We start from the raw sequence: 115,343 nt of genomic DNA on the forward strand, positions 1-115,343 counted from the left end.
TTTTTTCGAATTCTTGTAAAATCCACTTAATGCTGTAATTACTGACTTAACTCTTGGACCAAATGTGTCCGCAGTTACTCCTTCTTGTAGCTTGCTACTTTTTCTTTTTCCACATCTTTTGCAACGTCCATGCTCTAGTTAATATTCAACTACATACGGCTTGATTTCCGGCAAATCGACCTTTTGATGAGTATACGGATCTTTTGATACCGCAATTTCTCCTCCGCACTCACACGTATTGGGCAGTTCTATTTTTACCATCTCATCTGCCTCCATTTTAGGGCGGTAACTGCCTTTATGTCCAACCTGTGCTCCTACTTTCCTGTCACTTTTTGGCTTATTTTCCCTCATCTTATATAATTCTTTGGAGCTTGGTATAGATGAATTTTTTGAATTTAAGCCAAGCCTTTCTTTTAACTCAGCGTTTTCGATCCTTAGCGCTTTATTTTCTGCTTTAAGCTCTTCTATTTTTGTTTCTAACTTTTCTATAGTCTGCTTTAAACTTTCGCAAAATTCTAAAAGATCAACCATATTACCTCACAGCCACTCTAGTTTACCTTTTTAGCATTCCTTGTCTACTCTTTATTTTACCGCCCGGCTGAATGGATACGCAAAAATGCTCTATCCTTTTGAGAAAACATAGGTTAATATTAAGAGATTATGTTAAATAGTGGGTAACACTGGGTTCGAACCAGCGACCGCTTGCACGTCAAGCAAGTGCTCTACCAGCTGAGCTAATTACCCATCGGGCCTTAAGTGTAGCACTTTGCTAGAATGCAAGTCAATAGACTATCCATAAGATGATCTAATTGACAACTAAGTTTTGGTTAACGTGTATGCCAAACATAATGATTTATTAAAAAAGATGCTTTTAAGGTATTGCATTTTACTTCTACTTTCGCTATAAGATTGCTGTAAGTTGAACATTCAACATTTTTTATATAATGATTTCGAAATTTTTTTGGGGGCACTTCAATGAAAAAATCTACCTACACTAGAACTGCTCTAGCTTCTTTATTAACCATTTACTCTTTCAGCAGCTTTGCAGCTGATTTTTCTACTGAAAGTGTTAGGGAAGTAGAAAAGCAAGAGAACACAAAAACTTCTGCAAAAATGGAAGTAATGAAAACAGCAAATCCAAAGCTGAAAGAGAAAATGGACAGAATATGCAATGCTGATCCAAGAAAAAAAGCTGACGAGCTTAAAAAGAAAGCTGATGATCTGAAAAGAAAAGAGGATATGAAGCTAGCAGCTGAGCAGAAGAAAAAAGAAGAGGCTAGATTAGCAAGTGAGAAAAAAGCGAAGCTTGCAAGTGAGAAAGAGGCAAAAAGAAAAGAAGCGCAAGCTCTCAAAGAAAAAAATAAAGCTTTGAAAGAAGAAGCTAAAGCTAAGGCTCGTAATGCTAAAGCTGAAGTTAGTGATAAAACGAGAAGCGTAAAAACAGTTAACAAAAGTGTAGAGAAGGCAAACCCTGTTGTTTCATCTGACGGTGTGGATATTCTGAGTGCTAGTCAAGAAAAAGATGGCTTGAGAATAACTTTTGGTGGTGTTGTTGATGCTCAAGGTTATGGTAAAGTCGGTCCAAGTGGTGATGAGTATAAGCGCTATCATATTATGGCTGGCAAAGCTGTAGATTATTATAGTGCTACTGATAATGCAATAAAGGGAGCAAATCCAATCTTTCCAAGAGGGATAGGAAACCTTGGTGATTATAGCAATGACACTGGTATGATTGCAGATGCAATATTGCACTTGAGAGCAGAAAATAAAAATGAAGAGCTTGGTCTTCTTTATGGTGCTGATGTGCAATTCCATGTTCCAGTTACAGAAGGAAAGGGTACATCGCAAGGTATTAATGCTGCAAGAGGCAGAAGTGCACATGTGTTTATAAATTCAGAGTATGGTGATGTGAAACTCGGTTACCAATTTGGTCCTGAAGCTCTTATGAGACTTGATGCAACAAGAATTGCAACTGTTGATGGAGGTCCAGATAGCGACTGGTACAGAAAAGTTAACTTAGAGGGAAGTGCTGCAAGCTTTCCATTCTATGTAACTCCACGTCTTTATACAGAAAGCTTCTCAAGTGAAAGTGAAAAACTCTCTTTCCGCATGGCAGGCAAATATAACAAAGGTGTTATGACCACATTGCCATTTAGAGTAGCTTACTACTCACCAAAATACATGGGTGCAAGATTTGGTATCAGCTACGCTCCTCATTATGAGGCTAGCTTGTTTAGTGTAAGTGAGAGTGCAATTGGTAACCCTTATACAACAAAAATTGATGAGATTACTAATTCGTTTGTTAATGCTAGTAAACGTACGTTTGATAGCACTGCTGACATTAGTGGAAACACTTATAAGTCAACAGATGAAGCAATTGATGCTTTAGTTACAAATAATGGTAGTTTGAGCTTTGATGCTGCTGTTACAGGTGCTCAAAAAGGAGCAGCTCTTGACGAGGCAGTTAAGATCTTGCCTGCAATTAAAGAAGCTACTCTAACTGTGCCTACTGAGTACGATAGATACGGAGTGAAGAGTGTTCCAAGTGGCATAGCTGCTGTAGACAAGCCTGCAAATGCTGCTGCAATGAAAAGTGAATTGACAGGCCTAGAAGCAAGCTTAGGCACCACAGGTGGTACTAAGGATGAATTTATCAAAGAATTAAAAGAGACGTTAAATGAATTTTTGAATAAAGGAGCTGATTCTGGAACTGCTAGAACTGCAGTTGAAGGTGCATTTCAAAATTCAGTGCTTTCTGAAGCAGTCAAGGGTACTTGGGGTAGTAACAGTGTAAGGCATGTTGGTCCGGACTACGAGCACATAATAAGTGCTGGTGCAACTTATGAGTATGACTTTGAGGAATACAAAGTGAAAGTCAAAGGCTCTGTAGTTGGTGAATTTGGTAAAGCAAAACAACCAAACAAGGATAAGCATTCTTATACTGAATATGTAGAGTACAATGACCTAATGGGTGTGAACTTAGGTGTAAGTGCTGATTATAAGGTCGATGAAGGTCAAAGCATAAAAGCTGCTGCCTCTTTTGCATATTTAGGTAAGTCTGGTCAACCAAAGGTTATAAAAACATTAAGTGGTAATGATTATGTAGATCTTAAGACAAGTGATCCAAGAGTGAAAGGGATTGCAGATCAATTTGGTAAAGATAGTAACGACACTATGTATTGGACTGCTGGTGCTGGTTATCAACGTGAAAACATCTATACTAGTTTGACATACTTTGGTAGCGTTATGAATGATGGAGACAAGCTTCATGATGTTGCACTTGGTGTTCAATATGATCTGTCACCTGCTTGCAGTAAGAGCAAGTTTGTTCCTTACGCAGTTCTTCACCTCTTCACTACTGAAGAGAAGCAAAGTGTTGATCATAAAATTACTACGAAAAGTGGTAGTGGTGATGTACCACCTAACAAAGGAGCGCTTCTGCTTACTGGTGTGAAGTTCTCTTTTTAACCAAGCTAATACACACCACAGTTTAATGTGGTGTGTATTGACACTGATTTATTGGTATCCATTCAGGTGTATGGCTTAAGAAGCAATAGCCAGTAGGTTTTGAAAAGGATTTAACTTCTTTTGCCTCCAAGTCAAGTACAATGAAATTATCCTCTCAAGAAACATATTTCCCCATTTCGATTGTGTAAAATATGAAACTTTTCGGTAAACAACGTAATGCCGAATCTGTCGCTCAGCATAGTTGTTTGTCAGTGGAATATTTTCTGGATCGTCCAAAAATTTCCACATCATCAGATCCGATTTCATGATATTTTTTGCTACTCGAGACGCTCCAATTGCCTCGGGTAAATTTGATATATTCTTTAAGTAATATCTCGTTCGCTTGCGTAATTTTCTTGCTCTTCTTATGAACCTTAATGTGTCTATTTCATCCTTTAACAGAGCTTTTTTCAATGCAAATAATTCAGTAGCAACATTCCTTAAATAATACCCCAAAACTTTCACTTCGCTATTCCAACTATGAGACAACCTTTCAAAATCTCTTGCTAAATGTGCCCAACAGACCTGCCTTTTCTTGCTGGAAAAGTAGTTGTAAGCTGCATATCTGTCGGTCACTACTAGGTTGTTATTCTTTCCAAATTTACTATTTTCCAGGACTTTCATCCCTCTTGACTCTGTCAATTTGATCACACTTCCTATTTTGCTCGCAAACATCCAGCACCAGCCCTGTTTACCTTTGTTGTAATGGCTAGTTTCATCGATATGTAAAATTTTGCTCTTGCTTACCTCTTCCTCAATTTGCTCATATGCTTCTTGGCATTTTTCTGCCACTCTAGCCTCGCTATTTGATACACTACCGACGCTGATATCCAGGTTGAAAATGTCCTTTATAATATTTGCCACTTCTTTTTTCGAATTCTTGTAAAATCCACTTAATGCTGTAATTACTGACTTAACTCTTGGACCAAATGTGTCCGCAGTTACTCCTTCTTGTAGCTTGCTACTTTTTCTTTTTCCACATCTTTTGCAACGTCCATGCTCTAGTTGATATTCAACTACATACGGCTTGATTTCCGGCAAATCGACCTTTTGATGAGTATACGGATCTTTTGATACCGCAATTTCTCCTCCGCACTCACACGTATTGGGCAGTTCTATTTTTACCATCTCATCTGCCTCCATTTTAGGGCGGTAACTGCCTTTATGTCCAACCTGTGCTCCTACTTTCCTGTCACTTTTTGGCTTATTTTCCCTCATCTTATATAATTCTTTGGAGCTTGGTATAGATGAATTTTTTGAATTTAAGCCAAGCCTTTCTTTTAACTCAGCGTTTTCGATCCTTAGCGCTTTATTTTCTGCTTTAAGCTCTTCTATTTTTGTTTCTAACTTTTCTATAGTCTGCTTTAAACTTTCGCAAAATTCTAAAAGATCAACCATATTACCTCACAGCCACTCTAGTTTACCTTTTTAGCATTCCTTGTCTACTCTTTATTTTACCGCCCGGCTGAATGGATACGATTTATTTAACTGCAGTGTCATACAAGTCTTAAAATGCCCAGTTATCACCAATTTTTATTTCCACTTCAAGTGGTATAGAAATTTTTACCACATTTTCCATTACACTTTTTATAAGCTCTGCAATTTCCTGCACTTTTTCATTCTCTACTTCAACCAGCAATTCGTCGTGAACTTGTAGTATGATTTTTCCCACTTTTAATTGGTCAAAGAGCCGAATCATTGCACGTTTTATTATATCAGCAGCAGTGCCTTGCAGTGGTGCGTTTATTGCCGCTCTTTCTACAAATTGCCTAATATAAGGAATTTTGTTGTTTATATCCCTCACAAAACATCTTCTGTAAAATAACGTTTCTACATAGCCATGTGCTCTTGCAGTTGAGATTGCTTTTTCCATATAAGCCTTTATTTCTGGGTAGCAGGAAAAATAGTAATTAATGTATTCAGCTGCTTCTTGTATGGTAATTCCGAGCTGCTTTGAGAGGCCAAATGGACTAATGCCATATATAATGCCAAAATTAATAGATTTTGCTTTTCGCCTTAATTGTTCATCTACTTCTTGCACTTCAAAAACTTGTCTTGCAGTGATGTTATGGATATCTTGTCCGCTTGCAAAAGCTTCCTTAAATGCTGTAACATCTGCCACATGTGCTAAGAGTCTCAGCTCTATTTGTGAGTAATCAGCAGAAATTATTTTGTGTCCCTTTGATGCAATAAATGCTTGCCTAATTAGGTTTCCTTCTTCGCTCCTGATAGGAATATTTTGCAAGTTAGGGTTACTGGAACTCAGTCTTCCAGTTGCAGTTACAGTTGTTGAAAAGTTCGTGTGTATTCTGTCATCTTTTGGGTCTACTTGCTTTATCAGTGCGTCAGTATAAGTGCCTTTCAGTTTGCTTAAATGCCGCCAATTTAGAATTTTACCGGCAATTTCTGCTCCTTCTGCTTCAAGTGCCTCAAGAACCTCAGAATTAGTGCTGTACGCACCAGATTTTGATTTTTTCTTCTTATTAAGCCCCATTTTATTAAATAGAACATCACTTAACTGCTTTGGTGAAGCAACGTTAAATTTTTCCCCTGCTAAATTATATATATTATCCTCAAGTACGGTGATTACCTGATGTAATTTGTCTGATAGTTCCTGTAATTTGTGAGTATTCAGCAATATTCCATTCTTTTCCATATCAAATATTACTCCCAGAAGTGGCTTATCAAAACGCTCATAGATCGTAAAAAGCTTTTCTTGAAATAATCTTTGCGTTAGCCTTTCATGAAGAGCTATTAAAATTTTTGCTGAAAAGGTGTCTAAATTTTCACTTAAATTATATGCAACGATGTTTGACAAGCTGTGGTTGTGTTTTCCGGTGTCAAGGCTATATGACATCAGCATTAAATCATCCACTGAGCCTAGTGTTTTTTCTATCATAGGAAAGAATTTCCTGACTTCTTTAATATTATGGATTATTTTGAGTACTCCACTTGAAAGTAAAATTGAGCTAATTGTGGAAATTGCAGTCTGTATATTGTTTTGTTCTACATATAAAATGTTGTTTTCATTATAGGACAAAGAAACCTTGCTTAACACATTGTCTTCAAAATGACAGTAAACTGCGATCTTACCTTCATATCGGCAATGTTCTAAAAATTTCTCTAATTCTTTACTGTTATACTCTACTTTCTCTTCTACACTGGGTGTGTTGCAGAAAAAGAGTTTTTCTGCCTTGCCTATTAAAGAGTTAAACTCATACTTCTTTAAAAAGGATAGTAGCCTATCCATACTTGGAGGGTGAATTTCATATTTTGCAATGTCATGCTGAAGATCTACTTTCTCATATAGTGATAACAGCTCCCGTGAAATTAATGCTTTTTCTTTATGTTCAGTCAGAATATTGCGTATTCTGGTCTGCTCAATTTTATCAACATTTTCCAAAATGTCATTCAATGAACCAAACTCATCCAGCAATTTAGCTGCAGTTTTTGGCCCTATACCTGGCACACCGGGAATATTGTCTGAGGCATCACCCATCAGGGAAAATAAATCAAGCAGTTTACTTGAATTTACGCCAAACTTTTCCACTACCCGTTTTTCGTCTATGTATATGTTCTTAATAGGATCAAATATTAAGATATCGTAATTCAGGAGTTGAAATAAATCTTTATCTGCTGAAACTACTACTACTTTAAAATCCTGGTTGCCAGCATATCTTGCAGCCATTGTTGCAATTATGTCATCAGCCTCAAAGCCCTCAACTTCTTCATAGCTCAAATTAAATGCTTCAACTGCTTCTCTCAGTATAGCAAACTGCGGAATTAAATCATCAGGAGGTGAAACTCTGTTTGCCTTATATTCAGAATATAATTTGTGCCTAAAGTTTTTCTTTCCAGCGTCAAAAGCTATAGTTAAGTAGTCTGAATGTGCAATATACTTAAGTACCATATTGAGGAACCCATACACTCCACCGATTGGTATGCCGGTTGTGGTAATTAAGTGAGGTAATACGTAATAAGCCCTGAAAAGGAAACCATAGCCATCGATGATTGTGAAAGTTTTTTCCTTCATTATAGGTGTTGATGTACGCTATTATGGTCAATTATTTAACTATAAAAATCAAGCTCTTGTTTTATACTTTAAACAATCTAAGAAAATTACTTGTAGTGATTTCTGCTACTTTATCTGGCAATTCGTTCCACAATTCTGCTAAGCAATCTATAACATATTTTACCATTGCAGGTTCATTCTTTTTCCCTCTGTAAGGTTCAGGTGAAAGGTAAGGTGCATCAGTTTCGACCAAAACACGCTCTCTAGGAACATTTTTTGCAATTTCTCTCAGTAGATTAGCGTTTTTGAAGGTGATTATGCCGGAAAACGAAATATATAACCCTAAATCTAAAGCTTGGTAAGCAAGCTCTTGAGAAGAAGCGAAGCAGTGCATTACTCCACCAAAAGTGCCAATTTTCATTTCTGATTTTAACATATTAGCCATGTCATCATCGGCACTTCTATTGTGAATAACAAGTGGCAATCCAGTTGTTCTTGCTGCTTCTATTTGTGTTGCAAAATTCTTTTTTTGGTTCTTTTTGTTATTAGATTTGTAAAAATCTAACCCAGTTTCACCTATGCTAATTACCTTTTTATTCTTAGTAAATTCAATTAATTCATCAATGTTTATACATTCACCCCTCTCTATAGTATCATCAAGTGGATGTATTCCAACGGATGAGTAGACTTGTTCATAATCTGCAGAAATTTTTAATAATTTAGGAACATCATCAATACTTATACATATATTATGTAAGATTTTTACACCATTTTCTTCTGCCCTGGAGATTATCTTTGGTATTTCATCATCAGAAAAATAAATCAGATGGCAATGAGAGTCTACTATCACGAATTCACTGTAAGTTCTACTCAATAATAGAGGCTTTTATTATAAAAGAAAACTCTTCTACTACTTTTTTATAAACTGTTTGTTTGAATGATATAGCGCTATCTACTAGCTTGTCTATACTTTGCCAACGCCACTCTTTAAATTCAGGATGGTTAGTATAATTAATGTTAATATCTTCATCATTTCCAGAAAACTTCATGAGAAACCACCTTTGCTTCTGGCCAGAGTATTTTCCATTCCAGCATATTGGTATTATTTCTTCTGGTAAGTCATAGTACACCCAATCCTGATTTTTGGCAATAATGTCCACTTTTGTGGTACCAACTTCCTCTAACAATTCACGTAATGCTGCCTGCTCTAACTCTTCGCCATCATCAATACCACCTTGTGGCATTTGCCAATAGTTATCGCTGTCAATACGTTTTCCAGTAAAAACATGCCCCTGCTTATTAAATAGCATGATACCAACACAAGAACGATATTCCCTAACCACGAGTGCGCTCTAACGATGAAATGGAAGCCTCAACTAATTTTTTGTTCCTCACCTTATCAATAATTTTTTTTGCAACTTCTTTAACACTTAAGTTTGAGTTATCAATTTCAAGAGCACCATTAGGCACGAACAGCTTTTTCCCTGCAATTTTTTTCTTAATATAGCTTGGGTCAGTAACTTTGTTTACTTTACGCCTCTTACTCGATTGAATACGCTTTATTAGCTTTTTGTAATCGCAATGTAGTACTATAGAAAGCATTGTCACACCCATTTTTTCACTTAATCTTACCACTGAATTGTATACCCTCTGGTCATAAGGATCACCATCTATTAATTCATTTGTGAATATGTAATGCTTTGATTTTATATAGTGTTTTTCCAATATTGCTAGCATATTTTCCCTCACTGTAAAAATACTTTTCCATAAATCATCCGGAACTTCAGTATTATTTAATTTAACAATATTAAATATGATATTATTAAATAAATTATGTATCCATTCAGGTGTATGGCTTAAGAAGCAATAGCCAGTAGGTTTTGAAAAAGATTTAACTTCTTTTGCCTCCAAGTCAAGTACAATGAAATTATCCTCTCAAGAAACATATTTCCCCGTTTCGATTGTGTAAAATATGAAACTTTTCGGTAAACAACGTAATGCCGAATCTGTCGCTCAGCATAGTTGTTTGTCAGTGGAATATTTTCTGGATCGTCCAAAAATTTCCACATCATCAGATCCGATTTCATGATATTTTTTGCTACTCGAGACGCTCCAATTGCCTCGGGTAAATTTGATATATTCTTTAAGTAATATCTCGTTCGCTTGCGTAATTTTCTTGCTCTTCTTATGAACCTTAATGTGTCTATTTCATCCTTTAACAGAGCTTTTTTCAATGCAAATAATTCAGTAGCAACATTCCTTAAATAATACCCCAAAACTTTCACTTCGCTATTCCAACTATGAGACAACCTTTCAAAATCTCTTGCTAAATGTGCCCAACAGACCTGCCTTTTCTTGCTGGAAAAGTAGTTGTAAGCTGCATATCTGTTGGTCACTACTAGGTTGTTATTCTTTCCAAATTTACTATTTTCCAGGACTTTCATCCCTCTTGACTCTGTCAATTTGATCACACTTCCTATTTTGCTCGCAAACATCCAGCACCAGCCCTGTTTACCTTTGTTGTAATGGCTAGTTTCATCGATATGTAAAATTTTGCTCTTGCTTACCTCTTCCTCAATTTGCTCATATGCTTCTTGGCATTTTTCTGCCACTCTAGCCTCGCTATTTGATACACTACCGACGCTGATATCCAGGTTGAAAATGTCCTTTATAATATTTGCCACTTCTTTTTTCGAATTCTTGTAAAATCCACTTAATGCTGCAATTACTGACTTAACTCTTGGACCAAATGTGTCCGCAGTTACTCCTTCTTGTAGCTTGCTACTTTTTCTTTTTCCACATCTTTTGCAACGTCCATGCTCTAGTTAATATTCAACTACATACGGCTTGATTTCCGGCAAATCGACCTTTTGATGAGTATACGGATCTTTTGATACCGCAATTTCTCCTCCGCACTCACACGTATTGGGCAGTTCTATTTTTACCATCTCATCTGCCTCCATTTTAGGGCGGTAACTGCCTTTATGTCCAACCTGTGCTCCTACTTTCCTGTCACTTTTTGGCTTATTTTCCCTCATCTTATATAATTCTTTGGAGCTTGGTATAGATGAATTTTTTGAATTTAAGCCAAGCCTTCTTTTAACTCAGCGTTTTCGATCCTTAGCGCTTTATTTTCTGCTTTAAGCTCTTCTATTTTTGTTTCTAACTTTTCTATAGTCTGCTTAAACTTTCGCAAAATTCTAAAAGATCAACCATATTACCTCACAGCCACTCTAGTTTACCTTTTTAGCATTCCTTGTCTACTCTTTATTTTACCGCCCGGCTGAATGGATACATAAATTATTGCTCACTACCACCGCATCAATAGACTTACAGAGCTCCCTTGCAGTAGTAGATTTACCACTGCCTGGAAAGCCGATTAAGTAGATTAGAGCCTTGCTCATAGATAGACATCAATAATTGTATAAAAAGTATATATATACGAAAAGTAAAATATTGCAAGGTCCTAAGACCTCTTATATAATAAGGTTTGGCTATGAGTTCTTTTTTGTATACTACTTTTTGGGTAAGTTTCTTTTGTAGCATAGTTTAAAACGCCAGCGGCTACCAACATTGCAAATATTACAAAAAGTGCTGTTTGATGATCTGTGAAAAATGCTAATGTTGATGCTATAATGCCACTGGCAATAAACATAAATCCATTAATGACAGAAGATGATGTGCTGATGTATTTTTGCTTTACGAGCTCGCTACCAACGGTGAAATTAAGCATGTGTCCCCCTGCAGCAAAGCCAAATATTAGCATGCAAAAGTATACAGAATAAGCTGTTAAGTGAATGTATAATAAAGTAATGATTGAAATGCCTTGTAGCAAAGCAAAAGCAGAGATTACATGTTTCCTATTTCTAAATAACTTTGAAACTTGGTCCGAAACTGGTGCTCCAACTGCAAGACCAAGCCATAATATTCCAGTTGCTATGCCCAATTGGGTTGAATTGAGTCCTGCACTACTTAGTAACCTTGGAGCCCATAAAGTATTTAGCGCTAAAAATGTCCCGAAAGTAATAGCACCCACAATTGAAGTTATCCAAATACCTCTTAATTTTAACACTGTTAACATAGAATGTATCACTGTGTTTATAGAGCTTTTTATTGTGTTTTTTTCTGCACTGTTTTCTGCTGGTGCATTTGAGCAGAAAAATGTAAGTATGGATATTAATACACCGAATAATATTATGCATATAATGAGATTTTTCCAGTATGCACTTCCAGCCAGCAGATCAGCAAAAAGTATTTGGATTATTAAAGCAGAAAGGCTTGCAATTGTCTGCACTAATGAAAACATCAATCCAAATTGAGCAACAGGAAAATATTTGCTACTCACATGAGCAGCACCAATGAAGCCAAATGATGCTCCAATTGCAATCATTACTTGAGACACGATCAAGTAAGGGAAGTTATTACCATTAATGAGCAAAATAAACCCAAGAATCATGGATAGCATTGAAAAAAAGTAAATCTTTCTAACGGAAAAGACGTTAAATGTTGCTCCACTCAAGAACTGAAATATAGCAAAAGTCCAAGTGTATACTGAATTAGCTAATGCAACTTGAGTGATTGTTAATCCAAGTTCTTTTTCAAGATCCACACTTATAAAAGTGTATATTATTTGCATATTGCTAAACACAACAACTAAGTTGCTAATTAGCCAAGTTAACCAAGCTTGAGATTTACTCATCTGATGGTTTTCGTTTCACTTTATCCTTTACCTTATCCAATAACCCATTAATAAAACCAACTTCACTTGACTTATCAAGCAGATCAGATGCCATATTAGTATATTCATTAATCACAACAGCTGCTGGCGTATCGCAATTGGCTAATTCACATATTGCAACACGTAAAATAGATAAACTTATAAGATTTAAACGTGAGAGAGACCAGCTTGGATGTAGGTGAGATTCTATTATTTTATCATATTCCTCGCTACTACTGATAACTTTGTATAACAGTTCTTCTAAGAATTGATAATCTAATTCTTCGTACTCAAATACATCTGCTAATTTACTTACGCAGCCTTTAAGTTCACAATTTTCTAGCTTAAAAGTGCTTTTATCGTAACCTATAAAAATATTTGAATAAGCAACTTGCACAGCAAGAAATCTTGCTCTACTTCTTTTTATGCGCCATTTTTTATCTGCAGATTTTTCCTCCATTACTTTAACTTATTATATAAATTTACCATATGCAAAACAGTTGAGGCTGCATGTCCACCGACGTTTTTTTTATTTTTGTCAGCTCTAACTAGAGCTTTATCTTTGCTATCAGCAGTAATTACACCCATACCAAGGGGTACTGCATGGTCCATTACAATTTTGTTTAAACCCTCAATCACTCCTTTGCAGACGTATTGATAATGGTCGGTTTCACCACGGATTACGCATCCAAGTGCTAAATAGCCATCATATCCACTCTTTACTGCAAAAAGAATCGCTGCTGGTATTTCAAACGCACCTGGTACTTCAATCACATCATAACTCAAATTGCTTTTTTCTAACTTATCAATTGCACCTTCAAGTAAGAGATTTGCTATATCAGTGTAATAAACTGAATTAACTATTAGTATTTTCGACATTTACTACCGTTTTTCTTGTTAAAAAGAGCTTTATTAATAATTGTTGAATCAAGGTCATGACGTTACTAAATATCCAATATATTACTAAGCCAGCAGGAAAAGAGGAAAAGATGAAGACGGAAATATAAGGCAAAAACTTCATCGCACTTTGCACATCATCTTTGTTAGCTTGGTCTTTTTCGTTTAGTTTTTGTTGAATTATCATAGTAATACCGAAGATTATCGGCAAAATACCAATAGAAATAGGAAAGTTATATTTAAATAACCCAAACAGCGTAAAAACATTTGTTGGATCAGAAGCTGATAAGTCTTTAATCCACAAGTAGAAAGGAGCATGTCTCATCTCTATAGTGACAAATAACACTTTGTACAAGGCAAAAAATACCGGTATTTGTATTATCATCGGGAAAATGCTCGACATTGGATTGACATTGTGTCTCTTGAATAGTGCAATAGTCTCTTTATGTTGTTTCATGCTATCATCCTTGTATAACTCCTTTATGCGAGTCAACTCAGGCTGTAGGCTTTTTACCTTGAACATTGAAACATAAGATCTGGTAGATAAGGGAAGCATTAGGAGCTTCACTACTAGCGTTAGTAACAATATTGCTAAACCAAAATTCTTTAAAATAAAGTTAAAATACTCAAGCAATAAAAACACTGGTTTAGTGATAAAGTAAAGCACACCAAAATCTACTGCTTTATCAAATAATGGTATCTTCAGAGTGTCCTTGTAAGAATCCAGCAATTTTAGTTTTTTTGCTCCAGCGAAAAAGTGATTTACATTAGAAGCGACTGAATTAGGTGGCACAGTCTTATACGGCTTCACAAAATCTGCTTGGAATTTATCAATATTGTGAGCGTTAGTATGTTTTATACTGACGTTTATTTTATCAGACTTCTCCGGTATTATAGCCGTAAACCAATACTTGTCAGCGAAACCAAACCAGTTTTTCTCACTTATGCTTGCTTTTATTAAATGTTTCTTGGAGATGTCTTTATATGTCCACTCTTCTAATTTATTTTCAAATGCACCAAGTACTCCCTCATGTGATATCCAATAAGATTCATTAATATTGTCACGTTTACGGTTAATGCGGCCATAAGGCACTAAAACAACATCATCTTTGGTATTATTTTCAACGATTTGCTCAACTCTAAACATGTAATTATCGTCCAGATTGATTTTCATTTTAAATACAATGCCATGCCTATTATTCCAATACAAATTGACCTCATTCTCATTGTTCAATTCATGTGTATCTGCTTTCCAAACTGTTGTTGTATCCGGGACTTTTATTTTATTGCTTGGATCTAGCCAACCAAACTCTGCAAAATAGACATCTTTTGATTCTGCAGGTGACAATAATACCACTTGCGGAGAAGAAGGGTCTGCTTTTAAGTGGTAATTAGTTAAAATTAAGTCATCAAATCTTGCGCCTTTTAAAGAAATTGATCCTTTAACCATATAATTGGCTAAATTAACCCTTTTTTTTCTAGTGCCATTAATAATTTCAGAACGATCTTGGTGTATTATAGGAGGAAGGTCGTTAAAAGACTCTATATGCTCAATATTTTCAATAGGTGTTTCTGCTGGTGATTCTGTATTAAAAAATTTATCATAAGTAGCACGCCAGAATACCATGATTAATATGGAAAGAACAGCTGCTAAAACTAGATTTCTTGCTTCTGACATAAATTTTGGGCGAACACATCTTCTTAAAGTGTACACTAAATATTACATGAAAACAATGAAATTTACTTATTTTTAATAATCGTTTTTAGTTTAGAATTTAATATGAATGCGGTAAAAAGTCTAATTATCTGGCTGCTAATAATAGTTGCAACCGCAATGTTTGTAGACTTGCATGGTAACAAATTAAGCGATAGATTTCTTAGCACTTTTTTGCCATATAAAGGAAGAGTTCAAAGTGGCGGAAGTATTGAATTTACAAAAGCTTATGATGGACATTTTTACATTCAAGCTCAAGTTAATGATCGCAATATAACGTTTCTACTTGATACCGGTGCAACAGATATTGTCCTATCGCAAAAAGATGCCCTACATGCTGGCATTAATTTGCAAAACATTCAAGATTTCAAAGTATATGAGACTGCGAAAGGTCAAATAAGAGCAGGAGTAGTGCAGATTCCCCAGGTTAAAATAGGTAACTTCTTGATAAACGATGTACAAGCCAGCGTTAACACTCACTCTATGTCCCACTCACTGCTTGGAATGAGCTTTCTCAGGTATTTTTACTTCACCATAAAAGGTAATAAATTAATATTATACCGTGATTGATATTGCTTAATTTGTTTTATGAAGAAATTAATGCTATAATTTAACATTAGCATAAAAAGTAAGATTATGGGAGATAGTCGAAAAGAGCTTTTCTATGAAATATTTAATATACATGGCCAGGATAGGTTGTTACTTCCTAAAAATATAGGAAAAGATGTTATTTTCAGCAGTCAGGTCATTTTCAGCTATTATGCAGAGCAAATACGAAAAGCTTATATAGAAAACAATTATCCTAAAGGAGATTATGAAGAGACCTTTAGTTATTCAAGCGAAGAAGAAGTAGGAGGAATTTGTATAATGTTATGTGAGTACGTTAGTAATCACAACCTTTTAAGTGACAAAAAGCAATTCTCTGAAAAAATTCCTGATCATCATTACACTGACAAAAAATGTAAAAAAAGAAATGATGTTTATCTTAATATGATAATAGACTTAATCAAGGAAGACCATAATAAGAGCTGGCTAAATGGGCCAGCAAGTATTGCAAAAATGAGAAGAATATTAGTGAAATATGGTTATTTAGACGAAAAAAGAAAAGAACTAGATCAATTAAGTCAAACCTTAGACATATCAAATAAAGAGCAGAAAAATTTATAAAAGCGTATTCTTAACCTCGAATCTAACTTACAGAATCATAATACCAACATAGCTAACATTATTACTGAATTATTAGCTTCTCATGACATGAAGTCAAAACCATTCACTGCTAAAGATTTACAGTTAGTTAAACTAGATGAATCTAGCTATGCATACGTGACTTTTGTCCATAAATCTCCCTCCAAAAGTAACTCAGGCCATGCTGTGCTAATAAAAAAGAATGCTGACAATAACTTCGCATTTTATGATCCAAACAAAGGTGCAGTTTTTGGCCTTACAGAAGAGCAATTGTGCAAAATTGTAACACAAGTATTTCTTAGTTATGTAAAAGAAGATTCTGAATACAAACTGGAAAAAGAACGGCTGGATAAAATTGTAACGCAAGAATCTCGTTACTATAAAAAAAAATGTGTATTAACACTTACTGTATTCTTAACTGTATTTATTATCGCAGCAGCCTATGCTTGTTACTGTATAATCACTAATGCTGGGATTTTTTCTGCTATGACTGGTCCTGCTATGGTTGGTTTTGCTATGGCCGGTTTTGCTACCATTTTTTCTCCTATTTGTTTATTATTAGTTGGATATTACATAAAGCAAAACTTCGAAACGTTCAAATCAGAGACATATCGTCAATTAGCAATACAAGCATGTGGTTACGATTATATACAATATTACAACGAAAAATGCTCTGACTATGATATGAGTAAATTACCAGCACTTTCAGCACTTTCGGAACTTGAAAAAGAAGTTGAGGATATAACACAAAAATTGAAAGAATATCAACTAACACATCCCCCAGGAACTCATGTTGCAAGTGATTTGGGTGTGTGCAAGCAAATCCATCCAGTGTTAGAGTATTATCTTAAAGCCACAGCTATGGATTACCCAATGTGTTGGGGGAAATACAGCTCAGCTTTGACAACAAAATTGCCATTAAAAATTGAATTTTGAAAAAAGTCTATTGATAAGGTGATAAAAAGGTTCTATAAACTTTAATGTAAATATTACAAAGCAGTTGTTTCTAAGTGGAAATAACTGCACTTTCTTCTAATTTGCTAGTCCATTTGCAGCAAGCCACAGAAAATTTCTGTAGCAGAAAAAAATTTCTAATGAAAAAATTTCTAGCATATATACAATAAGGTTATTTTATGAGTAAAGTTATTGCGATAGTAAATCAGAAGGGTGGTGTTGGTAAAACTACAACTAGTATAAATTTATCAACAGCCTTTGCTGCTGTAGGAAGAAATACCCTACTGGTAGATCTTGACCCTCAAGGAAACGCTAGCACAGGACTTGGAATTTCTTACCGAAGCAGAGAGGAAAAAAATATATATGACATATTGTTAAATAGTGAAAACAAGCCGATTGAAGCTGCAATTTTTAATATCAAGGAAATTCCAAATTTATCATTAATTTCATCAATAGTTGATTTATCAGCCGCAGAGATTGAGCTATCACAGCTTGAACGAGGAAAATTTGTGCTAAAAAGCACGTTAGAAAAAATACGTGATCATTATGAGTATATAATCATTGATTGTCCTCCATCACTTGGCTTACTTACTATTAATGCCCTTACTGCCGCTAACTCTATTATTGTTCCTCTCCAGTGCGAATTTTTTGCCTTAGAGGGATTAAGCCATTTGGTCAAAACTGTGGAGTTAATAAAAAAAAGCAACCTTAATCCCCTTCTTATAATAGAGGGAATAGTATTAACAATGTATGACAGACGGAATAAGCTCAGCGAGCAAATCAAAAATGACATTTGCCAATATTTGAACGATAAAGTATACAAAACCATAATTCCACTTTATGAGACTATTATTCCGCGTAACGTAAGATTGTCAGAAGCACCTTCTCATGGAAAGCCAGCCATTGTATATGACTTCAGATGTCCTGGTGCACAAGCATATATAAGTTTGGCGAAGGAGATTTTGAAGAAACATACAAGTAGCTGCACAGAAAAGAATCTCATAAATGAAGGTATGGTATGAGAGACGAAAGGAGGTTAGGAAGAGGCCTCGCTGGCTTAATAGGGGATAATTATAGTAACAAAGAAGATCGGCAAGAATATTTACCTGTTGCACTGCTTCATCCAAGTAAATTTCAGCCAAGAAAGCACTTTGATGAGGAGTCGCTAAAAGAATTGGCAAGTTCGATAGAAAAAAGTGGCATTATACAGCCCATTGTAGTGCGTAAAGATTCAAACAATGACGGTTATGAAATAATAGCTGGGGAACGTCGCTGGCGAGCAAGCAAGATTGCAAATCTTGATAGTGCGCCAGTTATCATAAAAGATTTAAGTGACAAAGCATGTCTTGAAATATCCATTATTGAAAACATTCAAAGACAAGATATCAACCCGATAGAAGAAGGTGAAGCATATAGAAAATTGATAAATGAATTTTCCTATAAGCATGAAGAGCTAGCTTCAGTTGTAGGTAAAAGCCGTAGCCACATAACTAATATGATTAGAATGCTATCGCTTCCTGATAGTATCAAAATGATGATTAATGAAAAAAAGTTATCTATGGGTCATGCAAGAGCATTGATTAATATTGAAAATGCAGAAGATATTGCAGAAAAAATAGTGTCTCAAGATCTAAGTGTGAGACAAACTGAAGAGTTATTACAAAAAAGTAATTATAAGAGTAAAAACAACAATACAAAGGAACGTAAAAGCGAAGATATAGCAGTTATAGAAAGCACTATATCTGCCAAGCTTGGTTTAAATGTTAAGATTAATGATAAAAATTCTAAGGGTAAGGTTATGATATGTTACAATAATCTTGATGAATTGAATTTGATATTAAAAACTTTAAGTAAAAACCATCGATAGCTTTTATAGACATAATATATAGAAATTTAGTCTTAAAAATGTTCTTTAATTACTAGCTTTTTAACTATATCATCTAAATTTAGCTTTAATGATACCTATGTCAGATCTTGCAGAAAGAATGTCCTTAATTAAGCCGTCACCCACCATTGATGTGACAGACAAGGCAAATAAATTGAAAAGTGAAGGAAAAAAAATCTGCGTTTTAGCTGCAGGAGAACCAGATTTTGATACTCCAGATCATATAAAAAAGGCAGCTATTCAAGCAATCAATGAAGGGAAAACTAAATATACTGCAGTTGATGGAACACGTGAATTAAAAGAGGCTATAATTAAGAAACTAAAAAGAGACAATAATCTTGAGTATCAATTAAACCAGATTTGCGTTGGTACTGGCGCTAAACAAGTCCTATTTAATTTATTCATGGCAACGATTAACCCTGGAGATGAAGTCATTATCCCTGCTCCTTATTGGGTTTCATATCTTGATATGGTAAGCCTTTTTGGTGGAGTGCCTGTTGTTGTAGAATGCGGACAAAATTTTAAGCTGACACCAGAATTATTGAAAAGCAAAATTACTAAAAAAACTAAATGGTTAATTCTCAACTCACCAAACAATCCATCAGGTGCTGTGTATTCGAGTGATGAATTAAAAGGTCTAGCACAAGTGCTACTTGAATATCCACATGTGAATGTCGTCAAAGATGATATTTATGAACATATAATATATGATGAAAAATTTTTCACCATCGCTCAGGTTGAACCAAAGCTTTTTGATAGGGTTTTTGTAGTAAATGGAGTGTCAAAAGCATATGCAATGACAGGTTGGAGAATAGGTTATATTGCAGGTAAAAGCAATGTAATAAATGCTATTTCCACATTACAATCTCAGAGCACTTCTAACCCAAACTCAATAGCGCAAGCGGCAGCAGTTGAAGCATTAAATGGCGATCATAGTTTCTTGCAAGAAAGGACAGAGGTTTTTAAAAATCGTAGAGATTTTATGGTAGAAAAAATAAACTCTGCTCTAGGATTATCGGTATCCGTACCACATGGTGCATTTTATTTATTTGTCTCATGCGAAGGTTTAGTAGGAAAAAGCACAAAAAGCGGCAAAGTAATAAATAACGACTTGGATTTTTCCGAATATTTGCTAGAAGATCACTTGGTTGCTGTAGTTCCTGGAATTGCATTTGGCATGGAAAATTTCATTAGAATTTCTTATGCTGCTTCTCAAGAACAGTTAGAAATTGGATGCAGTAGCATCATCAAAGCATGTCAAGAATTAGTGTAAACAGCGCCATTATTATTTCTTAGATGGACTATCCTCAAGCTCATCTTCATCCCAGTCTTCCTCTTCATCAATATCTTCTTCGTCATCAAATCTGTCACTCTCTTCTTTACCAATATCTTCTTCATCATCAAATCCATCACTCTCTTCTTCATCAGTATCCTCATCGTCATCAAATCCATCACTCTCTTCTTCATCAAAATTTTCATCATCTTCTTCATATTCTTCATCGTCAAACTCATTAGTTTCATTATCGACTTCCTTTTGCTCATCATACACTGCATCTTCAGCATTAGACTCAACAGGATAATCAATATCATTAGGCCCTTCAATAGCCTTACTTTCTTCATCTACAACTTTATCTTTATTTGCAGCAGCGGAAGCTGCGACTTTATTTGGATCATATGGCTCTTGCGTAGGTACAAAAGTTTCCTTAAGCAACCTTTTAGTAAAAGTACTATCACTATAATACAAAATTTTCTTTGACTTGATTGGGTAAGTTGACTCTATCAGAATGATTTGTTCGTCACGCGGCAGCATAATAATTTCCTGAGGTAGCAGCAATGCCCTCTGTACCTCAGAGATATGTAGTGACCTTGAAGCAGGATTTAAATCTAAAAATTTAGGTTTATTGAGAGATTCCTGTGTGACCGTTTTATTTCCTATAAGTTGTGATATTAAATTAGCTGTTTCAATGTTATTTGCTGCAAAAGTTATTCTATATGTTGAATTTGATAGAAAAGAGTTCATTCCCGCTTCTTCATATATCCCCTTTAGCTGCTCAGTGTCTTGAACAATTAAGAATAATCTCACTCTATAACCACGGAAATATGCAATACCTGTCTGAAATTGCTCCATTTTTCCAAGTGTAGGGAACTCATCCATTAAAAATAACACACCATAGGGCTCATCTGGACCTGGTATTTTTCTACATAAAAATTCAGTTGCTTGCTGATAGAAAACCTGCATTAGAGGCCTTAATCTAGTTAAATTATCAGGAGTTAAGCCAACATAAACACTTATTTTCTTCTTTTTAAAGGTTAAAATATTAAAATCACTCGTTGCAGTTGCAGTATCAATCAATGGATTTGCCCATAGCTCAAGTGATGAGTTCATAGTTGATACAACACCAGATCTTTCCTTGTCAGCTTTCTGCAAAAAAGCTGCAATATTCATGTATCCAACAGGGTGTATTATTTTACCCATTGTATCCAATGCGACAGCCAGATTGTAAACCACATCGTCACTACGCATAGTACGCACAACTTCACCAAAAGATTTAACCTTCTCTGGTGAAGCAATGAGATATAACACCACTCCCACAAACAAACTTCTTGCTTCGTTTTGCCAAAAATCTTGCTCTGGCATAATTAGATTGGCTATTTTCTGAACATCATCAACCATTTGTCCTGGCTTATTACTAATCCAATCAAGTGGATTATAACAATGGCTTATTCCATCTGGTTGTGCTGGATTCCACACAAATACTTCCTGCCCTTGTTGCTTTCTCCAACCGCTTGTCAGCTCAAAGTTTTCTAACTTTATATCATGTACGATTACTGAGTCATTCCAAAACAATAAGTTAGGGATTACAAAACCGACACCCTTACCAGAACCTGTAGGCGCAAAGAGCAAAGCATGCTGGAAACCGTCAACGATAAAGTATCCCCTCTTATCTTTACCAAGTAATAGCCCCCTTTTGCTTCTTAATCCTGCCTTTCGTATATCTTTTTCTGTTGCCCACTGCGAATCTCCATGCAGTGACTCTTTCTTCTTAAATGGCCTCCATTCAACTACTCTATCCTTTAAATTCCACAAAATAATTATTAAGAGTGAAATAGGTAGTGTAAAAGATATAATTAATTTAATTTTGAGCTCAAGGCTATACACTTCCGGGCGATGCCAACAATCTTGTATGTACTCAAAAATAGTTGGCCAAAGTGCTTCAGGAAAAGGTGCTAAACTAGGATTAATTGTCCTAAAATCTACAGCATCTGGACCATCAACTAATAGAAAAAATAGTACACCTGATAACAAGAAACAGAATTCTAATACAGTAAAAGCTACTACACCTGCTATCAGAATATTGCGTAAGTGATTTCCATTGCTCATAAACTACTTTTTCTTATCATGTTAAGCATTTTGACTCAAAGATCTAGTAAATAATATCTCAGAAATATTCCTTTTTCCCCCATTACCTCTTTTCAGCTGAATCACAATATCTATTACATTTTTAATATATGGTATAATTTGATCTGGAGGAATACCAAGATTTGCTTGCATAACCATTAGTTTTATTTGCTCAAGAGCCATTGCTGGACTATCCGCATGAAGGGTTGATATTGACCCAGGATGACCAGTGTTTATGGCACGCAGGAAACTAAACGCTTCTGCACCACGAAGTTCACCAACTATTATTCTATCTGGCCTTAAACGTAGACATGCTTCTATTAAATCTTGAGTAGTAACTTTCGCTCTGCCTTGCCCTCCTTTGGAAGCAATTAAATGAACTGTATTGGGATGATCGCTCAAAACAATTTCTCTTGCATCTTCAACAGTAATAATTCTTTCTTCAGCTGGAATAGCATGCAAAGTAGCATTGGTAAAAGTTGTTTTACCAGTTGAAGTTCCTCCACTTATGATGATATTCTTCTTATTTATTACAGCATACTCCAAAAATTCTTTTATTTTCTTTTTCTTAAGCAATGAATCTAAATGACGATTTACCGGATCATCAACAACTTCTATGACAGTTTCGGAAAAAGCTCCCATTTTTTCATAATCATCCAACGCTAATTGCATACTGGAAGGCTTACGAATTGACATAACCACTTTATCAGGCTCACATGCTGGCGGGAATACTATCTGTATACGATAGCCATTTGGCAATGTTGCAGAAAGTAAAGGAGTTTCTTCGCTAAGCTTCTGCTCTGTTGCTTGAGCTATTAGCCTTGCCAGAGATTTTAAATGATTAAGATCAAATATTTCGAGCTTTTCACATCTTATTTCACCACGATTTTCAATCCAGACTTCTTTTGGCCTGTTTATTGATATTTCATTTACGCCTTCTTCTTGAAATATGCCTTGTAACGGCTCCAAATATGTATCAAGTGCAGCATAATTCATTTTATTTATTCAATATCGCCTGTGGAGGGAATACTATATCTTGGTTAACAAATACTTTCAATGCAGTACCTTGATCAACATAGATAGTAGGTTTTTTGTCTATCTGTCTGTTTACTATGTCACGCATATCCTTAGAAAAGTCGTTGATCGACTGCTCAATTGCAGTCTCATAAACAGATTTACTTTTTTTACTAACCTGCCTAAATAATTGATTAATATCCTCCAGAGTGATGGGTATGCTATCGGCAGAAATTGTACCACCCAGTGCTTTTGCTATTTCCTCTTTCACTGTTTTCAACAACTCTTGATCATTTTTCGCGTGTCTAATTTTGTTAATAGCACCAATACCCAGCTTCCACTTGTCACTAGGTATATTTTTTGCTTCCTCTCCAATAATGTCTTTGAGAGGAGAAATATCTATTTCAGTTGCAGTAATTGACTTAACCGTATCTGCAGCACTTAGTGTATCAACAAGATTAGAAGCCTTTTGCCCTAAAACAGCTGAGCCAACTGAAACACCGGCAAGTAATATCGAAGAAAACAATGCACTAGTTACTTTGTTATCTACTATTCCACCTACTCCTGCTCTACCAAGCTCATCAGTACCTGGTGATGAAATAGCAATATCTATTCCATGAGGGAGAATAACTCTATTCCAATTTATAGTGACACGAGCCTTCGCAATATTTGAATCAAACGAATAGCCACCTATCAATCTTGAACCCCTTGGTATTAAAACCATATCACCAGCTTCGGCATAAACATCTCTACTCACCACTGCACGCAGCATTCCCTGTAAATCAGAATTTATTGCAGTTTCAAGAATCACATCAATAATTTTACCCTGAGCAATCATAAGTCCAAACTTCCCTGCTCTGGTAGCTTTACTTGATTGTGCTGCAGTATCAGATAAAACTGCATCTTTTGACCTGCTTTTCCTGTCACCACCGCCAGATAGTGCTAACATTTGTGTGCCACGCCTATCACGAGGATAACCGCTACTTCCCATTGAAGTAAGTGAAGGTGAAAAAGTAGTAGGTAAGTTACTGTGAGGCAGATTTTTTGGCAATATAGGTATATTTGATACAGGAGATTCTTTTGGCTTTTCCTCTCCTTTTTTTATCTCTTCCTCTTTTTGAATTGGTTTTACTTCTGGTATGACTTGTGGTGTAAGAAGAGGGGGTAAAGGCGGTAAAGGATTTGTTATTATTCTTTCCGGCACCATTACATTATCTGGAACTTGCTCTAACTTTTTCTTTAAATCCTGAATATCTTGCTTTGTTTCTTCCTTTTTAATAACCTCTGTACTCTCTTCAGAAGGAGAGCTGAAGTAGAAGTAATACACTCCTCCAAGAAGCAATAATAAAGCAACAACCATTAATGCTCTATAACCTTGAGTAGAGCCAACAGTTACTACCTTGCTTTCTATTTCTGACTCATTTTCTGAATTATTTTTGTTCATACCACAGCTAAAGTGACTTATTTACAATTTCAACTTCGTCATTTTCATAACGGACAAATAGCTTTTTATGTACTCCTTTTATTATAATATAATTATCAAACAATAATCTTTTGCAAGGACTACCATCTTCTGCAAAGATTTGAGGTATTCTATTGTGATCCCTAAATTTAAAATATGTTAAATAACCATCATCAAATAATATGACTGGGATAATGTCCTTATTCCCACCCTCATCAACATATGCGTAGTTATATTTTGTGTCATTTTCTTCTATTACTTTCTCTGGATTTTCAGAAATATACTGCATTTGTGTAGGTGTTGATACTTCATCTAAATCATCAATGTCAAACTCTTCTTTGTCTTGAGGATAATAAAAACGTACTATGTAAGATATATCCTTTTCAGTAGAGTAATCAGGCTTATCATCCTTATTATCGGTTTCTGGAGGATGCTTATCATAATTTGGCCTTGAGATTAAATCAAAAACATAGTTTCTTTTTTTTGTTGTCGTAATAATCATGTTAGTACGACTACTGACTTCAAATGGCATAATGAGCAATTTATTATCATAAGGGCTGATTTTCCAACTTGCTGCATCACCAACTGCAATACTCTTCACTTTCTCTCCTTCTGCAAATTCAATATAGGAATAATAACCTTGGCTAAAAACCACTGTAAACACTTCATTGGAACTATATACAAAAGTCTTTATTCTGCTATCCACAGCAAGAGGTTTATTATAGCCAGCGGATGCACTGAAACTGCTGGTTATTAGTAAAGCTAAAACTAATAATACCCTACACATATTCATCGTCTACCCTATATGAAATAACTTGAAATCCTAATGGATTAACGTATCTTTGCTGATCATCCATTTCAAGTGATGCATATCTGTACGACATAAGAACTATCTTGTTTTTCTTTGTAGAAGTTCCATCCTTTTTTGTAAACTCCACAGTAAACCTCACTTGAAAGATATCGCTACCTAATTTTTGAATTGAACGAATTTTAAACTCAGTTTTAATAAAATCCGAATATAAATTAAAAAGATCATCCATATTCTGTGACCTTATATAACTCCTAAATTCATTATATACGTTTGATGAAGAAAACAGTCTCACCTTGGTATAGTAGTTATAATTATAGTGATATGGATCAAAAACTTCTCTTGCTTTTATGTACTCTGAAATAAAATGATTATTAAGAACTTCATCTGCAGAATATTGCTTTACTGTCACAGGATCAACCAATTGCACTATCCCAGACTTCTTCTCAATTTCTATGACAAACGGCTCAACAGTACTGCTAGTGCTAATTTTAAATATAGCTAATATGCTGATGGAAATCGTTGCTAATAATATTAATGCAAACAGAAGTAAAACGTTTCTTTGAGCAACAACTGTACTATATCGACTTGTATTCCAATTTATATCCTGATCTGGCTGCTCAGCGCTCTTTTCTCGTCTAAAAAACTTCAGCATTCTTAAAAATCTTAACTTGTGTTAATGAACATAGCAAATTAACAAAGTAGTTACAACAAAAAAGCTAAAAAACCCTTAATCTATGGCCAAGCTTACCAAACTTTGTTTCCATATAGAAATCATTATATTCATTACGTTCCACAATAAGTGGTAAGCATTTTGTAACCTCTATACCATTACTTTCCAACTCTAATGATTTCCTATCATTATTAGTAAGTAATTGTATTTTTTTAATATTTAATTTCTTAAGCATCTCTGCTGCAACAGCAAAGCTCCTCTCATCATCCTCAAAACCCAATATCTTATTTGCATCTACAGTATCCATGATATGTTCTTGCTGCATGTTGTATGCCCTGAGTTTGTTAGTTAAACCTATACCTCTTCCATCCTGCATCAAGTATAATATAACACCTCCTCCCGCATCAATCATCGCTTGAATTGCTTGATGTAATTGACTTCTGCAATCACACGACAAACTATCTAGCAAATCTCCCGTATAACACGAAGAGTGGATTCTCACTAATGGCTCTTTATCCGGATTACCTACTATAATTGCATAATGCTCTTTTCTACCATTATAAGTTCTATAAGATACTATATTCGCTTTTTGAGTCTGCTTTAAAAATAGAGGTGTTCTGCATACTTCATATATACTCTGATCTTGTTGAAAACCGCTTACGAGTGAGGCGTCGAGCGCAATAATATCATTTTCCTTGCACCAACTTTGCATTTCACGTTTGTTTTTAAAAGTCATATCAACTACTAATGCAAATGGCAGTAATTCCGATAATTTAAGCAAGGAAATAGCATATTCATCGATTTCCTCAGAGCATTGCAGTTCTTTTACGTTAAATTCTTCTAAGCAACTTATTAAACGGTACAATTTATCAAAATCATCTATCAGTAAACGTTTACTACTACGTTCTTTACCTTGAGTTATATGCTGCATTTTACTTGCAGTTAAAGTGATATATAAATTGTTTGAAATGAGCTGAAATTGATCAAATAATTCTCGTTCTAAAATCTCAACAGCAGCAAACAATAGATAATTGCTTTTATTATACGCTACAACTGGTAAACCTCGCCTGATTTCACCAATTGCTCTTTCTACTTTATTTCCATTTTGATTTTTTATTAACATTTCATTCATATCAACTGGTGCGGCCAAGAAGACTTGAACTTCCAAGGCCGTTGAGCCACAGCGACCTCAACGCTGCGTGTCTACCAATTCCACCATGGCCGCATTTTATATATTCCACTTTTTATATAAGTATTTTAAATTACTTAATTATTCTAGGATTTTTCACCCAAAGTGTCAACCTGATACTATGATAATTAAAGGATTTCCTTTATAATGAATTTTATGATCATGAGTTTTAATTATTTAAAATAAAATTTTTATTAATTTTTGAATTAGATTTCTATAGAAATGAATATAGTGAGAGTCTTTACCTTTTTAGTTTTATCTTTCATAACTAGCCTTTATTCTGCTCACGCAGAAATATTATACACATGGTCTCAAGTTATTCCTGAAAATAAATTAAGTGTACGTGCAATTATAGAGGGCGAAGCGTGCCCTATAGCTTCTATTGATGGCAAAAAAGCTGAAATGTCAGGTCGTGGCCTGATTAATAATAATGAAATAGTTTGTGAGTTATTGGCCGACGCAGGCACAAAAGATGTGAGTATCAATAATATACAAATTCCTGTGCTACCTGAAAAAATCAACAAAATTGCCTTTATCGGCGACACAGGTTGCAGAGTAAATATGTTATTCCAGCAAGAATGTAACTCAGTAGATAGCTGGCCCTTAAAAAAAAATCTAGACTCAATTGCGCTTCACGAACCAGATTTAATTATTCACGTTGGTGATTATCATTATAGAAAAACAAAATGTAGAAACGCCAAAAAATGCGGTAATATTTATGGATATAACAAAGAAGCCTGGTATGCCGACTGGTTTGAGCCTGCTAAGGATATTTTACGGCGAACTCCTTTTCTTTTTGTGCGTGGAAATCATGAAAGTTGCGATCGAGCTCATGAGGGATGGTTTAGATATTTAGATTCATATCCATTTTCACCAAAATGCGAGAATTTCGTTTCCAGTTGGTCTTTAGATGCTGGGCCAATAAGTTTTTTTACATTTGACTCCTCGTCTGGTGAAGATATTTTCGCAACTCAAAGTGAAGTTGACGCCTTTAGAAGAGAGTTTAATAGATTAACACAAGATAAACCCACGTGGTTTTTAACACACAGACCTCTGTGGAGATTACCAAAAAAGAAATTTCTAACACTACGAAATCATGGTCACTTCGCACAAATCGAGGCTTTCGGCGATAAATTCCCTAGCAATGTTACTGCTATAGTTTCTGGTCATATTCATATAGCTCAGATCTTGCTCATGGAAAACGCTCCAGATCAAATTATAATTGGCAACGGCGGTGCATTACTACACGCTCAAGATCAGGAGCCTGTTTATAACAATGTAGAGTTTAACTACTCAAATGGTAAAAGCTACTTAGCAAGCGAAGTTAAAAACTTCTTCGGCTTTGGTTTTGCAATATTAGACTTGGATAATCATGAATTTACTTTCTACGATCAAGATAACCAAAAAATGCATTCTGCAAAACTTACTGAAGATTTTAAACTTCAGTGAGTGCAGTTGGAATGACTTCGATTATATTTTAAAGTGAAGGTTGCACCTTTTCTGACTTTTCGTCGCCGATATTTTCCACAGAAGTAGATTTCAATATCGACTTAAGCTCTGGATTGGGATTGGCTTTGTTGCATCGCTCTTTGGATAGGAGGCAATGCATAATAAATTCATGAAGCTATCTCAAATTTAGCCATGCCTATTTCAGTAAATTTGTTCAGCAAATAACACTTGAGTAGCATTTCTTTCTTACGGTTAATCTCAGATTTGTTCCTAAAACTAAACCCAAATGTTTGCTTCAGTCGCGAGAAAAAACTTTCTATATAAGATCTCTTCCCATAATTTATCTCTTTTTTCCACTTCTTCATACCATCTTCACCATATGACTTTATGAGCTTGATTGTAGAATTTCTCTCAGCCATATAATCCAGCTTTGGATGCTCCACTGCATTGTTTTGCAGAGGAATTTTTGTCTTTATGCCAAGCTCATTGCACAATTTGTATAACTTCTTTCGATTATATGCTCTGTCTGCATATAGTGTGCTTATATTGTATTTAGCATTAGCCCTTGCAATAAGATCACAGGCTCCATAGTGGTCAGAATAAACTCCACTACTGTATTTTGCAGCTATGACTTTTTTGCTACCTATCTCCAGCATTACATGCAATTTTCTTGTTTGCTTATAGCCACGGTACTTTCTATCTGTACCGTTTGCCTTACTATGGCCTGGAATATTATTGTAGATGCTTATTCCAGTGCTATCTATGGCGATCTCAATATTTTCCATACTGTTTTTATCATGTCTTCGATCATTAATTTTTAAGTTAAGCTTTTTGAATCTTCTGGAAGCCTGGGAATAGCTGATAACTTGCAAATTTTTTCCTATTTGCTCAAGGTATCCCGCTATAAACCCCACCGTTTGTCTTAGGCCTATTCTAAACAAATAAGTTATTATGTGAATTAGAATTACGACTTTATCACTATAAATATTGTTGCCACCGGTCATTTTGGGACTTTTTTCGTACCAATTTTCTATGGCATCGTTGACGTAATAAAAAATATTTCCTCTTTCTTGGAGAAATTTGTTATATTCGTAGCAGTTACTGACTTTCATTTTGACTGGCATATTTTTCCTTTGTCGGTTAAATGCCTGTTTATAATGAATTTCATCAGTAACTCCCAGTTCTTTTTACTTTAGCTATGCAACAAAGCCACCCCACATTGATAATTAATGTTGTACCAAGTATCCATTCAGGTATATGGCTTAAGAAGCAATAGCCAGTAGGTTTTGAAAAGGATTTAACTTCTTTTGCCTCCAAGTCAAGTACAATGAAATTATCCTCTCAAGAAACATATTTCCCCGTTTCGATTGTGTAAAATATGAAACTTTTCGGTAAACAACGTAATGCCGAATCTGTTGCTCAGCATAGTTGTTTGTCAGTGGAATATTTTCTGGATCGTCCAAAAATTTCCACATCATCAGATCCGATTTCATGATATTTTTTGCTACTCGAGACGCTCCAATTGCCTCGGGTAAATTTGATATATTCTTTAAGTAATATCTCGTTCGCTTGCATAATTTTCTTGCTCTTCTTATGAACCTTAATGTGTCTATTTCATCCTTTAACAGAGCTTTTTTCAATGCAAATAATTCAGTAGCAACATTCCTTAAATAATACCCCAAAACTTTCACTTCGCTATTCCAACTATGAGACAACCTTTCAAAATCTCTTGCTAAATGTGCCCAACAGACCTGCCTTTTCTTGCTGGAAAAGTAGTTGTAAGCTGCATATCTGTCGGTCACTACTAGGTTGTTATTCTTTCCAAATTTACTATTTTCCAGGACTTTCATCCCTCTTGACTCTGTCAATTTGATCACACTTCCTATTTTGCTCGCAAACATCCAGCACCAGCCCTGTTTACCTTTGTTGTAATGGCTAGTTTCATCGATATGTAAAATTTTGCTCTTGCTTACCTCTTCCTCAATTTGCTCATATGCTTCTTGGCATTTTTCTGCCACTCTAGCCTCGCTATTTGATACACTACCGACGCTGATATCCAGGTTGAAAATGTCCTTTATAATATTTGCCACTTCTTTTTTCGAATTCTTGTAAAATCCACTTAATGCTGCAATTACTGACTTAACTCTTGGACCAAATGTGTCCGCAGTTACTCCTTCTTGTAGCTTGCTACTTTTTCTTTTTCCACATCTTTTGCAACGTCCATGCTCTAGTTGATATTCAACTACATACGGCTTGATTTCCGGCAAATCGACCTTTTGATGAGTATACGGATCTTTTGATACCGCAATTTCTCCTCCGCACTCACACGTATTGGGCAGTTCTATTTTTACCATCTCATCTGCCTCCATTTTAGGGCGGTAACTGCCTTTATGTCCAACCTGTGCTCCTACTTTCCTGTCACTTTTTGGCTTATTTTCCCTCATCTTATATAATTCTTTGGAGCTTGGTATAGATGAATTTTTTGAACTTAAGCCAAGCCTTTCTTTTAACTCAGCGTTTTCGATCCTTAGCGCTTTATTTTCTGCTTTAAGCTCTTCTATTTTTGTTTCTAACTTTTCTATAGTCTGCTTAAACTTTCGCAAAATTCTAAAAGATCAACCATATTACCTCACAGCCACTCTAGTTTACCTTTTTAGCATTCCTTGTCTACTCTTTATTTTACCGCCCGGCTGAATGGATACATTTCATTGTACTTGACTTGGAGGCAAAAGAAGTTAAATCCTTTTCAAAACCTACTGGCTATTGCTTCTTAAGCCATACCCCTGAATGGATACTGTACCAAAATCTGGCCAATGATTATTTTTAATCAACTCTACTACAACGCTGGATAGAGCAACCATAGCTGAAACACAAATAATGGTATTGTCGATAGCATACAGCGTGTTTAACTTTTTTAGTACTATATCACTGTGCAGTTCTTGTGAGTGCATTTGTTCTCTTGTAAAGAAGATTGCGTTTACGATTAGTGCTAAAAATAGCCACGGCCAAATGTTTATGCTAAACATATAAAGTTGATAAGCAGCACTTTGTGCAGCACTACCGGCAGCGAGCTTAGATAAAGAAAACAAAACTTTGTCTTCTGGATTCAAAAATATGTATGTACATATGAAAAGAAAAACAGTTCTTTTGATAAGCTTATTTCTGTATAATAATAGCTTGTTAATTTCTCTTTGCATGCGCCGCTTTTCTGCTTCAGATTGTCGTGCATATGTACTAGGATCTTTTCCTTCTTTTAGAGCTTGGACATGCTGCTCTAGCCTTTTTTTCTCTTCTGTCAGTTCTTTGAATTTTTCTCCTAAAATTTGTTTTTCTTTTTCACTTTTTGCCTTGTCGGGATGGCACTTTAGTGCTAGCTTCCTATAATACTTGTTAATTACTCCATATATTTTAGAAAATTCCTTACCTATTAATTCTTCTTCAGGAATTTTCCATTTTGAAAATAAGTCACGCAGACGTTTATCACAATAATACCTATTCCTATCTAAATAACCCTTCACCTAATTTATACCATATAATATATATCTATAATACATTAAGTTATGTTGAAAGCAACTAAAAAGTGGTAAGGAAATAACTTTTTACTGCGGAGATTGTTAGCTATTATTTTCTAGTATTGACTGGATAAAAATATGACAGCAAAACAAGTTATATACTTCATTTTAAAAATGCTAAGCTCATTTAAATGGCAAGTGATTTTTATATCTCTTGTGCCTTTAGTTTGGGCAATTGATCAATCTTTCAACCCATACATGGTGAAAATCATTTTGGATTGTATTGCCGTATCATCTGATTTTGAGTATTTGGCTATCCCTGTTGTATCTTATATTGTGATCTTATTTTTAATGGCATGCATTCATAGGTTGTATGATTATCTTATGGATATTTCACTTGTTCCAAATCTTCGCAGAAAAATTAATGACTCAAGTTTTGAAGTACTCCTTGGACAAAGTAATCATTACTATCAAAATAATTTTGCAGGTAGCCTTGCAAATAAAGTAAATAATTTAGTAGATAATATCCCAAAAGTTATACAACTTATATTAGAAATTTTTCTTTTTCAGCTCTTGGCGCTCGGCATTGCAATTTACACGCTATGGACAGTGAATGTAAGTTTTGCTATTGCTATGTTGGCTTGGTTAGGGTCTTTCATCATTTTATCCCTAACTTTTGTAAAGAAGTTGACGCGCCTTTCAGCCATTTGGTCAGAATATGGATCAACAATTGCAGGTAAGATCGTAGACGTATTTTCAAATATTTTATCTGTCAGATTATTTGCAAGAAATAGCACTGAAAGAGCTTCTTTAAGGGCTGTTTGTAAAGAAGATGCTGCGATGGAGCAGAGAATCCATTGGATTTATTTTTGGATTTTCTGTGCTTATGGATTTTCATATGTAATCATGCAAGGGTGTAATTTGTACTTTTTAATTAAAGGTAAGCAGCAAGGTATAATAACCATAGGGGATTTTGCTCTTGTGATGGGGATTAACTCTACAATAGCTAGCTTTCTTTGGCTTTTAACGAGAAATTTTTCGCAGTTTGTGAAGATATGGGGAAGGATTATCAAAGGACTAAAGATAATCTTGGTAACTCCTGAAGTGCAGGATAAGCCAAATGCAACAGATTTGGTTATTAAAGAAGGGAAAATTAACTTTGATAAAGTTCATTTTCATTATAAAGGCACAGAGCCAATATTTGAAGATAAATCCATAATTATCAAATCCGGTCAAAAGGTAGGATTGATAGGATATTCTGGTGGTGGAAAATCAACATTTGTGAATCTGATCCTTCGGCTTTATGATGTGCAATCTGGAAAAATCTTAATTGATGGTCAAGATATTAGTGATGTAACTCAAGATTCTTTACGTAAAAATATTAGTATGATTCCGCAGGATCCATCGCTTTTTCATAGAACTCTTATGGAAAATATTCGCTATGGAAGTGCAGATGCTAGTGATGAGGGGGTTATAGAAGCTGCAAAACGAGCACATGCTCATGAGTTTATTGAAAAGTTGCCTCAGGGTTATGAATCGATGGTTGGAGAAAGAGGCGTCAAACTTTCAGGTGGACAAAGGCAGCGTATTGCAATTGCCAGAGCTATTTTAAAAACTCCCCTATTTTGATTATGGATGAAGCAACATCGCAACTTGATTCTTTAACAGAAAGCGATATACAAAAGTCCTTGTGGGAGTTAATGCAGGATAAAACTACGATAGTAATCGCTCATCGCCTATCTACACTTCTACATATGGATCGCATTTTAGTGTTTGATCAAGGTAAAATTGTGGAAAATGGGAAACACCAAGAGCTTCTTTCAAGAAATGGTTTGTATAAAACACTGTGGGATGCACAGCAAAATAAAAGAAAATTAAAGCATTAAACTATTAACAAGTGAATCGCATATGATATCTTCACGTCATTCACTATTTTAAAATATAAGTTATGGACATAAAAGCTAAAATAAATTCCAAAAATAGACGTTTGAAAGCAAAGAATGTTGGCACGGATATACTTATCTCTATCACAATATTTGCGCCTTTCATGTTAATGGGTGGGTTAATCGCATTTTTATCATTTGACAGCGGCAAGCTAACTAAATGTGCAAAAATAGTACCAAAGTGGGCACAATTTATCAAAATTGAAGGCATAACTCCTGAAGTGAATTTTTTATTTTATTTTGCTCTGGCTTTTGCAATTGTAGTTACAGCATTAGTCATTTGTGTGCTTTATAACAAGCATAAAAACTCTAAAGAGATGGGTGAGAATAATCTCAAGTTAGAAATCTTGAGTAAAGCAGAGCATCCAGAAAAGCACGAAATAAAAAAAGTAGAAGAAGGATATGCGCTACTTGATAAAAGATATTCAGGTGGTTGCATAGTACTAAGTAAGACTGGAAAGAAAGCGGTTGTGCTTGAATATGTTAAAGAAGAACAGCCTGGTTGGCATGAATATAAGGTTACTGAGTACCAAAATAGAGAAAAATCTAACTTGACTGTACAAGATTTCTCAAGTGATTTCTTTATAAAAGGTAACCCGGAAAGAAAAGATATAACAGTCTATGAATGTACACTTTCTCTTTTAAGCAATGTGATAATCGGGAAACACACACCTTCTCCGGCAAAAGCAGGGTAAACAGAAGTTGGGGTGAAAATAGAGCTTGATTTAAGTATTGACGCTATGTGTTTCAAGTATTAAAATAAAAGGATAGTTTTTAGAAGTTTGTATGGCGACAGCAAAGACGGCTAGTAAAAATAACCCTACCCAGCGTAAAAAAGCTGAGCAAAAAATGTATAAAGATAAGCCAGTTAAGCCTGTAAGGTATATAGACCGTGATTCACGTATGAATTATATGTCTGCCCAGTATGATAATGGCAATTTGGTTGAAGATGAAACAACTGGTGATCCTATCAAATGGGAAGCTATATAGTTAGGTAGTTGTGGTTAAAATTACTATCAATTCTCAAGAATATAAAGTAGAACCAGGGCTTACTATTATTCAAGCATGTGAAGTTGTGGGAGTTGAAATCCCGCGTTTTTGTTATCACGAGCGTCTGGCAATTGCTGGTAACTGCAGAATGTGCTTAGTTGAAGTAGAAGGCGGGCCTCCAAAGCCTGTTGCTTCTTGTGCAATGCCAGTTGCAGAAAATATGGTTATTCACACTGATACTCCTAAAGTTAAAAAGGCACGTGAAGGTGTGCTTGAGTTCTTACTAATGAATCATCCGCTTGACTGTCCGATTTGTGACCAGGGTGGCGAGTGTGATTTACAAGATATCACAATGTCCTATGGAAAGGGGGTTAGTAGATTTGCTGATCATAAAAGAGCAGTACCAAAAAAACATTTTGGTCCACTGATTGAAACTGCAATGAATCGGTGTATTCATTGTACTCGATGTGTGAGGTTTTTATCTGACGTTGCAGGTACAAATGAGCTTGGTGGCATTGGACGTGGAGAAAATGTAGAGATTAGTACATATATAAGGAGACATATTGACTCTGAACTATCTGGAAATATTATAGATCTCTGCCCAGTTGGAGCTTTAACCTCAAAACCTTATTCGTTCACAGCGCGTCCATGGGAGTTATTGCATTGTGAGACTATAGATGTGCTTGATGCTGTTGGTAGTGCAATTAGGGTCGATTATCGAGGTCCGGAAGTTATGAGGATACTGCCAAGACTAAATGAGGAAATTAATGAAGAGTGGATATCAGATAAAACGCGTTTTTCTTATGATGGATTAAAATTGCAGCGTCTTGATCGTCCTTATGTAAAAAAAGATGGAAGATTAGTTTCAACTGACTGGAATGAAGCACTAACTGTTGCTGCAAGAAAAATAAAGAACACAAAGCCAAATAAAATAGCTGCAATTGCTGGTGATTTAGTAGATTGCGAATCAATGCTTCTTTTGAAAGGATTGATGCAAAAGCTTGGTTCGGGAAATATAGACTGTAGGCAGGATGGTACAAAATTTATACAAAATAATCGTGGATCATATGTATTTAATACCACTATTGAAGGTATAGAGAATGCAGATTTATGCTTGTTGATTAATACGAATCCAAGAGTAGAAGCACCAATTATTAATGCGCGTATGAGAAAGAGATACTTGCAGGGTAGCTTCTCTGTTGCAAGCATTGGTCCTGATATTGAGTATTTATACCACGTTGAAAAGTTAGGTGATGATCCTGGTGTTTTAAGTGAAATAGCGAACGGAATTCATAAATTTTGTGAGGTCTTGAGTAGCGCTAAGAACCCTATGCTAATCATCGGTCAGGACGCACTAATCAGATATGATGCTGAGTCAGTTATAGCTCTAGCTGGCCAAATTGCGGAAAGGTTTAACATGATTAGAGATGATTGGAATGGCTTTAATGTATTGCATAAAGCTGCAGCACGGGTTGGAGGCCTTGATATTGGGTTCGTTCCTAAGAAAGATGGAAAAAACACTTTTCAAATACTAGAAAAAGCAAAAAGTGGTGAGATAGAAGTTGTTTATCTTCTTGGTGCTGATGAAATCGATACAACAAGGCTAGAGAATACGTTTGTGATTTATCAAGGTCATCATGGTGATAAGGGTGCGCACGTTGCAGATGTTATTTTTCCTGGTAGTACATATACAGAAAAATATGCAACTTATGTAAACACTGAAGGTCGAGTGCAAAGAACAAATTTAGCCACACTTCCTCCAGGTGAAGCAAAAGAAGACTGGCTAATCATTAAGAACTTATCTCAACATTTAGATCTGTTTTTGCCGTATGATAGTTTATCTGATGTGAGAAAAAAATTGGATACTATCGGCCCACAATTTAGAAAAGCTGATCAAGTGGTCAAAAATAAATGGGTGCCAATTAGTGTTGATGGGGTAAGCTTAATCAATACACCTTTTACTTTAAAAGAAGTTAATTTCTATATGACAGACTCAATAAGCCGAGCCTCAAAAATAATGGCAGATTGCACTAAGGCTTTTTGTGCAAGTGGCGCTTGACAGTATATATGATATCGTTTACGATTAAAGTTAATAATAATATTTATATATAATGTTTGCAGTAATTGAGACTGGTGGGAAGCAGTATCTTGTACAAGAAGGTAGTGTGATAAAAGTTGAGAAGTTAGAAGTTGAGCAAGGAACAGAAGTAAAATTTGATAACATAGTTTATGCTTCAAACACTAACGCTGTTGTTAAAGCTGAAGTACTTAAGCAGTGCAGAGGAGAGAAAGTCATAATTTTCAAAAAGAAAAGAAGAAAGAATTACCGCAGAAAGGCTGGTCATAGGCAGTATATTACTGTTCTTCGTATTATTAGTATTAAAAAGTAAGGGATAAGATATGGCAACTAAGAAATCAGGTGGTAGCTCCTGTAACGGAAGAGATTCGATAGGCCGTAGGCTAGGGATAAAAAAGAATGGTAAGGTTATTCCTGGTAATATAATTGTGCGCCAAAGAGGAACGAAGTTTCATCCTGGAAAAAATGTTGGTATTGGTAAAGATCACACGATTTTTGCTAAAATAGAAGGTTGGGTCAACTTTAGAAAGTCAGTAAATAAAAAGACTTTTATTGATGTTATACCTACAGAAACAAGGGTCTGTAGCTCAGGTGGTTAGAGCGCACGCCTGATAAGCGTGAGGTCGGAGGTTCAACTCTTCCCAGACCCACCATTTACCATAATAAGTTATTTTTCATATCAAATCTAATGTAGCTGAAGCTTGCTATATTAGCCTAATTTTCACCCCTGTACGTATGATAAAGAGGGAGTTGAGTTTTTGCTAAAAAACTTTAAAAATCTTGACAAAAGTTAAAATTTTAGTTAAAATTATATAAACAGCTAATTCAAAGGAGAATATGATAGACGAATCAAAATTAGACCTACATGAGTCCGCAAAAGCGGTATATAACAGTTACCTGCTGCTATATAAATTAAATGAGCTTAAGGATGATGGAGGAAAATCATTACGAGATGTAATTTCGGAAGCGGTTGGTGATCGTAAAACTCAAACAGAGTTTAAAATAAATGATAAGCTATATACAGTTAATATTACTGAAGATGGTAAACTCAAAGTTCTGGGTGAATATACTAAACCAGAAGTTCAGGAAGTTAAAGAGGTACAAGAATATACTAATGAAGATGTTATTGCTCTATGGGCAAATAGTGAAGTTTCTTTTGAGAGAGATAACAGTAATAACCTGAGCTTTGCAGCTGGTTTGCATGATGAATTTAGGTCACAAGATTTAAAAATTGGTGGATCTAATAAAAAAGTTCCATTTGCTTTGCGCTTTGCTAATTTTTATAAAATTATAGAAATATTGAATGACCAAGAAATATCTCTTCAGGAAAAGCTGAGATTAGCAAATAATATAGCAACTGGTTCAGGAAAGACTGGTGATATAGCACTTTTAAAATTTTGGTGCTACCTTGCAAATATCCCCTGCATAACTTTAGTTCCAAATGAAATGTTGAGGGTTCAGTCGAATAATTTTGAGAAGGCATTTTTGCCAGATGAGATTGCTCTAGAGTTTGGGCAAACTCTTTCTGAACATAATACTCAGTATGCAACTACAACATTCGAGGAGGCGCTTGATGCAAAGTGGAGTATACTAAATAGTAAATACGGCGAAAATGGGGAATTAGCATTAATTATCATTGATGAAGCTCCAGAACTTAAAAGAAATGCTGTGCAAATGGTACGTGGCATTGAAGTTGCACGTCATAATCCAATCGTTTATTCTAGCGCAACACCAGATTCATTTTTAAGCGAAAAGTTTGGAATAAAAAAGCAGATATTACTTTCTCCAAAAGAAAGAGTAAAGCTTGGAATTGGAAAATCGCTTAAAGTTTTTTATAAAATAATTGAGCAATTAACTCTTCAAGAAAAAGATAGTAGAAGTGCAAAAAGCGAGAATTACATTTCCCCAGCACAAGAATATGTTTTACAAGATGAAATCACTCATTCAATCATTGGTAACTCATTACAACAAAAATTTAAAAATTATCATCAGGGCAATTTTTAGATATTGTCAGTAATTCTATAGACAGCTCAATAAATAAAAAAGGGCTAATTATTGCAAATAAAGAAGCAGCCAATAATAAGCATGAAAATGGACTGATGAATTCACTTATTGGCTCTAAACCAAAAACATATAAAAAGGGGCGATGCAGAGAGTCATATATAGAAGCTATAAAAAAATTAAATATTGGCTTAAGTAAGAAAAACATAAGTGAATATGTAGATCAAAACTTAGAAATTCCAGCAAATTATAGTGAATCTTTAAGGTTTATACCTTTACATGGGTTAGTGAACATTACAAAAGCATTTTTAACTCGAAATGGGGAAAATTTAGCTACCGCTTTAAATGCGATTGGAGATGAGTACGAAGTCACGCAAAGAATAGGTGAATTTCTGTAAGATCAGTATGGAATCAGTAATGGTGAGGAGTATTCATTACGACTAAAAAGTAAGCTAAGCGGTATAATATTTAATTTAATAAGTCATATAAAAAGCAAGTATAATGATCCAGAATACATGCACAGCATTGAAAGGAATTATACTGCAGATAAAAAGTATCCATTCAGCCGGGCGGTAAAATAAAGAGTAGACAAGGAATGCTAAAAAGGTAAACTAGAGTGGCTGTGAGGTAATATGGTTGATCTTTTAGAATTTTGCGAAAGTTTAAGCAGACTATAGAAAAGTTAGAAACAAAAATAGAAGAGCTTAAAGCAGAAAGGATCGAAAACGCTGAGTTAAAAGAAAGGCTTGGCTTAAGTTCAAAAAATTCATCTATACCAAGCTCCAAAGAATTATATAAGATGAGGGAAAATAAGCCAAAAAGTGACAGGAAAGTAGGAGCACAGGTTGGACATAAAGGCAGTTACCGCCCTAAAATGGAGGCAGATGAGATGGTAAAAATAGAACTGCCCAATACGTGTGAGTGCGGAGGAGAAATTGCGGTATCAAAAGATCCGTATACTCATCAAAAGGTCGATTTGCCGGAAATCAAGCCGTATGTAGTTGAATATCAACTAGAGCATGGACGTTGCAAAAGATGTGGAAAAAGAAAAAGTAGCAAGCTACAAGAAGGAGTAACTGCGGACACATTTGGTCCAAGAGTTAAGTCAGTAATTACAGCATTAAGTGGATTTTACAAGAATTCGAAAAAAGAAGTGGCAAATATTATAAAGGACATTTTCAACCTGGATATCAGCGTCGGTAGTGTATCAAATAGCGAGGCTAGAGTGGCAGAAAAATGCCAAGAAGCATATGAGCAAATTGAGGAAGAGGTAAGCAAGAGCAAAATTTTACATATCGATGAAACTAGCCATTACAACAAAGGTAAACAGGGCTGGTGCTGGATGTTTGCGAGCAAAATAGGAAGTGTGATCAAATTGACAGAGTCAAGAGGGATGAAAGTCCTGGAAAATAGTAAATTTGGAAAGAATAACAACCTAGTAGTGACCGACAGATATGCAGCTTACAACTACTTTTCCAGCAAGAAAAGGCAGGTCTGTTGGGCACATTTAGCAAGAGATTTTGAAAGGTTGTCTCATAGTTGGAATAGCGAAGTGAAAGTTTTGGGGTATTATTTAAGGAATGTTGCTACTGAATTATTTGCATTGAAAAAAGCTCTGTTAAAGGATGAAATAGACACATTAAGGTTCATAAGAAGAGCAAGAAAATTACGCAAGTGAACGAGATATTACTTAAAGAATATATCAAATTTACCCGAGGCAATTGGAGCGTCTCGAGTAGCAAAAAATATCATGAAATCGGATCTGATGATGTGGAAATTTTTGGACGATCCAGAAAATATTCCACTGACAAACAACTATGCTGAGCAACAGATTCGGCATTACGTTGTTTACCGAAAAGTTTCATATTTTACACAATCGAAACGGGGAAATATGTTTCTTGAGAGGATAATTTCATTGTACTTGACTTGGAGGCAAAAGAAGTTAAATCCTTTTCAAAACCTACTGGCTATTGCTTCTTAAGCCATACACCTGAATGGATACGATCTGAATAATGAATTACCACTCAATACTGCTGCAGATAAGGAAAATTATGGTACCGTCAAGCCACTTTCTGCAAATAACGCAAACCCTAACTTGCCAGATAAACATGGTAGTTTACCACTTCATAAAGCTGTAGGCAAGGGAAATTATAATATCGTCAAGCTACTTTTAGAAAATAATGCAAACCCTAATTTGCAAGATGGACATGGTAGATTACCACTCAATATTGCTGTAGAAGAGGGAAATGATGATATCGATGATATCATCGAGTTACTTTTAAAGTATGGAGCAAATTTTAACTTGCAAGATAAAGATGGTAACTCACCACTCCATATTGCTGTAGAAAATGGGAACTATTATATAGTCAAGCTACTTTTAGAAAATAATGCAAACCCTAACCTGCAAGATAAAGATGGTAACTCACCACTCCATATTGCTATAGAAAAGGGAGATTATAAAATTGTCGAGCTACTTTTAAAATATAGAGCAAATCCTAATTCACCATGTGGAGATGGCAATAGTCTATTATACTGGGCTACTATTAAGAGCAGACCAAATATAATGATTACAAAGCTGTTGCTAGAATACTATGCAAACCCTAATGCACCAATATCCAAATCGGATAGCACAAGAATAGTAGAGTCTCGAAAAATCAGGAAAAACCCTGAGTTTAAAAAGTTACTGATGCAGTATGGAGGTATTGACAGGCGTGATATATACATCTTTGTAGCGTATTGTGCTGTCGCAGTACTTTCTATTCCTTTAGCTGTTCCTTCAGCTATTACTGTTCATCCTTTGCTTCTTATTCTAACAGTAGTTTGTGCAATTTCTGCACTAGCATTAGCAATTGATTTGGTAAAAGCTAAATTTTACCCTACCAAACCTTCCCCTGAATTTGCTGAAGAAGTGAGTGTTGAAGTAGCGAGAGATAGTTCAAAGAAAGTCGGAGAAGACAATCCTGTGATAGCATAAATGATAGCCCATATTATCACCTGACCGATAACAAGTAAAAATCCACGCAAGCCTGACTACTCAGCTTCTCTCATGCAGAAAAACCTAGTATTTAAGTGAGGTATATCCTATAATAACGCCGTTGTATGCTCAAACATGTCCTTTACTTTTGAATTTACTATGGCTACTCGTTATTTGCGGGCAAAAAATGCGAGATTTTGCTCTGTAATGACACTATTTTCTATAATTGGTATTACACTTGGAGTTGCAACGCTAATAGTGGTTATGTCCGTTATGAATGGATTTAGAGCAAAGTTACTTGACTCAATACTGGGTATTGATGGTCATATTAATGTGTATTTTATCAATCAAGATTATCAAGCTATATCAAGATCCATCGAAGAAATTCCCGGTGTACTAAAAGCCACTCCGATGACAAATGATCAAGTCATTATTACGGCAAATGGCAAAATTGCAGGCAGCATAGCCAGGGGTGTATTAGCTGAAGATATGATGAGTAATGCCACTGTTGCAAATAATATCATCGTAGGTAACATGAAAAACTTTGATGATGGGATAATAATAGGGGCACGTTTAGCAGAGAATTTGGAAATTGACTATGGTGATGAAGTCACATTTATATCATCTGATGGATTTGATGCACTACTTGGTGAAATGCCACGCATGAAAAAATATAAAGTAGTCGCCATATTTGATATGGGTATGTTTGAACACGATAGCGCACTGATATATATGCCATTACAATCTGCGCAGGATTTCTTTAATTACAAAGATAGTGTAAAAAACATAGAAGTATTTGTGAGTGACATTAATAAAGCTAATGAATTAGCAAATATCATAAAAAAAGAGACAGGAATGGAAGCTGTAAGCTGGCAAGTGCAACAAAGTCACTATTTTAATGCTTTAAAAACCGAAAGAAATGTGATGTTTTTAATTCTAACTTTGATTATAGTTGTTGCAGCGTTTAATATTATCTCAAATCTAATGATGATAGTGCAAGAAAAGAAATCTGCAATTGCGATTATGCGAACATTTGGTGCAACAAGTAGTAGCATTATGCGCATGTTTTGCGCTTGTGGCTTGCTTATTGGCTTTGTCGGGACACTTCTTGGCTCTATTATTGGTGTTGTTTTTTCTCTCAATATTGAAAATATTAGAATATTCTTAGAAAATGTCACTAATGTTAAACTTTTTGATCCTATGATATATTTCTTCTCAAGTTTACCGGTAATATTAGTTCCTCAAGATGTAATTAGCATTTCTGCACTTGCATTGTTTCTATCGTTTTTAGCAACTATTGCTCCTGCTTTGCAAGCTGCTAAGCAAGACCCTGCGGAGATACTACGTTATGAGTGAAACTCAGAAAAAAAGCCTAGCTTGGCTTCTCATTGTGCTATTGCTTGCCAGTTATATTACAGTAAGCAATATAATCTTTTTTAGAATGAATCAGCAAGAAAATGAAAACAACGTGCAAGCTTTGTCAGAGAGTATGAATGAATTCAAAATGTTATTCGACATGAATCAATCCAGGATAGAAAAGAAAATACATGAATTAAAGAGAAGCATGCATAATCAATGTGAACAAACCGGTGACGGCAGCTCAAGAAATCTTGCAAAATTAATGCTGCACGTAGTTAAAATGAAAAATTCGTTATTAAAAGATGAGAAATTTAATAATCATATAAACACAATAAAGCCTTTAGTATCAGAGCTTGACGATTCAGAAATAGAGAACGCAGTAAATGAGTTGGAAAATTTAAAAGAAATCAGTACTTTACACGAATTAAAGTTTTCTTTTGAAAAAACTATTGATACTCTTAGATATTGCAATAGTACACTATTTCAAAAAGCCATTTCAAATTGGGTAAAAATAGAGAATAAAAATGACCCATTAAGAGTAAAGTTTTCAGAGATTGAGGAATCAATAAATGATAATGATTGGCAAAATATAGCATCAACAGTTAGTGACTTAACGTATCCAGAATTTAAGCCATGGCTTAATAAATTAAATGATTTTACTAAAGCTTCTCAGAATATTTCAACAATATACCATCATTTATTACAGTATATCTCATGATTTATTTTATAATTTTTGCTCTTTCATTTTTGTTTGGAATGTGGATTAAGGTGAGTGGTGAGGTAATAAGACTAGAGTTTGCTAGTTATGCTATAAGTATTGATATATATTTTATTGTTCTAACTTGCATAGCTTTTTTATTTCTATTGTTCATAATAACACGCTTTTTTTCCTCCATTTCATCAGCATTTGCTAACATAAGAAGCAGAAGAAGAGATAGAGAGGAGCTGCTTCTTTTTGAAGCTTTTTTTAGCATAGATTTAAATGATGAGGACAATGCTTATAAACTAATTAAAGGCCTAAATGAGGAGAGTGATAGGTCATCTTTAGTAAAACTCTTTAACTCTGGTAAAACAGGAAATTATAATTTTTTTAGCAACGGTTTAATGAATATTGCAAGTAAAAACCGTAGCTTAGCTTTGCTTCTTGCTAACAAAATGATTGTACATTTAAAGCAAGAAAAAATGGTCTTTCAAAAATTTATAGAATACTGCTCTAATACAATTAATGATAGAATATTGTCTATTCCCTTTCAGGTTGAGCATTGCGTGCTTAGAGAAGATTGGATAAACGCAGCTGCAAAATTAAGGGAAGCTGTGAAGTTTAATATTTTTCTTCCCTTTGATAGTAAAGAAATGTTTGCAGTTTTTTACTGCGCTCTAGCCAAGCAACATGAAAATAAAGGAAATTTTAATGAGGCTATAAAGTCTTTGTTTAAAGCGCAAAGTTATCATGCGACTTTTCAGCCAATCAATTATTTAAAAGCAGAGCTATACATTAAGCTTGGAAAAATTCGCAAAGCTTCTACAGTTTTAGAGGAAGAGTATGAAAGAAATCCAACTCCACAAATAGCTAAACTTTACATTAGCTTAAATAATGATAAAGCAGAGAAATTATATGACTTACGACCTGATTATTATTTTAGTCACTGTTTACTTGCTTCATCTGCAATTGACTCTGGCAGACATGATCTTGCAAATCAATATCTAAATACTGCCATAAAAAAGGCTAATTACATGTCAATTTATCTGATTATGGTACAGTTAAAAATTGCATCGCAAGAACTTGATGAAGCAACTCATTGGATAAGCAAAATGAGATCTGATGCTTTACATGACTCACACTGGATGTGTAAGAGCTGCAACAAGCAGCTAGAGCAATGGAATTACAAATGTTCCCATTGTGGTAGTTTTAACTGTATAGTTCTCAGTATACCGCGTATTACTGGTTAGTATTGAAGATTAATGGATCAAGATACCCCAATTCGTATCCATTCAGGTGTATGGCTTAAGAAGCAATAGCCAGTAGGTTTTGAAAAGGATTTAACTTCTTTTGCCTCCAAGTCAAGTACAATGAAATTATCCTCTCAAGAAACATATTTCCCCATTTCGATTGTGTAAAATATGAAACTTTTCGGTAAACAACGTAATGCCGAATCTGTCGCTCAGCATAGTTGTTTGTCAGTGGAATATTTTCTGGATCGTCCAAAAATTTCCACATCATCAGATCCGATTTCATGATATTTTTTGCTACTCGAGACGCTCCAATTGCCTCGGGTAAATTTGATATATTCTTTAAGTAATATCTCGTTCGCTTGCGTAATTTTCTTGCTCTTCTTATGAACCTTAATGTGTCTATTTCATCCTTTAACAGAGCTTTTTTCAATGCAAATAATTCAGTAGCAACATTCCTTAAATAATACCCCAAAACTTTCACTTCGCTATTCCAACTATGAGACAACCTTTCAAAATCTCTTGCTAAATGTGCCCAACAGACCTGCCTTTTCTTGCTGGAAAAGTAGTTGTAAGCTGCATATCTGTCGGTCACTACTAGGTTGTTATTCTTTCCAAATTTACTATTTTCCAGGACTTTCATCCCTCTTGACTCTGTCAATTTGATCACACTTCCTATTTTGCTCGCAAACATCCAGCACCAGCCCTGTTTACCTTTGTTGTAATGGCTAGTTTCATCGATATGTAAAATTTTGCTCTTGCTTACCTCTTCCTCAATTTGCTCATATGCTTCTTGGCATTTTTCTGCCACTCTAGCCTCGCTATTTGATACACTACCGACGCTGATATCCAGGTTGAAAATGTCCTTTATAATATTTGCCACTTCTTTTTTCGAATTCTTGTAAAATCCACTTAATGCTGCAATTACTGACTTAACTCTTGGACCAAATGTGTCCGCAGTTACTCCTTCTTGTAGCTTGCTACTTTTTCTTTTTCCACATCTTTTGCAACGTCCATGCTCTAGTTGATATTCAACTACATACGGCTTGATTTCCGGCAAATCGACCTTTTGATGAGTATACGGATCTTTTGATACCGCAATTTCTCCTCCGCACTCACACGTATTGGGCAGTTCTATTTTTACCATCTCATCTGCCTCCATTTTAGGGCGGTAACTGCCTTTATGTCCAACCTGTGCTCCTACTTTCCTGTCACTTTTTGGCTTATTTTCCCTCATCTTATATAATTCTTTGGAGCTTGGTATAGATGAATTTTTTGAATTTAAGCCAAGCCTTTCTTTTAACTCAGCGTTTTCGATCCTTAGCGCTTTATTTTCTGCTTTAAGCTCTTCTATTTTTGTTTCTAACTTTTCTATAGTCTGCTTAAACTTTCGCAAAATTCTAAAAGATCAACCATATTACCTCACAGCCACTCTAGTCTACCTTTTTAGCATTCCTTGTCTACTCTTTATTTTACCGCCCGGCTGAATGGATACCTACCTCCCGTTAAAAATATCATTACTAGTATATAAATTTTATCTAATTTTCTTACTTTTATTAGCCTTTTAATCAAAATTATGACAAATTATATGAAAAACCAGTTATTTCCATTTTGGAAATAACTGCCCTTTAAGTGGAAATAATTGGTCTTTAAAAGTATGTTGCCACATAATGATAGCGCTAAAGTTGTAATTTTGAAGTTTATGGAAGCTTTAATGCTCGTGCAGTTATGTTTTAGCTACTTGAATGACACTATTTGTTGGTAACTGGCCTAAAATGTGATGTTTGTACAGTTGTGGCTTCAAACGGTTTTTTGATTGACTTTTAATGCAACTAGGTTTATAAACTCTAATATTATGGGCTATCAGGTATATGCCAGACCTCAAGACAATGACATTAAATTTTGGACCTCAGCATCCGGCTGCACATGGGGTGTTGCGCCTTATTTTGGAAATGGATGGCGAAATTGTGGAAAGAGCTGATCCTCATATTGGACTCTTGCACCGCGGTACTGAGAAACTAATAGAATACAAGACCTATCTTCAGGCTCTACCTTATTTTGATCGACTTGATTACGTATCGCCAATGTCGCAAGAGCATGCATATTCACTATGCGTTGAAAAATTGCTTCAGTGTGAAGTGCCAATTAGAGCGAAATATTTACGTGTACTATTTTGTGAGCTTACTAGAATACTGAATCATTTACTCAATATTTCCTCTCAAGCGCTTGATGTTGGAGCAATGACCCCTCTTTTGTGGCTCTTTGAGGAGCGGGAAAAAATACTGGAATTTTATGAAAGAGCTTCAGGTGCAAGGTTTCATGCGGCTTACATAAGGCCTGGTGGAATTGCAGCCGATGTGCCAGAAGGTTTGATTGAGGATATTGCGAAATTTATAAAGCAATTTCCTAAATATATAGATGATGTTGATGAGCTTTTAACAGAAAATAGAATATGGAAACAACGCACTGTAGGGATTAGTCAAATATCAATAGCACAGGCGCTTGATTGGGGCTGTACTGGACCAATGCTGCGTGCTGCTGGTCTTGCTTGGGATTTGCGAAAAAGCCAACCATATGAAATATACGATCAGCTAGATTTTAAGATACCGGTTGGCCAAAATGGTGACTGTTATGATCGCTACCTAGTTAGAATGGCAGAGATTAGACAGTCTATTAGTTTGGTTAAGCAGTGTATAAAAAACCTTCCTGAAGGGCCAATTAAAACTGAGGACAGAAAAATCTCTCCACCACCAAGAGCAGAGATGAAGCAATCCATGGAAGCTTTAATTCATCATTTTAAGCTTTATTCAGAAGGATATAGCGTACCAAAAGGTGAGGCTTATGCTGCTGTTGAGGCACCAAAGGGCGAATTTGGAGTGTATATAGTCTCAGATGGTACCAATAGACCTTATAGATGCCGAATAAGAGCACCAGGGTTTGCGCACTTACAAGCCTTAGATTTCATGTCAAAAGGGCACATGCTTGCTGATGTTTCAGCAATTATTGGCTCACTTGATATAGTTTTTGGTGAAATTGATAGATAAGCAGCAAACCTTCTTACTTTTTGGTTTGCGTCATAGGTAAAAATTTTTACTTTATTCTTAATCAAAATAATAATACTATTTAATTAGTTATTTATTATTTTAGAGTCATGAACCAAGAAGCAAATCGCCTATCCAAATTAATAGAACTTTCTAATTATTTTAAAAATTACTTAAAAATGAGCTCAGGAATAAATGTGCAAGGAAAGTCACAGGCAGAAATGCTTTCCAATATGCTAGATTTATGTATAGAGCTTGGTGATAAAGTATATTCAGAATCAACTCTTACTTTTATTAACCTTCATATAAATGACAAGCAATTCATTATTGATAATTTTAGTAAAATCATCAAGTGTGGATACATTGAAAAAGAGCCACAAGCGGTATTGTTTGGGCTCATAGCAAACTTAGCAAAAAAACAAACTAATAGTGAGGAATTAACGCAAGAGCAGGAGAAAGAAAGGTATAGATACATAAAAAACAAGTATAAGAACTTTTCTTATACGTTAGATAACACAAAGAAAGCATGTAGTGATAAGGGCTTTATTGAACAATTTAACGGCTGCATTAATTACGTTTATGAAGCGATAAAAGATATAGAGAAACAAAATGAAATAGAAGAACTAGAAAGGAAGAAAACAGAAGAGGCAAAAGAATTGGAAAGGCAAAAGATAGAAAGGGAGTTATTAGAAGAGGAAAGTACTAAAAGTACTGAGAAAGTTCATTCTACGTTGCAGCCACAAAAGAAGAAAAAGTCTAAAAATAAGACAAGCAAGCCACAAAATGAGAAGAAAGTTGACTTTTCTCAAGCAGTTGGATGCAATAAAGATGAACAAACGACAAAGTGTGAAAAAGAGGAAGATAAGCAAACAACAGAATATAAAGAATTTCAGGAGTTGAAAAAACGTGGATTCCCAGGTAAAAAATCAGAGGAATTTGAGAAAAAAATAAACAAAGAACTTAAAAGCCAGGAAGAGAGCAGTACACCTGATAAAATGCGACAATCAGGATTATACGTTATTTTAATTGATTTGTATTTTTCGTGTACCATACATAATATAAAAAGTCATGATAAGGCATATAGTAAGACAATAGACGGTAATAAAGTTAGTTATATTACTCGTAATCTTAGTGATATAACCTCACGTATAAAAACTATCCAGGGCTATTTTGATAACATGCGTTCAGCGCGAGATGAATTAGTATCATTAAATTGTAAGGAAGATGAGCCTGAAACATGGCTTAAGAATATGGTAGATAATAATAAACAATTATTAGGGAAATTCTTAAAAAGTTTAAAAAAATTAGAAGAGTTGCTTACTAAAAGTGAAACAAAAGCAAAAGAAGCTCTTAATGAAATTAATTCGTGTGTAGATACATTAAATGAGCTTTTGAATCACGATAAACCATGGTGTATTTTATTTCACCCAAAAACAGAGCAAATTAAGATTCTACCTCTGGACCGCACATGTAGCTGTTGATAGAGCTATTCAACAGTTATTGTTTCTATATAGGTACACTGTCCATGAATAATCTTGTATGGAACGCAGTTTACTTCTATACTTCTTAAAGAATTCAGAATTAAGATAAATATGAGAACTCATACGTGCAATGAACTTAAAAAAAGCGATGTCAAAAAAGAAGTAGTTCTCTCTGGGTGGCTATACCGTAAGCGTGATCATGGCAATCTCATTTTTGTAGATTTGCGTGATTTTTACGGAATTACTCAGCTGGTATTTAATAATGATAAAAGCTTCTTTGATCAGGTTGCAAATTTAAAGTTAGAAAGTGTGATCACTATTAAAGGGGTGGTAGAAGCAAGAACTGCGGAAACAGTGAATAATTCTATTGCAACTGGGGAAATTGAAGTGGTGGTAAGTAGTCTTCATGTTGAATCAGAGGTTGAGTTTCATCACAGTGAAGAAATAGCAAAGGAGGAAAGAAGCATATTGGCAAGCATTGCCGGTGAGCAAGAATATCCGGAAAATATGAGGTTTAAATACCGCTTTCTTGACTTAAGGCGGGAAAAAGCGCGCAGTAATGTTATCTTGCGCTCGCAGATTGTTGCAGAGTTACGAAGATTAATGATAGAACAAGGGTTTTTGGAAATTCAAACTCCAATACTCACTGCTTCGTCGCCAGAGGGTGCACGTGATTATTTAGTACCAAGCAGGTTAAATCCAGGAAAATTCTATGCTTTGCCGCAAGCTCCACAGATTTTCAAGCAATTACTCATGGTTTCAGGATTTGATAAATACTTTCAAATTGCTCCATGTTTCCGTGATGAAGATGCAAGGGCTGATCGCTCTCCTGGGGAGTTTTATCAGCTGGATATGGAAATGTCCTTTGTCACTCAAGAAGACATTTTTCAGATTATTGAATCTACCTTATATAGTGTATTTGCTAAATTTTCTCAAAAATTGGTTGATAAAAATTTTCCGCACATTACTTACAAAGAGTCGATGCTCAAATATGGTTCTGATAAGCCAGATCTGCGCAATCCATTGTTAATCAGCGATGTTACAGAAATTTTCCGTAATTCAGAGTTTAACATCTTCAAAAGCAATATTGAACGTGGCATGGTAGTAAGAGCCATTCCTGCACCTCAAACAGCAGAAGAGCCACGCAGCTTTTTCGATAAAAAAATAGAACATGCACAAAAAGAGTTCGGTGCTAAAGGACTTGGCTATATAACATTTGATAAAGATGGGACTGCGAAAGGGCCAATTGCCAAGTTTCTTGATGATAATAGGCTCAATCAAATACGCGAGATAACTAGTGTGAAACCAGGAGACAGTGTATTTTTTGCTTCTGATAAAGAAAATGAGGCAGCAACAATTGCAGGGAAAGTGCGTACTCTTTTAGGATTAGAATTAGGACTGATAGACGACAATACTTTCAAATTCTGTTGGGTTATAGATTTTCCATATTTCGTATATGACGATAAAAGTAAAAAAATTGATTTCTTCCATAATCCATTTTCTATGCCACACGGCGGTATGAAAGATTTGGAAGAAAAAGACCCGCTGGACATTCTTGCTTATCAATATGATCTTGTCTGCAATGGAGTTGAGCTTTCAAGTGGAGCGATTCGTAATAATAAATTGGATATAATGTACAAAGCCTTTGCTATTGCAGGTTACAGTAAGGAAGAAGTCGATGCAAAATTTGGTGCGCTGGTACGTGCATTTAGATTCGGTGTGCCACCGCACGGTGGAATAGCACCTGGAATAGACAGAATGGTTATGCTGATTGCCGACGAACCAAACATTCGTGAAGTAATTTGTTTCCCGATGAACCAACAAGGTGAAGATGTTCTAATGGGTGCTCCGTCCAAAGTGGATGATAAACACCTACGAGAATTGTTTTTGCAGACTTTAGCAGAGACGGGCAAAGCTGATCTTATCAAGAAAAAGTGTGAAAGCAATTTGAAGTAAAATAAAAAGTTATTTAGAAAGTGCTATAGCATAATACTGGGTATCAGGATACCAAAAACTACAAAGCAACCATTAAGTATCCATTCAGCCGGGCGGTAAAATAAAGAGTAGACAAGGAATGCTAAAAAGGTAAACTAGAGTGGCTATGAGGTAATATGGTTGATCTTTTAGAATTTTGCGAAAGTTTAAGCAGACTATAGAAAAGTTAGAAACAAAAATAGAAGAGCTTAAAGCAGAAAATAAAGCGCTAAGGATCGAAAACGCTGAGTTAAAAGAAAGGCTTGGCTTAAGTTCAAAAAATTCATCTATACCAAGCTCCAAAGAATTATATAAGATGAGGGAAAATAAGCCAAAAAGTGACAGGAAAGTAGGAGCACAGGTTGGACATAAAGGCAGTTACCGCCCTAAAATGGAGGCAGATGAGATGGTAAAAATAGAACTGCCCAATACGTGTGAGTGCGGAGGAGAAATTGCGGTATCAAAAGATCCGTATACTCATCAAAAGGTCGATTTGCCGGAAATCAAGCCGTATGTAGTTGAATATCAACTAGAGCATGGACGTTGCAAAAGATGTGGAAAAAGAAAAAGTAGCAAGCTACAAGAAGGAGTAACTGCGGACACATTTGGTCCAAGAGTTAAGTCAGTAATTGCAGCATTAAGTGGATTTTACAAGAATTCGAAAAAAGAAGTGGCAAATATTATAAAGGACATTTTCAACCTGGATATCAGCGTCGGTAGTGTATCAAATAGCGAGGCTAGAGTGGCAGAAAAATGCCAAGAAGCATATGAGCAAATTGAGGAAGAGGTAAGCAAGAGCAAAATTTTACATATCGATGAAACTAGCCATTACAACAAAGGTAAACAGGGCTGGTGCTGGATGTTTGCGAGCAAAATAGGAAGTGTGATCAAATTGACAGAGTCAAGAGGGATGAAAGTCCTGGAAAATAGTAAATTTGGAAAGAATAACAACCTAGTAGTGACCGACAGATATGCAGCTTACAACTACTTTTCCAGCAAGAAAAGGCAGGTCTGTTGGGCACATTTAGCAAGAGATTTTGAAAGGTTGTCTCATAGTTGGAATAGCGAAGTGAAAGTTTTGGGGTATTATTTAAGGAATGTTGCTACTGAATTATTTGCATTGAAAAAAGCTCTGTTAAAGGATGAAATAGACACATTAAGGTTCATAAGAAGAGCAAGAAAATTACGCAAGCGAACGAGATATTACTTAAAGAATATATCAAATTTACCCGAGGCAATTGGAGCGTCTCGAGTAGCAAAAAATATCATGAAATCGGATCTGATGATGTGGAAATTTTTGGACGATCCAGAAAATATTCCACTGACAAACAACTATGCTGAGCGACAGATTCGGCATTACGTTGTTTACCGAAAAGTTTCATATTTTACACAATCGAAACGGGGAAATATGTTTCTTGAGAGGATAATTTCATTGTACTTGACTTGGAGGCAAAAGAAGTTAAATCCTTTTCAAAACCTACTGGCTATTGCTTCTTAAGCCATACCCCTGAATGGATACAACAGGGGACATTACTTTCCTTTTGGTACCAGGAGATGGTTCGGTACTAGAAGGTGAGGTGATGTCAACAGATAATGATAATAGAGAAGTGCTAGGGGTAAGAGAGGTTTCTGAAAAGACCCCTGAATCACTTGAATTTGAACGGTCATGAAGCATATCTAAGTAACTTAGGCTTTTTTGAGCGATACCAACCTCCACAGTACATATAGCACTCTCTTTACAGAACACTACTGCAAAAGTGTGCAGCTGACTGTTTTCTCCAAATATGTACTTTAAATTTCCTTTATCTATATAACTTTTTAACTGACTCCGAGCATCCTCTTTACAGTCCTCAATTTTTTCCGCTTTTTCGCAAAATTTGCACTCAAATACCATTACTTGGTTAAGTTTCATCAGTAGATCAATTTCTCCTGCTTGTCCACTGGTTACCACTATATCTGCCACAATCTGTTCATCATCATTTATTTCTGCATTCATAAATAATCCTTTCAGAAAGAGCTGTAAGTTAGCTTCTGAGTGGATAAAATTACGGTAACTTGCTACTACATTTTCTAAATAGCCTGTTTTGCCACTTGACACCTCATTAATAAGATCTTCCATATGGACTTCATATATTTGATTAAGTGGTGGTTTTTTAGGAGAAGCGCCAGATTCTTGAGATGATGATGAATAGTAAATATAGTCATCATCTTTATTACTTTTTACTTCCCTATCACTTCTAGCTCTTGTGGATGGAATGGTGTACTCTTCTTCTTTTTTAACAGTGACTTTTCCATCTAAAAAGATAATTTTATATAAAAACTCTTTTTTATTCCTGGTTATGTAAACCTTAATGTTGTAATTACTACAATCATCATCCTCACATTCTGGACTTGAAACATACTCATCTGTAGCTGGAAGTTTAGGAGATTCATTACCACCCTTGTCTGTAAGTTCAATAATGCGTAGTTTCAACTTGTTGTCACCATCAACGATAACAAAATCTGTATTTCTCACTTTGTTTTTTTCTTCTAACTGTGTCGCGATATGCTCGAGTTTATACTCATCATTCTGCCCACAACACTGCAATACCTGCCCTAAAACTAATGCCGTAAAAGATCCAGCATATTTACTTTTAGGATCACCTTCATTGTGATTGGATGGATTATCAGAATTACAGATTCCGATATTTTTTGTGTGGCACAGAAATTTTAATTCCTCTTGCACTTCTCCTTCTGATTTGTAGTCTATTAACGCGTTAATTAGGCCACGATGTCTGAATATCTCCTGTTCCTCTACTATTAAATCTTTACCTTTCTCTTGGTTAAAATTTATGCCTACTAAATAAGTAGATTCAAACTTACCGAGAATATCTAAATAATAGTAACCCTTACTTTTTATTTGCTCTATAGCATCTTTTGCCGTCTTATTGCCTGCTTTACACTCTACGATTATTAAAACATCGTTGACTTTTAGAATTAGATCAGCAATTCCAAGCCCTGCATTAAACTCTATTAAGCATTGAATATTTGTATTCGTCTTAAAAAAACCATAAGCGAGAACTTGATGTAATGCTTCTTTTACTTCCTGTAATTGGAGTACTTTTTTATATTCATTATTATTGAAAATTCCTGCTAAATTTCGAAACACTCCTGCGATCAACTTTTGTACGTCTTCTTTGTTTTTGTTACTTAGATTAAAGTTGGCTAATTGCAGCCTTTGATTAGGCTCCAGTTCTAAAACTATCTCACTGGATGATTCATCATATTCCCTCTCTTCATATCCTATAATTAGTGAAGCTATCTTTTCTTGTCGCAAAACTTGAAATTTAAGTTCACTAGCCTCTGCAAGGAATTTTTCATTATTTTCAATTCTAACTGATCGAAATATTGACTCGCACTCATTTTTATTTCCAATCCTTATGTTCAGGTGTATGGCTTCCTGACCATTGCTTTTGTTAATAAATATTTTTACCACACTTAAGCTTTTAGCCAAACCAGTGCACGGAAATGTCAAAACTGCACCAAAGAAAAAATAAGCCCAAAATTTGCAACTCTATTTGGTACCTCAGATACAATCTGTTTAAATTGCCTATTAAATTCCTCTTGATCTTCCCTATCTTTGCTGAGAAATAACTCTATCAACTTACGCATTTGAAGCCTACACCACTTGTCACTTTATTATCTTCTAATGCTGTTTTGATTTTTTTATTTAACTCACCGCCGCCTTTGCCTGAGTTACCATCGCTTTCCCATTTTCTTTTCTTGCCTATCCCTATCTCCTTACAAAATAGATCTATGTAAAATGAGGCAACATAACGGTTTACAAGCCTAGTAAATTTCTCTGCATTACTATCTAACTCATCTGTTGATAAGCGACATGAAATTTTTTCTGTGTTGTTAAACCTTAGAGCCACATACCTGTTAACCAAGCAGAGGTTTATGAAATCTTCCAATGCATCCCACTCATCTTTTTTAGCTAAACTGTAGCAAATATCCTCACCTCTATCGGAAAAAATGAGTTTTTCTCTGAGCGACGTAAGCGTACTGCTCAAAACTAATTTTGCATTTCTGTAATCTTTTAATTCAAATAATTGGGATACTGCTTCTTCAATTTGCCATGCATTTATAGCAGATTCTCTACCGGGCATTTTTTGCCAAGCATACTGAAATAACTCTCCATAAATCTCATGATTAATTAGAATCCTATCAGCTATAGATGATAGCAAATAGTAATAATCTTCGTTTTCAAGAAAACTGAGTGCATGCTTTGCAGTGGGTTTAAAAAAGTGTTGATATGGAAAATTTAGAAAACCTTTTAATATATTATAATTTAGTTTTGTAGCATTATTGTGCAAAATCTTCACCTGCTGCTCTTCGCTTATTTGATTAAGAAAAAAACATAAGATACTGATATAGCAGCTTTTCGGAAAGCGTATATCCTTATCTAACCCTGATCCAGTTAAAGGCTTTTGTGCTGCAATTACTATGCACTTCTCTCTATTTTTTTCCTTTTCTTCAGGGGTTAATTTTGTCCAGAAATATCTTACAGCAACGCTATTTCCTTGCTCTATTGCAATATTTAAGCCGTACTCATTTATTGAACTATCTTTAATTATTTCCCCTGCCCGGTCATTTATGTAATAGCTCCAAAAAATTGCTAAACGATCATACATCCTGCTCCTTTTCATTCTCTTTAAATGACTTGCCTCTTTACCTAATTGTTTCCATAAATCAGGAATCATATCTTCAAAACAATGAATGCAAGCTATCTCATAGCGTTTTAAAACACTCAAACTCTCATAACTCACCAATTTCTTAGCTGTCTTTTCTGCGTCTATTGAACCTTGTGGTGTCCAGCATATGTTATTAAAAAATGCTGATTCACAATAATATTTGCCGTAGTATTTGGACCATTCCAGGATTTCTAAACTTATCTGTCTACTAATACCTGATAGATCATCTTCCAAGGTTTGTGGTAGCTTTAGCCCCTTTATTCTTTCTTTTATTATCTTTTCTACTTCTTTCCACCGATCATCAAAATCACCCTGCGAGTGATATTCAAATACCCTTAAGATTTGACCTTTTACAGGGTTCTGTGTAAACAAATTGATTGCTGCTACTATCAGTGCACTTTCCCGTAAATTCTCAGGTGGCACCAAATTATAATCCATACACCCCCATTAAATTTTTAAAGCTATAGTAAAACACTCTAAAATATATGCTTATAATAGCATATATTAGAAAGTCTTGGCAATATTTTAAATTGAGTTTTTTTAGAAAGAAATGCTCACATTTTTCATTAGAACTATAAAACTGGAAGTTACTGCCGCAGCTAATTCTATCTTACGCGTCACAATAAGCGATATTAACCCAGCTGAAAGTGCAGCTATTGGAATAAGCACTGTACCTATTCTTATATAGCCATAGCTACAAGATAACTCATCAAGTAACGTTGGACCAAATTCTCCCCCTAATATCCGATATTTTCTCCTGCTGGATAAAAACTTAATTACATTTTCTCTCCATTCATCTAAGTTATTCATGATTACATACCCATGCCAGCGCTTGCGCCTTGGCTCACGTTGACACTTTGTAAAACAGTATCCGGACTATCCCTGCTTGCCTCAATGCTTCTGCAAGCTTTTCAGCCCTTTGAGCATTCTGTTCTGCCCTTTGCTCTGCTTCTTGTCTTCCTTTAGATTCTTTCTCAGCTCTTTGATCAGATGCACGTTTTCCTTCTTCAGCTCTTTCAGTTCTTTGGTCAGCTATAGCTCTTTCGCCTTGTGCCTGTATTTTATCAAGTTCACTTATTCTCTTGCTAGTATTATATATAAATTTTTCTAGTGTCTCATTATCAGGTGTACTTCGCCAACCATTGTCTCTGTCTTGACGCCTAACATCTCTCCACCTGTCACAACTAACTATCTTGTACAGTTCTCGTACATCACTATTCTCCTCAATTTTCATTCTCTCTTTAATCTCTTCTATATACTCTTTTATCATTCCCTCACTTCCTATTGCTATAGAGTGTTGTGCTTTACATAAAAACTCTTTAATCTTTTCATCTATAACACTACATTCCTCTTCTGAACTTGCTTCATATTTATTAAAAAGAAATCGAATTGAATCGTAACACTTGTACAATAAAAAATGCAGACCAAAATATCCCCATCCCCTAACGCGATTTAATCCTCCCTTTGATTTTAACTCCTCTATCTCGTTTATAAATTTCCTGATTTCTTTTAGTAACGCTTGCTGTTTTCTATTACCTTTTAACATGATATTGTTTTTACAGCTCTCTGTATAGCTTCCATCCCTATTAGGAAAACAGGACAATAAACTTACATCCACATCTATATCTCCAAAATGTTTGTTAAAATTAAATAGTAAATTATGCACATCTATCATTATATTATGAAAAGATTTTTGCATTAATTTCCGTAAGTTCCTATTTGCTTTTTCATCTGTAATACTACATGAAAATAAGGGAGCAGAATTGACTATTAGTACTTTGATTATATCAAAGTCAGGCTCTTGCTTCTTGATAGCGTTGATTAAAAAATCTCCAAATTTCTCATACTCAACCTCTTTCAACAGTGTAATAATTTTTTCTGCTACCTTTTTTGTATTGAAGTTCTCTTTTTCTATATCATGGTATAGTAAATTATTTGGATTTGTTCTTGCATAATCCAGATAGTTATACAGAAATGCCTTATACACATCTTCCACAAATTTCTTATCAGTAAATTTACCATCGTTCATTCTTTCTATTACTTGATTTTTTATCTTATCATTTGTTGCAGCTAACCTATCACTTAAATCCTGCTTTTCTTTTATTATCTCTTCAATTTTAGCGACAAACCTTTCTATCTCTTGCAAATTACCTTCCACACAAGCTAAGGAGTCAATATTATCATATGTAATTTCCGTTAATTTTAATGCTCCATTGGGAACTAACCTCAATCCAGCTACAATAACATTTGCTATGGTCCTAATCGGTAAGCTACGGCCTCTCACCTCAATGTTTTCTGGAATAGCATTTATAGCGTGATCAAGCAATCTGCCATTTTCGCCATCTATAGATTCTTCTATTCGACCAGCTATCTTACCTAAATAATATGAAGTTCTAGTACTTATGTCACTTTGCTGCCATATTTCACTATTAACTTGTTTGTTTATTTCTTCAATTACGTCATCAACTTCTTCAGCTAAACTTAATGCTTCCGCAGATGATATTGTACTTATTTGTTGAATTACATATTGAAGATCTCTGCTGCTACTCCGATTATTTAACAGGCTATGTGGTATATAAAATTTACGATAATCAATCTTTTGATTCGATTGCTCTACTATGGCATCTCTGCACTCAACTGCAGCATCTTTTATAGCAATTAACAAATCTTTCAGAAAATTCTGCTCTTTTTTATTTGATTTGCTCGACTGGAATCTTGAATATTTTCCTTGTCATTGTCTTGTAAGAATTTCTTTCTCTCCTCTAGTAATTCCTTCTGTTCTTGCAAAATCTCTCCTTGCTTTTTAATAATACTTAAGAACAACTTTGCTTGGGTTATTCTTTCCATATTTAACCCTTTAGAGACAATAATACAATGTACTAGCCAATACTGCCAAAGCTGGCAATACTTTGATCCTAATAAAACTTGAACTAGCTTAGCATCTTTTGCATCTATTGCTGCATTAACTCTTTCTTCAAATGATTTATAAAAAAAACTTGGCATAACCCCCCTACATAAAGCCTACATATTATAGAAAATTATATACCATTACAACAAGAATATCTATTAGTATTTTATGTTAATTATATACTTTTTGATTGAATAATATTTTCTAGTCTTACGCTAATAGATTGCATATAAAGCTATTTCATATATAACTTTACTACACTCTATACAGCATTTGCTTCAGTCATTTTTCATTCATGAATGTTATTGATATACTAATAACATATTTAAATCATTAATATGTTACGTATCATTGCCGGCAAACATCGTGGAAGAAAGATAACCACAAGTAAGCAGTTAACTGCACGGCCAACTATGGGTGTTGTGCGAGAGGCGATATTCAATATTCTTTCATCGAGAAAATCCATTAACAATGCAAATGTATTGGATTTATTTTGCGGTAGTGGTGCTTTATCATTTGAAGCACTTTCTCGTGGCGCTAAGCATGCATTTATGGTGGATTCAGATTATTACAATCTGCAATTGCCTAAAAAAACAGCAGAGATTTTTAGTGTTACAGATAATGTCACACTAATTTGTTGCAGTGCTGATAAGCTGCCACAGCCAACTTCGAAGTGTGATATAGTTTTTATGGATCCGCCTTATAATAGCGGCATGATTGACTCAACCTTAGATGGATTAGTCAATGCTGGTTGGTTGAGTGATAATGCATTAATAATTCTGGAAATCAAAAAAGATGAGGATTTTCAATGCAGTGAGAATTTTAATGTAATTTTGGAGCGTATCTACGGTGTAGCAAAAATAGTCTTTCTTTCTCCATCAATTACTTAGATGTACAGCCGCAGAGTGTAACATATAGAAAATTACCGCAGAAAAAGGAACTATGGGACTGTATAGAGTTTAAAACATATTTTTAAACTTCTGCCAAAACCCTGGCTTATTATCATTAACTTTTGTAAATGTTACATTCATGCAATATTTCGGATCTGGTGCATCATATTCAATGCTGAATGTTGAAACTTTATCGTTATTGTAAACATGTACATCATCGTATGATAGCCTTGTTGTATAGCATTTTATACGCTTCTGTTTATCAAATACTACTTCACCTGATTCTGTCTCAAGCTCTACAAATTTTGTCTTTTTCTGGCATTCCGTTATTTTGATTGAATCTTTCTCTAGCAGTATTGAAATTGGCAAGGTATTACCAGCGTACTCTTTAGCCAAGAGCTCACTTTGAGGATACATTTTTATCTTTTTGCCAAAATGTGAGTCTATAAAATTAGAGCTCCAAAATTTATCACCAGCGTGTACATATTCATCGGTTGCATAGGGTACACCGCCGTAAGTACACCGAATGTTATAATCCCCAACACCATTATCGTAAAAAAAATCATGAACTGCAGCATAGCTGCCAATCGTGTCATTAATAATATAACTCACTACTTTACCTCTAGAATTTTAGCTTGAATTTATCATGCTGTAATAACTATATTAATCAATCAAAAAATCCATACTCTTTCCACTTCTCTGTAACCTTTCTCACTATTTCCTCGTTCATTTCAATCTTTTTGCCCCATTCTCGTTTAGTTTCAGGCTGAATTTTATTTGTCGCATCAAATCCAATTTTTCCTCCAAGTCCACTTTCTGGAGAAGCAAAATCCAAGTAATCAATTGGTGCATTTTCAATCATAATTGTATCGCGTACTGGATCCATTCGCGTTGACATTGCCCACATAACTTCTTTCCAATCACGTATATTTATATCATCATCTATAACTATGATAAATTTTGTGTATAAAAACTGCTTGAGAAAAGAAAGTATGCCCATAACAATCCTTTTTGCGTGCCCTGGGTAGGATTTTTTCATCGATACCACTGCTATTCTATATGAACAACCCTCTGGTGGTAGGTAAAAATCCACTATCTCTGGGAATTGATTGATCAAAATTGGTACAAAAATTTCATTCAGTGCTTCACCAAGTATTGACGGCTCATCTGGTGGTTTTCCAGTATAAGTACTGAGATAAATTGGATTTTTACGCATTGTAATTGCAGTGATGTTAAATTCAGGAAATTGTTCAACAGAGTTATAGTAACCAGTGTGATCGCCATATGGCCCCTCATCTTGATATCTATCCAAGCTGACATAACCCTCAAGCACAATTTCTGCATGAGCTGGCACTTGAAGCGGTATAGTTTTGCAATTCACAAGTTCTAACGGCTTTTTGCGCAGCAATCCGGCAAATTGATATTCCGAAAGTGTTTCTGGTACCGGAGTAACGGCAGCAATAATTGTTGCAGGATCAGCTCCAATTACAGCAGCGGCAGGAAATTTCATATCCTGTCTTTTCTCCTTCCATCTTTTGTGATGGCTCGCACCTCCACGGTGTGCAAGCCAGCGCATTAGAGTCGTTTTTTTATCTATAACCTGCATGCGATATATTCCCAGGTTAAAATTGTCCTGTTTATTATCTGTTGGGTCTCTTGTTACCACGATTGGCCAGGTAATCAGTGGTGCTGGTTCATTTGGCCAGCATGTTTGAATTGGCAATAGACTAAGGTCCACTTCATCTCCTGTAAGCACTACTTCTTGACATGGAGCTTTACTCACAACCTTACTTCGCATGGATAATACTACCTTCAACAAAGGAAACATTTTTATGACATCTTTAAAGTTCTTTGGTGGCTCAGGAGATTGCAAAAACGCTAAAAGTTTACCAAGGTCTCTTAATTCATGACTGAGCCCTAGGGTAATTCTTTCGATAGTGCCAAACAGGTTAACTAAGACTGGAATTGAATTTTTACCGTGTTCTGTGACAACATTTTCAAAAATGATCGCAGGCCCTTTATTCGACAAAACCCGGCGATGAATTTCTGTAATCTCAAGAATTGTTGAAACTTCTTCCTTTATTCTGATGAGATCGTTTCTTTCTTCTAGAACTTTGATGAAGTCACGTAAGTTATCATACATGTTCTTATTTTATGGATTTATTCAGTTTTTGCTATGAGAAATTCAACCAATATGGGTTGAAATCCATAGGTTTTAAGTGCTGCCTAAAATGGTTATAGGATGCCAGAATTCTTGAGGTGTGTAAATAACAGTTGAAATATTTATAATTTCATCTTATACTAGATATAAAAGTTTAAATGTTTTCATATATAATTTGAAAAGCGTTTAATTGTGGGAGACATATATGGCTGGCAAAGGAAATAAAGGGCAAAATCAAAATAAAGAGTCTATTTGGGCTAGAATATGTGGTGTCATAAAGAGCGGTGCCACCACTGTAGCTAAAGTTGGATGGAGAGTTGTTGTAGTTACAGGCAAAGGTTTAATATATCCTGCAAAGAAGGGGAACTGGTTTAAATCCTGGGATAGAGTAAAGCACGATATAAAAAATGGTTTCCGCCGCATTATTGGGAAGGAAGAGCTACCTTATCGTCCTCCTATAAAAAATACAGGTTCTAGTAAAAAACATAGTTTTTGTGTAGTAGATCAGGCGAAAGATGGAAGGGTTGTATCTATGGCATCAAGGACTCTTACAGGGGACATACCTTATTTGAGTAATGAGAAGTTAGGACAAATAGAAAAAGAATTTCCAGATATAACTATAGATAGGGCAGGTAATAAAATCTTAATTAAATTTGATGTTGAAGAAATAGTTAAGAGTGTTGAAGATGATCCTAATAACAAAGGAAAGAGTAAGAAAGAAATTAGAGAGCTTACTCTTAAAAAAATTGAAGAAAGAATTGGTGGTAATTTGAAAGGCCTTGCAAGAATTGCTGGTGGGGAGTTTAAAAAGTATGAAGATAGAGAGTGGCTGCGTGGCAATGCAATAAATTTATTGCGAGGCTATGAGAATAGGAAACAGCAGGAGGCATCAGAAGCTTTAACGCCAAATCAAGGTGTACAGCCTGCACAAGGTGGACCATCAGAAGCTATAAGGCAAAATCCTGTAGGCGTACAGCCTGCACAAGGTGGACTATCAGAAGCTATAAGGTCAAATCCTACACTAGGCGTACAGCCAGCACAAGGCAAACCACCTGTGCAAAATGTGTCATTAGAAGAGGATGATAAAAGAAAGAGTGACATGGTAAGTGAAGGAGGTCCATTATTTGATGATAAAATTGTTGACAAGCAATCTTTAAAGGATATTAAAGAAGCGGGTGACATACTAAATAAAGGAGGTAAGACAGCAGGATCATTTGAGGAAACGATAAGGTCACGGAATATACGGAGTGAGTCAAAGGATTCTGTAAGAGGGAAGTAAAAGTAGTAATTTTTTATAGGTAAATGTTATGACAACTATAATAACAGATGAGGAACAAAATATGACTAAACCGGATAAGTTCTACTGTAGTGGAGAGAACTTGCGGTCTGCTCAGGTAAGTGAGGCAAAAGATCACTTAAGAGGAAAGTCAGAGATAGTAGAATGTGCACGTGAATTGTTTGGTGATGGAAAGGTTCAAGATGTTCCTGGAGCTGTAGAAGGACCATCAGCGACTCCTAACACCAAAGGAAATGGGAGTGGTCGCTCTCAAGCATGAGCAGTATAAGTTATGATAATGACAATATCTTTGCTCAAATACTAAGGGGTGTATCACCTTGTGAAAAAGTGCATGAAAATGAGAATGTGCTAGCTTTTCATGACAAATATCCAGATGCCCCAGTGCACATTTTAGTTGTACCAAAAAATCAATATATTTCATACGACGATTTTATTCTAAATGCCTCTGAGGAAGAGGTAATCAATTTTTTCAAAACTGTAAGAGAAATAGCACATCAATATGATTTAGAAAAAACAGGGTACAGATTAGTTACTAATCACGGTAAAAATGGGGAGCAAGTTGTACCGCATTTTCATGTACATATTTTAGGTGGTAAAAGACTAGGAAAGCATGTAAACTCATGACGATGTAAATTTATCACAATGAGTGAGTATTTAACTATAGTAGTTTTTATCTGCGTATCAGTTGTAGTATCGCTTGCTTTAGGTGTGCTGCCCATGTTTCTTGCAGTGAATAAACCTGACAGTGAAAAACTTTCTGCATATGAATGTGGTTTTAATCCTCTATCTAGTGCAAGAAAAAGCTTTGATATTAAATTTTACTTAGTTTCAATATTGTTTATCATATTTGATTTGGAAATTGCGTTTCTTTTTCCTTGGGCTGTTTCTTTGTCTAAAATAAGTTATACTGGGTTTTGGTCTATGATGGTGTTTCTTGCAATACTCACTATAGGTTTTATCTATGAGTGGTGCAAAGGTGCATTAGAATGGGAGTGAATTTATGACAAGTCAAATTTTATCTAATGACGATTGGAGTCGGTATAAAAAAGAAGGATTTCTCGTCACAAAATTTGGTGATTTAGTAGATTACGTAATGAATTGGGCGAGATCTGGTTCATTATGGCCAATGACGTTTGGTCTTGCATGTTGTGCAGTTGAGATGATGCACACCGCATCCAGTCGCTATGATCTTGATAGATATGGAATAATGTTTCGTGCAAGTCCGCGGCAGTCAGATGTGATGATTGTTGCTGGTACATTAACTAATAAAATGGCAGCAGCATTGCGTAAAGTTTATGATCAAATGGCAGATCCAAAATATGTTATCTCCATGGGAAGTTGTGCAAATGGCGGTGGTTATTATCATTACTCTTACTCAGTGGTGCGAGGTTGCGATCGGATTGTACCAGTTGATGTATACGTTCCTGGATGTCCGCCCACTGCTGAAGCATTGTTATATGGGCTGTTGTGTTTACAAAATAAAATAAAAAGAACCAAAAATATCAAGCATGGATAAACTCGCAAATTATATACAAAAAAAGCTTAAGTGTGATTGTATTCAAAGTGATGATGGCACTATTGTAATACATTCAACCCTAGATAATATTGAAAAGCACTTACTTTTCTTACGTGATGATGAAAAGTGCAGATTTGAGTTACTAATTGATGTCTTTGGAGTAGATTATCCAGATAGAGAGAAGCGTTTTGAGCTGATATACAATCTGCTTAGCGTTGTACATAATGCTAGGGTACACGTAAAGCTTCAGTTATATGAAAGCGATACTCCCACAAGTGTAGAGAAAATATTTAGCACAGCTTCATGGTTTGAGCGTGAAGTGTTTGATATGTATGGGATAGAGTTTTCTAATCATTCAGATTTGCGGAGAATTCTTACAGATTATGGATTCAAGGGCTACCCAATGCTAAAAGACTTTCCTCTGACTGGTTATGAAGAGGTAAGATACAATGTGGAGACAAAAAAGGTTGTGTATAACCCTATAGATTTACCGCAGGATTTTCGTATGTTTGATAGTTTGTCACCTTGGAAATCACATTCTGTGTTGGAAAAAGTAGAAAAAGCTGACGAATCTTGACTTAAAGTACATAAAAGTGTATAATATATTAATTGATGTTATGGTTAGGTTAACGTTATGAATGTACCTAAAGATACTGATAAACTGAAATTTTTTTTTAAGAAGCTTCAAGCGCGTGTAAAAAAACGCCTAAGAAAAGATCCCAAGCCACCAGAAGATTTTTTTTGGGATTTTTTATCAATACTTAATCCAGAAATTAAGAAAGAAAAACTAGAACAAGAACTACTTGGGCTGAAAAAAAAATTACTGAAGCTAGAAAAAAGAGAGCAAAAGAGGCAATGTATTTCATTGATTGCTGTGATTCCATTTGCGTTGCTAATGGTTATTCAGCTAGAAACAATATATGGTGGTTACATATTACAAAGTACTATAGGCATTGTACTAGGCCACGCTTTACTTCCTTCTACAGCTTTATCGCTTGCTTGTGCGATATATCTAATCTATAATAACATAAAAATAGCACAAAAAGAGCGAGAAATAAAGGATAAAGGATAAAGGATAAAGAAGAAGAATTAAAAGATATGAAAAGTGAAGGAGGAGTGAAAAAGGATAAGCACAGTAATTTTGATTTAGGTTTTTGTTTAGCCTGTGTTAAAGCTATAGCACCTTTATTAATTATTTCGAGTGAGTTAATAGGTGAAATATCACCATTTGGAATAGTAGAAGACACGCTTTTTTTAATTGCTAACTTCATTTCCTGTGCTGTAGCTATCCATGATTGTGTAAAAGAAGGTAAAGGTGAGAAAAATGACATCTATCTACTTGCAACTGGATTAACGCTTGTTGGTTCTTCTGTACTCTTAACAAGAAAAGTATTGACGATGCTTGAAGTAACTGAATTAGCGTCTCTGAATCCTGTTGTTTTTCCTGCTTTGGGCTTACTGGGTGTTGCTTTATTGATTTCTGGCTGTGCATTAATTGTGTATTCTCGCAGTAAAGAGCTTAAAAAGCAGTCGTGTAGATTAACAGATTTAGAAACTAGTCAGGCTAATGGACATACACACACTGAGGTAGAACCAATTTGTTAAAACAAACTTGCTGTAGGCTTAATGGCTACTCACTGTTACATAAAAAATATAAAGTTATATAATTTTCGCAATCATGCAAATTTTGAGCTGAATGCGGAAAATAACTCAGTCATAGTAACTGGTAAGAATGGCATTGGTAAAACTAATATACTGGAAGCAATATCGTTACTTGCCAAAAGCAATGGCATGAAGAAGGCAAAAATCAGTGAAATGCAGAACAGATTCTATAGTCAAGATTGGGCAGTGCATTACAACTTTTTCAATGGAACTGAATTTAATTCAATTGGCATTGCAAAAAGTATGAGTAAGAAATCAGTTCAGATAGATGGGAAAGTGCAATCAACCCATTCGTCTTTGTATAAGCTATCAAATGTAATTTGGCTGATCCCACAAATGGATCAAATACTCATCAATTCTCCAAGCGATAGATTAAAATTTTTAGATCGTATAGTTTCGCTGTTTGAAGAGAATTACACTTGCTGTTATATGAAATACAGAAAAGCTAAACATGAACGGAGCAAACTATTAAGAAAAAATATTTTAGATGATCATTGGCTTTCCAGTCTTGAAAAGATTATGGCTATTAATGCAGTTGAAATTTTGCGTATGCGATTATCTGTCCTGAAAATGTTGCAAGATACAATTGACAACCATTCTTCTAAAGCTTTTCCAAAAGCGAGCTTGAGGTTTAGCAGTCAACTTGCTTCAAATGAGACTGTAGAATATTGCCAAAGCCGTTTAAAAGAAAGCAGAGCAAAAGATGCACTAATAGGCAGAGTAACCTTTGGTATACATAACGACAATTTTCAGGTTTTTTATCAAGATATACCAATAACTCTGTGCTCTACTGGTGAGCAAAAATTGCTATTACTTTCTATTATTTTATCAAGTGTAAAAGCAAGGAGTGCTAAAGCACCAATTCTTTTACTTGATGACATAATGTCTCATTTGGATCAACATTACAGGAAAGCATTGATAGAGGAAGTATTAGACATTCGATGTCAGACTTGGATTACTGATGTAAACCAGGAAAATTTTAATGATTATTGTAAAGCTTTCAAATTCTTTACATTAGCAAGTAATCATTACTAAATAGTTTACTTTAGAGCTCTAAAACTGAAATAGAATGATTAAATAATAGATTATTTGTCTTTATGTGCTATGCTTAAAATTAACTTAAGTTCTCAACATGACAAGTAAGATAAAAAAGCTTGGTGGTAACAAATTTTCTTTGACAGGTCTACTTGATAATAGCAATAATTCTGGCATGCAAGGGGAATATAAAAAAAAGAAGAAAAATTCAAAATTTTTGGACAGAACATTAGCGTGGATTGATGCAATTATCAGCTTTATTTTGAAGCGTGAAAGCAATAATGTAAATGAAGTTCTTAGAGTAACATGGGGGCCATTATTTTTTGGCCTGATAGTAATTCTTATTTTCTTTGGAATAGGTGGCATTTGGTCTGCAGTTGCTCCAATTGATGGGGCGGTGCATGCAAGTGGGGAGGTTATTGTATCTTCGAACAGAAAAATTGTTCAACATTTGGGTGGAGGCATAATAAGCAAAATTTTAGTAAAAGATGGTCAAGCGGTTAAGAAAGATGAGCCCTTGGTGTTACTAAGCGATGTTAGTGAGAAAGCAAACCTAAGTATCATAAAAGAAAAGCTTTTATCATACTTAGCAACTGAAGCAAGGCTTCTTGCAATTAGGGGAGGTCTTGATACACTAGAATTTTCTGATGAAATTAAAACCCTATCCAGCGAAGAGCTTGTTAATAAAGTTATAAAGAATCAAGTAAAGTTATTTAGCTCTCAGCGCAAAAGTATATTAGGGAAAACTGATATATTACAACAACGTATAAAACAGTTAAATGATGAGTTAGTAGGATTAAATTCTCAACTAGATGCAGCTCACAAGCAATATGACTTAGTAACCGAAGAATTAGAAAGTAAAAGGCAACTGCTTGTTAGTGGTCACATAGGCAAGCCGCATATTTTAGCTTTAGAGAAGCAATTTGCAGAAATTGAGGGTAGGGTAGGGCATTATCGCGCTGCAATCTCTCAAGTGCAGCAAAGAGTTGGTGAAAACGAATTGGAAATTATAAATGTTAGAAATGATTCACAAGAAAGAGCAAATGCTGAACTGAAAGAAGTGAGTACATCAATTGCTGATTTAAGAGAAAGATTTATGGTTGCTGAGGATTCACTAGCACGCACAGTAATTAAATCTCCTCAAGATGGAATAGTTACAGATATAAGATATCATACTGAAGGTGGTGTTATACAATCTGGCGTTCCGATTATGAGCGTAGTTCCATCAGACGATGATCTGATAATAGATGCTAAGATTCACACCAGAAATATAGAAGAAATTATAACGGCACAAAAAAAAGATAGTAATATAGTCTCTGTTGATGGATTGGAAGGATTAAAGGTCAAAGTTCGTTTAAGCGCTTATAGCGCACGTCGTTTGAGCTTAATTAATGGTATAGTTAGCCACATTTCACCTGATGCTCTTGATGATCAAAGGCTAGGGCGTTATTATTCAGTGCGTGTGGTAATACCACAATCAGAGCTTGCTCAGTTCAAAAATGTATACTTATATCCTGGTATGCCGGCGGAAGTATACATAGTAACTCAATCTCGTACTCTTCTGTCATTTTTATTTACACCTATAATTGCAATAGTTGATAGATCATTTATAGAAAGATAAAAGTCTGGTATAATACTTTCTTAAAGGGTCTTTATTATGTTTAAAGGAATTGTTGTAGATATTGGAACTATAGTTGACATTACTAATAGCCCCAATTCTGATCAAATATTTTGCATTAAGGCATCAAACTTATCACCTGTAAATGAAGGCGATTCAGTGGCCTGCTCTGGCGTGTGTTTGACCGCTATTGATGATATATTTACAGTGCAAGTTTCTCAAGAAACTATGAAAGTTACTAACCTCAACAAATGGAAAATAGGTGAAAAAATAAATCTAGAACAGGCGATGAGGTTAAGTGATAGGATTGATGGCCACTTAGTTCAGGGTCATGTGGACTCAACAGTGGAAATTTTAGAAATTAATCAAAATTTAGGTTCTCACGAGATCAAGCTGTTATGCCCGCAGGAGTTAATTAAATTTATAGCAAAGAAGGGCTCTATTGCATTGGATGGAGTTTCTCTGACAGTGAATTCAGTAAGTAATGGAGAATTCACTGTAAATATAATTCCTTATACATGGGAGAATACTACTTTTCAGTACAATAAAGTAGGTGATCATCTTAACTTAGAAGTTGATATAGTTGCTAGATATTTAAACCAATTAATAAAAAATAAAGATGCTTAAATTTTATAATTTTGTTATTTATAATTGTTATATCTTAAAAACCATATGCTTTTTGATTGTCTAATAATTTTCATTATCATTTTATGTATAGTAATTTCAGCAACTAGAGGGTTTATAAAAGAGCTGTGTGCATTAATGTTTTTGTTTCTATCAGTCTTTTTAACAGTTGATTATTATGATTTTTTTATTGTCAATTATAGTAAATATTTTAGCTCTACAATCACGCTGAACATACTGTCTACAATTTCCGTGTTCATCATACTGAATCTCATATTTATGATAATAAATAATTGGTTGATGTATATATTGTCACCAATAAGATTGGGGTTTATTGATAGAGCAACAGGAATTTTCCTCGGTGCATTTAGAGGAGTTTTGCTCTCTTATGTGCTGTTTTTTGCTGTGCATTTATATTGCCATACAATATATGAGAAAAAGGAGGAGCAAACTAAAGTGGAGGCAGTAGATGTGTTGCCTAGCTGGATAATAAATTCGCATTCCTATCAGACTTTATTTGTAGAAGTAGAAGGTGTAATTGATATGTATATACCAGAGTCATTAATATTAAAGATAAAAGACATTGGTAAAGAGCAGGAGGTTGATTAGGTTGAAAGGATGTGGGATAGCTATCACAGACCTTATTGTTATCCTATAACTTGATCAAAATTGTATCCATTCAGGTGTATGGCTTAAGAAGCAATAGCCAGTAGGTTTTGAAAAGGATTGATTTAACTTCTTTTGCCTCCAAGTCAAGTACAATGAAATTATCGTATCCATTCAGGTGTATGGCTTAAGAAGCAATAGCCAGTAGGTTTTGAAAAGGATTTAACTTCTTTTGCCTCCAAGTCAAGTACAATGAAATTATCCTCTCAAGAAACATATTTCCCCGTTTCGATTGTGTAAAATATGAAACTTTTCGGTAAACAACGTAATGCCGAATCTGTCGCTCAGCATAGTTGTTTGTCAGTGGAATATTTTCTGGATCGTCCAAAAATTTCCACATCATCAGATCCGATTTCATGATATTTTTTGCTACTCGAGACGCTCCAATTGCCTCGGGTAAATTTGATATATTCTTTAAGTAATATCTTGTTCGCTTGCGTAATTTTCTTGCTCTTCTTATGAACCTTAATGTGTCTATTTCATCCTTTAACAGAGCTTTTTTCAATGCAAATAATTCAGTAGCAACATTCCTTAAATAATACCCCAAAACTTTCACTTCGCTATTCCAACTATGAGACAACCTTTCAAAATCTCTTGCTAAATGTGCCCAACAGACCTGCCTTTTCTTGCTGGAAAAGTAGTTGTAAGCTGCATATCTGTCGGTCACTACTAGGTTGTTATTCTTTCCAAATTTACTATTTTCCAGGACTTTCATCCCTCTTGACTCTGTCAATTTGATCACACTTCCTATTTTGCTCGCAAACATCCAGCACCAGCCCTGTTTACCTTTGTTGTAATGGCTAGTTTCATCGATATGTAAAATTTTGCTCTTGCTTACCTCTTCCTCAATTTGCTCATATGCTTCTTGGCATTTTTCTGCCACTCTAGCCTCGCTATTTGATACACTACCGACGCTGATATCCAGGTTGAAAATGTCCTTTATAATATTTGCCACTTCTTTTTTCGAATTCTTGTAAAATCCACTTAATGCTGTAATTACTGACTTAACTCTTGGACCAAATGTGTCCGCAGTTACTCCTTCTTGTAGCTTGCTACTTTTTCTTTTTCCACATCTTTTGCAACGTCCATGCTCTAGTTGATATTCAACTACATACGGCTTGATTTCCGGCAAATCGACCTTTTGATGAGTATACGGATCTTTTGATACCGCAATTTCTCCTCCGCACTCACACGTATTGGGCAGTTCTATTTTTACCATCTCATCTGCCTCCATTTTAGGGCGGTAACTGCCTTTATGTCCAACCTGTGCTCCTACTTTCCTGTCACTTTTTGGCTTATTTTCCCTCATCTTATATAATTCTTTGGAGCTTGGTATAGATGAATTTTTTGAATTTAAGCCAAGCCTTTCTTTTAACTCAGCGTTTTCGATCCTTAGCGCTTTATTTTCTGCTTTAAGCTCTTCTATTTTTGTTTCTAACTTTTCTATAGTCTGCTTAAACTTTTGCAAAATTCTAAAAGATCAACCATATTACCTCACAGCCACTCTAGTTTACCTTTTTAGCATTCCTTGTCTACTCTTTATTTTACCGCCCGGCTGAATGGATACAGTAATACTGCTTTACACATTGCTATTTCTTTTAAGCTTAATGAAGCAGTAAAAATCCTTTTGACACATCAGGACATCAATTTTTCTATTAGGAACCAATATATTATTGATCATTTTCCTTACCCTATACAGCGTTACAATCATACTGTACTAGAATATGCAAGGGAATTAGGCACGCCTGAAATTGTAAACGAAATTGTAAGGTGTATGAATGAGAGAGGTATAAGAGAAGGAGGGCTAGAGCATCCAGTTTTTAACATTGGAGGGGAGGTTAGGGATGTAGTACAAAATAGACAAAACGCTAGAGCAGCAATGCAAGGGCTTGATATGCAGGATGCTAGAGCAGTAATGCAAAGGTTTGCGGAAGAAAACGATAGAATAAGGCAACAGGTTAATCAGCAATTTGCGGAACGACAAAGGCAAGAAAATGATAGAATAAGGCAACAATTAGTAGAAAATGCAAGACAACGAAATGAAAGAGTAAGGCAGCAGGTAGATGAAATAGTAAGGCAGCGTATAATCAGGCCAAGAGTTGAGGTGAGGCAAAGAGATGAAAGAAGAGGTAGAAAAAAAATTCCTGTTCTTGTAAAGGTAAGCGCTTTTTTACTAATTTCTTTGTTATGTATGTGGTTAGAATATGAAGCGTTGCTGGCATTATATGCTATGGCCGCTCTGAGCTTTCATATGTATTTATTGAAAAAGTTTATCTTTATGGGTGGGAATGATAATAGGAATTCAAGTAATAAAAAGACCATATTATTCTCAGCATTAGTGTCTTTATATTGCTTTGCCGTGCTTACTGATATGGTAGCTGGAAAAGGGTACTTTCTTGCTTCACAATTGTTATTCACCATTGGCACTCCGCTACTTCTATTTGAAGAAGTAAGTTCTACTGCTTGCAGTGTATGTCAATCCCTTGAATTACTGCAAGTTACTATTGCAGCATGCGCTGGACTTGCTATGTGGTGTGCAATAGGAATGATTTTATGTAGCTTATTTTCCTGTTTGTGCAATATTTTTAGAGGTAATCTTCCAGAAGATCATCCAGCTCATGTATCAGCACATGATCTTATGATGATGCAGAAAGAAGCAATTGTAAGAGCTAGGCTCGCAGGGAATGATGAAGTAGAGGGTGTACCGTTAAATCTGCTTATTGATATAGATGTAGGGCCACAAAGAAATAGACCTCTCTTGTATAACTAAGCATTATCTAATACAATTCAAGTTCTGTTGTGCAATTGATTACTTCAGAACTTGAAAATTGATTTCTAAACCAGGTATACTGACGCTTTGCGTAATGTCTGGTATTGATTTGTGCAATTTGTATCGCCTCATTTAGAGTGATTTCACCCTTTAGATACTTTATGATCTCTGGAACTCCATGTGCTTTCATAGCTGGTAAGTGTGGAGCTAAATTCATGCTGAGTAGAGTTTTTACTTCATCAATTGCTCCGTTTTCAATCATTGTAGTGAAACGAGAATTTATTTTTTGGTATACTTCTTCACGTTTAGGTAAAATTGTATACATCTTAATGTTATTGAATGATGGAGGATCTTTCTCTTCTTGCCATTTAAGAATAGACCTTTTAGTTTCAGTAATAACTTCAAGTGCTCTTGAAAGACGGTGAGAATCATTCATAAATATTTTGCCTTGAATGTTTGGGTCTTTGCTCAGCACCAGTGCATAAAATTCTTCTCTACTTGAATTTTTTTTTAGTTCATTTACGTTTTTCCTTACTTCTTGACTTATCTGCGGCATTGATGATAAGCCTTTAACTAAACTACTAATATAAAGGCCACTACCACCGGTAATTATTGGTATTTGTAAATTTTCTAATGCGTTGCCTACTTCCTTCTTTAGATCTTCAAGCCATAAGCCAACAGAATAATTTTCTTTTGCAGAAACATAGCCATACAGCTTGTAAAATTCTTCCTGTTTTGGCGGTTGAGCAGTTATTATGGGAATCTCTTTATATATCTGCTTTGAGTCGCAATTAATTATTCTAATATTACTATATTTTTTTGTTAGCTTATCACATAATTCTGATTTACCTGAGGCCGTAATTCCTGTAATAATTACTACATTGTTTTTCATTTATATTAATTTAATTAATTAATGTATAATAGTAGAGTGTAGCAAAAGTTTAGGTTATACAATCTAAAATTTGGAGATTTTTATGACAGAAAGTAACGATAACGATAATGATTCATTTGTTAAACATTTTGCAAGAAAAAATTCTGATAGCACAAGCGGAGGAGGAGGTTTTGCTAGCAAATACTCATCTGGAAATACCAAAGAGCGTGCATTAGGGGAAAAGGGTAAAATTGCTGAGTTAGCAGGTCAAAAACCCCAGCCTAAAGAGGCCTTTTCTGAAAGTGGTGGCATTAAAAGCAAAAGTAAGACAGTTAATGAGAGATCTCATGCTGATGCGGCGCGAAGAAGTAGATCAGATCTTATATATTTAGTACGTGGTAAGGATCGCGGAAGGTCCGCTTGGCATTACGTATTGGTTGATAAAGAAAAAAGAGAAATGTTCCTTGCAAAAAGCAGAACTGGTTCTATGGATGTTGCAGATTATGGAGAAATTCTATATTCAGGATGGGGAGAAGATCCATCTCAAGAAATAGTTGATAAAATCAATGAGGAGTTTGGGTTGTAATAAGCTCCTCATTGATTTTAATTATGTTTCGTCCTGGATACTTACTGCGAATTACCAATTAATCATATATTCTGTATGGTATGGTGAATAGTAAGGCTCACCTTCTTCGCTATATGTAGGTGGTATCCATTCAGCCGGGCGGTAAAATAAAGAGTAGACAAGGAATGCTAAAAAGGTAAACTAGAGTGGCTGTGAGGTAATATGGTTGATCTTTTAGAATTTTGCGAAAGTTTAAGCAGACTATAGAAAAGTTAGAAACAAAAATAGAAGAGCTTAAAGCAGAAAATAAAGCGCTAAGGATCGAAAACGCTGAGTTAAAAGAAAGGCTTGGCTTAAATTCAAAAAATTCATCTATACCAAGCTCCAAAGAATTATATAAGATGAGGGAAAATAAGCCAAAAAGTGACAGGAAAGTAGGAGCACAGGTTGGACATAAAGGCAGTTACCGCCCTAAAATGGAGGCAGATGAGATGGTAAAAATAGAACTGCCCAATACGTGTGAGTGCGGAGGAGAAATTGCGGTATCAAAAGATCCGTATACTCATCAAAAGGTCGATTTGCCGGAAATCAAGCCGTATGTAGTTGAATATTAACTAGAGCATGGACGTTGCAAAAGATGTGGAAAAAGAAAAAGTAGCAAGCTACAAGAAGGAGTAACTGCGGACACATTTGGTCCAAGAGTTAAGTCAGTAATTGCAGCATTAAGTGGATTTTACAAGAATTCGAAAAAAGAAGTGGCAAATATTATAAAGGACATTTTCAACCTGGATATCAGCGTCGGTAGTGTATCAAATAGCGAGGCTAGAGTGGCAGAAAAATGCCAAGAAGCATATGAGCAAATTGAGGAAGAGGTAAGCAAGAGCAAAATTTTACATATCGATGAAACTAGCCATTACAACAAAGGTAAACAGGGCTGGTGCTGGATGTTTGCGAGCAAAATAGGAAGTGTGATCAAATTGACAGAGTCAAGAGGGATGAAAGTCCTGGAAAATAGTAAATTTGGAAAGAATAACAACCTAGTAGTGACCGACAGATATGCAGCTTACAACTACTTTTCCAGCAAGAAAAGGCAGGTCTGTTGGGCACATTTAGCAAGAGATTTTGAAAGGTTGTCTCATAGTTGGAATAGCGAAGTGAAAGTTTTGGGGTATTATTTAAGGAATGTTGCTACTGAATTATTTGCATTGAAAAAAGCTCTGTTAAAGGATGAAATAGACACATTAAGGTTCATAAGAAGAGCAAGAAAATTATGCAAGCGAACGAGATATTACTTAAAGAATATATCAAATTTACCCGAGGCAATTGGAGCGTCTCGAGTAGCAAAAAATATCATGAAATCGGATCTGATGATGTGGAAATTTTTGGACGATCCAGAAAATATTCCACTGACAAACAACTATGCTGAGCGACAGATTCGGCATTACGTTGTTTACCGAAAAGTTTCATATTTTACACAATCGAAACGGGGAAATATGTTTCTTGAGAGGATAATTTCATTGTACTTGACTTGGAGGCAAAAGAAGTTAAATCCTTTTCAAAACCTACTGGCTATTGCTTCTTAAGCCATACACCTGAATGGATACAATTACGCTAAAGCTATGCCTCTTCTAAAAATGCTTCGGCATCAAGTGCAGCCATACATCCAGTCCCTGCTGCAACCACTGCCTGACGATATACTTTATCTTGCACATCACCTGCAGCAAATACCCCTGCCCTACTAGTTAGAGTCGTTCCTGGCTCAGTAATTATGTAACCTTGCTCATCCATATCAACAAAACCCTTGAAGACACTTGTGTTTGGTGCATGTCCAATTGCAATAAATACTCCATCTACCTTCAATTCTTGAATTCCTTTAGTTTCTGTTGATTTAATAGTAATGCCAGTAACTTTTTTTGGACTTTCATCTCCAAGTATTTCTTCTACAGCATGATTCCATATTATTTTTATTTTATCATTCTTAAAGAGCCTATCTTGCATAACTTTTTCTGCTCTGAGCTTATCACGCCTGTGTATTAATATAACTTCCTTGACAAATCGTGTTAAAAATATTGCCTCCTCAACTGCAGTGTTACCACCACCAACCACAGCTACAACTTTATTTCTAAAAAATGCACCATCGCAAGTTGCGCAGGCTGAGACTCCATAACCTTGAAACTTTTTTTCACTTTCCAAACCAAGCCACTTTGCTTGTGCACCAGATGCAATTATAACTGCATTAGAATGATAGCTATTAAAGTTACCGATGGATTTATATCTATATCCGCTTTGATCTTTAGATTGTTCAACGTTTTTTATTTCATCATCTATTATCTTTGCCCCAACTTTTTCTGCGTGCAATTTCATTTGTTCCATTAACTCTGGACCTTGTATTGAAACAAAGCCAGGATAGTTCTCAACATCTGTAGTAATTGTAAGCTGTCCACCTGGTTGCATTCCTGCTACTACAATCGGCTCCAAGTTTGCACGTGCTGCGTATATAGCGGCAGCATAACCTGCAGCTCCAGATCCAATAATCAGAAACTTAGTCTCCATCTATAATTCTTCGCTATGCGAATTTAAAAAATCGGCAACTCCTTCATCACTTGCTTGCATTCCCGGTTTACCTTTATTCCATCCTGCAGGACATACTTCACCATGTTCTTCATGATGTTTAACCGCATCAACAATTCTAATAAACTCATCGATGTTACGCCCTAAAGGCAAATCATTTATCGATTGATGACGTACAACAAATTTATCATCTATAACAAAAGTGGCTCTAAGTGCAATTGCATCATCATATAGTACTCCATAATCTCTCGATATGGATTTTTTGATATCAGATACTAAAATATAACTAATCTCTCCAATACCACCTTCATTGATTGGGGTGTTGCGCCATTGGTGATGCGAAAATTTTGAATCTACACTTACCCCTATAACTTCAACACCACGCTTTGAAAAGTCCTCTATTTTATTGCTGAAAGATATTATCTCAGTTGGACAAACAAACGTAAAATCAAGTGGGTAAAAGAAAAGAACAGCATACCTACCCTCTATATGCTCACTAAGACAAAAATCATCAACTATTTCTCCATCAGGCAAAACAGCAGGAGCAGTAAAATCAATAGCAGATTTTGTTATAAGATTCATAATTCATTTTAAATAATCTTATTCTACACCCTGATAAATCTGCGTGCAAGATTTCTTTTGTATGAGCCGGAGGCTCTATAGTATTACCTTTTCACAAAAATTTTATCAGCAATGCGCATGTCAATTATGCTCCAATCACTGAAGGCAAAATCAGTTGTATCGTGTAAGTGATTTAAATAATCCCATGCACCTAGAGGATTATCTTCAGGAAGTTTCACTGTTGGACCATCATCAAGTACAACATTCCACCTTCTATTACCCACGCAAATAAAAGAAGAAATCTTGCCACTTAGTTGAGCTTTGCTTTCTAACAACTCTTTAACAAACTCTAGATTTGATAGTGAGTTTTGCCCTGAAATTGTAACAAGGTTGTCTATTAAATAGTCATCTACAATTACTTCACCTTTAGAATCAATTACTGAAGTTTTATTATTATCTTTCCAGAGAGCAAATGGTTTATGCTCTTCTATATCAATCTGTAAAGTACTTGGTAAAATTCTATGAACACTCACATGTTTTGCCCATTTGTTAGTGGATTGTATATCACTTGCGAGCTTAGAAAGCGAAACATATATAATAGGTTGTGATTTATCCACCAACCTTACAATGTCTTGCTCGTTTACAAATTTATTACCAGTAACAATTACCTCATCAATTTTAAACCCACTATTCAGTAGAAAACTAGATACACATTCATCACACCAATTAAAATAATAGTTAAAGCGGTCAATGATCTTATCAAGTGAACTAAGAATGACTAAAGTAAGAAAAAGTGAAGTTATAATAAAAAAAGCGCACTTACGTAAAAAACGCCTTTGACTTCTAGTAACACTGCTCAACATTTATTTTACCCTTAACGTTCCCGCACTGTAAACTATCTTCAATAATAATTTCAACTAAATCGTTAAAGTCAACTCCTTTTGTCAATTTTGCAATTTCTGGCACTAGTGATAATTCAGTGAATCCAGGATGTGTATTGATCTCAAGCATTTTTAAGGCTCCATCTTTTGGGTTATAACGGAAATCTGAACGAGATATAGTTTTACATCCTAAAAATTGATGTGCCTTAAGTGCGTGCTCCAAGGTCATTTGATACACATCATCAGGAATTTCAGCAGGAAATATGTGCTCTGCAAACCCATCCGTGTATTTCGCTTCATAATCATAGAATTTATTCTTCGGCCTAATTTCTATTGTCCCAATCGCTTCATTGAGTAATACAGCAGTATGTAGTTCTACACCTGGTATATATTCCTCAATGACCATTTCTTCTGCAATGGTTGCAGCGCATACAGAAGGTGATGACAAATAGTTATCTTTTAACCTTAAATAGTCCTCGCATGAAGAAACAATATGCACCCCAATGCTTGAACCTTCATTGATCGGCTTCAAAACATATGGATAATCAATTTTAATATTACCATTTAATACATCCTCACGACTAATCACATAACCCTGTGGAATACCAATACCAAGAGATTTAAATATGTGCTTTGACATCACCTTATTCATCGCAATAGCAGAAGCCAAGACACCAGAATGTGTGTATTTTATGCCTAAAATTTCCAAGAAACCCTGAATGCAACCATCTTCACCATAAGGCCCGTGCAAAGCAATGAAAGCAAGGTCTGGGTTAATTTTTCTCAATTTTTCAGAGATACTCTGATCAACATCTACTTCAATTGCATTATATGAAAGGGCATCAAGTGCTTTTTTCACCGCCTTTCCACTCATGAGCGACACTTCCCTTTCGCGAGAAAGTTCTCCGCTCAAAACTGCTATAGTTGGAGCCATTTAAATTGCTTTTTCTGTTAAACTAATCTGCATCTGCTGTAGTGAATTCACTTGTAACTCACTATTTTTTATGTATTTAATTGCAAGCACTAATGCCTTACTGCCAGAAGCTGTAGTACTATGAGCTATATTTTGCAAAATAGCAGTTCTTCTGATATCTTTACTATCTGAAACTGACTTTACGCCCTTTGAAGTATTGATCACTAGATTTATTTTCCCATCTTTTAGCATATCAACTATGTGAGGCCTACCCTCTCTAACCTTATTCACAGCCTTTGCAGCAATGCCATTATCTTTCAGGTAGGAAGCTGTACCTTTAGTTGCATATATTTCAAAACTTAGCTCTTTTAACATTTGCACAACCGGTAATATATACTCCTTATCATCATCTTTTACGGAAACTAAAGCTGACCCTTCGGTTGGCAGCTTATATCCTGCAGCTATGTGTGCTTTTGCAAGTGCAGCTTCAAAAGAAGAGTCAATACCCATAACTTCCCCTGTTGACTTCATCTCTGGACCAAGTAAAGTGTCAACTCCAGAAAAGCGAGTAAAAGGGAAAACAGCAGCTTTAACTGCAAAGTGATCAAAAGGTTGTGTTTCTTGATTGAGCTTTTCACCTAAAATAACTTTCGTTGCCAGTTTTGCGATAGGGACATTAATTACCTTGGAGATAAAAGGAACAGTACGGCTTGCCCTTAAGTTTACTTCAAGTATATATACATCACTTTCTTGAATGGCAAATTGAATATTGATCAGACCTTTGACTTTTAATGCAAGTGCTATTCTTTCAGTTTGCAGTTTAATTTCTTTTATAACCTCATCACTTAATGTGTTTGTCGGCACCGAACATGTGGAATCACCAGAGTGAATACCAGCCTCTTCAATGTGCTCCATAATTGCTGCAATGAAAATTTTTTCTCCATCGCATATAGCATCAACATCAACTTCAACTGCGTTAACCAAGAATTTATCAAGCAAAAGCGAGCCATGCTCAAAGATTTTAGTTTGATCCGATACATAATCCTTAAAACTTTCAATATCATGCCGAATTGACATAGATTGACCACCTAAGACATAGGATGGCCTGACTACTAATGGAAATCCTACTTTTTTTGCATTGATTAATGCTTCTTGAGCTGAATTACAGATAGCATTTTCAGGTTGTTTTAAATTTAGTTGTGTTGCAAGTTTTTTGAATCTCATGCGATCTTCTGCAAGGTCAATGGAATCAAATGATGTACCCAATATGTTAAAACCTCGCTCATGAAGTACTTTTGCTAACTTTAACGGTGTTTGCCCTCCGATCTGTACTATAATTCCAATAAGCGTACCATTCTCCTGTTCTTTCTTTAATATCTCTAATACATCCTCTGCAACTAAAGGCGCAAAATACAGACGATCAGCAGTATCATAATCAGTTGAAACGGTCTCCGGATTACAGTTAATCATTATTGTTTCATATCCCATTTCTTTAGCAGCAGATACTACATGTACGCATGCGTAATCAAATTCAATTCCTTGACCAATACGATTTGGCCCACTACCTAGAATTACTACCTTTTTTCGATCGGAGACGTTTGCTTCGCACTCTGTTCCTTCTGTCATCACAGTATTCTCCACTGTCATCCCAGTACCCTTTATTGTCATCCCAGTGCTTGACACTGGGATCCATTCTTTTTTATTTCTGGATTCCAGCGTCACGCACTGGAATGACACCGGAAGGTCTGCTGCACTACCCTCATAACAACCATACATGTAAGCAGTACTCGATTCAAACTCAGCGGCACAGGTGTCTACACATTTATATACTGGATGAATACTTAATTTTTTTCTCATTTCTTCTACTAGGTACGGTGTCATTCCAGCATCGGAGCTCTGGGATGACAGAGAAGCTAACCTTGCATCCGAAAATCCCATCTTCTTTAATTCTAGCACTTCATGTGCAGTTTGAGGCAATCCATCTTCTTTAATTTTTTGCTCAGCTAAAACAATTTGCTGTATATTTTGCAAAAACCATAAATCATACCCCGTGATTGAATTTATTTCTTCTATGCTGATCTTGTGGCGCATAGCATCTGCAGCAATTAAGAGCCTATTTGGCAGTGATTTTGCTAATTGAGACTTTATATGATCGACATCTGCACCTTCAGAAAAGACTTCATTAAGCCCAGAGAGACCTGTCTCAAGCGAGCGAAAAGCTTTCTGTAGTGACTCATTAAAGGTGCGACCTATTGACATCACCTCTCCGACCGATTTCATGGAAGTTGATAATTCGCAGTTTGTTCCTTTAAATTTTTCAAACTCGAATCTAGGAATTTTAGTGACAATATAATCGATTACCGGTTCAAATGCAGCAGGTATAACTGGTGCACAGTCATTACGTATCTCATCAAGTGAATAGCCAATAGCAAGCTTAGTTGCAACTTTTGCTATAGGATAACCAGTAGCCTTTGAAGCAAGTGCAGATGAGCGAGAAACTCTTGGATTCATTTCAATGACAACAAGGCTACCATCTTCTTTCGGATTGACTGCAAATTGTACGTTTGCACCACCAGCACTTACATCTATTTCTCTCAATACTGCTATCGATGCATTTCTCATTTGTTGATATTCTTTGTCACGCAACGTTAAAGCAGGGGCAACAGTAATGCTATCTCCAGTGTGTACACCCATTGGATCAACATTTTCAATTGAGCAGACTATGATACAATTATCTTTACAGTCGCGGATGACTTCCATTTCATATTCTTTCCACCCAATAATAGACTCATCGATTTGCACTTTATTAATTGGTGAAATTTTTAAGGCATTTTCTGTAATGTCAAAAAACTCCTTTTTATTGTATGCTATGCCACTACCTGCACCACCGAGAGTAAATGATGAGCGAATAATTGCAGGCAATCCCACATAATCGAAAGCTTTTCCTATTTCCTCTTTGCTTTTAACAATAATGCTTTTAGGATACTTCAATCCTATTTTATCCATGGATTTACGAAAAAGGTCCCTATCTTCAGCTTTTTTAATCGCTTCTCTATTTACACCAATTAGCTTTACACCATATTTGTCTAATATTCCATTATCTGCCAGCTTCATTGCACAATTCAGTGCAGTTTGCCCACCCATTGTCGGCAATATTGCGTCAGGTTTTTCCTTGATTATAATTTTTTCTATGATTTCAGGCAGTACTGGCTCGATATACGTCACATCAGAAAACTCAGGATCTGTCATTATAGTTGCAGGATTGGAGTTGACTAGAATAACTTTATAACCTTCACTCTTTAGCACTTTACAGCTTTGAGTGCCAGAATAGTCAAATTCGCAAGCTTGACCTATAACTATCGGTCCAGCTCCTATGACTAATATAGACTCTATATCTGTGCGTTTTGGCATAACAATAATGATTCCTATTTAAGTAATATTACCAGCCTTTGCCGCATGTGTGAATGTTTATTAGCTACATGAAAATGCTGAAGTTTATTATACATCACTGCTTCTTCTTAATTCAATCATCATACCAATTGCTTATTGTTGCAGTTGCTTCATTTTTTCTAACCTTTCTGGCATCAGTTTAACGCACCAAGGGTCTTGTGACAGGTCTTGATAAGCAAGCGCAGCATATTTTTTCGTGTGAGCAAGATGAATCTCAGTCAATTCTTCATAAATCATTCCACGGCCAACTACTATCAACTCAATAGGAAGTGCACCATTAGCAATATTTTCATATTCTTTTAGAAGTGCAAGCTGCATTTCAAGCGCATTATCTAAGAATCCAAGCGAACGTAAGCTGCATGCAATACCCCATTTAGCACCTCGTACAACAATCATTTCTCCTTTTTCTTCCGAATATTTCTTGCATTTTTCAAAGGCAGAAAGTGCATTTTGATACTGCTCAGCTTCAATGTAGTTTTGGGCCAAATTATTATAAAGTGCCCCAAGCCATGCACGTGCTCGTTCATCTTCTGCTTTTGCTGCAAGATCTATTGCTTTTTTATTCCATATAATCTTTTTATCAATGCCTTTCTCTACGATAGCAATCATGTGAGCAGCATTAACGGTATGAAAGTCAAACCCATGTTTCACACTTAATTCATAAGATTGATTAAACAATTGCAATGCAATCTCTATGTTGTCAGATTGATGAAAAACACGCCCACGTTCAAGTAAAATTCTAACTTGTGCAAGTTGATATTGTGGGGCAAGAGCAGCCTCCGCTGAATCAAGAGTTTTGTGTGCTAGATCAAACTTCTTTTGCATTGCTTGCGCTAGCGCGATTTGCGACAAAATTTGCAAATATATCGACTTGTTTTCTAAAACCTCTGCTTGTGGTAAAAGGGCACTGAGATTTTTTTCAATACTTTCAGGGTGTCCAGTGAACAGATCATCAAAATTTTCTAATTTACTCAATTGAAGTATCACAAATCCTATCAAAATAGTTACAAAAGATCTTAGCACCATAGCACTTAATAATCAAACTTATGTGAATTGTTTTAAGTTAAGCTTTTTTTCCGATTACTATAGTACTCTCACTTGAAAAGAAATAATCTGGTACCTCCATATTGCTTGGCGCTGGCCCACCAATTACCCGACCTGATGTGTCATAATATGAACCATGGCAAGGACAGAACCAACCATTACCATCTTTTGTTGCATGATCAACCGGCACGCATCCAAGGTGTGTACACACCCCAAGCATAATTAACCATTCTTCTTTTCCTTTGTACACTCTTTGCTCATCTGATTGAGGATCCCTCAAATCCCCAACTTTCACAGCCCTTGCAGCTTCAATCTCTTGTTTCGTACGCCTGCGAATAAACACTGGCTTGCCTCGCCATTTTACCTTCTTGCCTTGCCCTTCTTGAATTCCGGATAAGTCAACTTCAATTGTGGACATTGCTAAAACCTCAGCAGAAGGGTTCATAGATGTAACCAGTGACCAAACCCCACCTGCAGCTCCTATACCTGCCATAGCACACGTAGTTATAGTCATAAATTCCCTCCTACTCTGACCCTTAGAAATTTGTTTATTTTCTTCTTCTGCTGGCAGTTTATCACTTAGCGGTTTATCATTCAGCTCTTTATTCATTTATCATCCACTTAGCTATAGTTATTTATTTTAATTTAAATACTACGTATTAATCAACAAAAACTTTATAAATGACAAGTTAAACTGGATTTTTAGCATTTCTTCCAACTTCAACAAAAAACAAATTATCTGGTTCTAGTAAAGAATTCGCTAACTCGTTCACTTCCTCTAATTTAACGTCATTAATGTAATTCACAAAATCATTCAGGTGATTAATATTGCGATCATTTATCTGAATATCATCTAATTTTGCAGCTATGCTGTTGTTATTAAACATAGATAGAATATAGGAATTTACAATAGTGGTTTTTGTATCATTATATAGCTGCTCACTAATACCTTCTTTTTGCACCCTACTTAATGTATCTCTTATTGCTGATATAGATTTACTACTTGTAGTGCTATCAGTGTTAACGCTTCCTGCTATAACATTTCCATGTTTATGATTAACAATGCTTGCTCGAACACCATAAGTAATACCCAGATTTTGTCTCAGCTCTTTCATTAATATTGAATTTAGCCCCATTCCACCAAGTGCATTGATCAGTACCCTAGCGCTATAATAGTTAGGATCATCATAAGCTATACCCTTTTGAGCAAAAAGTATCACACTTTGTGGTATATCCATAAAAATGCTCTTACTCTCTGCAGGCCTAAAGTCATTTTTTACAGGTATTTTCCTAATTTTTGATCTTTTTGATGGTAACTTAGATAGATACTTATCTAGTAGTTTGGTGATCTCTTCCTTTTTTATGCTACCGACAGCACTAATGACTATATTATCTTTAGTAAAATTGCGCTTTATATACGTTAAAACATCATCCCTGGTAATACCCATTATAGTGTCAATAGTACCATATTCACTTCTTGAGTACGGATGTTTTTTGAACAACAATGTATCTAATTCTTTACCAGCGACAAAGTAAGGACTTGCTTCAAGATAATTAAAATTAACTTTCGCGATTTCTAAAACTCTATTTAATCCTTCTGAGTCAACTTTAGGGCGCATTATGGCATCACTGAGTAACGCAATACCTTCTTCCAAATTTTCAGATAAAGTGTCCAATGAAACTCTAAACGTTTCAAGGCCAGTGCCGAAATGCAGCCTAATTCCCTTATCTTCAAGCTTTTTTGCAAAATCTTTGGCATTGTTTTTTCCCGCCCCTTCTTGAATTGCAAGAGAAGTGAACCAAGCAAGCCCTTGCTTTTCTGGCTTCTCATAGGCATAACCTGCATCTTTGAAGGAAATATTTAGTGAAACTTTTGGTAAATCATCATTTTGAACAAAAAGAAATTTAAATCCCTTTTTAGTAACAACTTCTTCCACTTGACTCGCATGTGCATTAAAACTTAAGCAGAAAAAGAGTAGAAATATAACTTTACTTATTCTCATTGCTGTCTCCTTTTGGTAATAGACGACCAATTAATTTATTAGCAGAAAAAACATCGTGAATCTTACTATTTACATCTTCTAGGTTAATATCATTTACTTTGCTATACGAAATATCTATATCCTCAAAAGGAATATCAAGTGCTAATTTCGAGCCATAGAAAAATGCTATATTGGATAAACTAGATAGATTATCGAACTGTGCTACTTTGTACTTGTACTTTGAGTTTTGTAATTCCTCATCTGTTATACCTGAAGATATAAAGTCATTAATAGAGCTTTCTAATTCCTTCTCCACAACATCCAGGGCAACACCGCTTTTCGGAATGATTCCAATGTCAACGTAACCATCACTAAAAGCCAAACTACTATAGTAGGCAAACGCTTCCACTGCCACATCTTTGTCTAAAACTAAATCCTTGTATAGGTGACTGGTTTTTCCACTTCCCAGAACATCAGCTGCCAAATTAACAGTCGAGATTTCATTCATATCATTAAATAAAGGTACACGGTAGCGAAAGTATAACATCGGTTCTTTGACTTCAGTGCTTTTTAATGTTACTGACAGATCTGCATTATGCACTTGATCATGACTCGGATAATGCCGAGTTACAGGCTTAGCCTTAATTTCTCCATATTTTTTCTCTGCTAATTTTACTACTTCATTAAATTCCACATCACCAACAACTAGTAATATTGCATTACCAGGATGATAGTAATTATCGTGAAATTTTGTGATATCATCTTTATTATAAGTTTTTATATCGCTTTCCCAGCCAATGACAGATCTTCCATAACCATTGCGATAAAATGCACTATTCATCTCTTCCCATAATAAATTTTCTGGATGATTGTCATACCTCATTTTTCTTTCTTCCAGCACGATATTTTTTTCTCTATCGATTTTATCCTGAGTGACATTGAAATTACCCATCCTGTCCGCTTCAACTTCCATTGCAAGTGGCAAATCTTTATTGAGAATTAACTCGTAGTAACATGTGTATTCCTTGGTAGTAAATGCATTAAATTGAGCTCCAATGCCGCTCATAGTGGCTTCTATATCAGTGAATTTGCCTGTAGTTTCAAACATTAAGTGTTCAAAATAGTGAGCCAACCCTGCTTTTCCAATTGGGTCATCCATCCCTCCAACCTTATATATTACTGCATGCAAAACTGCTGGGATTCTATGGTTTTGCACAACATAAACATCCAGTCCATTGCTCAATTTAGCATATTTTATATTTGGCTCTGCGCTAGAAGCTTTCAAAGAAATTAGGTTAACAAATAGAAGTGCAGATAATAAAAAAACTCTATAGAACACGATACTACTCCTCATTTTGTTTGGAAAGAAACATGTCATATATATACCATTTATATACCAATGTAAACACTCCGCAAACTATATATAAATCTGCTAAATTAAAGGCCGGCCAGTACCAATCATTAATGTGAAAGTATATAAAATCATATACAGCCCCCCAATAGATTCTATCAACTACATTACCAATTGCCCCACCAATCATCAAAGAAAAACCAAAATAGGTCAATTTATCGTTGGCCTTATATATTGAGTATATGAGTATACCTGTTATCAGTATTGAAAATGCTGAAAAGAAAAGATCTCCATATGGCAAATTGCTAAACATTCCAAAACTAATGCCTGAGTTCCAAACTTCAACCAGCTGTATAAAGCTAGAAACCTCAATTGATTCTCCCTCATCAATTAAAGAATTGATGTACAATTTACTTGCCTGGTCAGTTAACACTATCATTAATATGATAATCAAGCATAACTTTTTCATAAATCTATTCTTAAATTGCGAACGCTCAGTATATCGTAGTTTATCTGACTTGTTAACTCATTAATACTATGAAATTTTTTTTCTGATCTCATAAATTTTAAAAGTTGTATATCAGCTCTATAATTATATACATCTTCATTAAAATCAAATATATACATTTCTACTATAGGTTTTTTCAAATCCTTGAATGTAGGTCTCATGCCGATATTTACTACTCCGTATAGCCAATTTTGTTCTGTATTACCTAATGGGGAAGTTAACACCACCTTGGCGTAATATGTACCAAACTTGGGCTTTATCATACTATCCTCTATAGGGATATTTATAGTTGGAAATCCTAATTCTCTACCTCTGCAGGCACCTTTGGTTACAATTCCAGAAACCTGATAAGGCCTGCTGAGTAATTTGTTAGCAATGCCCATTTCACCTTTTTGTAGATGCTCTCTTATTACAGAAGAAGAGCAAATTTCTCCATCAGCTATTAACGGCTTTAATTTAGTTAAAGAATATCCGCACGCTTCAGAGTATCTTTCTAATGTTAATATGTCACCTAAGCGCTTGTGACCGAAAGTACAATTTTCTCCAACAACTATATGTTTAGCGTTGTATCTACTTACCAAAATCTTGCTAATAAAATCTTCACAGCTTATTTGAGAAAAATCTTCATTGAAACTAATAATATATAAATAATCTATATCATATCTGCTAATCAATTCTTTTTTTTGCTCTTGATCTACCAATCTAAAATTTTTTCTACTGAGCAGAATGGTTGACGGATGAGGTTCAAAAGTCAGAACTGCAGAAGCCAATCCCCTTTCTTGTGCTATCTTCTTTACAGTTGAGATTGCAAATCCATGCCCTAAGTGAACGCCATCGAAGTTTCCGAAGGTTAGTGCAACATCATCTTTTACATCTTGCTCGCAATCGTAAATAATTTTCATACAATTTGACGTCTAGTATATATCTCCTATATATACTAACTGTATTTTAATAAACTACGGAGATAAATCGTGAAAAACTATAGTAAAAAAGTTGTCATATACACAAAGCAAGGTTGTCCTCACTGCAGAAACGCAAAAATACTGCTGGATAAAAAGGGTGTGAAATATGAAGAAATTGATGCAGGTGCAGAAAAAAATAAAGAATCATTTGAGTCTATAAAATCAAAGTATAACGTCAAAACAGTACCACAAATTTTTATTGCTGACGAAAAAGGAAAATATATTTATCACATCAAAGGGAATGATGCGTTGCAAGAGCTTAACAATGACGGAAAGCTGGATGGCATGTTAAAATACTGGGGGTTGGTTAGTATATTAAATGATAACAGCGACCATGTGCTTGATGCAAGCAATGAATTTCAGGAGGAGTGTGCCCCCTATCATGATGATCTAATATAATCGTTATCTTGCTTTATCGCGCAACACGCGAAATCAGCATACTCGTTTTAAATAATTTTTAATGAATTAAAAATACAATTTAATTAGTAAATTTTTTAGATGAGGAAAAAATGATAAAAGACATTTCAATTGTTGACCAGAACTTGATTAGTATTAAGTTGGTTAGCGGACAAGACTTAGAAAATTTTATTAAAATCTTGTATCCATTCAGGTGTATGGCTTAAGAAGCAATAGCCAGTAGGTTTTGAAAAGGATTTAACTTCTTTTGCCTCCAAGTCAAGTACAATGAAATTATCCTCTCAAGAAACATATTTCCCCGTTTCGATTGTGTAAAATATGAAACTTTTCGGTAAACAACGTAATGCCGAATCTGTCGCTCAGCATAGTTGTTTGTCAGTGGAATATTTTCTGGATCGTCCAAAAATTTCCACATCATCAGATCCGATTTCATGATATTTTTTGCTACTCGAGACGCTCCAATTGCCTCGGGTAAATTTGATATATTCTTTAAGTAATATCTTGTTCGCTTGCGTAATTTTCTTGCTCTTCTTATGAACCTTAATGTGTCTATTTCATCCTTTAACAGAGCTTTTTTCAATGCAAATAATTCAGTAGCAACATTCCTTAAATAATACCCCAAAACTTTCACTTCGCTATTCCAACTATGAGACAACCTTTCAAAATCTCTTGCTAAATGTGCCCAACAGACCTGCCTTTTCTTGCTGGAAAAGTAGTTGTAAGCTGCATATCTGTCGGTCACTACTAGGTTGTTATTCTTTCCAAATTTACTATTTTCCAGGACTTTCATCCCTCTTGACTCTGTCAATTTGATCACACTCCCTATTTTGCTCGCAAACATCCAGCACCAGCCCTGTTTACCTTTGTTGTAATGGCTAGTTTCATCGATATGTAAAATTTTGCTCTTGCTTACCTCTTCCTCAATTTGCTCATATGCTTCTTGGCATTTTTCTGCCACTCTAGCCTCGCTATTTGATACACTACCGACGCTGATATCCAGGTTGAAAATGTCCTTTATAATATTTGCCACTTCTTTTTTCGAATTCTTGTAAAATCCACTTAATGCTGTAATTACTGACTTAACTCTTGGACCAAATGTGTCCGCAGTTACTCCTTCTTGTAGCTTGCTACTTTTTCTTTTTCCACATCTTTTGCAACGTCCATGCTCTAGTTAATATTCAACTACATACGGCTTGATTTCCGGCAAATCGACCTTTTGATGAGTATACGGATCTTTTGATACCGCAATTTCTCCTCCGCACTCACACGTATTGGGCAGTTCTATTTTTACCATCTCATCTGCCTCCATTTTAGGGCGGTAACTGCCTTTATGTCCAACCTGTGCTCCTACTTTCCTGTCACTTTTTGGCTTATTTTCCCTCATCTTATATAATTCTTTGGAGCTTGGTATAGATGAATTTTTTGAACTTAAGCCAAGCCTTTCTTTTAACTCAGCGTTTTCGATCCTTAGCGCTTTATTTTCTGCTTTAAGCTCTTCTATTTTTGTTTCTAACTTTTCTATAGTCTGCTTAAACTTTCGCAAAATTCTAAAAGATCAACCATATTACCTCATAGCCACTCTAGTTTACCTTTTTAGCATTCCTTGTCTACTCTTTATTTTACCGCCCGGCTGAATGGATACTCAAAAATTTTACCACCGTTTTTTTCTGGTACTGTATTATCATGCTTTTGAATTTGAGGTTCTTCATGTGTTGCATTTGGTGACTGACCATTAACAGCTTGAGTGATTATTGTATTAGCCATAGATTCTGCAAAATCTTGAACTGCTCCAGATGTTACATTTCCTGGCTGAGTATCAGTGCTTTGACTAGAGCTCTTATTTTTAGACCACCACTTTTTCAGGCTATTCCAACCAGATGAAATTCCTGTGTATTTACCAATAAAACTTAAAATTTTACCTAGCCACGTATTCCAAAACCCTTTTGGTTTTGCATTTTGTTCTACGTTTTGGTCTACATTTTGATCTGGATTGTTCATAATTTACTCCTTATATTAACAATATATTAACTTAATTATGACATAAAATTAAGATTTATCAATAATTATATTGCCATAAAAGTAAAAATATTAATATTATTACTTAAATACTTCCAAGATGGATTCTAAAGAAAAAAGCAGCACTTATGAAGTGTGCTACTTTTTTAAAGTTGATTACTACAGCGTTGGCTCTTGGCAATTCCTTGTATCATCACCTCTATCCTTTGCATTTTTAGTAATATGATGCTCTGTTTCTAGATTATCAACTTTTGTCGAAGCTGATAGTGTTTTCTCATTACCATCATCTTTCTTTATATTATCATCAAAAGGATTTTTAGATGCATTTTGTGACTGACCACCAGAAGCTGTAGGTGCGTCGTGTACTGTTGCTGTTGTTGTAAAAACAGTTTGAGCTCCAGGTGTTACATTTGGTAACGGACCATTAGCAGGTGCTACAGGTACTCCACTTTGTGACTTACCATCAACCACTGTTTCCACTTCATTCATTATATCTGATACTACGTCCTGTATATCTTGTGGGTTACTTTCAAATTGTCTGGTTTGAGGGTTAACGTTATTTGCGCTTATAGGTGCTCCATTTGTTATTGGCTGACCACCAACAGCTTGAGGTGCTTCATGTGTTCCATTTGGTAACTTACCATTAGCAATTGAAGATTTTCCAAACAACCGATTTTTTAAACCATTAAACAACTTTTTGAACCCTTTTTCTGGCTGATTATCAGCAGCTGAAGGGTCTTCGGTTGGTACAGCTTGATAGTCTTTTTTTGAACGCATTTTATTAAACCAAGTTTTCACATTATCCCACAATCTTCCAAAAAATCCTTTTTCTTGATCATCTAAAGATGCGTCAGATGTTCTTGACCCAGTCTCATCAATTGTAGATTCTTCCTCTTGGTACCTTCTATTAAACCAAGCTCTCACCCTATCCAACAATCTTCTAAAAACTCCTCTTTTTTGATCACCTGAAGGTGCGTCAGGTGTTGCATTGTGTGGCTGATTATCTGAAGGTGCTTCTGTTATTTTTACCATATTTACTCCTTATATTAATAATAGATTAACTTAATTATTACATAAAGTTAAGGCCTATCAACAATTATTTTACTATAAGGATAAAAATATTAATTATAGTATCCTGCTAAGCTATAAAAAAGTCACTGCCAAGCTATAAAAATTGATATAATGGCAGATTTTAAAGAGGTAGATGATCTTAATCGCAAAAATATTTTTCACTTCGTTTATTTGTGGACTCACTTTTTTTCCTTACTTTATAAAGCTCTTAAGAAGAATCAATAAAGATGGGCAACCAATTAGGTCATATGGACCAGAAAGCCATTTGATTACAAAGAAAAATACTCCAACTATGGGTGGAATATTAGTATTAATTTCTGCATTACTGCCAATTTTGCTTTGGGTTCAATTAACACCGGAGATTTTACTGCTAATTTTTATAACTTTCTTTTTCGCTTTGCTTGGATTTGTTGATGATTATTTAAAGCTAAAGGCAAACAATTACCATGGTTTAAGTGCAAAAACAAAAATACTTGTTCAATTTATTGTTACTCTGATTAGCATTCAGATGTGTTCTGCAGAAAGCTCTACAAACCTGCTCAGAGAGGTGATGATCGATCTTGGCTATTTATACGTACCGTTTGTGGCATTTGTTATTGTAGGCTCTGCTAACGCTGTGAATCTAACTGATGGACTAGATGGTCTTGCTGCAACTCAAGCGATAACTTCTTTTGCTGCTTTAGGGTTGATTGCATACATAACTCAAGCAGATATGAATATTATTTTATTCTGTGTTGCGTTCATAGGAGCAATTTTAAGCTTCTTATGGTTTAACAGAAATCCGGCAAGGATATTTATGGGAGATGTTGGTAGTTTGTCAATCGGTGCAGCGTTGGGATTAATCAGCGTGCTAATAAAAAGAGAGGTGCTTTTTGCCTTTATTGGAACAATTTTTGTAGTAGAAACCTTATCTGTAATTATTCAGGTGTCATATTTTAAATATACAAAATTTAAGTATGGAGACGGAAGAAGAGTTTTTCTCATGACGCCAATTCATCATCACTTTGAGAAGAAAGGGTGGTCGGAAAATATGATAGTTGCAAAATTTTGGATAGTTTCTATTATCTGTGCAGTTCTTACTATAACTTTTTTATTATAGAAACTTATGCAAGACTTTGCGTTAGAAAATACGTTATCAGGGATTATAGCAGGAGTGGATGAAGCGGGCAGGGGGCCACTTGCTGGCCCTGTGATATCTGCGGCTGTAGTATTTCTAGATAGAAATATAGTTATTGGTGGAATTAATGACTCAAAAAAATTGACTCCTAAACGTAGAGAAATTTTGTACGAAGAAATCATATCGGTTGCAAAGTTTGGTGTAGGAATGGCGAGTGTAGAGGAAATAAATTCACATAATATTCTGCAAGCCACAAAACTTTCGATGAAGCGCGCATTGGCGAATTTGAACCTGGAACTTGATTATGTCTTAGTTGATGGTAGTCAGCCACCTGAAGTGAAATGGCAAGTGAAGACTGTAGTAAATGGTGATAATTTGAGTATATCAATCGCTGCAGCTTCAATAATTGCGAAAGTTACTAGAGATAAGTTAATGGAAGAGTTGCATGGTCAGTATCCTAAATACAATTGGTATAAAAACAAGGGATATGGGACAAAGGAGCATATAAGCGCAATAAGGCTCCATGGTATCACAGATCATCACAGGAAAAATTTTGCACCTATAAGTAATTTAAGTTATCATTCCTGTAAAATGTTGTCATCTGAGTAGCTGACACTGGAATGATACACTATCGGTGATAGTGCTGGTGTTTATCTAATATTTTATATAGAATTTATTACTGATTGAATGATTTATGCGTAAAATACTATTCTTAATATTAATGATGTTACCACTTAGGCTATTCTCAACTGGAGTTGAAATTATTGCGGATATAAACGGTGAATCGATCTCAAATTTGGATATTGAAAGGCGCGTTAATTTGGTAAGTGCATTGTTTGGTACTAAGAATGTTGATGAAAAAGAAGTTAGGTCACAAACTTTAAGACAACTAATAGATGAAATTATTATTGCCAGCGAAGCGCAAAGATTGAATGTAACGTTAAGTAGCGAAGAACTTGAAAGTGCTACAGTGCTGTTCTTAACTCAAAACTTCAAACTCAAAGAGGATGAAGTTGATAAATACGTAAAAAAGCACAATATAGATCTTGGTCTTTTAAAAAAACAAATAAAGTGCCAACTTTTGTGGGGAAAAATTATTGAAGCAAGGATTATCCCATTTATCAGTGTAAGCGATAGGGAGGCAGATGATGTGAAAGGACGATCTGATTATCTTGTCACGTTTCAAGAGTTTACAATTCCTTACCATGAAAATGGAAATGTTTATAATGTAGCTGAAGATTTAGTAAAAAAATTACGTAGTGCGGATCTTGCAGTAAACGCACGTAAGACGACGGTCAGTTTGAGCAAATCAAAAGGTGAACTCAGAAATATCTTGGAAAAATTAGGGGCAAGTGAAGTTACTAGTTTTAATAAAGGTAATTCTGTTGTAAAGGTACTCAGTAAAGTGCGGCTTGATTATGAGTTACTGGAGAGTACTTTAAAAATAAAGCAGATTGTGATAAAAAATTCAGAAGATTTATTAAATAATATAAAAGAACAAAAAGTGAATTGTTCAAATTTTGATAAATTGGTTGATAATTTTAAGCTGCCAAATGCAAAAGAGTTTGAAGTAAAGATGCGGGATTTAAATCCTGAGTTGCAGATTTTGCTTGGTAAAGCAAGTGTAGATGAAGTAGTAGAGTTCAGAGAGAATAGCACTGCAAGATTAATGATGCTGTGCGATATAAAAAGTAATAAAACAAATATAGAGGCAATTAAACAGCAAATATATCAGCAAAAAATTATGGTTCAAAGCAATATATTATTGGATAGCATGCGTAGAAATGCGGCTATCAGCTATCGATATAGTTGATTATGCACAAAATAGTAGACATAACATTATTAATATGATATACTAATAGTAGATTTTCATTAGGTTTATTAATGAATTTTTTACTATAGTTATGTACAATTATACTAATTTGGGTAAAAATATGTTAAATAAATTAAAAAATATCAGTAATAATAGAAAAGCTTATGCGGCAAATTCTTTTATTAATAGTGGTATACGCTTTTATATAGCAGCAATACTAATAAAGAACTTAAGAAATTACTTTAAGCCTCTACCGTAGTTATTGCTAAGGGTTTTTTAGATATACTGATTTTAATCAATATCCGGTTAACATCCTTTCTACCAATTCTTTGACTGTTGGTATGTAGCCGTTGTTATAAAATGGATCCTGCTTGAACTTATATGCATTGTGCCCGGAAAACATGAGCTCGTTTTCAATGTCACCATCATGTACGATATTTTGCAGCGTCTTTTGTATACAGAAACTACGTGGATCTGGCTTTCCTCCAGTTGTGTGATCACCGTGATCTTTCCAATTGCTAAACCGGCAATGACTTAAACAACCCATACAATCAACCTGATCTTCTCTGATTTGTGTAAATCTATTTGGTGTGACAAATATTATAGTTGAATCTGGAGTTTTCATTCCTTCTGTATATCCATCTTCAATCCATTTTGTTACTTGCTCTTTGTTTTTGGGAGATAGGTAAATTTTCCTACCTCTTGCACCAATTGCAAGTTCACTATTAAATTTGTCACTTGCACTTTCTGAAAACTCAACTTGGCGGTAGTTTCGTTCTTGTAACTCGCGTATGAAATCGTTTCTAACTGCAGATGAATAAAAACCGGTTGGGCTGAATTTATTTAAGAATATATCACCTTCTTGTAGAGTTAATAGCTTCTTTTTCCATTCTGCAGAAATTGGACTTTCTTTTGTTAAAAGCGGACGCGTACCAAATTGAAAAGCTATTGGTCCAATTTGTGGGTTATCGAACCAGTACTCCCAGTCTTTTAAGTGCCACACTCCTCCTGCCATTACTATTGGTGTTTCTGAAAGTCCGATCTCATTCATAAATGATCTCAGCTCGACAACTCTTTCAAATGGAGCTTGCGGTAGCTCTGGATCTTCGCCATTACTAAGGCCGTTGTGACCACCAGCGAGCCATGGATCCTCATACACTACTCCACCAAGCAAGTAAGAAGATACTTTTTGATATGCACGTTTCCACAATGCTTTAAAAGCACGCATTGATGAAATAATAGGGTAATAGTAAACTTGATATTTAGCTGCAATTTCTCCAAGCCTATATGGCATACCAGCACCGCAAGTAATACCGTGAATCAAGCCTTTTGCACCTTCTAATATACCGTGAAGTACGCGTTCTGCAGCTCCCATCTCCCAGAGCACATTCATGTGTATCCTTCCTCGACCTTTTGATATTTCTTCAGCTATTCTTGCCTGAATAATCCCAGCCTTGATACTATATTCTATCAACTCTTCGTGCTTTTCATTCCTCGTTCTGCCGTTGTAAATTAGTGGTACCAACTCACCATTATTGTCAATGAGCTTGGGATTTGCACCAGAAAATGTGCCAACAGCATCTTCTGCAGCAAATGCTCCACTTGATCCCCCATCGCTAATTGCAATTCCTTTACCGCCTTCAATAATCGGCCATACTTCCTTGCCAGAAATTACTATTTTTTTTATTTTATCTTTCAAAACTTCTCCGCAATCTTTTAATCTATTTTACTTAATTACTAAAAAAATAATAGCTGTTTATTTTATTGTATCAGTATTATACATCATAACCAAGCGCAGCTAAAATTTTATTTTCTAAACTTTTCATTATAATTTCCTCGTTTTCTTCTTGGTGATCATGGCCAAGTAAGTGCAGTAACCCATGTACCAACATATGTGTAATATGGGCTAGAATAGGTATGCTGTATTCGCGTGACTCCCTTTCTATAGTATCTATTGAAATTGCTATATCACCCAAATCGCACCCATTTGATAGCTCTTCACATGGAAATGACAGTACATTGGTTGGTTTATCCATTTCTCTAAATTTTAAATTAAGTTGATGTAATAGATTATCATCTGCAAGGGCTACTGATACGCTAGGTTTATAGTGATCTATCTCCAGTTCTTTTAGAGCTGCATTTATGACATTTAGCACAAAATCCTCTGGATTATCTACTACATCATACCATTTTTCATTGAGAATGTTTACTTCTAACATTCGCTCATTCTCATTATTTCATTCCATTCAATTTCTGAGACAGGGGAGAACGATAGACGTGACTGCTTTAATATAGGCATATTTTTTAAAAGAGGATTTTGTTTTATGTCACTCAACTTTACCTGATTATTTAACGATTTAGAGAATTTTACATTTACCAACCCAAATTGAGGACTATTAGTAGTGTAATGCTCCTTAAATATTTCAACTACTCCAAGTATAGCTTTTTCCTTGCCTGTATGATAAAAAAACGCAAGATCGCCTAGCTTCATGGCCTTCATATAATTTTGAGCTTGATAATTGCATACACCATCCCATGGTGCTATTTTATCTGCTTCCATTTTTTGCCATGAGTATTCACTGGGTTCTGACTTAAGTAGCCAAAATCGCATTATTTTTTTCTTCTTAAGTAAGCTGGTATGTCATAGATATTACTACCAAATCTAGCAGCTCCTTCATTTGTCTGCTCAATAGGTTGTGTTTCCACAGCTTTACTTTGCATGTTTGTGCTTTGACTATAAGACCATTGAAATCTTTCTTTCTCTGTCACTTCGCTTTTATTTGTAGGTGCAGCTTCCACGCAACCGTCAATTCCAGTTGCAAGAACAGATACCCTCACTCTTCCTTCCATTTCTTGATCAAAAGTAGCACCAAATATTATATTTGCATTTTCATCTACTTCTTCACGCACTCTGTTGGCTGCAGCATCGACTTCAAATAATGTCATATCTCCGCCACCAGTAATATTGATTAATATTCCGCGCGCGCCTTTCATTGAAACATTATCAAGCAGTGGATTAGATATAGCAGCTTCCGCAGCGCTAATTGCTCTATCGTCTCCTTCTGCCTCTCCAGTACCAATCATTGCCTTACCCATTTCACTCATTACTGTCTCTATATCAGCAAAATCAAGGTTAATGAGCCCTGGCATAACCATTAAATCAGTTACGCCTCTAATGCCGATATGTAGTACATTATCAGCAAGTTTAAACGCATCAGAAAATGTGGTTTTTTCGTTTGCAATCCTAAACAAATTCTGATTTGGAATAACAATAAGTGTATCTACGTGTTTTTGTAGCTCTTCAAGTCCAAGTTCTGCGATGCGCATACGACGCACACCTTCAAACCCAAAAGGTTTAGTGACAACTCCAACAGTTAATATCTTCTTTTCCTTATTTGATGATTTGTCCTTAACAAAAGCTTTTGCTTCTTTGGCTGCTTTTGCAATTACCGGTGCAGCACCAGTTCCAGTTCCACCACCCATTCCTGCTGTGATGAAAAGCATATGACTGTCTTTGATGTGCTCCATTATCTCATCTATTGATTCTTCTGCCGCAGCTTTGCCAACCTCAGGTAAAGCACCAGCACCAAGACCTCTAGTTGAGTTAATGCCAAGCTGAATTTTTTTATTACATAGGGATTTTTCTAGTGCTTGAGCATCAGTGTTTGCTACAACAAAATTCACCCCTTGCAAATTGGAAGAGATCATGTTATTCACAGCGTTTCCACCTGCACCGCCAACTCCCACAACGGTAATCCTTGGGTGTAATATAGGCAACTCTGGCAGACTAAGATCTATAGACATTCAAATTACTCAACTTTAGCGAATTCACTGACAATAAGTTACTGATTTTTTAACAATATGCAAATACTTTTCATTTTAATAGACTATAAATAGTAAACGAAGTTCATTTATTATTAACATTCACCGCTATAAAGTTTATTATTGGAGATCGTTATTTCACTGCAAATAGCTTCTATTACGTCCTTTATTTTATCGTTATCACAACCAGTTTGTGCAAGCTCAGCATTTCCACCGCAGCCTTTTCCAGTTGCGCTTGATATTAGCTCTTTTGCGCTGATTCTGCTGGCTAAATCCTTACTTACTTTTACAATTAATACTGTTTTATTTCCTTCTGTTGCTGTAAAAGCTATCACCGTTTTCTCTTTTTTTTGCTCTGAAACAAACTCTCTTATTATGTTTGCTGGAATCTCAGTGAACGCATGACTGATAAAATTTATTTCGTTAATATTAGTGCTTTTTATATTTTCTAAATTTACGAGTTTTTTATATAAATTTTTAATCTTAGCTTCTGATTCTTTACGTTCTTGATTTAAGATATTTAGTCGATTTGTTATTTCACTAACCGGTGCTTTTACAAACTCTGCAACTTTTTTTAAATGAACTTCATTGTCGCGTACATAATCTACAGCTTCTTGTCCTGTTAAAGCTTCAATTCTCCTGACTCCAAATGCAACAGAACTTTCAGTCACTATTTTGAACAGGCCAATTTCTCCAGTACATTCCACGTGTGTACCACCACATAGCTCTTTTGACTCTCCAATATTTACAACTCTGACCTTATCACTATATTTTTCACCGAATAATGCCATAGCACCTTCTTCTACTGCTTGACTCATACTCTGAATTTTTGTAGATGCTGAATAATTTTCCCTGATTAGAGTATTTACCATATCCTCTATTGAAAATAGCTGATCCTGAGTAACTTGAGCATTATGACTAAAGTCAAATCTAAGCCTCTCTGGTGCAACTAGCGAGCCCTTTTGAGTTACGTGATCACCCAAGATTTTTCTTAACGCAAAATGCAGCAGGTGTGTAGCTGAGTGATTTCTCTTTAGATTTTGTCTCCTTTCATTATCAATGCTTGCTGTAACTATGTCACTCACACAGATTGAGCCTGATTTTACTGTGCATCTATGTAAGTATAGGTCGTTGATTTTGTTGGTATTTTCTACTGTGACTATACTTTCAGCAACACTGTTTGGTGTCATTCCAGCGTCAGGCGCTGGAATCCATTTGTCTTCTTCCTGGATCCCAGTGTCAGCTACTCGGATGATAAGGAGAAGCTCTCCAATATCCCCCACTTGACCACCAGATTCGCCGTAAAATGGAGTTTTATTAAGTATGATAGTAACTTTTTCTCCTTCTTGTGCAGAATCAATCATCTCATTTTTGGAAGAAATAATAGCTAAAACTTTTGCACCATTTACTTCACTATGCTCATAACCAACAAATTCCGTTTTGCCGAATTTGTCAATTAAATCAAACCATACTTGCTCAACGGACTTTTCGCCAGATCCAGCCCATTTTGCGCGTGCTCTTTCCTTTTGCTCCTCCATTGCATCATCAAAACCTTTTTGGTCGAATTTGATTTTCCTTTCCTTTAAGATATCAAGCGTAATGTTCAAAGGAAATCCATAAGTGTCATATAGCTTAAATGCTGATTCACCAGGTAAGGTGTCACCTGCTTTTAAATCTGCAGTAAATTTTTCCAGGAGATTAATTCCTTTCATTAAAGTATCTTTAAAGTTTTCTTCCTCTGATTTTAAAGTTGTTTCTATTAAGCTTCTAGCTCTTATTAATTCAGGGTAAACGTCCCCCATATAAGCAGCGCTTGTGCTATCTATAAGTGTCGGAAAAATAAGATAGAGTATGGGATCATTGTATCCAAGCTGATGGATATAGCGCACGGCTCTTCTGATTAATCTGCGCAGTATGTAGTTTTTGCCTTCATTTCCTGGCAACAATCCCTCAGCAATTAGAAATGCAGCAGCACGCAAATGATCCGCGATCACTTTGTACGCGGCTTTATTTTCCACATTTCCGCAATATTCTCTTGATTTATTAATCAGAGCAGAAAAAAGGTCAATGTCATAATTATCATGAACGTTTTGTATTACTGCAGCTATTCTTTCAAGGCCCATTCCGGTATCAATGCACTTTTTTGGCAGTTTGTGTAAATTTCCTTCCTCATCTCTATTAAATTCCATGAATACCAAGTTCCAGATCTCAACAATTCTATCGTCATCATGTAGATTGGGATTTGCATGATCATAAAAAATTTCAGAACATGGACCACATGGTCCAGTGTTACCCATACTCCAGAAGTTATCGTCAGTTGAGATTCTGATAATTTTATCATCTGGAAAGCCACTTATCTTGCGCCAAATTTCATAAGACTCATCGTCAGTGTGGTAGATAGTTATCGACAGTCTATTCTTATCAAGAGCCAGCTCTTCAGTAATGAATTTCCATGCAAGTTCTATTGCTGTTTCCTTAAAGTAATCACCGAAGCTAAAATTTCCCAGCATTTCAAAAAATGTATGGTGCCTGGTTGTATATCCAACATTTTCAAGATCATTGTGTTTACCACCTGCCCTTAAGCACTTCTGACTTGAAACAGCACGTTTCATTTCAGTTTTTTGCGCACCAGTAAAAATATTTTTAAACTGCACCATGCCGGCATTTGTGAACATGAGCGTTGGGTCATTTTCTGGAACTAAAGGAGAAGATGGCACATGCTCATGATTGTTATTTACAAAGAATTTTATAAATCTTTCTCTGATTTCATTTAGCTTCATTATTTTTACTGAGATTGTTCATAAATAATAAATTGTAACAAAGATAAAATCAATTCATCAGTCTAAAGTTTAATATATAAACCTTTTAACATAAATTCTTTAATAAAAATTTATAGATTTAGATATTTTGCTAACTTATAATATGAATATGTTTATTAATTTTAGGAGTAAGAAATGACTATTGAAAATCTACAATCACTATTCGCAATTGGTGCTAATATCACTGCAAGAGCTGTTAATTCTACTGTAAGAGCGGCTAATTTTACTGCGCAAACTGTATTTGACAATTTCGGGTGATTCAACCTTCAAACAATTATACAAATGTAGGAGAGCCTAATATTCCTAAACCTGGACTACATGATAATACAACGCGAGGTGCACCAAGCACTGATTGGACAGCCGTAGAAATAGGGGGATTTATCGCTTTATGTGCAGTAGTAACCTACCCAACCTATTTATTTTTAAACAGACTAAGGCAGCGTGGTGGCGAAAATGATAGAGGAAAGCATGAGAGCCGTAAGGGTAATGAATCTCTTCCACTACAACAACTTCCATCGCAGACTGATACAGAAATTCAGATTGACCGTGAAAGTAATGAAAGAGGTGCTGAATCTCATCCACTACAATCTACATCACAACTAAGACCTGCATCGCAGCTATCAAACACGATAGTGGAAGTAGGAGAATCGAGGGAGCCATTTCTTGCTAGATAACATAAGTCTGCTAGTAAAAGCCCATTACTGTACGAACGTTGTGTTTTAGGCCATTTACCAACAAAAGGGTGTCATCCGAGTAGCCGTCACTAGGATGGCTTTGTTGCATCGCTCTTTGGATAGGAGGCAATGCATAATAAATTCATGAAGCTATCTCAAATTTAGCCATGCCTATTTCAGTAAATTTGTTCAGCAAATAACACTTGAGTAGCATTTCTTTCTCACGGTTAATCTCAGATTTGTTCCTAAAACTAAACCCAAATGTTTGCTTCAGTCGCGAGAAAAAACTTTCTATATAAGATCTCTTCCCATAATTTATCTCTTTTTTCCACTTCTTCATACCATCTTCACCATATGACTTTATGAGCTTGATTGTAGAATTTCTCTCAGCCATATAATCCAGCTTTGGATGCTCCACTGCATTGTTTTGCAGAGGAATTTTTGTCTTTATGCCAAGCTCATTGCACAATTTGTATAACTTCTTTCGATTATATGCTCTGTCTGCATATAGTGTGCTTATATTGTATTTAGCATTAGCCCTTGCAATAAGATCACAGGCTCCATAGTGGTCAGAATAAACTCCACTACTGTATTTTGCAGCTATGACTTTTTTGCTACCTATCTCCAGCATTACATGCAATTTTCTTGTTTGCTTATAGCCACGGTACTTTCTATCTGTACCGTTTGCCTTACTATGGCCTGGAATATTATTGTAGATGCTTATTCCAGTGCTATCTATGGCGATCTCAATATTTTCCATACTGTTTTTATCATGTCTTCGATCATTAATTTTTAAGTTAAGCTTTTTGAATCTTCTGGAAGCCTGGGAATAGCTGATAACTTGCAAATTTTTTCCTATTTGCTCAAGGTATCCCGCTATAAACCCCACCGTTTGTCTTAGGCCTATTCTAAACAAATAAGTTATTATGTGAATTAGAATTACGACTTTATCACTATAAATATTGTTGCTACCGGGTGCGCCGTAGAGACACGGAAAGTGTTGAAGCTGCATGACAGATGAGGGTGGGCCCCTCAAAGCCGGTTTGCAAGAGCAGGCTTTAAACAACCATAAGCTGCTTTGGTAAAGAGCCAAGGTAGTGAGCATTATGGAAAAGGCGCAATTATGCGTCATGTGTGGAGTAGAGAGATGAACGAAAGTGAACCACTGACGAAGTGTCGAAAACGATTTAGGTGGCGTCAAAACCAGGGGGTCTGTAGTAACCTGGGATAAGTCTATCAGGAGCTTGTTTACTGGGTAGATGGCGTCCGGCATAGAGGTGGCATGAATCTATTTCAGGCTGTTGTACGGAACTACGGGAACCTGTCGTTTCGATGATAAGGGAGAAATCCAAGGAGCTAAACTCTAAGGATGAGAGTACCGATGCGAAGAACAGGGGCGGATCAGCTCGTAGTAGTGAAGAAGTTTCTGTAATAGAAATGGAGCGAAGGGGCTGAGTTATTTAGTTTTAATTATTTATCAACCGCAAGGGAGGAGTTAATGAATAAAACAAAGTCTTTTGATATACCGAAGCAACTTATTTGGAGAGCTTATAAACAAGTATCGAAAAATAAGGGTGCTGCTGGTGTAGATGAGGTCTCGATAACAAAGTTTGAGGAAAATCTAAAAGATAATCTATACAAACTATGGAATCGGATGTCATCTGGAAGTTATTTTCCGGAAGCTGTAAAGGCTGTTGCAATACCGAAAGGTACAGGAGGAGGACAAAGAATTTTAGGTGTTCCTTCAGTATTCGATAGGATAGGGCAAACAGCCGCTGCTATGTATCTGGAACCGCTAGTAGAGCCAAAATTTCACGAAGACTCATATGGTTATAGACCAAATAAATCTGCACTGGACGCGGTAGACACAGCGCGTAAAAGATGCTGGAGGTACGATTGGACGATAGATCTTGACATATCGGGATTTTTCGACAATTTGGACCACGAGCTAGCATTGCAAGCTATCAAAAGACACACAGACTGCAAATGGGTCATACTGTATGCTGAAAGATGGATGAAAGCTCCAATTCAACTAGCAGATGGCAGTAAGGTAGTTAGGGAAAAAGGAGTTCCGCAAGGAGGTTCAATAAGCCCTATGATCTCAAACATATTTATGCATCATGTATTTGATGAATGGATGAGACAAAAGTACCCAACAATACCATTTGAAAGATATGTGGATGATGCGGTAGTACATTGTAAGACTCGTAAGCAGGCAGAATTTATGAAAGTAATGATCGAAGAAAGATTGGCTGAATATAAGCTAAAGTTACATCCTGAAAAGACACAAATTGTGTACTGTAAAGATGATAATAGGAAAAGTGAATTTCCTAAGCAAAGTTTTGACTTTCTGGGTTACACATTTAGACCCAGATTAGCAAGAAATAAAATAGGAAAGAATTTTGTTTCATTTCTCCCTGCAATTAGCAACAAGGCCAAGAAAGATATTACTACAACCATAAGATCATGGAAAATACTACAAAGTACACATAAAACGTTAGAGGAAATATCAAAGATAGTAAATCCAATAGTCAGAGGCTGGTATCAGTACTATGGCAGATTCTGCAAAACCGAGATATACAAACCTCTAAAGAACGTAGAGCGGCATCTAGAAAAGTGGGTCAGAAGAAAATACAAGAAACTTCGAAATCATGGAAGACTAGCAAGGCAACTTCTAGGAAAAATGAGGAAAAAGGGACCTGATATTTTCTATCACTGGACATTAGGCTTAGGTCAAAAGGTGAATAATGGAAGCTGTGTGAGTCGAGAGGTTCATGCACAGTTTTGCGAGGGGCTGGTGGGGAAGTTCCACCGGTCTACTCTCCCCATTTTGGGACTTTTTTCGTACCAATTTTCTATGGCATCGTTGACGTAATAAAAAATATTTCCTCTTTCTTGGAGAAATTTGTTATATTCGTAGCAGTTACTGACTTTCATTTTGACTGGCATATTTTTCCTTTGTCGGTTAAATGCCTGTTTATAATGAATTTCGTCAGTAACTGCCAGTTCTTTTTACTTTAGCTATGCAACAAAGCCATTCCAAGCTAAGAACTCAGCGCAAGTCACAATTATAAAAAATGAGGCAAAGATTCATAATTTAAAAGCAAAATAATCAAACAAGGCTCTGCAACGCAGAGCCATCTTAATCCTTGATTTAGTATCACAACTGAGTAGCTAACACTTATATCTGAGGTCCATTGTGCATTTTTTCTCTTCTGAGCAGAAACGAACCTAAAGTTATAGATCAACATTTAGTGTTAATATATTATTAATATTCTAATGCTAATAATGCTAAATTTACCATTTTATTTATAGGCAATATTTATGGATATTTGGGATACTACAGTAACGATTGAAGCGTCAGCAAAAGAGTATAATCTTGATGCTGTTTGTCATAATAATAAGCCTCACATAGATTTAATAAAACGTGTGGGAGGGTTGAAAGAGGTTGTGTATCATGATAGTCATCTAGTATTTCCCCATATGATTATGGAGGTGTGACATTAGATGGAATAGAATTTAATAAAGGAGATAAAATCAGGATTGTATTGCATGCTGATGATCAAAACCAAGCCAAAAGAATAAAAAGTAGAGCAAAAGATCATGGGTTCATAAAATAATAAAACAAGGCTCTGCAACGCGTAGCCACCTTAATCCTTGACTTAGTCTTGTAAATTTAATATTTTATTTACTGTTAGGTTTATAAGATTAAAATGGCGTTAAATCCGCTAGAGCAGTTTAGAATATATACGATAGTGGAATTACCTAAACTGCTTGGGTATGACATCAGTTTTACTAATTCATCGTTATTTATGATGATATCGGTTATGCTGGTAGTGTTCTTTTTGCTCTTAGGAATTAGAAAGGGATCGGTAGTACCTGGATATTTGCAAGCTGCAGTTGAGTATGTATACGATTTTGTTGTCTCAATAGTAGAAAGTAATGTTGGCAGTAAAGGCTTGCAGCATATTCCGTTAATATTCACAGTATTTGTTTTTGTTCTCTCATGTAATTTAGTGGGTATCTTGCCTTACAGTTTCACAGTTACAAGTCATGTGATAGTCACTTTTGCTTTAGCCATGGTGGTTTGTGTTTATGTGACAGTTATTGGGTTCGAAGAAAGAGGCATAGAGTTTTTGAGCATATTACTACCAAAAGGCACTCCTTCATGGCTTGCACCTATAATAATTCTCATTAAATTATTTGCCTATTTAGTTAGGCCAATTAGCTTGTCGATAAGGCTGGCTGCGAACATGATGGCAGGTCATATAATAATCAAGGTAATTGCTGGATTTATCGTCAATATGAACATAATTCTCACTCCTGCACCGTTTGTGTTCATTATTGCAATGATAGGGTTTGAAGTGTTTGTTGCAGCTTTGCAAGCTTATATATTTACCATATTGACATGCGTATATTTGTCAGATGCAGTAAAGTAATTGACTTACGTGCGAAATATCTTAAAATTATATTATAATAGTTAAAGGTGATATATGGATTTTAAGTTTATAGCAATTGGTTTAAGTGTATTTGGCATGCTTGGTGCTAGTTTTGGTTTGTCTAATATATTCTCTACTATGCTAAGTGGGATTGCAAGAAACCCTGAGTCAGAAGGTAAAATGAAGATTTACGTTTATATTGGTGCTGCCATGATTGAAATGATGGGGTTACTTGCATTTGTACTTGCAATGATATTAATATTGGCTAACTAGCACATGCCGCAACTTGACGTTTCAACTTTCTTCTCACAAGTTTTTTGGTTTTTAATTTTTTTCTCTGCACTTTTTTTTGCAGTACGTTGTTTATTTTTGCCAAAGTTGGAAAGAATAATAAATTATAGAAACAAAGAGGTGCTAGATTCTTTCAATATCTCTTATCGTATTTTAAAGGTTGCAGAAAGGCAGATTGCTGAGTATAACGCAGCTTTAAGTAGTATTAAAATGAAAGCAAAAAAAGTAATAGATAACGCATTGATTGAAGTAGAAGAAATGGAAGCTAGTGTTAAAAAAGTATTAGAAGAGGAAGACAAAAAAATGGTTAAACTCATTGAAGAGAGGGTAGAGCAGTTTAAATCTGAGTATAATGACGAGCTGAAACAAGCAGCTATTAGTATTGCTTTAATTTATTACACTAAGCTAACTAACTCCGAAATTGATAAGGAGCTTGTTGCTAACTTAGTATCGGAAAAGTTTTAGAGAGGTGTTTTATGTCTACAGCGTTGATTGTAAGTCTTGCATTCTTAGTAGGCTTTATTTTTGCATATAAACCACTGAAGAGAGTAATAAGAAAGGCTCTTAATAGTAAGCGTAACAAGAGCAAGTTTACGAGCGAGGAGACTAAGAAATTTAGGCAAGAGATGTTAGAATATTATAGAAAATCTTCTGAAAGGTACGCAAAACTTGATGAAGAGGCAAATGCAATTATGAAAGAAATGCTTGCTAAGGCTAATAATATTATTGAGTACAATCGACAACGGTTGGATAAAACGCTAGATGATAATGCTCAAGCTAACTTGAAGAAAGTTACTGATCAATTCGAAAAAACTATTGAAAATATAAAAGCTGGCACAGCCAGTATAGCTGCTGATGCTGTAGAAAAAATATTGCGTGAACATCATAAAGATAGTGAGCAAAATAGTGAGATTATATCTTCGCTTTCACGAGACTTAAATAAAAAGCTGCATTAGATTAATGCAAAAATTTGATCTTTACTGTAATAATCCTTGCTTTTCAGCTAAAGAAATAAAGCTTAGTTCGATTTTTTATGCTACTTTTTTTATCGTAGTTTCAATTTTTGCGCTGACAGAAAAATATTCATACTTAGCTCTGATATTAATATTTATCATTGGGTGTTCTAGTTCTTTGTTCAAGTTCGTAGCTAGAATTTTTGGTTTATGCAGTAGCTCTAGTCAAAAAGTAGATTATAGCAAGATAAACAAGAAAGATTTGCCCATATATACTATTTTGTTGCCTGCTTTTAAAGAAAGTGCAGTAAGAAGGTGTCTGCAAACTCAAGAATTAGCTAATTTAGTAAGCATAATAGTAGTCATATTAAAGAAAATATTGGTTTCCGAAGTTTGAGGAGAATGCTCATAATCCTTACTCATACGCCTAAAATTGGAAAGCCAAGCAAAAGTTCTTTCAACAATCCAACGCTTCGGTATAACCTCAAATCCCGCAATATTAGGAGCTTTTTTTGCTATTGTAAATAAACATCCTGTTTTTATTAAGCATCTGTTTTTAAGGTTACCTGTGTATCCTTGATCAGCAAAAAACCTCTGTAATGTTGGTATTTTTTGTTTTGCTTTTACCAGAAGATCTAAAGCTCCCTCGCGGTCTTGGATGCTTGCACTGTGTACATCTGCCGTAATCACGAGTCCTAGCGTGTCTACAATAATATGCCGTTTTCGACCTTTTATTTTCTTGCCAGCATCGTAACCTCTGGCCCCCCTTTTTGAGTCGTTTTTACTGATTGGCTGTCAATTATTCCAACTGATGGTGTGGCTCTTTTACCAACTACCTCCCTTACTTTTTTTACTAAAATATCGTGTATTTCTTGCCATTTTCCAGTGTTTTTTAGTCGTGTGTTCCAACTGTAAATTGTCTTCCATGGTGGGAAATCCTTAGGTAATTGTCTCCATTGGCAGCCTGTTCTCATTACGTACCTTATTGCATTAATAATTGTTCTAATATCGTGTTTTCTTGGTCTACCTGTCTTTTTTGGCTCAAAATATGGCTTTAAAATTTCCCATTCACTGTCTTTTATGTCACTTGGATACATGTTAAAGTTATCCTTGTATCACATAATTGTCCTTTTTTCTACTTTTCTACATACTTTGCAGACACCTTCTAATAGGACAATTGATTGAAAATATCGAGAATTTGGATTATCCGAAATCAAAATTGGATGTAAAGCTTATTATAGAAAGTGATGACCAAGAAATGCTTGCAGTTATAGAAGAGTATGTTTTGCCACAATATTTTGAAGTGATAAAAGTACCTCATTCTTTGCCTAAAACGAAAGCTAAGTCGTGCAATTACGCTATGAATTTTGCCAGAGGAGAATATGTAGTAATATATGATGCTGACGACAAACCTGATCCATTACAGTTAAAGAAAGCGCTGGTTGAATTTAGTAAGAATGATGATAGTCTGGCTTGCGTGCAAGCAAGACTAAATTATTACAATTATAATTATAATTTTCTGACAAAATTCTTTTCCCTTGAGTATATGAGTTGGTTTCAATATTTACTACCTGGATTTCAGAAAATGAATATGCCAATACCATTGGGCGGCAGCAGTAATCATTTTTCAGTTGAGATTTTAAAGAAGGTATTTCTCTGGGATGCTTATAACGTCACTGAAGATGCAGACCTTGGTTTAAGGTTAGCACATATGGGCTATAAAACTAGAATGATTGACTCAGAAACTTTGGAGGAGTCACCAATTACTGTATTTACTTGGATCAAACAAAGGGCATGTTGGATTAAGGGCTATATGCAGACTTATATTGTCCATTTGAAAAATATAAAATCACTCTACAAGCACACAGGGCTCAGAGGAGTTTTACTGCTTAACCTTTTTGTTGGTGCTACGGCTTTTATATTTTTCGTTACCCCGTTTTTGCTGCTAGCATTAATCTTAACCAAAGTCTTAAGCGAATTATTTTTATATTACTTTATTGCAATATATTTCGTTAATTTGATCTTTTTGATGATTGCAGTCAAGCAGCAGAAGATGCCCTTTTATTTTTATATAATCTCGATATTTTTTGGCTTTGTTGCATCGCTCTTTGGATAGGAGGCAATGCATAATAAATTCATGAAGCTATCTCAAATTTAGCCATGCCTATTTCAGTAAATTTGTTCAGCAAATAACACTTGAGTAGCATTTCTTTCTCACGATTAATCTCAGATTTGTTCCTAAAACTAAACCCAAATGTTTGCTTCAGTCGCGAGAAAAAACTTTCTATATAAGATCTCTTCCCATAATTTATCTCTTTTTTCCACTTCTTCATACCATCTTCACCATATGACTTTATGAGCTTGATTGTAGAATTTCTCTCAGCCATATAATCCAGCTTTGGATGCTCCACTGCATTGTTTTGCAGAGGAATTTTTGTCTTTATGCCAAGCTCATTGCACAATTTGTATAACTTCTTTCGATTATATGCTCTGTCTGCATATAGTGTGCTTATATTGTATTTAGCATTAGCCCTTGCAATAAGATCACAGGCTCCATAGTGGTCAGAATAAACTCCACTACTGTATTTTGCAGCTATGACTTTTTTGCTACCTATCTCCAGCATTACATGCAATTTTCTTGTTTGCTTATAGCCACGGTACTTTCTATCTGTACCGTTTGCCTTACTATGGCCTGGAATATTATTGTAGATGCTTATTCCAGTGCTATCTATGGCGATCTCAATATTTTCCATACTGTTTTTATCATGTCTTCGATCATTAATTTTTAAGTTAAGCTTTTTGAATCTTCTGGAAGCCTGGGAATAGCTGATAACTTGCAAATTTTTTCCTATTTGCTCAAGGTATCCCGCTATAAACCCCACCGTTTGTCTTAGGCCTATTCTAAACAAATAAGTTATTATGTGAATTAGAATTACGACTTTATCACTATAAATATTGTTGCTACCGGGTGCGCCGTAGAGACACGGAAAGTGTTGAAGCTGCATGACAGATGAGGGTGGGCCCCTCAAAGCCGGTTTGCAAGAGCAGGCTTTAAACAACCATAAGCTGCTTTGGTAAAGAGCCAAGGTAGTGAGCATTATGGAAAAGGCGCAATTATGCGTCATGTGTGGAGTAGAGAGATGAACGAAAGTGAACCACTGACGAAGTGTCGAAAACGATTTAGGTGGCGTCAAAACCAGGGGGTCTGTAGTAACCTGGGATAAGTCTATCAGGAGCTTGTTTACTGGGTAGATGGCGTCCGGCATAGAGGTGGCATGAATCTATTTCAGGCTGTTGTACGGAACTACGGGAACCTGTCGTTTCGATGATAAGGGAGAAATCCAAGGAGCTAAACTCTAAGGATGAGAGTACCGATGCGAAGAACAGGGGCGGATCAGCTCGTAGTAGTGAAGAAGTTTCTGTAATAGAAATGGAGCGAAGGGGCTGAGTTATTTAGTTTTAATTATTTATCAACCGCAAGGGAGGAGTTAATGAATAAAACAAAGTCTTTTGATATACCGAAGCAACTTATTTGGAGAGCTTATAAACAAGTATCGAAAAATAAGGGTGCTGCTGGTGTAGATGAGGTCTCGATAACAAAGTTTGAGGAAAATCTAAAAGATAATCTATACAAACTATGGAATCGGATGTCATCTGGAAGTTATTTTCCGGAAGCTGTAAAGGCTGTTGCAATACCGAAAGGTACAGGAGGAGGACAAAGAATTTTAGGTGTTCCTTCAGTATTCGATAGGATAGGGCAAACAGCCGCTGCTATGTATCTGGAACCGCTAGTAGAGCCAAAATTTCACGAAGACTCATATGGTTATAGACCAAATAAATCTGCACTGGACGCGGTAGACACAGCGCGTAAAAGATGCTGGAGGTACGATTGGACGATAGATCTTGACATATCGGGATTTTTCGACAATTTGGACCACGAGCTAGCATTGCAAGCTATCAAAAGACACACAGACTGCAAATGGGTCATACTGTATGCTGAAAGATGGATGAAAGCTCCAATTCAACTAGCAGATGGCAGTAAGGTAGTTAGGGAAAAAGGAGTTCCGCAAGGAGGTTCAATAAGCCCTATGATCTCAAACATATTTATGCATCATGTATTTGATGAATGGATGAGACAAAAGTACCCAACAATACCATTTGAAAGATATGTGGATGATGCGGTAGTACATTGTAAGACTCGTAAGCAGGCAGAATTTATGAAAGTAATGATCGAAGAAAGATTGGCTGAATATAAGCTAAAGTTACATCCTGAAAAGACACAAATTGTGTACTGTAAAGATGATAATAGGAAAAGTGAATTTCCTAAGCAAAGTTTTGACTTTCTGGGTTACACATTTAGACCCAGATTAGCAAGAAATAAAATAGGAAAGAATTTTGTTTCATTTCTCCCTGCAATTAGCAACAAGGCCAAGAAAGATATTACTACAACCATAAGATCATGGAAAATACTACAAAGTACACATAAAACGTTAGAGGAAATATCAAAGATAGTAAATCCAATAGTCAGAGGCTGGTATCAGTACTATGGCAGATTCTGCAAAACCGAGATATACAAACCTCTAAAGAACGTAGAGCGGCATCTAGAAAAGTGGGTCAGAAGAAAATACAAGAAACTTCGAAATCATGGAAGACTAGCAAGGCAACTTCTAGGAAAAATGAGGAAAAAGGGACCTGATATTTTCTATCACTGGACATTAGGCTTAGGTCAAAAGGTGAATAATGGAAGCTGTGTGAGTCGAGAGGTTCATGCACAGTTTTGCGAGGGGCTGGTGGGGAAGTTCCACCGGTCTACTCTCCCCATTTTGGGACTTTTTTCGTACCAATTTTCTATGGCATCGTTGACGTAATAAAAAATATTTCCTCTTTCTTGGAGAAATTTGTTATATTCGTAGCAGTTACTGACTTTCATTTTGACTGGCATATTTTTCCTTTGTCGGTTAAATGCCTGTTTATAATGAATTTCGTCAGTAACTGCCAGTTCTTTTTACTTTAGCTATGCAACAAAGCCATTCCAAGCTAAGAACTCAGCGCAAGTCACAATTATAAAAAATGAGGCAAAGATTCATAATTTAAAAGCAAAATAATCAAACAAGGCTCTGCAACGCAGAGCCATCTTAATCCTTGATTTAGTATCACAACTGAGTAGCTAACACTTATATCTGAGGTCCATTGTGCATTTTTTCTCTTCTGAGCAGAAACGAACCTAAAGTTATAGATCAACATTTAGTGTTAATATATTATTAATATTCTAATGCTAATAATGCTAAATTTACCATTTTATTTATAGGCAATATTTATGGATATTTGGGATACTACAGTAACGATTGAAGCGTCAGCAAAAGAGTATAATCTTGATGCTGTTTGTCATAATAATAAGCCTCACATAGATTTAATAAAACGTGTGGGAGGGTTGAAAGAGGTTGTGTATCATGATAGTCATCTAGTATTTCCCCATATGATTATGGAGGTGTGACATTAGATGGAATAGAATTTAATAAAGGAGATAAAATCAGGATTGTATTGCATGCTGATGATCAAAACCAAGCCAAAAGAATAAAAAGTAGAGCAAAAGATCATGGGTTCATAAAATAATAAAACAAGGCTCTGCAACGCGTAGCCACCTTAATCCTTGACTTAGTCTTGTAAATTTAATATTTTATTTACTGTTAGGTTTATAAGATTAAAATGGCGTTAAATCCGCTAGAGCAGTTTAGAATATATACGATAGTGGAATTACCTAAACTGCTTGGGTATGACATCAGTTTTACTAATTCATCGTTATTTATGATGATATCGGTTATGCTGGTAGTGTTCTTTTTGCTCTTAGGAATTAGAAAGGGATCGGTAGTACCTGGATATTTGCAAGCTGCAGTTGAGTATGTATACGATTTTGTTGTCTCAATAGTAGAAAGTAATGTTGGCAGTAAAGGCTTGCAGCATATTCCGTTAATATTCACAGTATTTGTTTTTGTTCTCTCATGTAATTTAGTGGGTATCTTGCCTTACAGTTTCACAGTTACAAGTCATGTGATAGTCACTTTTGCTTTAGCCATGGTGGTTTGTGTTTATGTGACAGTTATTGGGTTCGAAGAAAGAGGCATAGAGTTTTTGAGCATATTACTACCAAAAGGCACTCCTTCATGGCTTGCACCTATAATAATTCTCATTAAATTATTTGCCTAT

101 protein-coding genes, 3 tRNA genes and 14 pseudogenes (1 of these 118 running past the window's edge) are annotated in these 115,343 nt (G+C 35.4%); 60 read left to right on the forward strand and 58 right to left on the reverse strand.

Annotated features, from left to right (window positions below):
- Both HF197_RS07610 and HF197_RS00010 read right to left on the reverse strand, forming a co-directional pair.
- Positions 1-531 (reverse strand): annotated as a pseudogene (locus HF197_RS07610) (DUF6444 domain-containing protein); the annotation flags it as partial.
- A gap of 140 nt (positions 532-671) precedes the next feature.
- Positions 672-744, reverse strand: a tRNA-Val gene (locus tag HF197_RS00010).
- A gap of 231 nt (positions 745-975) precedes the next feature.
- Between HF197_RS00010 and HF197_RS07375 the strand changes: the two genes are divergently transcribed.
- Positions 976-3,468: a WD0745 family porin gene (locus HF197_RS07375; RefSeq protein WP_246168493.1), complete on the forward strand. Its 2,493-nt coding sequence runs from the start codon at positions 976-978 to the stop codon at positions 3,466-3,468.
- A 75-nt stretch (positions 3,469-3,543) separates the two neighbouring features.
- Here the strand turns inward: HF197_RS07375 and tnpC (HF197_RS00025) are convergent, their stop codons facing one another.
- The 11 genes and pseudogenes from tnpC (HF197_RS00025) to yidC all read right to left on the reverse strand — a co-directional run bounded on the left by tnpC (HF197_RS00025) (position 3,544) and on the right by yidC (position 14,811).
- Complete coding sequence (tnpC, locus tag HF197_RS00025; protein ID WP_168463778.1) at positions 3,544-4,905, reverse strand: IS66 family transposase; 1,362 nt, start codon at positions 4,903-4,905, stop codon at positions 3,544-3,546.
- Positions 4,906-5,014: 109 nt separating this feature from the next.
- Positions 5,015-7,540: a DNA polymerase I gene (gene polA / locus HF197_RS00030; RefSeq protein ID WP_168463779.1), complete on the reverse strand. Its 2,526-nt coding sequence runs from the start codon at positions 7,538-7,540 to the stop codon at positions 5,015-5,017.
- A 61-nt stretch (positions 7,541-7,601) separates the two neighbouring features.
- On the reverse strand, positions 7,602-8,369 hold the full coding sequence (locus HF197_RS00035; protein WP_168463780.1) for a TatD family hydrolase: 768 nt from the start codon (positions 8,367-8,369) through the stop codon (positions 7,602-7,604).
- A gap of 16 nt (positions 8,370-8,385) precedes the next feature.
- Positions 8,386-8,862 carry an RNA pyrophosphohydrolase gene (locus HF197_RS00040; RefSeq protein WP_168463781.1) on the reverse strand — a complete coding sequence of 159 codons (477 nt, stop codon included), beginning with the start codon at positions 8,860-8,862 and terminating at the stop codon, positions 8,386-8,388.
- On the reverse strand, positions 8,855-9,430 hold the full coding sequence (locus HF197_RS00045; protein WP_168463782.1) for a hypothetical protein: 576 nt from the start codon (positions 9,428-9,430) through the stop codon (positions 8,855-8,857). The genes HF197_RS00040 and HF197_RS00045 overlap by 8 nt, the downstream gene beginning before the upstream one ends.
- Positions 9,376-10,735: pseudogene (tnpC, locus tag HF197_RS00050) on the reverse strand (IS66 family transposase). Before tnpC (HF197_RS00050) ends, HF197_RS00045 begins: the two are co-directional and overlap by 55 nt.
- Positions 10,736-10,791: 56 nt before the next feature.
- Positions 10,792-10,923, reverse strand: coding sequence for an AAA family ATPase (locus HF197_RS00055; protein ID WP_246168495.1), 132 nt, complete (start codon positions 10,921-10,923; stop codon positions 10,792-10,794).
- Positions 10,924-10,985: 62 nt separating this feature from the next.
- On the reverse strand, positions 10,986-12,218 hold the full coding sequence (locus HF197_RS00060) for an MFS transporter (protein WP_168463783.1): 1,233 nt from the start codon (positions 12,216-12,218) through the stop codon (positions 10,986-10,988).
- Positions 12,211-12,696 carry a transcription antitermination factor NusB gene (gene nusB, locus HF197_RS00065; RefSeq protein WP_168463784.1) on the reverse strand — a complete coding sequence of 162 codons (486 nt, stop codon included), beginning with the start codon at positions 12,694-12,696 and terminating at the stop codon, positions 12,211-12,213. The genes HF197_RS00060 and nusB overlap by 8 nt, the downstream gene beginning before the upstream one ends.
- On the reverse strand, positions 12,696-13,115 hold the full coding sequence (locus HF197_RS00070) for a 6,7-dimethyl-8-ribityllumazine synthase (RefSeq protein ID WP_168463785.1): 420 nt from the start codon (positions 13,113-13,115) through the stop codon (positions 12,696-12,698). Before HF197_RS00070 ends, nusB begins: the two co-directional genes overlap by 1 nt.
- The gene (gene yidC, locus HF197_RS00075; protein WP_168463786.1) at positions 13,093-14,811 is read right to left on the reverse strand and encodes a membrane protein insertase YidC; all 1,719 of its coding nucleotides are present in this window, start codon (positions 14,809-14,811) and stop codon (positions 13,093-13,095) included. Before yidC ends, HF197_RS00070 begins: the two co-directional genes overlap by 23 nt.
- Before the next feature lie 102 nt (positions 14,812-14,913).
- On the opposite strand from yidC, the gene HF197_RS00080 reads away from it, so the two are divergent.
- The 6 genes from HF197_RS00080 (at position 14,914) to HF197_RS00105 (ending at position 20,144) form a co-directional block, all read left to right on the forward strand.
- Positions 14,914-15,417, forward strand: a complete 504-nt coding sequence (locus HF197_RS00080; protein ID WP_168463787.1) for a TIGR02281 family clan AA aspartic protease — start codon at positions 14,914-14,916, stop codon at positions 15,415-15,417.
- Between the two features lie 66 nt (positions 15,418-15,483).
- Positions 15,484-16,014 (forward strand): hypothetical protein, encoded by a 531-nt coding sequence (locus HF197_RS00085; RefSeq protein ID WP_168463788.1) that lies wholly within the window; start codon positions 15,484-15,486, stop codon positions 16,012-16,014.
- 87 nt (positions 16,015-16,101) lie between these two features.
- A complete protein-coding gene (locus HF197_RS00090; protein ID WP_168463789.1) occupies positions 16,102-16,968 on the forward strand; it encodes a hypothetical protein in 867 nt (288 codons plus the stop codon).
- 197 nt (positions 16,969-17,165) lie between these two features.
- Complete coding sequence (locus HF197_RS00095) at positions 17,166-18,008, forward strand: ParA family protein (protein ID WP_168463790.1); 843 nt, start codon at positions 17,166-17,168, stop codon at positions 18,006-18,008.
- Complete coding sequence (locus tag HF197_RS00100) at positions 18,005-18,853, forward strand: ParB/RepB/Spo0J family partition protein (protein ID WP_168463791.1); 849 nt, start codon at positions 18,005-18,007, stop codon at positions 18,851-18,853. Before HF197_RS00095 ends, HF197_RS00100 begins: the two co-directional genes overlap by 4 nt.
- 97 nt (positions 18,854-18,950) lie before the next feature.
- Positions 18,951-20,144, forward strand: coding sequence for a pyridoxal phosphate-dependent aminotransferase (locus HF197_RS00105; RefSeq protein WP_168463792.1), 1,194 nt, complete (start codon positions 18,951-18,953; stop codon positions 20,142-20,144).
- 12 nt (positions 20,145-20,156) lie between these two features.
- Here the strand turns inward: HF197_RS00105 and HF197_RS00110 are convergent, their stop codons facing one another.
- The 7 genes from HF197_RS00110 to HF197_RS00140 form a co-directional block, all read right to left on the reverse strand.
- Positions 20,157-22,253, reverse strand: a complete 2,097-nt coding sequence (locus HF197_RS00110; protein ID WP_168463793.1) for a type IV secretory system conjugative DNA transfer family protein — start codon at positions 22,251-22,253, stop codon at positions 20,157-20,159.
- Between the two features lie 21 nt (positions 22,254-22,274).
- Positions 22,275-23,267, reverse strand: coding sequence for a P-type DNA transfer ATPase VirB11 (virB11, locus tag HF197_RS00115; RefSeq protein WP_168463794.1), 993 nt, complete (start codon positions 23,265-23,267; stop codon positions 22,275-22,277).
- Position 23,268: 1 nt separating this feature from the next.
- Positions 23,269-24,729 carry a TrbI/VirB10 family protein gene (locus HF197_RS00120; RefSeq protein ID WP_168463795.1) on the reverse strand — a complete coding sequence of 487 codons (1,461 nt, stop codon included), beginning with the start codon at positions 24,727-24,729 and terminating at the stop codon, positions 23,269-23,271.
- A 7-nt stretch (positions 24,730-24,736) separates the two neighbouring features.
- A complete protein-coding gene (virB9, locus tag HF197_RS00125) occupies positions 24,737-25,540 on the reverse strand; it encodes a P-type conjugative transfer protein VirB9 (protein ID WP_246168496.1) in 804 nt (267 codons plus the stop codon).
- The gene (locus tag HF197_RS00130) at positions 25,527-26,210 is read right to left on the reverse strand and encodes a VirB8 family type IV secretion system protein (RefSeq protein ID WP_168463797.1); all 684 of its coding nucleotides are present in this window, start codon (positions 26,208-26,210) and stop codon (positions 25,527-25,529) included. The genes virB9 and HF197_RS00130 overlap by 14 nt, the downstream gene beginning before the upstream one ends.
- Positions 26,211-26,274: 64 nt before the next feature.
- A complete protein-coding gene (locus tag HF197_RS00135) occupies positions 26,275-27,351 on the reverse strand; it encodes a GTP cyclohydrolase II (protein ID WP_168464846.1) in 1,077 nt (358 codons plus the stop codon).
- Positions 27,352-27,366: 15 nt separating this feature from the next.
- Positions 27,367-27,453: transfer RNA gene (locus HF197_RS00140), tRNA-Leu, on the reverse strand.
- A gap of 186 nt (positions 27,454-27,639) precedes the next feature.
- Here HF197_RS00140 and HF197_RS00145 point away from each other — a divergent pair.
- Positions 27,640-28,866 carry a metallophosphoesterase family protein gene (locus HF197_RS00145; RefSeq protein WP_168463798.1) on the forward strand — a complete coding sequence of 409 codons (1,227 nt, stop codon included), beginning with the start codon at positions 27,640-27,642 and terminating at the stop codon, positions 28,864-28,866.
- 28 nt (positions 28,867-28,894) lie between these two features.
- On the opposite strand, the gene HF197_RS07520 is transcribed toward HF197_RS00145, so the two are convergent.
- The 4 genes and pseudogenes from HF197_RS07520 to HF197_RS07615 form a co-directional block, all read right to left on the reverse strand.
- On the reverse strand, positions 28,895-29,026 hold the full coding sequence (locus tag HF197_RS07520; protein WP_256359337.1) for a hypothetical protein: 132 nt from the start codon (positions 29,024-29,026) through the stop codon (positions 28,895-28,897).
- Positions 29,027-29,033: 7 nt separating this feature from the next.
- Positions 29,034-29,990: an IS5 family transposase gene (locus HF197_RS00150; protein ID WP_168463799.1), complete on the reverse strand. Its 957-nt coding sequence runs from the start codon at positions 29,988-29,990 to the stop codon at positions 29,034-29,036.
- 138 nt (positions 29,991-30,128) lie between these two features.
- A pseudogene (gene tnpC / locus HF197_RS00155) lies at positions 30,129-31,489 on the reverse strand (IS66 family transposase).
- Between the two features lie 130 nt (positions 31,490-31,619).
- Complete coding sequence (locus HF197_RS07615; RefSeq protein ID WP_369800011.1) at positions 31,620-32,384, reverse strand: DnaJ domain-containing protein; 765 nt, start codon at positions 32,382-32,384, stop codon at positions 31,620-31,622.
- Positions 32,385-32,516: 132 nt separating this feature from the next.
- On the opposite strand from HF197_RS07615, the gene HF197_RS00165 reads away from it, so the two are divergent.
- The 15 genes and pseudogenes from HF197_RS00165 to HF197_RS00230 all read left to right on the forward strand — a co-directional run bounded on the left by HF197_RS00165 (position 32,517) and on the right by HF197_RS00230 (position 45,672).
- Complete coding sequence (locus tag HF197_RS00165; protein ID WP_246168498.1) at positions 32,517-34,007, forward strand: ABC transporter ATP-binding protein; 1,491 nt, start codon at positions 32,517-32,519, stop codon at positions 34,005-34,007.
- A 2-nt stretch (positions 34,008-34,009) separates the two neighbouring features.
- The gene (locus HF197_RS07385; protein ID WP_246168500.1) at positions 34,010-34,264 is read left to right on the forward strand and encodes a hypothetical protein; all 255 of its coding nucleotides are present in this window, start codon (positions 34,010-34,012) and stop codon (positions 34,262-34,264) included.
- A 62-nt stretch (positions 34,265-34,326) separates the two neighbouring features.
- A complete protein-coding gene (locus HF197_RS00170) occupies positions 34,327-35,016 on the forward strand; it encodes a hypothetical protein (protein WP_168463800.1) in 690 nt (229 codons plus the stop codon).
- A 91-nt stretch (positions 35,017-35,107) separates the two neighbouring features.
- Positions 35,108-35,311: a hypothetical protein gene (locus HF197_RS00175; RefSeq protein WP_168463801.1), complete on the forward strand. Its 204-nt coding sequence runs from the start codon at positions 35,108-35,110 to the stop codon at positions 35,309-35,311.
- A 10-nt stretch (positions 35,312-35,321) separates the two neighbouring features.
- Positions 35,322-37,370 carry an NADH-quinone oxidoreductase subunit NuoG gene (nuoG, locus tag HF197_RS00180; RefSeq protein ID WP_168463802.1) on the forward strand — a complete coding sequence of 683 codons (2,049 nt, stop codon included), beginning with the start codon at positions 35,322-35,324 and terminating at the stop codon, positions 37,368-37,370.
- A 52-nt stretch (positions 37,371-37,422) separates the two neighbouring features.
- Positions 37,423-37,701 (forward strand): 50S ribosomal protein L21, encoded by a 279-nt coding sequence (gene rplU / locus HF197_RS00185; protein ID WP_168463803.1) that lies wholly within the window; start codon positions 37,423-37,425, stop codon positions 37,699-37,701.
- A gap of 10 nt (positions 37,702-37,711) precedes the next feature.
- Entirely contained in the window at positions 37,712-37,987 is a 276-nt protein-coding gene (gene rpmA, locus HF197_RS00190) for a 50S ribosomal protein L27 (protein WP_168463804.1), read from the forward strand.
- A tRNA-Ile gene (locus HF197_RS00195) sits at positions 37,965-38,041 on the forward strand. Before rpmA ends, HF197_RS00195 begins: the two co-directional genes overlap by 23 nt.
- Positions 38,042-38,225: 184 nt before the next feature.
- Positions 38,226-39,392 carry a DEAD/DEAH box helicase family protein gene (locus HF197_RS00200; protein ID WP_168463805.1) on the forward strand — a complete coding sequence of 389 codons (1,167 nt, stop codon included), beginning with the start codon at positions 38,226-38,228 and terminating at the stop codon, positions 39,390-39,392.
- 95 nt (positions 39,393-39,487) lie between these two features.
- Positions 39,488-39,787: a hypothetical protein gene (locus tag HF197_RS00205; protein ID WP_168463806.1), complete on the forward strand. Its 300-nt coding sequence runs from the start codon at positions 39,488-39,490 to the stop codon at positions 39,785-39,787.
- Positions 39,788-40,021: 234 nt separating this feature from the next.
- Positions 40,022-41,370, forward strand: a pseudogene (gene tnpC, locus HF197_RS00210) (IS66 family transposase).
- A 24-nt stretch (positions 41,371-41,394) separates the two neighbouring features.
- Positions 41,395-42,363, forward strand: coding sequence for an ankyrin repeat domain-containing protein (locus HF197_RS00215; protein ID WP_246168645.1), 969 nt, complete (start codon positions 41,395-41,397; stop codon positions 42,361-42,363).
- A gap of 135 nt (positions 42,364-42,498) precedes the next feature.
- A complete protein-coding gene (locus HF197_RS00220; protein ID WP_168463807.1) occupies positions 42,499-43,719 on the forward strand; it encodes a lipoprotein-releasing ABC transporter permease subunit in 1,221 nt (406 codons plus the stop codon).
- Positions 43,712-44,440 carry a hypothetical protein gene (locus HF197_RS00225; RefSeq protein WP_168463808.1) on the forward strand — a complete coding sequence of 243 codons (729 nt, stop codon included), beginning with the start codon at positions 43,712-43,714 and terminating at the stop codon, positions 44,438-44,440. Before HF197_RS00220 ends, HF197_RS00225 begins: the two co-directional genes overlap by 8 nt.
- Positions 44,437-45,672 (forward strand): heme biosynthesis protein HemY, encoded by a 1,236-nt coding sequence (locus HF197_RS00230; RefSeq protein ID WP_168463809.1) that lies wholly within the window; start codon positions 44,437-44,439, stop codon positions 45,670-45,672. Before HF197_RS00225 ends, HF197_RS00230 begins: the two co-directional genes overlap by 4 nt.
- Positions 45,673-45,727: 55 nt before the next feature.
- Here the strand turns inward: HF197_RS00230 and tnpC (HF197_RS00235) are convergent.
- Positions 45,728-47,088 (reverse strand): annotated as a pseudogene (gene tnpC / locus HF197_RS00235) (IS66 family transposase).
- A gap of 455 nt (positions 47,089-47,543) precedes the next feature.
- Here tnpC (HF197_RS00235) and HF197_RS00240 point away from each other — a divergent pair.
- The 4 genes and pseudogenes from HF197_RS00240 to tnpC (HF197_RS00255) all read left to right on the forward strand — a co-directional run bounded on the left by HF197_RS00240 (position 47,544) and on the right by tnpC (HF197_RS00255) (position 53,666).
- Positions 47,544-48,716, forward strand: coding sequence for an NADH-quinone oxidoreductase subunit D (locus HF197_RS00240; RefSeq protein WP_168463810.1), 1,173 nt, complete (start codon positions 47,544-47,546; stop codon positions 48,714-48,716).
- A 107-nt stretch (positions 48,717-48,823) separates the two neighbouring features.
- Positions 48,824-50,194: a hypothetical protein gene (locus HF197_RS00245; protein WP_168463811.1), complete on the forward strand. Its 1,371-nt coding sequence runs from the start codon at positions 48,824-48,826 to the stop codon at positions 50,192-50,194.
- A gap of 111 nt (positions 50,195-50,305) precedes the next feature.
- Positions 50,306-52,150, forward strand: coding sequence for an aspartate--tRNA ligase (gene aspS / locus HF197_RS00250; RefSeq protein ID WP_369800037.1), 1,845 nt, complete (start codon positions 50,306-50,308; stop codon positions 52,148-52,150).
- Between the two features lie 155 nt (positions 52,151-52,305).
- Positions 52,306-53,666, forward strand: a pseudogene (gene tnpC, locus HF197_RS00255) (IS66 family transposase).
- Here tnpC (HF197_RS00255) and HF197_RS00260 read toward each other — a convergent pair.
- From HF197_RS00260 to HF197_RS00280, 5 genes are all read right to left on the reverse strand, one after another.
- Positions 53,646-55,643 (reverse strand): PD-(D/E)XK nuclease domain-containing protein, encoded by a 1,998-nt coding sequence (locus HF197_RS00260; protein WP_168463812.1) that lies wholly within the window; start codon positions 55,641-55,643, stop codon positions 53,646-53,648. The pseudogene tnpC (HF197_RS00255) and the gene HF197_RS00260 overlap by 21 nt on opposite strands.
- Before the next feature lie 163 nt (positions 55,644-55,806).
- The gene (locus HF197_RS00265; RefSeq protein WP_168463813.1) at positions 55,807-57,339 is read right to left on the reverse strand and encodes a hypothetical protein; all 1,533 of its coding nucleotides are present in this window, start codon (positions 57,337-57,339) and stop codon (positions 55,807-55,809) included.
- A 102-nt stretch (positions 57,340-57,441) separates the two neighbouring features.
- Positions 57,442-57,711, reverse strand: a complete 270-nt coding sequence (locus tag HF197_RS00270; protein ID WP_168463814.1) for a hypothetical protein — start codon at positions 57,709-57,711, stop codon at positions 57,442-57,444.
- 34 nt (positions 57,712-57,745) lie between these two features.
- On the reverse strand, positions 57,746-59,566 hold the full coding sequence (locus HF197_RS00275; RefSeq protein ID WP_168463815.1) for a cell envelope integrity TolA family protein: 1,821 nt from the start codon (positions 59,564-59,566) through the stop codon (positions 57,746-57,748).
- 5 nt (positions 59,567-59,571) lie between these two features.
- Positions 59,572-59,904, reverse strand: a complete 333-nt coding sequence (locus HF197_RS00280) for a hypothetical protein (RefSeq protein WP_168463816.1) — start codon at positions 59,902-59,904, stop codon at positions 59,572-59,574.
- A 243-nt stretch (positions 59,905-60,147) separates the two neighbouring features.
- On the opposite strand from HF197_RS00280, the gene rsmD reads away from it, so the two are divergent.
- Positions 60,148-60,699, forward strand: a complete 552-nt coding sequence (gene rsmD, locus HF197_RS00285; RefSeq protein WP_168463817.1) for a 16S rRNA (guanine(966)-N(2))-methyltransferase RsmD — start codon at positions 60,148-60,150, stop codon at positions 60,697-60,699.
- 69 nt (positions 60,700-60,768) lie between these two features.
- Here rsmD and HF197_RS00290 read toward each other — a convergent pair whose 3' ends face one another.
- Positions 60,769-61,311 carry a hypothetical protein gene (locus HF197_RS00290; RefSeq protein ID WP_168463818.1) on the reverse strand — a complete coding sequence of 181 codons (543 nt, stop codon included), beginning with the start codon at positions 61,309-61,311 and terminating at the stop codon, positions 60,769-60,771.
- Positions 61,312-61,366: 55 nt separating this feature from the next.
- Positions 61,367-62,842, reverse strand: coding sequence for a UbiD family decarboxylase (locus HF197_RS00295; protein WP_168463819.1), 1,476 nt, complete (start codon positions 62,840-62,842; stop codon positions 61,367-61,369).
- 223 nt (positions 62,843-63,065) lie between these two features.
- Here HF197_RS00295 and HF197_RS00300 point away from each other — a divergent pair, with 223 nt between their 5' ends.
- From HF197_RS00300 to HF197_RS00355, 12 genes are all read left to right on the forward strand, one after another.
- Positions 63,066-64,139 carry a hypothetical protein gene (locus HF197_RS00300; RefSeq protein WP_168463820.1) on the forward strand — a complete coding sequence of 358 codons (1,074 nt, stop codon included), beginning with the start codon at positions 63,066-63,068 and terminating at the stop codon, positions 64,137-64,139.
- 100 nt (positions 64,140-64,239) lie between these two features.
- Positions 64,240-64,416 carry a hypothetical protein gene (locus HF197_RS00305; RefSeq protein WP_168463821.1) on the forward strand — a complete coding sequence of 59 codons (177 nt, stop codon included), beginning with the start codon at positions 64,240-64,242 and terminating at the stop codon, positions 64,414-64,416.
- Entirely contained in the window at positions 64,413-64,781 is a 369-nt protein-coding gene (locus tag HF197_RS00310) for an HIT domain-containing protein (RefSeq protein WP_168463822.1), read from the forward strand. Before HF197_RS00305 ends, HF197_RS00310 begins: the two co-directional genes overlap by 4 nt.
- 18 nt (positions 64,782-64,799) lie before the next feature.
- A complete protein-coding gene (gene ndhC / locus HF197_RS00315) occupies positions 64,800-65,153 on the forward strand; it encodes an NADH-quinone oxidoreductase subunit A (RefSeq protein ID WP_168463823.1) in 354 nt (117 codons plus the stop codon).
- Positions 65,154-65,157: 4 nt separating this feature from the next.
- Positions 65,158-65,673: a NuoB/complex I 20 kDa subunit family protein gene (locus HF197_RS00320; protein WP_168463824.1), complete on the forward strand. Its 516-nt coding sequence runs from the start codon at positions 65,158-65,160 to the stop codon at positions 65,671-65,673.
- Positions 65,666-66,250, forward strand: coding sequence for an NADH-quinone oxidoreductase subunit C (locus HF197_RS00325; protein WP_168463825.1), 585 nt, complete (start codon positions 65,666-65,668; stop codon positions 66,248-66,250). The genes HF197_RS00320 and HF197_RS00325 overlap by 8 nt, the downstream gene beginning before the upstream one ends.
- Before the next feature lie 57 nt (positions 66,251-66,307).
- On the forward strand, positions 66,308-66,745 hold the full coding sequence (locus HF197_RS00330; protein ID WP_168463826.1) for a hypothetical protein: 438 nt from the start codon (positions 66,308-66,310) through the stop codon (positions 66,743-66,745).
- 26 nt (positions 66,746-66,771) lie between these two features.
- Positions 66,772-67,278: a hypothetical protein gene (locus HF197_RS00335; protein ID WP_168463827.1), complete on the forward strand. Its 507-nt coding sequence runs from the start codon at positions 66,772-66,774 to the stop codon at positions 67,276-67,278.
- 21 nt (positions 67,279-67,299) lie between these two features.
- A complete protein-coding gene (gene recF / locus HF197_RS00340) occupies positions 67,300-68,370 on the forward strand; it encodes a DNA replication/repair protein RecF (RefSeq protein WP_168463828.1) in 1,071 nt (356 codons plus the stop codon).
- A gap of 97 nt (positions 68,371-68,467) precedes the next feature.
- The gene (locus tag HF197_RS00345; protein WP_168463829.1) at positions 68,468-69,991 is read left to right on the forward strand and encodes an HlyD family type I secretion periplasmic adaptor subunit; all 1,524 of its coding nucleotides are present in this window, start codon (positions 68,468-68,470) and stop codon (positions 69,989-69,991) included.
- A gap of 36 nt (positions 69,992-70,027) precedes the next feature.
- Complete coding sequence (locus tag HF197_RS00350) at positions 70,028-70,615, forward strand: riboflavin synthase (RefSeq protein WP_168463830.1); 588 nt, start codon at positions 70,028-70,030, stop codon at positions 70,613-70,615.
- A 45-nt stretch (positions 70,616-70,660) separates the two neighbouring features.
- Entirely contained in the window at positions 70,661-71,221 is a 561-nt protein-coding gene (locus HF197_RS00355; protein ID WP_168464850.1) for a CvpA family protein, read from the forward strand.
- Between the two features lie 184 nt (positions 71,222-71,405).
- Here the strand turns inward: HF197_RS00355 and tnpC (HF197_RS00360) are convergent.
- Positions 71,406-72,766: pseudogene (gene tnpC, locus HF197_RS00360) on the reverse strand (IS66 family transposase).
- A gap of 40 nt (positions 72,767-72,806) precedes the next feature.
- On the opposite strand from tnpC (HF197_RS00360), the gene HF197_RS00365 reads away from it, so the two are divergent.
- Complete coding sequence (locus HF197_RS00365; protein WP_168463831.1) at positions 72,807-74,048, forward strand: hypothetical protein; 1,242 nt, start codon at positions 72,807-72,809, stop codon at positions 74,046-74,048.
- Positions 74,049-74,055: 7 nt separating this feature from the next.
- Here the strand turns inward: HF197_RS00365 and miaA are convergent, their stop codons facing one another.
- Positions 74,056-74,940, reverse strand: a complete 885-nt coding sequence (gene miaA, locus HF197_RS00370; RefSeq protein WP_168463832.1) for a tRNA (adenosine(37)-N6)-dimethylallyltransferase MiaA — start codon at positions 74,938-74,940, stop codon at positions 74,056-74,058.
- An 82-nt stretch (positions 74,941-75,022) separates the two neighbouring features.
- On the opposite strand from miaA, the gene HF197_RS00375 reads away from it, so the two are divergent.
- Together HF197_RS00375 and tnpC (HF197_RS00380) are read left to right on the forward strand one after the other, a co-directional pair.
- The gene (locus HF197_RS00375; RefSeq protein WP_168463833.1) at positions 75,023-75,505 is read left to right on the forward strand and encodes a hypothetical protein; all 483 of its coding nucleotides are present in this window, start codon (positions 75,023-75,025) and stop codon (positions 75,503-75,505) included.
- A gap of 201 nt (positions 75,506-75,706) precedes the next feature.
- Positions 75,707-77,067: pseudogene (gene tnpC / locus HF197_RS00380) on the forward strand (IS66 family transposase).
- Positions 77,068-77,101: 34 nt separating this feature from the next.
- On the opposite strand, the gene trxB reads toward tnpC (HF197_RS00380), so the two are convergent.
- The 11 genes from trxB to ribF form a co-directional block, all read right to left on the reverse strand.
- Positions 77,102-78,037: a thioredoxin-disulfide reductase gene (gene trxB / locus HF197_RS00385; protein WP_168463834.1), complete on the reverse strand. Its 936-nt coding sequence runs from the start codon at positions 78,035-78,037 to the stop codon at positions 77,102-77,104.
- The gene (locus HF197_RS00390) at positions 78,038-78,637 is read right to left on the reverse strand and encodes a peroxiredoxin (RefSeq protein WP_168463835.1); all 600 of its coding nucleotides are present in this window, start codon (positions 78,635-78,637) and stop codon (positions 78,038-78,040) included.
- Between the two features lie 83 nt (positions 78,638-78,720).
- Complete coding sequence (locus HF197_RS00395; RefSeq protein ID WP_168463836.1) at positions 78,721-79,479, reverse strand: cell division protein FtsQ/DivIB; 759 nt, start codon at positions 79,477-79,479, stop codon at positions 78,721-78,723.
- Entirely contained in the window at positions 79,460-80,431 is a 972-nt protein-coding gene (locus tag HF197_RS00400; RefSeq protein ID WP_168463837.1) for a D-alanine--D-alanine ligase, read from the reverse strand. Before HF197_RS00400 ends, HF197_RS00395 begins: the two co-directional genes overlap by 20 nt.
- Entirely contained in the window at positions 80,432-83,821 is a 3,390-nt protein-coding gene (carB, locus tag HF197_RS00405; protein WP_168463838.1) for a carbamoyl-phosphate synthase large subunit, read from the reverse strand.
- A gap of 132 nt (positions 83,822-83,953) precedes the next feature.
- On the reverse strand, positions 83,954-84,886 hold the full coding sequence (locus tag HF197_RS00410) for a hypothetical protein (RefSeq protein ID WP_218938896.1): 933 nt from the start codon (positions 84,884-84,886) through the stop codon (positions 83,954-83,956).
- Between the two features lie 37 nt (positions 84,887-84,923).
- Complete coding sequence (petA, locus tag HF197_RS00415) at positions 84,924-85,514, reverse strand: ubiquinol-cytochrome c reductase iron-sulfur subunit (RefSeq protein WP_168463840.1); 591 nt, start codon at positions 85,512-85,514, stop codon at positions 84,924-84,926.
- 79 nt (positions 85,515-85,593) lie between these two features.
- The gene (locus HF197_RS00420) at positions 85,594-86,907 is read right to left on the reverse strand and encodes a M16 family metallopeptidase (RefSeq protein ID WP_168463841.1); all 1,314 of its coding nucleotides are present in this window, start codon (positions 86,905-86,907) and stop codon (positions 85,594-85,596) included.
- Positions 86,894-88,240, reverse strand: coding sequence for a M16 family metallopeptidase (locus HF197_RS00425; RefSeq protein ID WP_168463842.1), 1,347 nt, complete (start codon positions 88,238-88,240; stop codon positions 86,894-86,896). Before HF197_RS00425 ends, HF197_RS00420 begins: the two co-directional genes overlap by 14 nt.
- Positions 88,230-88,706, reverse strand: coding sequence for a signal peptidase II (lspA, locus tag HF197_RS00430; protein ID WP_168463843.1), 477 nt, complete (start codon positions 88,704-88,706; stop codon positions 88,230-88,232). The genes HF197_RS00425 and lspA overlap by 11 nt, the downstream gene beginning before the upstream one ends.
- Positions 88,703-89,647, reverse strand: a complete 945-nt coding sequence (gene ribF, locus HF197_RS00435; protein WP_168463844.1) for a riboflavin biosynthesis protein RibF — start codon at positions 89,645-89,647, stop codon at positions 88,703-88,705. Before ribF ends, lspA begins: the two co-directional genes overlap by 4 nt.
- A 69-nt stretch (positions 89,648-89,716) precedes the next feature.
- On the opposite strand from ribF, the gene HF197_RS00440 reads away from it, so the two are divergent.
- The gene (locus HF197_RS00440) at positions 89,717-90,106 is read left to right on the forward strand and encodes a glutaredoxin domain-containing protein (protein ID WP_168463845.1); all 390 of its coding nucleotides are present in this window, start codon (positions 89,717-89,719) and stop codon (positions 90,104-90,106) included.
- 220 nt (positions 90,107-90,326) lie between these two features.
- On the opposite strand, the pseudogene tnpC (HF197_RS00445) reads toward HF197_RS00440, so the two are convergent.
- The 3 genes and pseudogenes from tnpC (HF197_RS00445) to HF197_RS00455 form a co-directional block, all read right to left on the reverse strand.
- Positions 90,327-91,687 (reverse strand): annotated as a pseudogene (tnpC, locus tag HF197_RS00445) (IS66 family transposase).
- Positions 91,688-91,738: 51 nt separating this feature from the next.
- A complete protein-coding gene (locus HF197_RS00450; protein WP_168463846.1) occupies positions 91,739-92,122 on the reverse strand; it encodes a hypothetical protein in 384 nt (127 codons plus the stop codon).
- Positions 92,123-92,299: 177 nt separating this feature from the next.
- Positions 92,300-93,172, reverse strand: coding sequence for a hypothetical protein (locus tag HF197_RS00455; RefSeq protein ID WP_168463847.1), 873 nt, complete (start codon positions 93,170-93,172; stop codon positions 92,300-92,302).
- Positions 93,173-93,344: 172 nt separating this feature from the next.
- Here HF197_RS00455 and mraY point away from each other — a divergent pair, with 172 nt between their 5' ends.
- The 3 genes from mraY (at position 93,345) to HF197_RS00470 (ending at position 96,141) form a co-directional block, all read left to right on the forward strand.
- On the forward strand, positions 93,345-94,310 hold the full coding sequence (gene mraY / locus HF197_RS00460; RefSeq protein WP_168463848.1) for a phospho-N-acetylmuramoyl-pentapeptide-transferase: 966 nt from the start codon (positions 93,345-93,347) through the stop codon (positions 94,308-94,310).
- A gap of 6 nt (positions 94,311-94,316) precedes the next feature.
- Entirely contained in the window at positions 94,317-94,937 is a 621-nt protein-coding gene (locus HF197_RS00465; protein WP_168463849.1) for a ribonuclease HII, read from the forward strand.
- 85 nt (positions 94,938-95,022) lie between these two features.
- A complete protein-coding gene (locus HF197_RS00470; protein WP_168463850.1) occupies positions 95,023-96,141 on the forward strand; it encodes a SurA N-terminal domain-containing protein in 1,119 nt (372 codons plus the stop codon).
- Positions 96,142-96,436: 295 nt separating this feature from the next.
- Here HF197_RS00470 and HF197_RS00475 read toward each other — a convergent pair whose 3' ends face one another.
- From HF197_RS00475 to alaS, 5 genes are all read right to left on the reverse strand, one after another.
- Positions 96,437-97,840 (reverse strand): NAD(P)H-dependent flavin oxidoreductase, encoded by a 1,404-nt coding sequence (locus tag HF197_RS00475; RefSeq protein WP_168463851.1) that lies wholly within the window; start codon positions 97,838-97,840, stop codon positions 96,437-96,439.
- Between the two features lie 76 nt (positions 97,841-97,916).
- Positions 97,917-98,360 (reverse strand): rRNA maturation RNase YbeY, encoded by a 444-nt coding sequence (gene ybeY / locus HF197_RS00480; RefSeq protein ID WP_168463852.1) that lies wholly within the window; start codon positions 98,358-98,360, stop codon positions 97,917-97,919.
- Positions 98,354-98,752, reverse strand: coding sequence for an EVE domain-containing protein (locus HF197_RS00485; protein WP_168463853.1), 399 nt, complete (start codon positions 98,750-98,752; stop codon positions 98,354-98,356). The genes ybeY and HF197_RS00485 overlap by 7 nt, the downstream gene beginning before the upstream one ends.
- The gene (gene ftsZ / locus HF197_RS00490; RefSeq protein WP_168463854.1) at positions 98,752-99,945 is read right to left on the reverse strand and encodes a cell division protein FtsZ; all 1,194 of its coding nucleotides are present in this window, start codon (positions 99,943-99,945) and stop codon (positions 98,752-98,754) included. The genes HF197_RS00485 and ftsZ overlap by 1 nt, the downstream gene beginning before the upstream one ends.
- 113 nt (positions 99,946-100,058) lie before the next feature.
- Complete coding sequence (alaS, locus tag HF197_RS00495; protein ID WP_168463855.1) at positions 100,059-102,743, reverse strand: alanine--tRNA ligase; 2,685 nt, start codon at positions 102,741-102,743, stop codon at positions 100,059-100,061.
- Between the two features lie 293 nt (positions 102,744-103,036).
- Here alaS and HF197_RS00500 point away from each other — a divergent pair, with 293 nt between their 5' ends.
- Positions 103,037-103,456, forward strand: a complete 420-nt coding sequence (locus tag HF197_RS00500) for a hypothetical protein (protein ID WP_168463856.1) — start codon at positions 103,037-103,039, stop codon at positions 103,454-103,456.
- A gap of 142 nt (positions 103,457-103,598) precedes the next feature.
- Here HF197_RS00500 and HF197_RS00505 read toward each other — a convergent pair.
- Positions 103,599-104,429 (reverse strand): annotated as a pseudogene (locus tag HF197_RS00505) (IS5 family transposase); the annotation flags it as partial.
- A 525-nt stretch (positions 104,430-104,954) separates the two neighbouring features.
- Between HF197_RS00505 and ltrA (HF197_RS00510) the strand changes: the two are divergent.
- Positions 104,955-106,331 (forward strand): group II intron reverse transcriptase/maturase, encoded by a 1,377-nt coding sequence (gene ltrA / locus HF197_RS00510; RefSeq protein ID WP_168463858.1) that lies wholly within the window; start codon positions 104,955-104,957, stop codon positions 106,329-106,331.
- On the opposite strand, the pseudogene HF197_RS07695 reads toward ltrA (HF197_RS00510), so the two are convergent.
- A pseudogene (locus tag HF197_RS07695) lies at positions 106,283-106,405 on the reverse strand (IS5 family transposase); the annotation flags it as partial. The gene ltrA (HF197_RS00510) and the pseudogene HF197_RS07695 sit on opposite strands and share 49 nt — an antisense overlap.
- Positions 106,406-106,780: 375 nt before the next feature.
- Here HF197_RS07695 and HF197_RS00515 point away from each other — a divergent pair.
- From HF197_RS00515 to HF197_RS00535, 6 genes are all read left to right on the forward strand, one after another.
- Positions 106,781-106,957 (forward strand): hypothetical protein, encoded by a 177-nt coding sequence (locus HF197_RS00515; RefSeq protein ID WP_168463859.1) that lies wholly within the window; start codon positions 106,781-106,783, stop codon positions 106,955-106,957.
- Complete coding sequence (locus HF197_RS07525) at positions 106,954-107,076, forward strand: SH3 domain-containing protein (protein ID WP_256359338.1); 123 nt, start codon at positions 106,954-106,956, stop codon at positions 107,074-107,076. Before HF197_RS00515 ends, HF197_RS07525 begins: the two co-directional genes overlap by 4 nt.
- 93 nt (positions 107,077-107,169) lie before the next feature.
- Positions 107,170-107,895 (forward strand): F0F1 ATP synthase subunit A, encoded by a 726-nt coding sequence (locus HF197_RS00520; RefSeq protein ID WP_168463860.1) that lies wholly within the window; start codon positions 107,170-107,172, stop codon positions 107,893-107,895.
- 54 nt (positions 107,896-107,949) lie between these two features.
- Positions 107,950-108,168 (forward strand): F0F1 ATP synthase subunit C, encoded by a 219-nt coding sequence (locus HF197_RS00525; protein ID WP_168463861.1) that lies wholly within the window; start codon positions 107,950-107,952, stop codon positions 108,166-108,168.
- A gap of 3 nt (positions 108,169-108,171) precedes the next feature.
- Entirely contained in the window at positions 108,172-108,651 is a 480-nt protein-coding gene (locus HF197_RS00530) for a F0F1 ATP synthase subunit B family protein (RefSeq protein ID WP_168463862.1), read from the forward strand.
- A gap of 11 nt (positions 108,652-108,662) precedes the next feature.
- Entirely contained in the window at positions 108,663-109,142 is a 480-nt protein-coding gene (locus HF197_RS00535; RefSeq protein WP_168463863.1) for an ATP synthase F0 subunit B, read from the forward strand.
- A 324-nt stretch (positions 109,143-109,466) separates the two neighbouring features.
- On the opposite strand, the pseudogene HF197_RS00540 reads toward HF197_RS00535, so the two are convergent.
- Positions 109,467-110,236, reverse strand: a pseudogene (locus HF197_RS00540) (IS5 family transposase).
- An 80-nt stretch (positions 110,237-110,316) separates the two neighbouring features.
- Here HF197_RS00540 and HF197_RS00545 point away from each other — a divergent pair.
- The gene (locus HF197_RS00545; RefSeq protein ID WP_246168503.1) at positions 110,317-111,255 is read left to right on the forward strand and encodes a glycosyltransferase family 2 protein; all 939 of its coding nucleotides are present in this window, start codon (positions 110,317-110,319) and stop codon (positions 111,253-111,255) included.
- Positions 111,256-111,274: 19 nt separating this feature from the next.
- Here HF197_RS00545 and HF197_RS00550 read toward each other — a convergent pair.
- A pseudogene (locus tag HF197_RS00550) lies at positions 111,275-112,105 on the reverse strand (IS5 family transposase); the annotation flags it as partial.
- A 525-nt stretch (positions 112,106-112,630) separates the two neighbouring features.
- Here HF197_RS00550 and ltrA (HF197_RS00555) point away from each other — a divergent pair.
- Complete coding sequence (gene ltrA / locus HF197_RS00555; RefSeq protein ID WP_168463858.1) at positions 112,631-114,007, forward strand: group II intron reverse transcriptase/maturase; 1,377 nt, start codon at positions 112,631-112,633, stop codon at positions 114,005-114,007.
- Here the strand turns inward: ltrA (HF197_RS00555) and HF197_RS07700 are convergent.
- Positions 113,959-114,081, reverse strand: a pseudogene (locus tag HF197_RS07700) (IS5 family transposase); the annotation flags it as partial. The gene ltrA (HF197_RS00555) and the pseudogene HF197_RS07700 sit on opposite strands and share 49 nt — an antisense overlap.
- 375 nt (positions 114,082-114,456) lie before the next feature.
- Here HF197_RS07700 and HF197_RS00560 point away from each other — a divergent pair.
- The 3 genes from HF197_RS00560 to HF197_RS00565 form a co-directional block, all read left to right on the forward strand.
- Positions 114,457-114,633, forward strand: coding sequence for a hypothetical protein (locus HF197_RS00560; RefSeq protein WP_168463859.1), 177 nt, complete (start codon positions 114,457-114,459; stop codon positions 114,631-114,633).
- Positions 114,630-114,752, forward strand: a complete 123-nt coding sequence (locus tag HF197_RS07530) for an SH3 domain-containing protein (RefSeq protein ID WP_256359338.1) — start codon at positions 114,630-114,632, stop codon at positions 114,750-114,752. Before HF197_RS00560 ends, HF197_RS07530 begins: the two co-directional genes overlap by 4 nt.
- Positions 114,753-114,845: 93 nt before the next feature.
- On the forward strand, positions 114,846-115,343 hold the 5' portion of the coding sequence (locus tag HF197_RS00565) for a F0F1 ATP synthase subunit A (protein WP_168463860.1). 228 nt of this gene lie beyond the right edge of the window; 498 of the gene's 726 nt are visible here — the first part of the coding sequence; the start codon lies at positions 114,846-114,848; its stop codon lies beyond the right edge, outside the window.

It is taken from the genome of Wolbachia endosymbiont of Ctenocephalides felis wCfeT (genome assembly GCF_012277295.1).
Classification (GTDB): Bacteria; Pseudomonadota; Alphaproteobacteria; order Rickettsiales; family Anaplasmataceae; genus Wolbachia.

Bases quoted from the DNA above. Each gene is read 5' to 3' on its own strand.
- HF197_RS07375 (WP_246168493.1), top strand. From the start codon at position 976: ATGAAAAAATCTACCTACACTAGAACTGCTCTAGCTTCTTTATTAACC.
- tnpC (WP_168463778.1), bottom strand. From the start codon at position 4,905: ATGGTTGATCTTTTAGAATTTTGCGAAAGTTTAAAGCAGACTATAGAA.
- polA (WP_168463779.1), bottom strand. From the start codon at position 7,540: ATGAAGGAAAAAACTTTCACAATCATCGATGGCTATGGTTTCCTTTTC.
- HF197_RS00055 (WP_246168495.1), bottom strand. From the start codon at position 10,923: ATGAGCAAGGCTCTAATCTACTTAATCGGCTTTCCAGGCAGTGGTAAA.
- HF197_RS00060 (WP_168463783.1), bottom strand. From the start codon at position 12,218: ATGAGTAAATCTCAAGCTTGGTTAACTTGGCTAATTAGCAACTTAGTT.
- nusB (WP_168463784.1), bottom strand. From the start codon at position 12,696: ATGGAGGAAAAATCTGCAGATAAAAAATGGCGCATAAAAAGAAGTAGA.
- HF197_RS00070 (WP_168463785.1), bottom strand. From the start codon at position 13,115: ATGTCGAAAATACTAATAGTTAATTCAGTTTATTACACTGATATAGCA.
- yidC (WP_168463786.1), bottom strand. From the start codon at position 14,811: ATGTCAGAAGCAAGAAATCTAGTTTTAGCAGCTGTTCTTTCCATATTA.
- HF197_RS00080 (WP_168463787.1), top strand. From the start codon at position 14,914: ATGAATGCGGTAAAAAGTCTAATTATCTGGCTGCTAATAATAGTTGCA.
- HF197_RS00085 (WP_168463788.1), top strand. From the start codon at position 15,484: ATGGGAGATAGTCGAAAAGAGCTTTTCTATGAAATATTTAATATACAT.
- HF197_RS00090 (WP_168463789.1), top strand. From the start codon at position 16,102: ATGAAGTCAAAACCATTCACTGCTAAAGATTTACAGTTAGTTAAACTA.
- HF197_RS00095 (WP_168463790.1), top strand. From the start codon at position 17,166: ATGAGTAAAGTTATTGCGATAGTAAATCAGAAGGGTGGTGTTGGTAAA.
- HF197_RS00100 (WP_168463791.1), top strand. From the start codon at position 18,005: ATGAGAGACGAAAGGAGGTTAGGAAGAGGCCTCGCTGGCTTAATAGGG.
- HF197_RS00105 (WP_168463792.1), top strand. From the start codon at position 18,951: ATGTCAGATCTTGCAGAAAGAATGTCCTTAATTAAGCCGTCACCCACC.
- HF197_RS00110 (WP_168463793.1), bottom strand. From the start codon at position 22,253: ATGAGCAATGGAAATCACTTACGCAATATTCTGATAGCAGGTGTAGTA.
- virB11 (WP_168463794.1), bottom strand. From the start codon at position 23,267: ATGAATTATGCTGCACTTGATACATATTTGGAGCCGTTACAAGGCATA.
- HF197_RS00120 (WP_168463795.1), bottom strand. From the start codon at position 24,729: ATGAACAAAAATAATTCAGAAAATGAGTCAGAAATAGAAAGCAAGGTA.
- virB9 (WP_246168496.1), bottom strand. From the start codon at position 25,540: ATGAATATGTGTAGGGTATTATTAGTTTTAGCTTTACTAATAACCAGC.
- HF197_RS00130 (WP_168463797.1), bottom strand. From the start codon at position 26,210: ATGCTGAAGTTTTTTAGACGAGAAAAGAGCGCTGAGCAGCCAGATCAG.
- HF197_RS00135 (WP_168464846.1), bottom strand. From the start codon at position 27,351: ATGTTAATAAAAAATCAAAATGGAAATAAAGTAGAAAGAGCAATTGGT.
- HF197_RS00145 (WP_168463798.1), top strand. From the start codon at position 27,640: ATGAATATAGTGAGAGTCTTTACCTTTTTAGTTTTATCTTTCATAACT.
- HF197_RS07520 (WP_256359337.1), bottom strand. From the start codon at position 29,026: ATGCATTGCCTCCTATCCAAAGAGCGATGCAACAAAGCCAATCCCAAT.
- HF197_RS00150 (WP_168463799.1), bottom strand. From the start codon at position 29,990: ATGCCAGTCAAAATGAAAGTCAGTAACTGCTACGAATATAACAAATTT.
- HF197_RS00165 (WP_246168498.1), top strand. From the start codon at position 32,517: ATGACAGCAAAACAAGTTATATACTTCATTTTAAAAATGCTAAGCTCA.
- HF197_RS07385 (WP_246168500.1), top strand. From the start codon at position 34,010: ATGGATGAAGCAACATCGCAACTTGATTCTTTAACAGAAAGCGATATA.
- HF197_RS00170 (WP_168463800.1), top strand. From the start codon at position 34,327: ATGGACATAAAAGCTAAAATAAATTCCAAAAATAGACGTTTGAAAGCA.
- HF197_RS00175 (WP_168463801.1), top strand. From the start codon at position 35,108: ATGGCGACAGCAAAGACGGCTAGTAAAAATAACCCTACCCAGCGTAAA.
- rplU (WP_168463803.1), top strand. From the start codon at position 37,423: ATGTTTGCAGTAATTGAGACTGGTGGGAAGCAGTATCTTGTACAAGAA.
- rpmA (WP_168463804.1), top strand. From the start codon at position 37,712: ATGGCAACTAAGAAATCAGGTGGTAGCTCCTGTAACGGAAGAGATTCG.
- HF197_RS00200 (WP_168463805.1), top strand. From the start codon at position 38,226: ATGATAGACGAATCAAAATTAGACCTACATGAGTCCGCAAAAGCGGTA.
- HF197_RS00205 (WP_168463806.1), top strand. From the start codon at position 39,488: ATGAATTCACTTATTGGCTCTAAACCAAAAACATATAAAAAGGGGCGA.
- HF197_RS00220 (WP_168463807.1), top strand. From the start codon at position 42,499: ATGTCCTTTACTTTTGAATTTACTATGGCTACTCGTTATTTGCGGGCA.
- HF197_RS00225 (WP_168463808.1), top strand. From the start codon at position 43,712: ATGAGTGAAACTCAGAAAAAAAGCCTAGCTTGGCTTCTCATTGTGCTA.
- HF197_RS00230 (WP_168463809.1), top strand. From the start codon at position 44,437: ATGATTTATTTTATAATTTTTGCTCTTTCATTTTTGTTTGGAATGTGG.
- HF197_RS00240 (WP_168463810.1), top strand. From the start codon at position 47,544: ATGCCAGACCTCAAGACAATGACATTAAATTTTGGACCTCAGCATCCG.
- HF197_RS00245 (WP_168463811.1), top strand. From the start codon at position 48,824: ATGAACCAAGAAGCAAATCGCCTATCCAAATTAATAGAACTTTCTAAT.
- aspS (WP_369800037.1), top strand. From the start codon at position 50,306: ATGAGAACTCATACGTGCAATGAACTTAAAAAAAGCGATGTCAAAAAA.
- HF197_RS00265 (WP_168463813.1), bottom strand. From the start codon at position 57,339: ATGGATTATAATTTGGTGCCACCTGAGAATTTACGGGAAAGTGCACTG.
- HF197_RS00270 (WP_168463814.1), bottom strand. From the start codon at position 57,711: ATGAATAACTTAGATGAATGGAGAGAAAATGTAATTAAGTTTTTATCC.
- HF197_RS00280 (WP_168463816.1), bottom strand. From the start codon at position 59,904: ATGCCAAGTTTTTTTTATAAATCATTTGAAGAAAGAGTTAATGCAGCA.
- rsmD (WP_168463817.1), top strand. From the start codon at position 60,148: ATGTTACGTATCATTGCCGGCAAACATCGTGGAAGAAAGATAACCACA.
- HF197_RS00295 (WP_168463819.1), bottom strand. From the start codon at position 62,842: ATGTATGATAACTTACGTGACTTCATCAAAGTTCTAGAAGAAAGAAAC.
- HF197_RS00300 (WP_168463820.1), top strand. From the start codon at position 63,066: ATGGCTGGCAAAGGAAATAAAGGGCAAAATCAAAATAAAGAGTCTATT.
- HF197_RS00310 (WP_168463822.1), top strand. From the start codon at position 64,413: ATGAGCAGTATAAGTTATGATAATGACAATATCTTTGCTCAAATACTA.
- ndhC (WP_168463823.1), top strand. From the start codon at position 64,800: ATGAGTGAGTATTTAACTATAGTAGTTTTTATCTGCGTATCAGTTGTA.
- HF197_RS00320 (WP_168463824.1), top strand. From the start codon at position 65,158: ATGACAAGTCAAATTTTATCTAATGACGATTGGAGTCGGTATAAAAAA.
- HF197_RS00325 (WP_168463825.1), top strand. From the start codon at position 65,666: ATGGATAAACTCGCAAATTATATACAAAAAAAGCTTAAGTGTGATTGT.
- HF197_RS00330 (WP_168463826.1), top strand. From the start codon at position 66,308: ATGAATGTACCTAAAGATACTGATAAACTGAAATTTTTTTTTAAGAAG.
- HF197_RS00335 (WP_168463827.1), top strand. From the start codon at position 66,772: ATGAAAAGTGAAGGAGGAGTGAAAAAGGATAAGCACAGTAATTTTGAT.
- recF (WP_168463828.1), top strand. From the start codon at position 67,300: ATGGCTACTCACTGTTACATAAAAAATATAAAGTTATATAATTTTCGC.
- HF197_RS00345 (WP_168463829.1), top strand. From the start codon at position 68,468: ATGACAAGTAAGATAAAAAAGCTTGGTGGTAACAAATTTTCTTTGACA.
- HF197_RS00350 (WP_168463830.1), top strand. From the start codon at position 70,028: ATGTTTAAAGGAATTGTTGTAGATATTGGAACTATAGTTGACATTACT.
- HF197_RS00355 (WP_168464850.1), top strand. From the start codon at position 70,661: ATGCTTTTTGATTGTCTAATAATTTTCATTATCATTTTATGTATAGTA.
- miaA (WP_168463832.1), bottom strand. From the start codon at position 74,940: ATGAAAAACAATGTAGTAATTATTACAGGAATTACGGCCTCAGGTAAA.
- HF197_RS00375 (WP_168463833.1), top strand. From the start codon at position 75,023: ATGACAGAAAGTAACGATAACGATAATGATTCATTTGTTAAACATTTT.
- trxB (WP_168463834.1), bottom strand. From the start codon at position 78,037: ATGGAGACTAAGTTTCTGATTATTGGATCTGGAGCTGCAGGTTATGCT.
- HF197_RS00390 (WP_168463835.1), bottom strand. From the start codon at position 78,637: ATGAATCTTATAACAAAATCTGCTATTGATTTTACTGCTCCTGCTGTT.
- HF197_RS00395 (WP_168463836.1), bottom strand. From the start codon at position 79,479: ATGTTGAGCAGTGTTACTAGAAGTCAAAGGCGTTTTTTACGTAAGTGC.
- HF197_RS00400 (WP_168463837.1), bottom strand. From the start codon at position 80,431: ATGGCTCCAACTATAGCAGTTTTGAGCGGAGAACTTTCTCGCGAAAGG.
- carB (WP_168463838.1), bottom strand. From the start codon at position 83,821: ATGCCAAAACGCACAGATATAGAGTCTATATTAGTCATAGGAGCTGGA.
- HF197_RS00410 (WP_218938896.1), bottom strand. From the start codon at position 84,886: ATGGTGCTAAGATCTTTTGTAACTATTTTGATAGGATTTGTGATACTT.
- petA (WP_168463840.1), bottom strand. From the start codon at position 85,514: ATGAATAAAGAGCTGAATGATAAACCGCTAAGTGATAAACTGCCAGCA.
- HF197_RS00420 (WP_168463841.1), bottom strand. From the start codon at position 86,907: ATGAGAATAAGTAAAGTTATATTTCTACTCTTTTTCTGCTTAAGTTTT.
- HF197_RS00425 (WP_168463842.1), bottom strand. From the start codon at position 88,240: ATGAGGAGTAGTATCGTGTTCTATAGAGTTTTTTTATTATCTGCACTT.
- lspA (WP_168463843.1), bottom strand. From the start codon at position 88,706: ATGAAAAAGTTATGCTTGATTATCATATTAATGATAGTGTTAACTGAC.
- ribF (WP_168463844.1), bottom strand. From the start codon at position 89,647: ATGAAAATTATTTACGATTGCGAGCAAGATGTAAAAGATGATGTTGCA.
- HF197_RS00450 (WP_168463846.1), bottom strand. From the start codon at position 92,122: ATGAACAATCCAGATCAAAATGTAGACCAAAACGTAGAACAAAATGCA.
- HF197_RS00455 (WP_168463847.1), bottom strand. From the start codon at position 93,172: ATGGTAAAAATAACAGAAGCACCTTCAGATAATCAGCCACACAATGCA.
- mraY (WP_168463848.1), top strand. From the start codon at position 93,345: ATGATCTTAATCGCAAAAATATTTTTCACTTCGTTTATTTGTGGACTC.
- HF197_RS00465 (WP_168463849.1), top strand. From the start codon at position 94,317: ATGCAAGACTTTGCGTTAGAAAATACGTTATCAGGGATTATAGCAGGA.
- HF197_RS00470 (WP_168463850.1), top strand. From the start codon at position 95,023: ATGCGTAAAATACTATTCTTAATATTAATGATGTTACCACTTAGGCTA.
- ybeY (WP_168463852.1), bottom strand. From the start codon at position 98,360: ATGTTAGAAGTAAACATTCTCAATGAAAAATGGTATGATGTAGTAGAT.
- HF197_RS00485 (WP_168463853.1), bottom strand. From the start codon at position 98,752: ATGCGATTTTGGCTACTTAAGTCAGAACCCAGTGAATACTCATGGCAA.
- ftsZ (WP_168463854.1), bottom strand. From the start codon at position 99,945: ATGTCTATAGATCTTAGTCTGCCAGAGTTGCCTATATTACACCCAAGG.
- alaS (WP_168463855.1), bottom strand. From the start codon at position 102,743: ATGAAGCTAAATGAAATCAGAGAAAGATTTATAAAATTCTTTGTAAAT.
- ltrA (WP_168463858.1), top strand. From the start codon at position 104,955: ATGAATAAAACAAAGTCTTTTGATATACCGAAGCAACTTATTTGGAGA.
- HF197_RS00515 (WP_168463859.1), top strand. From the start codon at position 106,781: ATGGATATTTGGGATACTACAGTAACGATTGAAGCGTCAGCAAAAGAG.
- HF197_RS00520 (WP_168463860.1), top strand. From the start codon at position 107,170: ATGGCGTTAAATCCGCTAGAGCAGTTTAGAATATATACGATAGTGGAA.
- HF197_RS00525 (WP_168463861.1), top strand. From the start codon at position 107,950: ATGGATTTTAAGTTTATAGCAATTGGTTTAAGTGTATTTGGCATGCTT.
- HF197_RS00530 (WP_168463862.1), top strand. From the start codon at position 108,172: ATGCCGCAACTTGACGTTTCAACTTTCTTCTCACAAGTTTTTTGGTTT.
- HF197_RS00535 (WP_168463863.1), top strand. From the start codon at position 108,663: ATGTCTACAGCGTTGATTGTAAGTCTTGCATTCTTAGTAGGCTTTATT.
- ltrA (WP_168463858.1), top strand. From the start codon at position 112,631: ATGAATAAAACAAAGTCTTTTGATATACCGAAGCAACTTATTTGGAGA.
- HF197_RS00560 (WP_168463859.1), top strand. From the start codon at position 114,457: ATGGATATTTGGGATACTACAGTAACGATTGAAGCGTCAGCAAAAGAG.